The 99,850-nt window shown below is 44.4% G+C and carries 77 protein-coding genes and 5 tRNA genes; 55 read left to right on the top strand and 27 right to left on the bottom strand.

Features of this window, described 5'->3' with window-relative positions; translation table 11 throughout:
• Positions 1–655 precede the first annotated feature (655 nt).
• The 4 genes from ispF (at position 656) to RT034_RS08430 (ending at position 4,967) form a co-directional block, all read left to right on the top strand.
• Positions 656–1,156, top strand: coding sequence for a 2-C-methyl-D-erythritol 2,4-cyclodiphosphate synthase (gene ispF, locus RT034_RS08445; protein WP_060996281.1), 501 nt, complete (start codon positions 656–658; stop codon positions 1,154–1,156).
• 173 nt (positions 1,157–1,329) lie between these two features.
• Positions 1,330–1,668, top strand: a complete 339-nt coding sequence (gene grxD / locus RT034_RS08440; RefSeq protein ID WP_313015957.1) for a Grx4 family monothiol glutaredoxin — start codon at positions 1,330–1,332, stop codon at positions 1,666–1,668.
• Between the two features lie 66 nt (positions 1,669–1,734).
• Positions 1,735–3,840 (top strand): DNA polymerase III subunit gamma/tau, encoded by a 2,106-nt coding sequence (gene dnaX / locus RT034_RS08435; protein ID WP_313015956.1) that lies wholly within the window; start codon positions 1,735–1,737, stop codon positions 3,838–3,840.
• A 227-nt stretch (positions 3,841–4,067) separates the two neighbouring features.
• On the top strand, positions 4,068–4,967 hold the full coding sequence (locus tag RT034_RS08430) for a LysR family transcriptional regulator (RefSeq protein WP_313015955.1): 900 nt from the start codon (positions 4,068–4,070) through the stop codon (positions 4,965–4,967).
• Positions 4,968–5,089: 122 nt separating this feature from the next.
• Here RT034_RS08430 and RT034_RS08425 read toward each other — a convergent pair whose 3' ends face one another.
• The 10 genes from RT034_RS08425 to RT034_RS08380 form a co-directional block, all read right to left on the bottom strand.
• A complete protein-coding gene (locus RT034_RS08425) occupies positions 5,090–7,405 on the bottom strand; it encodes an esterase/lipase family protein (RefSeq protein WP_313015954.1) in 2,316 nt (771 codons plus the stop codon).
• A 199-nt stretch (positions 7,406–7,604) separates the two neighbouring features.
• Complete coding sequence (locus RT034_RS08420; protein ID WP_313015953.1) at positions 7,605–8,645, bottom strand: tetratricopeptide repeat protein; 1,041 nt, start codon at positions 8,643–8,645, stop codon at positions 7,605–7,607.
• 217 nt (positions 8,646–8,862) lie between these two features.
• Positions 8,863–9,525 (bottom strand): 2-polyprenyl-3-methyl-6-methoxy-1,4-benzoquinone monooxygenase, encoded by a 663-nt coding sequence (coq7, locus tag RT034_RS08415; protein ID WP_313015952.1) that lies wholly within the window; start codon positions 9,523–9,525, stop codon positions 8,863–8,865.
• 175 nt (positions 9,526–9,700) lie between these two features.
• Entirely contained in the window at positions 9,701–11,773 is a 2,073-nt protein-coding gene (gene phaC / locus RT034_RS08410) for a class I poly(R)-hydroxyalkanoic acid synthase (protein ID WP_313015951.1), read from the bottom strand.
• Positions 11,774–11,969: 196 nt separating this feature from the next.
• A complete protein-coding gene (locus RT034_RS08405) occupies positions 11,970–12,560 on the bottom strand; it encodes a phasin family protein (RefSeq protein ID WP_062334010.1) in 591 nt (196 codons plus the stop codon).
• 310 nt (positions 12,561–12,870) lie between these two features.
• Positions 12,871–14,100: an acetate/propionate family kinase gene (locus RT034_RS08400; RefSeq protein WP_313015950.1), complete on the bottom strand. Its 1,230-nt coding sequence runs from the start codon at positions 14,098–14,100 to the stop codon at positions 12,871–12,873.
• A gap of 40 nt (positions 14,101–14,140) precedes the next feature.
• Positions 14,141–15,055: a bifunctional enoyl-CoA hydratase/phosphate acetyltransferase gene (locus RT034_RS08395; protein ID WP_313015949.1), complete on the bottom strand. Its 915-nt coding sequence runs from the start codon at positions 15,053–15,055 to the stop codon at positions 14,141–14,143.
• A gap of 220 nt (positions 15,056–15,275) precedes the next feature.
• Entirely contained in the window at positions 15,276–19,061 is a 3,786-nt protein-coding gene (locus RT034_RS08390) for an AAA family ATPase (RefSeq protein ID WP_313015948.1), read from the bottom strand.
• Positions 19,058–20,581: an exonuclease SbcCD subunit D C-terminal domain-containing protein gene (locus RT034_RS08385; protein WP_313015947.1), complete on the bottom strand. Its 1,524-nt coding sequence runs from the start codon at positions 20,579–20,581 to the stop codon at positions 19,058–19,060. Before RT034_RS08385 ends, RT034_RS08390 begins: the two co-directional genes overlap by 4 nt.
• A 6-nt stretch (positions 20,582–20,587) precedes the next feature.
• Complete coding sequence (locus RT034_RS08380; RefSeq protein ID WP_313015946.1) at positions 20,588–21,553, bottom strand: hydrogen peroxide-inducible genes activator; 966 nt, start codon at positions 21,551–21,553, stop codon at positions 20,588–20,590.
• 571 nt (positions 21,554–22,124) lie between these two features.
• Here RT034_RS08380 and ahpC point away from each other — a divergent pair.
• Complete coding sequence (gene ahpC / locus RT034_RS08375) at positions 22,125–22,691, top strand: alkyl hydroperoxide reductase subunit C (protein ID WP_050323971.1); 567 nt, start codon at positions 22,125–22,127, stop codon at positions 22,689–22,691.
• 136 nt (positions 22,692–22,827) lie between these two features.
• Positions 22,828–24,027 (top strand): putative hydroxymethylpyrimidine transporter CytX, encoded by a 1,200-nt coding sequence (gene cytX, locus RT034_RS08370; protein ID WP_313015945.1) that lies wholly within the window; start codon positions 22,828–22,830, stop codon positions 24,025–24,027.
• A gap of 153 nt (positions 24,028–24,180) precedes the next feature.
• Here cytX and RT034_RS08365 read toward each other — a convergent pair whose 3' ends face one another.
• Positions 24,181–24,405, bottom strand: coding sequence for an HP1242/YdcH family protein (locus tag RT034_RS08365; protein ID WP_128680666.1), 225 nt, complete (start codon positions 24,403–24,405; stop codon positions 24,181–24,183).
• 336 nt (positions 24,406–24,741) lie between these two features.
• Between RT034_RS08365 and ahpF the strand changes: the two genes are divergently transcribed.
• The 6 genes from ahpF to RT034_RS08335 all read left to right on the top strand — a co-directional run bounded on the left by ahpF (position 24,742) and on the right by RT034_RS08335 (position 33,353).
• On the top strand, positions 24,742–26,325 hold the full coding sequence (ahpF, locus tag RT034_RS08360; RefSeq protein WP_313015942.1) for an alkyl hydroperoxide reductase subunit F: 1,584 nt from the start codon (positions 24,742–24,744) through the stop codon (positions 26,323–26,325).
• Between the two features lie 197 nt (positions 26,326–26,522).
• Complete coding sequence (locus RT034_RS08355; protein WP_313015940.1) at positions 26,523–27,425, top strand: 3-hydroxyacyl-CoA dehydrogenase; 903 nt, start codon at positions 26,523–26,525, stop codon at positions 27,423–27,425.
• A 165-nt stretch (positions 27,426–27,590) separates the two neighbouring features.
• Positions 27,591–30,548, top strand: coding sequence for a hypothetical protein (locus RT034_RS08350; RefSeq protein ID WP_313015938.1), 2,958 nt, complete (start codon positions 27,591–27,593; stop codon positions 30,546–30,548).
• A 118-nt stretch (positions 30,549–30,666) separates the two neighbouring features.
• A complete protein-coding gene (locus tag RT034_RS08345) occupies positions 30,667–31,770 on the top strand; it encodes a 4-phosphoerythronate dehydrogenase (RefSeq protein WP_313015937.1) in 1,104 nt (367 codons plus the stop codon).
• A gap of 107 nt (positions 31,771–31,877) precedes the next feature.
• Entirely contained in the window at positions 31,878–32,843 is a 966-nt protein-coding gene (gene epmA / locus RT034_RS08340; RefSeq protein ID WP_313015935.1) for an EF-P lysine aminoacylase EpmA, read from the top strand.
• 30 nt (positions 32,844–32,873) lie between these two features.
• A complete protein-coding gene (locus RT034_RS08335; protein ID WP_157797004.1) occupies positions 32,874–33,353 on the top strand; it encodes a DMT family transporter in 480 nt (159 codons plus the stop codon).
• 13 nt (positions 33,354–33,366) lie between these two features.
• Here RT034_RS08335 and RT034_RS08330 read toward each other — a convergent pair whose 3' ends face one another.
• The 5 genes from RT034_RS08330 to RT034_RS08310 all read right to left on the bottom strand — a co-directional run bounded on the left by RT034_RS08330 (position 33,367) and on the right by RT034_RS08310 (position 37,041).
• Positions 33,367–34,041, bottom strand: a complete 675-nt coding sequence (locus RT034_RS08330) for a hypothetical protein (RefSeq protein ID WP_313015932.1) — start codon at positions 34,039–34,041, stop codon at positions 33,367–33,369.
• Between the two features lie 6 nt (positions 34,042–34,047).
• Positions 34,048–34,497 carry a YaiI/YqxD family protein gene (locus tag RT034_RS08325; RefSeq protein ID WP_313015960.1) on the bottom strand — a complete coding sequence of 150 codons (450 nt, stop codon included), beginning with the start codon at positions 34,495–34,497 and terminating at the stop codon, positions 34,048–34,050.
• Between the two features lie 30 nt (positions 34,498–34,527).
• Positions 34,528–34,860: a protein tyrosine phosphatase family protein gene (locus tag RT034_RS08320; protein ID WP_313015930.1), complete on the bottom strand. Its 333-nt coding sequence runs from the start codon at positions 34,858–34,860 to the stop codon at positions 34,528–34,530.
• 63 nt (positions 34,861–34,923) lie between these two features.
• A complete protein-coding gene (locus RT034_RS08315) occupies positions 34,924–36,639 on the bottom strand; it encodes a SulP family inorganic anion transporter (protein WP_313015929.1) in 1,716 nt (571 codons plus the stop codon).
• Positions 36,640–36,732: 93 nt separating this feature from the next.
• Complete coding sequence (locus RT034_RS08310; RefSeq protein WP_257619619.1) at positions 36,733–37,041, bottom strand: ArsR/SmtB family transcription factor; 309 nt, start codon at positions 37,039–37,041, stop codon at positions 36,733–36,735.
• A 284-nt stretch (positions 37,042–37,325) separates the two neighbouring features.
• On the opposite strand from RT034_RS08310, the gene RT034_RS08305 reads away from it, so the two are divergent.
• From RT034_RS08305 to RT034_RS08205, 21 genes are all read left to right on the top strand, one after another.
• Positions 37,326–38,207, top strand: coding sequence for an MBL fold metallo-hydrolase (locus tag RT034_RS08305; protein WP_313015928.1), 882 nt, complete (start codon positions 37,326–37,328; stop codon positions 38,205–38,207).
• Between the two features lie 18 nt (positions 38,208–38,225).
• Entirely contained in the window at positions 38,226–38,669 is a 444-nt protein-coding gene (locus tag RT034_RS08300) for a YgaP family membrane protein (protein ID WP_313015926.1), read from the top strand.
• 129 nt (positions 38,670–38,798) lie between these two features.
• Positions 38,799–39,443 carry a phosphoribosylanthranilate isomerase gene (locus RT034_RS08295; protein WP_313015923.1) on the top strand — a complete coding sequence of 215 codons (645 nt, stop codon included), beginning with the start codon at positions 38,799–38,801 and terminating at the stop codon, positions 39,441–39,443.
• Positions 39,444–39,532: 89 nt separating this feature from the next.
• A complete protein-coding gene (locus RT034_RS08290) occupies positions 39,533–40,285 on the top strand; it encodes an SDR family NAD(P)-dependent oxidoreductase (protein WP_313015921.1) in 753 nt (250 codons plus the stop codon).
• Positions 40,286–40,301: 16 nt separating this feature from the next.
• Positions 40,302–41,528 carry a tryptophan synthase subunit beta gene (trpB, locus tag RT034_RS08285; RefSeq protein WP_313015918.1) on the top strand — a complete coding sequence of 409 codons (1,227 nt, stop codon included), beginning with the start codon at positions 40,302–40,304 and terminating at the stop codon, positions 41,526–41,528.
• Positions 41,529–41,615: 87 nt separating this feature from the next.
• Positions 41,616–42,209 carry a hypothetical protein gene (locus tag RT034_RS08280; protein WP_313015916.1) on the top strand — a complete coding sequence of 198 codons (594 nt, stop codon included), beginning with the start codon at positions 41,616–41,618 and terminating at the stop codon, positions 42,207–42,209.
• Positions 42,210–42,246: 37 nt separating this feature from the next.
• The gene (trpA, locus tag RT034_RS08275; protein WP_313015913.1) at positions 42,247–43,065 is read left to right on the top strand and encodes a tryptophan synthase subunit alpha; all 819 of its coding nucleotides are present in this window, start codon (positions 42,247–42,249) and stop codon (positions 43,063–43,065) included.
• A 148-nt stretch (positions 43,066–43,213) separates the two neighbouring features.
• Positions 43,214–44,119, top strand: a complete 906-nt coding sequence (accD, locus tag RT034_RS08270; RefSeq protein ID WP_313015910.1) for an acetyl-CoA carboxylase, carboxyltransferase subunit beta — start codon at positions 43,214–43,216, stop codon at positions 44,117–44,119.
• Between the two features lie 24 nt (positions 44,120–44,143).
• The gene (gene folC / locus RT034_RS08265; protein ID WP_313015908.1) at positions 44,144–45,493 is read left to right on the top strand and encodes a bifunctional tetrahydrofolate synthase/dihydrofolate synthase; all 1,350 of its coding nucleotides are present in this window, start codon (positions 44,144–44,146) and stop codon (positions 45,491–45,493) included.
• 162 nt (positions 45,494–45,655) lie between these two features.
• Positions 45,656–47,008: an SPOR and LysM peptidoglycan-binding domain-containing protein gene (locus RT034_RS08260; RefSeq protein ID WP_313015906.1), complete on the top strand. Its 1,353-nt coding sequence runs from the start codon at positions 45,656–45,658 to the stop codon at positions 47,006–47,008.
• Between the two features lie 171 nt (positions 47,009–47,179).
• The gene (locus RT034_RS08255) at positions 47,180–47,692 is read left to right on the top strand and encodes a DUF2726 domain-containing protein (protein WP_227716727.1); all 513 of its coding nucleotides are present in this window, start codon (positions 47,180–47,182) and stop codon (positions 47,690–47,692) included.
• A 73-nt stretch (positions 47,693–47,765) separates the two neighbouring features.
• A tRNA-Trp gene (locus RT034_RS08250) sits at positions 47,766–47,841 on the top strand.
• Between the two features lie 73 nt (positions 47,842–47,914).
• Positions 47,915–48,382: a preprotein translocase subunit SecE gene (gene secE, locus RT034_RS08245; protein WP_313015903.1), complete on the top strand. Its 468-nt coding sequence runs from the start codon at positions 47,915–47,917 to the stop codon at positions 48,380–48,382.
• Between the two features lie 139 nt (positions 48,383–48,521).
• Positions 48,522–49,052: a transcription termination/antitermination protein NusG gene (gene nusG, locus RT034_RS08240; RefSeq protein ID WP_007116399.1), complete on the top strand. Its 531-nt coding sequence runs from the start codon at positions 48,522–48,524 to the stop codon at positions 49,050–49,052.
• A gap of 215 nt (positions 49,053–49,267) precedes the next feature.
• A complete protein-coding gene (rplK, locus tag RT034_RS08235; protein WP_007116398.1) occupies positions 49,268–49,699 on the top strand; it encodes a 50S ribosomal protein L11 in 432 nt (143 codons plus the stop codon).
• The gene (gene rplA / locus RT034_RS08230; RefSeq protein WP_138018877.1) at positions 49,700–50,398 is read left to right on the top strand and encodes a 50S ribosomal protein L1; all 699 of its coding nucleotides are present in this window, start codon (positions 49,700–49,702) and stop codon (positions 50,396–50,398) included.
• 278 nt (positions 50,399–50,676) lie between these two features.
• Positions 50,677–51,186 carry a 50S ribosomal protein L10 gene (rplJ, locus tag RT034_RS08225; protein WP_007116396.1) on the top strand — a complete coding sequence of 170 codons (510 nt, stop codon included), beginning with the start codon at positions 50,677–50,679 and terminating at the stop codon, positions 51,184–51,186.
• 69 nt (positions 51,187–51,255) lie between these two features.
• Positions 51,256–51,627: a 50S ribosomal protein L7/L12 gene (rplL, locus tag RT034_RS08220; RefSeq protein ID WP_007116395.1), complete on the top strand. Its 372-nt coding sequence runs from the start codon at positions 51,256–51,258 to the stop codon at positions 51,625–51,627.
• 537 nt (positions 51,628–52,164) lie between these two features.
• On the top strand, positions 52,165–56,283 hold the full coding sequence (gene rpoB / locus RT034_RS08215) for a DNA-directed RNA polymerase subunit beta (protein WP_313015899.1): 4,119 nt from the start codon (positions 52,165–52,167) through the stop codon (positions 56,281–56,283).
• 145 nt (positions 56,284–56,428) lie between these two features.
• A complete protein-coding gene (gene rpoC / locus RT034_RS08210) occupies positions 56,429–60,661 on the top strand; it encodes a DNA-directed RNA polymerase subunit beta' (RefSeq protein WP_313015897.1) in 4,233 nt (1,410 codons plus the stop codon).
• Between the two features lie 86 nt (positions 60,662–60,747).
• Positions 60,748–61,266 carry a DUF6586 family protein gene (locus RT034_RS08205; RefSeq protein WP_313015895.1) on the top strand — a complete coding sequence of 173 codons (519 nt, stop codon included), beginning with the start codon at positions 60,748–60,750 and terminating at the stop codon, positions 61,264–61,266.
• 99 nt (positions 61,267–61,365) lie between these two features.
• Here RT034_RS08205 and RT034_RS08200 read toward each other — a convergent pair whose 3' ends face one another.
• Positions 61,366–64,095: a penicillin-binding protein 1A gene (locus RT034_RS08200; protein ID WP_313015892.1), complete on the bottom strand. Its 2,730-nt coding sequence runs from the start codon at positions 64,093–64,095 to the stop codon at positions 61,366–61,368.
• A 201-nt stretch (positions 64,096–64,296) separates the two neighbouring features.
• Between RT034_RS08200 and RT034_RS08195 the strand changes: the two genes are divergently transcribed.
• From RT034_RS08195 to RT034_RS08115, 17 genes are all read left to right on the top strand, one after another.
• A complete protein-coding gene (locus RT034_RS08195; protein WP_050324000.1) occupies positions 64,297–65,349 on the top strand; it encodes a pilus assembly protein PilM in 1,053 nt (350 codons plus the stop codon).
• Positions 65,349–66,020: a PilN domain-containing protein gene (locus tag RT034_RS08190; RefSeq protein WP_313015888.1), complete on the top strand. Its 672-nt coding sequence runs from the start codon at positions 65,349–65,351 to the stop codon at positions 66,018–66,020. The genes RT034_RS08195 and RT034_RS08190 overlap by 1 nt, the downstream gene beginning before the upstream one ends.
• Positions 66,021–66,022: 2 nt before the next feature.
• Entirely contained in the window at positions 66,023–66,781 is a 759-nt protein-coding gene (locus RT034_RS08185; RefSeq protein ID WP_409566346.1) for a type IV pilus inner membrane component PilO, read from the top strand.
• A complete protein-coding gene (locus RT034_RS08180; RefSeq protein WP_313015885.1) occupies positions 66,771–67,304 on the top strand; it encodes a pilus assembly protein PilP in 534 nt (177 codons plus the stop codon). The genes RT034_RS08185 and RT034_RS08180 overlap by 11 nt, the downstream gene beginning before the upstream one ends.
• A 17-nt stretch (positions 67,305–67,321) precedes the next feature.
• The gene (pilQ, locus tag RT034_RS08175) at positions 67,322–69,652 is read left to right on the top strand and encodes a type IV pilus secretin PilQ (RefSeq protein WP_313015883.1); all 2,331 of its coding nucleotides are present in this window, start codon (positions 67,322–67,324) and stop codon (positions 69,650–69,652) included.
• A gap of 107 nt (positions 69,653–69,759) precedes the next feature.
• The gene (locus tag RT034_RS08170; RefSeq protein WP_313015880.1) at positions 69,760–70,296 is read left to right on the top strand and encodes a shikimate kinase; all 537 of its coding nucleotides are present in this window, start codon (positions 69,760–69,762) and stop codon (positions 70,294–70,296) included.
• Positions 70,297–70,363: 67 nt separating this feature from the next.
• On the top strand, positions 70,364–71,461 hold the full coding sequence (aroB, locus tag RT034_RS08165; RefSeq protein ID WP_313015958.1) for a 3-dehydroquinate synthase: 1,098 nt from the start codon (positions 70,364–70,366) through the stop codon (positions 71,459–71,461).
• A 69-nt stretch (positions 71,462–71,530) separates the two neighbouring features.
• Positions 71,531–72,517 (top strand): hypothetical protein, encoded by a 987-nt coding sequence (locus tag RT034_RS08160; protein ID WP_313015878.1) that lies wholly within the window; start codon positions 71,531–71,533, stop codon positions 72,515–72,517.
• Between the two features lie 222 nt (positions 72,518–72,739).
• Positions 72,740–77,209 carry a glutamate synthase large subunit gene (gene gltB, locus RT034_RS08155; RefSeq protein WP_313015876.1) on the top strand — a complete coding sequence of 1,490 codons (4,470 nt, stop codon included), beginning with the start codon at positions 72,740–72,742 and terminating at the stop codon, positions 77,207–77,209.
• A 150-nt stretch (positions 77,210–77,359) separates the two neighbouring features.
• Positions 77,360–78,781 carry an FAD-dependent oxidoreductase gene (locus tag RT034_RS08150; protein WP_313015873.1) on the top strand — a complete coding sequence of 474 codons (1,422 nt, stop codon included), beginning with the start codon at positions 77,360–77,362 and terminating at the stop codon, positions 78,779–78,781.
• Positions 78,782–78,929: 148 nt separating this feature from the next.
• Positions 78,930–79,478 carry a tyrosine-protein phosphatase gene (locus tag RT034_RS08145; RefSeq protein ID WP_313015870.1) on the top strand — a complete coding sequence of 183 codons (549 nt, stop codon included), beginning with the start codon at positions 78,930–78,932 and terminating at the stop codon, positions 79,476–79,478.
• Positions 79,479–79,511: 33 nt separating this feature from the next.
• Complete coding sequence (locus tag RT034_RS08140; RefSeq protein WP_313015867.1) at positions 79,512–80,954, top strand: lipopolysaccharide biosynthesis protein; 1,443 nt, start codon at positions 79,512–79,514, stop codon at positions 80,952–80,954.
• 187 nt (positions 80,955–81,141) lie between these two features.
• On the top strand, positions 81,142–82,278 hold the full coding sequence (gene nadA, locus RT034_RS08135; RefSeq protein ID WP_135888467.1) for a quinolinate synthase NadA: 1,137 nt from the start codon (positions 81,142–81,144) through the stop codon (positions 82,276–82,278).
• 153 nt (positions 82,279–82,431) lie between these two features.
• A tRNA-Pro gene (locus RT034_RS08130) sits at positions 82,432–82,508 on the top strand.
• A gap of 62 nt (positions 82,509–82,570) precedes the next feature.
• Positions 82,571–82,644: transfer RNA gene (locus tag RT034_RS08125), tRNA-Arg, on the top strand.
• Positions 82,645–82,675: 31 nt separating this feature from the next.
• Positions 82,676–82,751, top strand: a tRNA-His gene (locus RT034_RS08120).
• A 280-nt stretch (positions 82,752–83,031) separates the two neighbouring features.
• Entirely contained in the window at positions 83,032–83,556 is a 525-nt protein-coding gene (locus RT034_RS08115) for a hypothetical protein (protein ID WP_313015864.1), read from the top strand.
• Between the two features lie 130 nt (positions 83,557–83,686).
• Here RT034_RS08115 and nagZ read toward each other — a convergent pair whose 3' ends face one another.
• The 5 genes from nagZ to RT034_RS08090 all read right to left on the bottom strand — a co-directional run bounded on the left by nagZ (position 83,687) and on the right by RT034_RS08090 (position 88,222).
• Positions 83,687–84,727 carry a beta-N-acetylhexosaminidase gene (gene nagZ / locus RT034_RS08110; protein WP_313015862.1) on the bottom strand — a complete coding sequence of 347 codons (1,041 nt, stop codon included), beginning with the start codon at positions 84,725–84,727 and terminating at the stop codon, positions 83,687–83,689.
• Positions 84,728–84,862: 135 nt separating this feature from the next.
• Positions 84,863–85,714: an NADPH-dependent 7-cyano-7-deazaguanine reductase QueF gene (gene queF, locus RT034_RS08105; protein ID WP_313015860.1), complete on the bottom strand. Its 852-nt coding sequence runs from the start codon at positions 85,712–85,714 to the stop codon at positions 84,863–84,865.
• 20 nt (positions 85,715–85,734) lie between these two features.
• Entirely contained in the window at positions 85,735–86,508 is a 774-nt protein-coding gene (locus RT034_RS08100) for an ABC transporter permease (protein ID WP_076774539.1), read from the bottom strand.
• A gap of 1 nt (position 86,509) precedes the next feature.
• Positions 86,510–87,469 carry an ABC transporter ATP-binding protein gene (locus tag RT034_RS08095; protein WP_313015857.1) on the bottom strand — a complete coding sequence of 320 codons (960 nt, stop codon included), beginning with the start codon at positions 87,467–87,469 and terminating at the stop codon, positions 86,510–86,512.
• 159 nt (positions 87,470–87,628) lie between these two features.
• Positions 87,629–88,222, bottom strand: coding sequence for a c-type cytochrome (locus RT034_RS08090; RefSeq protein ID WP_160002362.1), 594 nt, complete (start codon positions 88,220–88,222; stop codon positions 87,629–87,631).
• A 288-nt stretch (positions 88,223–88,510) separates the two neighbouring features.
• Here RT034_RS08090 and RT034_RS08085 point away from each other — a divergent pair.
• Positions 88,511–88,586: transfer RNA gene (locus tag RT034_RS08085), tRNA-Arg, on the top strand.
• Between the two features lie 160 nt (positions 88,587–88,746).
• Here RT034_RS08085 and tauD read toward each other — a convergent pair.
• From tauD to tauA, 4 genes are all read right to left on the bottom strand, one after another.
• Entirely contained in the window at positions 88,747–89,610 is an 864-nt protein-coding gene (gene tauD / locus RT034_RS08080; protein ID WP_313015854.1) for a taurine dioxygenase, read from the bottom strand.
• Positions 89,611–89,640: 30 nt separating this feature from the next.
• Entirely contained in the window at positions 89,641–90,444 is an 804-nt protein-coding gene (locus RT034_RS08075; protein ID WP_159772498.1) for an ABC transporter permease subunit, read from the bottom strand.
• A 155-nt stretch (positions 90,445–90,599) separates the two neighbouring features.
• Positions 90,600–91,379, bottom strand: coding sequence for a taurine ABC transporter ATP-binding protein (locus tag RT034_RS08070; protein ID WP_313015852.1), 780 nt, complete (start codon positions 91,377–91,379; stop codon positions 90,600–90,602).
• 29 nt (positions 91,380–91,408) lie between these two features.
• Positions 91,409–92,488, bottom strand: a complete 1,080-nt coding sequence (tauA, locus tag RT034_RS08065) for a taurine ABC transporter substrate-binding protein (RefSeq protein WP_313015850.1) — start codon at positions 92,486–92,488, stop codon at positions 91,409–91,411.
• 228 nt (positions 92,489–92,716) lie between these two features.
• Here tauA and RT034_RS08060 point away from each other — a divergent pair, with 228 nt between their 5' ends.
• Positions 92,717–94,231 carry an aminoacyl-histidine dipeptidase gene (locus tag RT034_RS08060; protein ID WP_313015847.1) on the top strand — a complete coding sequence of 505 codons (1,515 nt, stop codon included), beginning with the start codon at positions 92,717–92,719 and terminating at the stop codon, positions 94,229–94,231.
• Positions 94,232–94,412: 181 nt separating this feature from the next.
• Here the strand turns inward: RT034_RS08060 and RT034_RS08055 are convergent, their stop codons facing one another.
• Complete coding sequence (locus RT034_RS08055; RefSeq protein ID WP_313015844.1) at positions 94,413–96,464, bottom strand: OPT family oligopeptide transporter; 2,052 nt, start codon at positions 96,462–96,464, stop codon at positions 94,413–94,415.
• A gap of 436 nt (positions 96,465–96,900) precedes the next feature.
• Here RT034_RS08055 and RT034_RS08050 point away from each other — a divergent pair, with 436 nt between their 5' ends.
• From RT034_RS08050 to RT034_RS08040, 3 genes are all read left to right on the top strand, one after another.
• A complete protein-coding gene (locus tag RT034_RS08050; RefSeq protein WP_313015842.1) occupies positions 96,901–97,983 on the top strand; it encodes an ATP-grasp domain-containing protein in 1,083 nt (360 codons plus the stop codon).
• A gap of 28 nt (positions 97,984–98,011) precedes the next feature.
• Positions 98,012–99,199 carry a phosphoribosyltransferase domain-containing protein gene (locus RT034_RS08045; protein WP_313015840.1) on the top strand — a complete coding sequence of 396 codons (1,188 nt, stop codon included), beginning with the start codon at positions 98,012–98,014 and terminating at the stop codon, positions 99,197–99,199.
• 28 nt (positions 99,200–99,227) lie between these two features.
• A partial coding sequence (locus RT034_RS08040; protein ID WP_313015838.1) for an HAD family hydrolase occupies positions 99,228–99,850 on the top strand: 623 nt, incomplete at its 3' end.

Below are 99,850 nucleotides of genomic sequence, written 5' to 3'. Positions count from 1 at the left end.
TCGCTCTAGCCTTTGCTTATCATTGGCTGAAGCTTTGAATGTTCAACAGAACCTAATAGTTTTATTAAAGAAACTAAAGAAACTTAATTTAACAATTCATAACAAAGAGCACATAGAGCACAGAGGCAAATACGCTAAAATAAATTCAGAAGGATATAAAAAACACAAATTTTTTTGACTAGGATAAAAAGAAAAAAGCCATAATGTAGTATTATGGCTCACCTAAGCAGGACAAAGAAGAAGAAAGAAACAATAAAAATAACAACAAATAGTGCATTACCCACTCCCATCAAGCTCCCCACTTGATGGGTTTATTTTTATATTATATAACGTTATATAATAAAATACCATAGCAATTTACTAGGATTTATCAATTTTTTTAGACGTTATACGGGAAATCTCGTTTGATAGCCAATTTTTAATTCAAGCAGCGATAGTAACTGTTTATGCTAATTTTTTATTCAAAGTCGTTATTCGAATGCTATCCATAGCTGTCATTTAAGGCAGCCTAACTACTTGTAAATCATGCTTTAACCGTTAAAATAGAGTCCACTAAAACAGTCACTGTTAGAACTGTTAGAATAGAGGCACCGCTAAACCAAACACAATGGCTCCCCCAAAATCACGATAGCAAGATAAAACAATAGGATTAACCATGATAAGAATCGGTCAGGGTATTGACGTCCATGCCTTTGTCAACGACGGCACAGAAAACCAATTTATAACATTAGGCGGGGTGCAAATTCCCCATACCCACAGTTTGCTTGCGCATTCTGATGGCGATGTGGTATTACATGCGTTGTGTGATGCGTTGCTTGGTGCATTGGCACTGGGCGATATTGGGCAGTTTTTCCCGGATACCGATGAGCGTTTTCGCAATATAGATTCGACCATTTTGCTAAACCAAGTGTACCAATTTATCCAATCAAAAGGCTTTGCGCTGATCAATGCCGACATCACCATCATGGCGGAGCGTCCAAAACTATTGCCTTATCGTACCGAGATTCAATCGCGTATTGCCGGTGTCATGGGATGCGCGATTGACCAAATCAGCGTTAAAGCCACCACGACTGAAAAGCTTGGGTTTACCGGTCGTCAAGAAGGGATTATGGTGAGCTGTGTGGTGTTGCTTGAACAAGTGACTTCATCAGATTAATGGAATTTTTGGGTAGTTTTGCTGCTGACTTTTTTGGGATGGGCATCTTGAATGTTTACTTTCGATAACCATTATAGCGTATAATAGCAACCCTGCACTCATCATTAGTGAGTCAAATTCTAGCTGTGAAGATAGCGCTCTACTTTAACAAGGGCCTGATAAAGGAATTTCATATGACTGATATGAACCAAACTGACATCGAACAAACCATCCGTGACCAAATCGCTCAACACAGCGTATTGCTTTATATGAAAGGCACGCCACAGTTCCCACAATGCGGTTTTTCTGCGCGTGCGGTGGATGTATTAACCCAAATTGGTCGCCCATTTGCGTTTGTCAATATTCTTGAAAACCCAGAAATCCGTGCAACTTTGCCACAGATTGCTAACTGGCCAACTTTCCCACAATTATGGGTGGCAGGTGAACTGATTGGCGGCAGCGATATCATCTATCAAATGTTCCAAGACGGTGAATTACAACCCCTAATTAAAGCCAATAGCCCAGCGGTTTAGTTTTACTACGAGCGGGTTAAGGTTATTTCTTTTTTTTAACGTTTTTGTTGCCATGTATCCATAACCATGTATCAAGTCCTAGCACGCAAATATCGTCCAAAAAACTTCCATGAGCTGCTGGGACAAGAACATGTGTCCAAAGCATTAATCAATGCCATCCATAACCAGCGCTTGCATCATGCGTATCTATTTACGGGTACGCGCGGTGTCGGCAAGACCACCATTGCCCGTATTTTGGCAAAATGCCTTAACTGTGAGACAGGGGTGACAAGCGAGCCTTGTGGCGTCTGTGGTGTATGCCAATCCATCGATAGCGGTCGCTTTATTGATTTGATTGAGATTGATGCGGCATCACGTACCAAAGTTGAAGATACCCGTGAATTACTCGACAACGTACCGTATGCACCGACCCAAGGTCGCTACAAAGTCTATCTAATTGATGAAGTGCATATGCTATCGACGCATAGTTTCAATGCGCTACTAAAAACCCTCGAAGAGCCGCCAGCGCATGTGAAGTTTCTGCTTGCGACTACTGACCCACAAAAACTGCCCATTACCATCATCTCGCGTTGTCTGCAATTTGTGCTCAGACCTTTGCCGCAAGTGGCGTTAGCTGAATATCTTGGCACGATTCTGAACAAAGAGCAAATCAGCTACGAGCCTGATGCCTTATGGCAGCTATCGAGCAGTGCCAAAGGCTCCGTGCGAGATGCGTTGTCACTCACTGATCAAGCCATTGCGTTAGGCAATGGCAATGTCACAGATGAAGTGATTCGCCAGATGCTTGGCTTAATTGACCAAGCCGATGTCATCGCTATCCTTGCCAATATTTACCAGCAAAATACCCAGCAGTTGACCCAGGCCATTCAGCTTCTGCGTGAGCAGGTGGTGGATGCCAAAGCCGTATTTGACAGATTGGCTGAGACGCTGCATCAGTTGGCCATTTTGCAGGCCTTGCCAAATTTTGATTTGCAACTCAATCGTCAGCAAAGCGAGCAATTGCAACAACTGGCTCAGCAGTTACCCGCAGAGCTATTACAACTATATTATGACATTGTGGTAAAAAGCCGTGAAAACTTGGCATTAGCCAATACGCCGATGCAAGCGCTAGAGATGTGTTTGCTCCGCTTGATGGCGTTCAAGCCGCTTCATCGTAACCAAATCCCACTTCGTCCGCCAATCGCTAATAACCCTGATTTTCAAAGTCCTGAGTCTCAAAGTCCTGATTCTCAAAGTCCTGATTCTCAACTTGTTGACACAACGCCTAGCGAATCAATGCAAGGTGCAAAGTCTTCAGTGGTGGCTGAAGATAGCTTACAAGTAACCTCCGAGCAGAGTGATAACAACTTATCGGATAACAATCTGCTCAAATCTGCGCCAAACGTTGATAGCATTGAACAAATCATTGAAGAAAGCATTGAACAAGGCATTGAACAACAGACATTTGATGATACCCATTTAATATCTAACGATACAACCGCGGCAAGTACCACCGCAGGGCAAACTCCAACCAGACTAGACGATGCCAATCGCTTATCTGATTTGCAATCAAGCGATAGTCATCATGAAATTACTGCGCCAGACATCGTTGCAGAGTCTGGCAACACGCCTAGCATTGTCACAGAAGATAGCGCATTGATAAAAAACAATGCGCCAGCGCCAGTTACCAATGTTAATGTTGACCATTCCCACCACACTATGGCGGCAGAGGGGAGTGATATTGCTAATGTATCGCCCCTGGCATTACTCAAACCCACTCATGTAACCCTTGAAGGCGAGTGGACACCTGCCAAATGGGATTATTGGGTGTTTAATGCCCGTGAGCAAGGCTGGCTCGATGAGGATGAATTAGTGCTTGCCAAACGTGGAGTCATGACCGGCGAGATTCATGGGGTCAGCCAATTTGTCACCGAACAAAACTTTTTGACCCATACCGCAACTTTTGATAATTTTTGCCAAAAACTGCAACAGCGTTTTGAGGGGATTGATATTCGTTTGGCGGAGTCGGCAAGTAATTTTCAAGCGCTAGATGGATTAAAACCAGAAGCGCTACAAGAAGCCCGCGAAAAACTAGCGTTACAACAAGCTACCCACCAGCTTGAACAACAAGCAGTTACGCAGGCACTTTTGCAGCAACACGCCTCGATTAGCTCTGTTAAGTTAATTCAATAAGTCAATTTAATTTATATAAATTCTAATTTTTACTTTTTTAACAGACTAGTAATTGAAGAAAACTAATATTTGTTAAGAAAATCAATAAAATACAATATTAAATAATTGAAAAAATATTAATAATTTTACTTAATAAATTCCGATGTCGTTTAATTTATCTTGCTAATGGCGTATAATACATCAGCTTTTAAAAGTGACTTTGATTAAGTGATAAAATTGGGTGAAATATGCTTGATAATTTAAGAGGCATGGCGGTTTTTGCAAGTGTTGTACGTCATGGTTCATTTAGTGGTGCTGCAAAAGAACTGGGCATAACAACAAGTGCGGTCAGTCAACAAATCCGCTCGTTAGAAAACGATATGGGGGTGGTGTTATTGCATCGCTCAACTCGTAAGTTAAGCTTAACAGAAGCAGGCACTAGTTTTTATGAGAGTGCCAAAGATGTGGTTGCGGCAGCCGAACAAGGTCGTATCCGTGTCAATCAATTACGCGATGAGTTAGCAGGGAACTTACGCATTGCGACCACGCCAGAATTGGGTGTCAATCATATTTTACCCGCGTTATCGACTTGGATTTCGGCGCATGATGATTTAACCATCCATTTTGAAGCGGACAATCAGTATGTTGACTTGATTGAAGAGCGTATCGATATCGCCCTTCGGATGTCACCAAACCTTAATGACAGTAGTTTATCCACGTTTCCTTTGACTGAGATACGTCAGTTGCTCGTCGCTTCCCCGCATTTTTTACGTCAAAATGAAAAATTGACCGAGCCAAAAGATTTGGCCAAACTCAATATGATTGGCATTAGTCTTGTCAAAGACCCCAATCAAGTCGATATGGTGAATGTGGAAACAGGTAAAAAATCACGCGTGCGTATGCCAACACGTATTCAAACCAACAACATTATGCTTGCCACGACCCTTGCCAAAGAAGGGCATGGCGTTGCCCGCATCATGTCACTCGATATCCAAAAAGAATTGGCAAATGGCGATTTGGTGGAAGTATTGCCAGGTTACCAATTACCAAGTTATATGCTGTATGCGGTAACGCCCAGACATGAACAACAACCTGCCAAGGTGACGCGTTGTCTTGAGGTATTGACCAAGTATTTTGCTAAAGTTTAAAGGTTGGGCTGTCAGTAGTACCAATAATTAGTACTAATAAACAGTTGAATAAAAAACAGTGTAATAAGAAGCGAATAGTGAAGGCTATTCGCTTTTTTATTGAGGCTGAGGCAGGATAGCCACTAAGGCTGTCTGTCAGGCGGTGCTTGGGTGACGCCATAGCGAGCGAGTTGTTGATGTAGGATACGACGTAGCTCCAAAATCGCCTGCGGGCTAGTATGAACATTGTGACGACCGGTAAGCACTTTTTCAGATTCCACGCCTTCTAAATGCGAGCTGTTGTACGGCACAATACCATCGGAGATACGGTCGGTTGCGCCATATTTCACCGATTCTAAGAGTTGCTTTTTCTCATCCAGACTTTGTTTGGCTTGCGCCAAACTAGTGGTGTTATACAGTTTGGTCTCTGTGGCGGGTCTAACGCTCGACGTCGTATTGTTATTTTCCAAAGATGTTATGGATGCCGATACATCATCAGTAGGGCTATTGGCTGCCTTAGCGGTAAACTGATTAAGCGCATTGGACAAATCCTTATCATCAGTGGCGATGATGTTATTGACGGCAACATTGGGCGCGATTTTGACATCTGCCGTCAATTGGTTAAAGTAAGAGTGGCTGCTCAACTGGCTCGCGCCATTTTCCAAAAATAGCTGTGCCAGAGGATTGCTTGAAACCACCCCTTCAGTAAATAGCGAATTTAAATTGCCATACACGGTGCGGATAAACCCTGCCGGTAGCGAGATGATACGGCGCAAACTGCGAGTAAACCAGCGATCGGCATAATCGGTACCGCGAAATGGTGAAGAGATAAAAATCGCGCGATCGACTTGCGGTAGCGCTTGCAGTTTGAAGCGGTCACTGAGCGTTTTGTTTTGCGCATGACGGACAAATGCGGCGTAGTCCGCTGAAAAATTATTTAGCTGTGAGTAATTGGCAACCAGCGATTCGACTTTGGGCGTCAAGTTATCATTTGATACCAACAAACGCCCAATCACCCCACCCATGCTATGACCAATCAGCACCGCATGTTGACTGGCAACGTCCTGCTGCTCAGGGTCGACGGTTTTAAAAGCGCGTTCAATCAAGTCATAAATTTGGTGGCGGTTTTCCAACATCGGGATATTGGTTGGATAAAAAATCTGCCAAACTTGGAAATTTTCGCGAAGTTTTGGGTCATTAAAAATGTCATTGGTCAGTCCAATCCAAGTTTCAGGACTTGATGCCAACCCATGCATCATGATAATCACGCGTTTATTGGGATTGTATGGCTCAAGCATAAATAAATGCGGCTGGGTCTGCTGATACGGCGAGGAAAACATACTAAAATAGCTGATATTGCCTAGGCGATTGTCCTGTGACCACAATCCGTAGGCTGCCGAAAAATTCGCCGATAGCGCAAAATCTTTGTTGAGTATAGAGACGCTTTTAAACTGATAAGGATCATAAATATTGAGCGAAAAATCGGTGGTTTTTTGTACCTCATCAATAGTATTGCCTTTGGGCACCAAAACCGCAGTCATAGGCAAATGTCCTGTTTGGTGGATACGCTCTTCTAGCGGTGTATCATTAGCATAGTGTTGCAACAAGTCAATAATCACCGCCGTATTGATGCGACTATTGAGTAGCGCCACGTAATTGATGCCAAACCCGTCTCGGCGACTGATGGTATTAAATTTTGATAAATCAATCTGGTAGCTTGAAATCAGCTTCATCGATGCTGACCTTTGGGTAAACGGCTGTCCATTGATATTGATACGCAGGTTGTTGCGAGTGATTTGATAATTTTCTGCCATTTTTTGATGATACAAGCGATCACCTAACGCGTCGATGGCAGCGTAATACAAATCCTGAATTTGGGTATCGCGTTCTTTTGGCAGATAATACAATTGTGACGGTTGTTGATTGACGACGGCTGGATTAAGGATATCGTACATCAAATAAATGTAAGAAAACCGAATCGATTGCAGCATATCGTCTTGAAAGGCGGTGGTACAAGAGATTTCATCGGGTTTGGGCGCTACAACGTCGATCTTGCCAACCAAATCTTTGGCATAGTCTGTGGCCAAGTCTTTTGGCGGATTGCTACAAGTTTTGGCTTGCTGGCGCTGCTGGGCAGAGGCATAAAACAGCTCACTAATTGCGCCATAAATCCCTTTATCGGTATTAAGATCCGCTTGCTTGAGTGTCACTACACAGGCAGGCATATTTGCCAAGCATTTTTCTTCATCTAAGCCTGCCTGTACTAAACGGCTTTTGGTGTCAGAACTCAAGCGGCTGCCCGATAACACGCTGACCCGCTGATCTATGATGGCTCTTGCAGTATCGCGGCTACCGATTTTGGTGGTGGCGCAGCCAGTAAGGGTGATGATAGTAACCAATGTCGTCGCTGTGATGAGAGTCTTTTGACAAAATCTAGTAGATTGGTTTGTTAGCGGCATGGTGATTTACTCGGCTAAAATAGAGCAAAAAAGAATAGAGCAACGATAGATAGCACAAAAAAATGTAGCGTAAAAAATCTGCCTATCACTGAATGACAGCATGAAAAAAATCACCATGCTAAAATTCAACTATGATGATGAATTAGCATGGTGAATTAGCAGTGATATTAAACCACGGCTAGGGTATGAACGCAAAAAATTATTGAACGACTTTTGCAGGGATATCCCAAATGTAGTATTTACCGCTATTGACGATGCGTAATTGTTCATCGATATACGGATTGTCTGGATTTTTGGCCTTAAATTCCATTAGCCGTTGAATGGCACGGTCTTTTTTATCATCCAGCAAATCTGCTTGCGCCAAACTTTGCGTAGCTTCTAAATAGCCCATTTTTTCGGCTTTTTCTAAGTACTTGGTACCTTCTTTAAAGCCGCCACCCTCAGCGAGCATTGCGCCATATAAAAAGTTGGCTTCTGCTGTGTCATTGAGCTTAATAGCACGGGCGATATAATTGCCTGCACGCACGGCATAATCCGAACCTAAATCCAGATTGCGACCCATGGCATTGAGTTTTGCTGCCCGCAGTAGCACCTCATAGGAGGCATTTGGGTTTTGTGCATAGCTTTCAATCCATGCGGTCAAAGATTTGAGTCGCTCAGTGGCATTGTAGCGCTCAGTACGGCTCGAAAAAACAGGTGGGTAATGACGCGCCATTGGGGTAGCATAAGTAATAAAATCGTCTAACACGCTGACATCTAACTGTGTACTGTTATCCGTGGTTCGTGGAACCAAAACGGTTTTTATTGTTGAGATATTACTAAGCGTTAAAGTCGGTAGCGGGATATTGGCAAAGTTTTGTGCTGAAATATCCGTGCCTACCAATTGTACGCTGTTGGTAGATGGATACATCACGTTGGCAACCGTGGGGGCGGTCAAGACAGGCACTATCATTGAACCTGTATTCGAGGTATCTGACGGCGGTGTCGTTTGCGGGGTAGTATCCTTCACGCTATTGACCGTATCAGCTGATTTTTCGGTTGATTTGTTGGTAGTCTTGGCTTTGGTCACCGTGGTTTTTTTAGTTGCTGTTGTCTGGGTAGCGGGTTTTGCCGTGGTGGTTTTGGTGGTGGTCGTCTTGGTCGTTGTTTTTGCGGTTGCAGTTGCCGCCATCGCTACAGTGGCATTGGTTGCCATCAAAATAGCTAAAGTATAGGCTAGGGGTTTTACCATGTGAGTCATTGAAATTTCCTTAAAAAATTGGGTGGGATAGATTGCATAAATCAATCAGCTTATCCCATAGCAACAATGTAAAGCAACAATCTAAAAATACTATCAAAAAATAATAAAGTTATTGTTATATTTTTACGCGAAAACAGCGCGATTAAGCAAGGTTATAGCAATAAACACGCCAGCCAACGATTGAGCCCGTCAGTCACGCTCATTTAAACACGCTTGTTTAAATATGATACGCCACCGTTTTCATGCAATTTGCCAAAAAACGCATCGTGGTTTTGATGGGTAGTGGCAATGGGCTAGCGCCTGACTCAACTGCTTTATCACGGTGGTGCAATTCTTCTTTATCCATTTGGCTTAAAATCTCAGCACTGCGTTTATCGTGAGCAGGCAGCTTACCAATATGACTGTGCAAATGCTCGCTGACTTGAGTTTCCGTCTCTGCGACAAACCCCAAACTAAACTCATCAGAAATCAATCCCGCTACCGCACCCATGCCAAACGATAGCCCATACCAAAGCGGACTAAAAATACTGGGATGACTACCCAATTCATTTAACCGTGTCTCACACCATACCAAATGGTCAATCTCCTCTAGCGCAGATTGGTGCATGGCTTTTTTGACCGTTGCTTGTTTGGCAGTAAATGCTTGACCATGATACAGTCCTTGCGCGCATACTTCGCCGGTGTGATTGATACGCATGAGACCTGCGACATGACGCGCTTCTTCCACGGACAGTTTTGGCACATCGGGGCTAGAGACAGGTAACGGACGGGTGCTAAGATTGCTGTTTGGAATAAACGAGCGAATCGCCCGATCAAAGAAGACAATATTGCGGTCTAGCTTACTAAGTGATAGGTTGTTTTGTGCTGGTTCAATCGACATAGGCGCTCTATTCAAAGTGTTTCCAATCGCTATTATGCGCAGAATATGGCGTTCATTCTACTCAATATCACAACTTTTGACTAGCAAATCTATGTAGCTGATGGGCGATTTGGCTATTTTATAAAAAGCCCGTGAGAGGCTAGGCAATCACGGGATGTTGTGTGATAACGATATATTATACGGGTGGTAATTGCGAACGGTAGGCTTCTGCAAAGTTATGACCGGTTAAGGCTTCAGTCGCTTTGACCGTGACATAGCTTCCAGGGGCATCGCCATAGGTTGGGATTTCTTTACCTTGGCTATTTTGACCGACAACACGGGCCTTGATTTCGTTGCCCTCAAATGGTTTGATCCAGTCATGCCATCTTGTCCACCAGGTATCTTTAACATAGGTGGCGTCTTTGTACCATTGGTCAGCGTCCGCAGTGTAGTTATCATTGGTGTAGTAACCATATTTACTACCTGGGGGGTTCATGATACCCGCAATATGACCTGATTCACCCAACACAAATACTTTTTCACCACCAAATACTTGCGTACCTGGGTAACAGCTTTTCCATTTTGCGATATGGTCTTGCAAGGTTGCCACCATAAACACAGGGGTTTTAACTTTTGATAAGTCAATTTTCATGCCGTCAATTTCAACCCCACCCGGTTTACGCAGCAAGTTGTTGATATAGAACTCACGCAGTAGAAAATGGTGCAGGGCAGCAGTCACGTTGGTACAGTCTGAGTTCCAGTATAACAAGTCAAAAGGTACGGGCCGCTCGCCTTTTAGGTAGTTTTGTACGTAGTAGTTCCAGTATAGGCTATTCTCACGCAGTAGGCTAAATGACACGCCCATCATTCGCCCATCAAATACACCTTTCTCGGCGTTTTGCTTGTCAATCGCAGTAACGATTTTGTCATCGATAAAGACGCCGATATCACCTGGATCTGAGAAATCAATAATGGTGGCCCAAAGTGTCGCACTAGCAATGCGGCTTTCTTGCTTGGTTGCGGCAAGGTAGCCTAGCGTCAATGCTGTCAACATACCGCCAATACAATAACCTGTAATATTGATGGTTTTTTCACCCGTGATGGCTTCAATTTGATCCATCGCTGCAAGCACACCGTCTTTCATGTAAGTGCTCATGCCAACATTTTTGTACTCAGGCGTTGGGTTGGCCCAAGAGATGACATAAACCGTATGACCTTCATTGGCTGCCCAACGCACAAACGAGTTGTTCTCACGTAAGTCCATGATGTAGAATTTGTTGATCCATGGTGGCACCATCAACAACGGACGTTGTTTTACTTTGTCAGTTGAAGGGTCATACTGGATGAGCTGCATCATGTGGTTTTCAAATACCACTTTGCCTTTTGAGGTGGCGATGTTGTCACCCACCCGGAACGCGCTTTGGTCAGTCATACGGATATTGAGTGTATCGGCGCTATTACCCATGTCCTCAGCCAACTGCTTCATACCTTGAACCAGGTTTTGACCCCGACTTTCGATGGTCAAACGTAGTACTTCAGGGTTGGTCAATAAGAAGTTGGTTGGGGCTACTGCATTGATCCATTGGCGGGTAAAAAAAGCCAAACGTTGACGGGTTTTTTCATCAATACCTTCAACGCCATCAATCGCATCCATCATCGCTTGGGTAGTTAATAAATAATACTGTTTTAGGAAGTTAAAAATAGGATTGTCCTCCCATTCTTCATCACTAAACCGTTTGTCGCCTTTTTCCGGGCTCGCCACTGGGTCGATTTTTTTACCGGCAAATTGTTGTAGTGTGTTTTGCCACAAGTGCATTTGGTCTTTAAACAACTGCAATTGGTCTTCAACCATCGTGCCTGGGTGATTGGTCACCATCTGACCCATTTTACGCCAACCATCCATTAAATCCATCATGATGGAAGTATTGGTATACTGCGGCGCTTGGTTGGCACGCATCGATTGCTGTGCAATTTGTTGGCTCAGTTTGGTCATATTGCCAAAAAATTCGCTATAGAATTCACCGACCGCAGCATTGTAAGGCGGAATACTAGAGGCCATGTGAGCAAATGGATTGGTTTTACTCAAAAAATCCAGCGGATTTTGAGGTATGCCAAAAGCATTGTTACCAAAAGCATTATTGCCGAAGGGAAAATTGGCGAATGGGTTATAACCAAAAGGGTTGTTATTGGTGTTGTCTGAACTTTGGCTGTTGTCATTGGCTGAGTTAGCGTTCGTTCCTTGATATTGGGTGTCTTTATTGTCTGCCATGATAAGTCCCGTTATTATGTGTTTGATGAGAATTCGCTGTGAGTATGCACGCTTACTTAAAAATATGGTGGATTAGGCATCTGTCTAATCCACCACTTTTATAGATTCATAAGCCGCTATTCATCTATCAGGTAAAACATAAATAGCTATTTATAAATGATACAGTCTTAAGAACGACTACGATGCACCAAACTAATTATTTTGTCGCAGGGGTTGTTTTTGCTGCGGGTTTTGTTGCTTCGCTATCTTGTGCTACATCATTAGTATTTCGGGTAGCCCCAGCTGTCACGCTAGAAGCAGCTTTATTTATGTTTTGGGTGGTTTGCTTAACCGCTTCTGACATTTGGTTTGCCGCTTTGTGCATGTTTTCGTTTACTTTGCGATTAAAGTCTTCTGCCGTTTTTGATGCGTTGCTAGCGGCGCTTTGCATGGCATCTTGCATGCTTGATGCATTTTGGCTATAGATTTCGTTCATCGCTGACATGACTTCATTACGGATTTCGTTGCCAAGCTCAGTCAAACGTTGTGCATCTGACAACATTTTTTGACCCAATTGATTGAGCAGTTCAGTTTGTTTTTGGTTAAAGCTTGAAGCTGCTTCTGGAGAATCAACAGAAGAAACATTGCGAAGTTGCTCCAAACCCATTTCTGAGTAATGACGCATTGTTTCTAAAGAAAAGTCTGTCATTTTTTCCGCATTTCGTAACATCGCTTGGTTGAAGCGTGACCATGGTGCATACAGTTGACGTGAACTATCTTTCATTTTATCCATAAAATCGTTGTTCATAATTGACCTCATTAGGCTACCAGAAGAAACAAGAAAGGTTTAAACACCACCAAATTACAATCCATCTTTTAATCAAAAATATCACTAAAATGAATGTGATAAGCTTTAAGCATAGTATGTTTGCTTGATATTACAATATCATGAAAAAATGCTAAATTAAACCTTATTACTCGCTTAAAAGTAAAAAACAATCATAATTTATGTTAATATTTGTAATAACATAATCAAACCTACAATGAAAGTAGGGAATAGATAAAAATCGGTTATATCTGATGCGCTATTGTGGACATAAGTAAAGAGTTGGTAGCTTTTACGCATCAGTTTCGATCGTGATTGCATGCTCAAGTGATAAGGCCAATTCAAGTTGCTCATCGGTCAATATGACATAAATTTGTTTGTCATCATCTGAGTTGATTCGTAAAATAGGCACATCAATACGGCCATCGATATTTTTATCCGCATCCAGACTAAAACCTAAAAAATCGAGTTGTTCGACAATCATCTGACGGATAATCGCCGACTGCTCGCCTATCCCTGCGGTAAAGATAAGCGCATCACAGCCTTTCATACTAACCATCAAGCTTGCGATTTCTTTAGCGGCATGGGTGGCAAAATACGCCAGTGCAAATTTGGCACGTGGGTCATCACTAGCGAGCAAATCACGCACGTCATTGCTAATTTCAGATAAACCGAGCAAGCCCGACTCTTTATATAGGCATTGGTTCATTTGCTCGAGCGTCCAACCTTGCTCAACCATATATAAAATCACCCCAGAATCCAAATGACCCGGACGGGTGCCCATTGGTACGCCATCTAATCCACTAAAGCCAAAGGTACTGTCTTTTGATTCGCCATTGTCGACCGCGGTGATACTACAGCCACTACCCAAATGCGCGATGATTAAGCGTTTTTTGGCAATCTTTGGGAGATAGGTTTCAAGTTTGCGCATAATCGCCTGATACGATAAGCCATGAAAACCGTAACAGCGCACGCCTTGATCGCGCAGCGATTTTGGCAGCGCATAGCTAGACCAAATCTCTGGGCGATGGTAGTGAAAGGCGGTATCAAAGGCAGCGATGTGCACCAGGTTTTTATCCATGGCTTGCAGCGCGTTGACCACAGATAGGGCAGGAGGCTGATGTAGCGGACAAATCGGTGATAACTCCACCAAATGTGCCATCACTGTCTCGTTAATCACCACAGGAACATGATAGTGTTTGCCACCATGAACCACTCGGTGGATACAGACAATGTCACGCGCGGGAAAGGCCTGTTTGACACGAGTAAAAAGGCTTACCGCGGTGTCTGTCAGGCTATCTTGGGGTTCCCAGTCAGCCAAAGATTGTGGCATGGCGTGCCAGACTTTGTTTTTGGTTTTTAGGTTGATATTGACATCAAACAAGGGTGACCACGCAAGCGGAGATGAGTCGACTGCCTTAGCCGTGTCGTACGCCGCCATTTTGATAGTCGCTGAACCCACGTTAAAGGTCACCACAATCGGGTGAGTCGAGTCAGTATGCATCATTACAGAATCGTTCATGCTAGTAATCTCAACTAATCTCAATTAACCTGAATTAACATCAAGCTTGTTTACGCTTTTGCGCAACGTAGGCGCCAAGGGCAATAGAATACAGGCGGTCGAGTTCATCATCCGAACGACTGGTCAACACAATCGGCACTTTTGAACCCATGACAATGCCAGCGGCTTTGGCTTCACCCAAATAAATTAACTGTTTACCTAGCATATTGCCCGCTTCTAAGTCAGGTACTAGTAAAATATCGACATCGCCCGTGACAGGTGAGTGGATATGTTTGATATCCGCAGACTGTTGGCTAATCGCATTGTCGAATGCTAGGGGTCCATCAAGCAAGGCGCCGGTGATTTGCCCCCGGTCTGCCATTTTGCATAACGCCGCAGCATCAATGGTCGATTGCATTTGCGGTTTGACTTCTTCAACCGCTGCCAAGATGGCTACTTTAGGCTGCTCAATGTCCAGCGCGTGCGCAAAATCAATCGCATTTTGCAAAATGTCTTTTTTGGTCAGCAAATCTGGCACCACGTTGAGTGCACAATCGGTCAAGGTTAAAAGCTTGTGATACGTGGGACTTTCCATTAACCACACGTGGCTCATACGGCGCTCGGTGCGTAGGTTTTGGGTTTTATCGATCAGAACACCCATTAACTCATCGGTATGCACTGAACCTTTGATGATAAAGTCGGCTTGCTGTTCACGAACCATTTTTGCGGCGATTTCAACCGCGTCATGGCTATGCTCAGCATCCACTAACATAAAGTCTGAAATAGCTAAATTGGCGTCAGTAGCGGCTTTTTCGATTTTGTGTTTTGGACCGACCAAAATCGGGGTGATGATGTGGTGCTGATGTGCTTGGATACAAGATTGCAAGATGATATCGGTAGTAGGGTGCACCACCACGGCAGGGATAGGGGAGACAAAGCGCCCTTGTGCTAAAAGCTGCGAAAGTTTGGTTAACATCGTGTTGCCCTTATGAGTTGACACAAATAACCCTGAGCACTCAGGTTTTGATTAAGCGAGGGGTAAACATTGACATAAACAGTAGTATGAACCAATGACATGACAGCAAGATGAAGCGGTCTATAAATCGATTGCTGCGATGGGTTTGCCGCGCCGCTTAACTTATTAGCTTAGCTTAATTTAGCTTAACCAAACCTAGCCTAGCCTAGACTAGACTGCGTTAACTAAGCTTGGTAATACCGGCACCGATAATTTTACTGATGCCACCTGTTTGTGGCACTACTTGGATTTGACTGCTGATTCTATCTTTGAGCGCCTGTATATGGGAAATCACGCCAATTAGCTTGCCCGATTGCTGTAGGTTGGTTAGGGTGTCGAGCGCTACATCGAGCGCTTCTTCATCGAGCGTACCAAAGCCTTCATCCAAAAACAGCGAATCTACTTGCATACGGTGACTGGCCATATTTGACAGTCCCAATGCAAGCGACAAGCTGATAATAAAACTCTCACCACCTGATAAATTTTTGCTGGTGCGGATTTGCCCGCCTTGGTAATTGTCCATCACATTGAGCATCAAGGGCTGCTCGCTATCAGCTATCAGCAAATAACGGTCGCTCATTTTTTTAAGCTGCTCATTGGCGTGGGCAACCATGATATTAAAGGTCAAGCCTTGGGCAAAGTTACGGAATTTTTTGCCATCGCTTGAACCAATCAACTGATGCAATACCTTCCATTCTTCGGTATGGTTGCGCTGTTGGTTGATGGCATCTAATAGTTGCTGCTGGTTTTGTTTAAGGGCTTCGTTGGCTGCTAGCTGCTGTTCAACGGCGCCCAATTGTTTTTGCTGCTCGCTAAATTGCTGTTGCAATTGCCCAAGCGCATCGAGCAATTGTTCAACTGACAGCGCAGTTTGGGGATGATCGAGTAACTGCTGCTGTGTGCGTTTAGCTTCAGACAGTAGGTTATGATTGCGCTGCTGGCTATCATGGAGTTGATTGGCAAGCTGTTGTAAGCGTTCTCGCTCGGTATCGACTAACACCGCAGCGCGATAATCGGCGTCATCCACAAAACCCAATATCGCAAAACGCTGCTGAATATCGGCTTGTAGGGTTTGCTGGGCAATTTTTAGTTGGGTGGTGCTAGTGGTCAAAGATGCGATTTGTTGTTGCAAAATCTGCAGCTGACTTAGCTGCTCATGAAAGGCGGTTTGGCTGATTTGATAGTCCTGCAAAGCCTGATTTTTTGCTTGGACTAATGCGTGAGAGACGATGTCTACCGCTTGTTCGCCAAACAAGGCGTATCGCTGCGCCTGTAGCTCGCTAATCTCTTGCGCCAATGCTTGCTGTCGTTGACGGACTTGGTGTTGATTTTGGGTTAAATGGTGCTGATCTGCCACCAATCGGGTGAGCGCTTGCTCAATCCCTGTGATGGTGTCATTGATATGGCTAAGCTTAGTTTCTAATCCTTGATAGCGCTGTAAAAGTTGCGAAAGGGCATCAATATGCTGATTTAATTGGGCATTCACATCCTGTGTGGTAGCAAAACTAAAAGTGCGTTCGCGCGTTGCAAACGGCATCAGCAACTTGTCAATGCGCTGCATTACTTGATGTTGTTTCTCGGCGATAACCATTTGCTGGGCATCAATATCGCGGATTCTGTCTTGGCGATGTTGCTGCTGATTTTGTAGCAAGGTGTGTTGCTGCAAAACATCATGGTATTGCTCGCTCAGTTTTGCTAAGCGCTGCTGGGTTTGCTGCTGCTCGGATTGTACGGCTTCGATTTGCGTCAGTGAATCTTGCAGCGCTGCCAAAGCCTGCTGATTGTTGGTTTGTTCAGTCTGGATTATCGTCGCAAATGTTTGAAGGGCTTGGTGGGCTATATCGTCATCGGTGCTAGGGGCTGCAACGGGCGGCAACGCTTCAATTGCCTGTTGTACGGGCTGAGCATGTATAAGGTGTTGGCTGGCAAGCTGTAATTGATTTAATAAGCGTTGGTTGTGTGCCTGTAAGTGCTGCAAATGCTCATTGAGCTGTTGCTGGTTATTTGTGAGTGCATGTTCTTCAAGCAATAATTGCTGTAATTGGCGATTGATGTCATCAAGCCGTTGTTTGGCAATCGCTAATTGTTGCTCTGTATCATCGGGCGTGTAGGGCTGATGGGTGGCGAAAGGATGCGAGGTTGAGCCACACAGCGGGCAAGGTTCGCCGTGGCGTAATCTATCGCGCTCCTCGGTCAAATCTTGAATTTTTGCCAATAAAATCAAGTTGCGATTTAACAATTCGACGGTTTGCTCGGCGGCTTGTTGCTGCTGCTCGCTAGTTAGTCGTTGGCTAGCAATCTGAGCCAGTTGAGTTTGACCATCGGCTAATTGCTGCGCAAATTGCTGATAGTGTTGCAGGTTGGTTTGCCAAGTCTGCACATCGCTTTGGATAGCGGCAAGCTGCTGGTCGGTTTGCCAATAAGTTTCAACCCGCTGTCGCAATGCTGCTGCCGACTGCCCTTGTGTCAGATGATATAATTGACTGGTTTGGCTGTCTAAGTTTTGTCGATGCTCAGAAATTTGTGATTGCAATTGCGTGAGCTGAGATTGCAGAGCGCTGGCTTGCTGCCCATTGTGATGAAAATCACCTTGTAACTGCTGCTGTTCGTTGACTAAAGCCTGCGCTTGTTCACTGAGTGCTTGGCTAGTTTCTTGTAGCTGGGTGAGGTAGGCCAATGTTTGAGGCAAGGTTGTTGCCTGAGGGATTTGCTGCTGCGCTTGGGTAAGCTGTTCACGCTCTATTTGCTGGCTAACAAGCTGCTGCTGCTGACTATCAATGCTTTGGGCATTATGAGCCAATTGCTCACCAAGCTGTGACAACTGCTGCACAATCTCTTGGGCGTACTGATTTTTTTGCCCAAGGGTAGTGTCAAGCTTGCGCACTTGGTTTAATAACGGTTGGGCTTGTTGCCAGTCGTTTTCGGTTTGCTGGGCTTTTGCTTGACGCTCATCTTGGTTTTTTTGAGCAAGTTGGTAATTGCGTTCGGCGGTGGGTAGCTGGTACTGATAACTGGCAAGCTCACTGAGCTGTGCAGTCAATAAATCGCGCTGATAATCAAGTTTTTTAATATCACCCGACACTTCAAGGGCTTTTAGTGCGTGCTGTAGTCGGGTTCTTTGTGGGGCAAATTGGCTTTCTTGCTCGGCAAGGTCGCGTGCTTCATGCTCAAGCTTGTTGATTTGGTGCGTGTAGGCGTCAAGGTTTTGTCGCCATAGCTTATCAGACTCGATTTTAGTCATGGCGGTTTTGGTTTGATTGACGATGTCAATCAGGGCGTTTTTTTGTGAGGTTAGGCTTTGTACTTCTTCATCAGATAACACTGTCATGCCTGATAAGCGATCCGTGAGCGTCTTAAGTTCAGCGTCTGATTGGGTTTTAAACTCGTGTACTTTTCTTGAGATATCGCCATAGATTTCGGTGCCGGTGATTTCTTCGAGCAGATTGGAGCGCTCATCGCTATTGGCTTGCAAAAAAGCGGCAAAACTGCCTTGCGCCAGTAGCATGGCACGGGTAAAACGGTCAAAATCCATGCCGGTGAATTCAGCGACCAGTTTTCTAGTTTTTCTGGTTTGGGTTTCAAGCGGTGGTAAATCTGCAGCGTCATCGGTAAAAGGGGCGATTTCGTGCATCGGCGATTGTAAATTGCCTTCAGGGTTTTTTCTGGCGCGCTTTTGTAGCCAGGTACAGCGATAACTGCCACTTTTGGTGGCAAAAATTACTTCGCTTCGACATTCGCCGGTATGGCGTGACATGAGGTCATTTCTGCTTTGGGTAATCTCGCCCAAGCGTGGCGTCGCACCGTATAAGGCAAGACAAATGGCATCTAAAATGGTGCTTTTGCCCGCACCTGTCGAGCCTGTGATGGCAAAAATACCTTCATCAGCATACGCGGCATGACGAAAGTCAATTTCCCATTCGCCTTGCAATGAATTAAGGTTTTGAAAGCGTAGCTTTAAGATTCTCATTGCTGCCCCCCTTGCAAGCTTTCAAGCACTTCAGTATACCTTGACCATAACATGGGTTTTTGCTCTTCTAGCACTTGATGGGCAATTAGGCAGCGTTCAAATACTTGTGTCGGGTTTAACTCTTCAAGTGACTCATCCATGCGCTGGCTTTGCATCACTTGATCGCGTTTTTGTTGATTTTTGATGCGTAGTACTTCAAGCCTAGAGTCTTTAACCAGTTCTGCAATTTTTTCTGATAAATCACCCACGACTTCTTGCCCGTCATACACCACTTCAAGCCAAACCGATTGTTGGGATCTTTTTAGGCTGTGTAAGCTAGTTTTGATGGTTTGCCAATCGCCTTTGAGCGTTTGTATGGGTTGGAACACAGGAACAGGCAGTGATTGCAGGAGGGTAGTATCGCTAAGCTTGGCTATATTGTAAGGCTGTCCACTCATTTGCCCACTTAGATGATCACCGGGTGTATCATATCCTGCTTTATGGCTCGCTTGTGCATCAACCTCTGCGTTAATCCCAGCCTCAGCATTTATCGCGCCAAGCATCGATGATTCAGGCAACTCTTCATCCGCAAATAAATCCATCGACGCATGGCTCACCCTTTTGCCTTTTTTGACAGGGGTTGGCGCAGAGACAAGCGGTTTTTTTTGAATGGTTAAAGTCTGTAATGGCTGAGACAGTAAGTCAGGCTTGGCATCAAATCGCAGCAAATGCACTTGTTTTTGCTGGCGACTTTCACCAAAACCCATGGCAATGGGTGAGCCAGCGTAACGGATGTGTGGTTGTCCGCCAACCACTTGCGGGATATGTAAATGCCCAAGCGCCACATAGTCAATCTGGGGGTGGAAAATCTCGGCGCCGATACTACCGAGTGACCCGACATACAAATCACGCACCCCATCGCCTTCCATCGTTTGCCCGCCTACAGTAAATAAGTGTCCTGTTGCCACAATCGGAATGCTACGATTATATGTGGCTTTGAGCTGCGCTTGTTGCGCAATGGCAATATCGGCAATCTGTGCATAATGGGCTTTGATGCCTTGGGCAAGTTTGCGTTCTTTATCATCCAATCGTTCGCCATGCCCAACGGTTCGCACATCACGGTCACGCAAGTAGGGCACTGCCATGACAATGAGCTCAGGTTGCCCTAATTTATCTGATAACGTAATCACTTCATCAGTCGGCGTATCTGTCATACTACCGATGATATGGATGTTAAAGGCTTTGAGTAGCTGTTTGGGTGCCTCCAAAAAACTGGCTGAATCATGGTTGCCCGCTACGATAATCACATGGCGACAATCGGTATCGCAAACTTGACTTAAAAAATCATAATATAAATTTTGCGCTTGGTTACTGGGTGCGGTGGTATCAAAAATATCCCCTGCAATCAATAGCACATCGACTTTTTGCTCACGCAGCGTCTGTAACTGCCAGTCTAAAAACTGCTTAAATTCATCGTAGCGTGGCTTACCGTAAAGCCTACGCCCCAAATGCCAATCTGATGTATGTAATAAGGTCAGCATAAAAAATTATGCCTCTGTGGCGGGCTTCGCTGAAGTCATGGACTCAGAATCTGCGATGGCTGGCGCAGACGCCAATTCACTATCGTGTAACCCTTGGGCAAACAAGCGACCCAATAGATTAACATCATCGACCCGCGCATAGTTGAGACGGGTGACAAACGCCAAGCGGCGATGCGGACCGGCTTCATTGAGCGGCACTAACGACACATTGTCAGTTTGCTGGCGCACTTGCCCAGCTGCCATTTGCGGCACTAGCGTGGTGCCCATACCGCTGATAGCCATTTGAATTAACGTATGCAGGCTCGCTTCACTAAAGGCGTGTTTGACGCGGCTTTTATCGAGGTGACACACCGATAGCGCATGATCGGTCAAACAATGTCCTTCGCCTAGCAGCATCAAGTTACTGTTGGCTAACTCGTCGGCATTGATGCTGGGTAAGTTGGCATGTTTACTGTCTTTAGCAAATACCGCCAAAAACGTCTCTGACCAAAACTCAAATGATAACAAGCCGTCAGTATTGTAAGGCAGCGCAATAATGGCGGTGTCAATCGCGCCATAACGGACTTTTTCAAGCAGTCGCTCAGTTTGTTCTTCTACCACATTGAGCTGAAACTGTGGGAATTGTTGGCGCAGTAGCGGCAATACCTTGGGTAGTAAAAACGGCGCAATGGTTGGGATGATACCAATCGTCATCGGATAGGCGAGTGGGGTTTGGTGCGTCTGGGCACGGGTCACCAAATCATTGACTTCGGCAAATATCCGCGTGGCACGCTCAAGAATTTCCTCCCCAATCGGGGTGATTAGCACTTGTTTGTTGTTACGCTCAAAAATTTGGGTATCAAGCTGCTTTTCCAGCTCTGCAATCCCCAAGCTTAAAGCAGATTGTGAGATATTACACTCTTCTGCTGCCCGTTTAAAATGCTTGTATTTGGCAACTGCCAATGCAAATTCTAATTGTCGTAATGTAATCATGGTTTGAATTTTAACCTTTAAAATAGCGTAAAATTTTCGCTAACGCGTTTTAGTTAAAAATAAATAAAAAGATAAAAGGGTAAAAAAACTGACGGCTACCCTAGCAAACAACACGCAAAAGATGCATGCTAAAAACTTCAATGAACCGAATCATTTCAAATTTAGTTTACCATTTTTGTGTGCTTTTACGAGTGGAATCTTTTTTAATCTATCATTAATTTGGTCTTGACAGTAAACTCATTATCGAGCCTTTCAAAATAATTACAAGATAGCCTAAAGATTGAAACTACAAGACATAACTAGCAAGGTTAATTTAAAAAATTAATCAATCAATTAAAAACTTTAAACTAGACTGAATCTTAAATTGTACTAAGATAGACCCATCGATAACAACGTTTGATGAGTAAAAAACAGCAACCGACTATAGCCTAACAAGCTAGAAGCCTAAAAAGCTAGGTTGCCAATGACATCAAATTTGTGTTATCAATATAGCACTCACTGATTTGGCTTTGTCAAATGGTGATGTTGCTAAATTTTTAACCACAACAATAGCTTATATAAGGAAAAATCCATGGCTGCAATTATCAACCAAACCATTCCAGAATTCAAAACCCAAGCATTTGTGAATGGTGAATTCAAAGAAATCTCATCTGATGACGTTAAAGGCAAATGGGCAGTATTTTTCTTCTACCCACATGACTTTACCTTTGTTTGCCCAACTGAACTTGAAGACATGGCAGACCATTACGAAGAAATCAAAGCATTAGGCGCGGAAGTTTATGCGGTATCGACAGACACCCATTTTGTACACAAAGCATGGGCAGATGCGTCACCTGCAATCGCTAAAGTAAAATACCCAATGCTTGGCGATGGTACTGGTAAAATCACTCGCGGCTTTAACGTGATGATTGAAGAAGACAACGCTGCCCTTCGTGGTACTTTCTTGGTAGACCCAGACGGTAAAATCAAAGTGGCAGAAATTCATGACTTAGGTATCGGTCGTTCTGCTAAAGACTTAATCCGTAAAATCCAAGCCGCTCAATACGTGCGTGACAATGACGGTGAAGTATGTCCAGCGGCATGGGAAAAAGGTAAAGAAACCTTAAAACCAAGCCTAGATTTAGTGGGTAAAATCTAATCTTTCTTGTCTATTTTTATTGACTGACAATTAGATAAAATTAAAAACCTCAAATTGAAAGATTTGGGGTTTTTTTATTCAACTACTGTTGTTAACAATGATAAAATCAGCTTCTTTGAAGTTTGAGAAAATAACCATGGATAGCGCACAAACCACCCACCAAACTGGCAGTCAGACCACAAGTAGCCATCACGCCTTGCTGTGGGCAGGGGCAGCGGTGTCAATCGCTGAGATTTTAACGGGCACCTACCTTGCGCCGTTGGGGTGGGAGCGTGGCTTGTTAGCCATCGTCATTGGGCATATGATAGGTGGGGTGCTATTTTTTTTAGTCGGCTATATTGGGGCAACCCAACGCAAAAGTGCCATGGAAACGGTGAAGGGTAGTTTTGGTTTTCAAGGTGGGATGCTTTTTGCTTTGCTAAATGTTGTGCAATTGGTCGGCTGGACAGCCATCATGATTTATGATGGGGCATTGGCGGTCAATGGGATTTGGGCTATCGGACAAGCGGCATGGTGTGGTGTGATTGGCGCACTGATTGTGCTGTGGCTGTGGATGGGCACCCGCTTCTTTGGCAAAATCAATGCGTTGGCGGTGGCTGGGTTATTTATGTTAACGCTTATTTTGTCGTTTAAATTATTTAAGTTAGGCGCTGGGGATGTGGCAGCGACAAAAGACATGGCAGCAGCAATGAGCTTCGGGGCAGCGGTGGAGCTCGCGGTCATTATGCCATTATCATGGTTGCCGCTAGTGAGTGATTATACTCGCAATGCGCAAAAACCTTTGCAAGCGACGCTCGTGAGCACCGTGAGCTATGGGGTGATGAGTGCGTGGATGTATGCGATTGGACTGAGCATGGCATTGTATACCCAAACGTCGGATTTTGCCCAAATGCTATTACAGCTTGGATTGGGCGTGACTGGGTTATTGTTGATTGTGCTCGCGACGGTGACAACCACGTTTTTGGATGCGTACTCTGCAGGCGTGTCGGGTGTCTCGCTGTGGCAAAAACTTCCAGAAAAAGGCTTGGCGATTGGCATTACCCTCATCTGTACTATCGCAGCGATGCTGTTTCCCATGGATGATATCACTGAATTTCTATACTTTTTAGGCTCGGTGTTTGCGCCAATGGCAGCCATTCAAATTGTGGACTTTTTTATTTTAAAAAATAGCGGTATCAAACAGCGTTTTCATGTCAAAAATTTGATTGTCTGGGCGATTGGTTTTTGCTTGTACCGTTATTGGCTTGCCCATCCACTCGATATCGGGAATACCTTGCCGGTGATTATGGTGACGATGCTGTTATGCTTCTTGGTTAATATATCCACAAAAAAATAATGCCGTCAGCCACACTTAAACCAATTTTTTTACAGTCCAATTTTCTTAAAGTAGGGTTAATTGGTTGATTTAAGCCTTACACTCGCTATCAATAGCAAAAGCCCTGTCACAACGAACAGGGCTTTAATCAAAAAATCGAATTTAGCTTAGAACTTATTTATGTTTATTGTCTTCTAAGATTTTGTAGATTTCATCTTTTAATTGCAGTTTTTGTTTTTTTAATGCTTCAATTTCGTCATCACGGCTGCCTGCTGCAACAGGATCTTTTTCTAGGTTAATGATTTGAGCATCTAATTCGTTGTGTTTATCAAATAATTTTTCAAAGTGTTTATCAGAAGTTTTTAGTTTGCTAATAAGTTCGCGATGTTCTGGAAACATAGTCCTTTCCTTTTTTGGTTGTATGTGAAAAATAATGCAAAGGGGTCAACATATAAGACAAATTTGATTGAGTTGGTATATTGTATTTGTCTTATTAGCATTGTAACGAAAAATTGTAGGGTTGACTATACGCTAATCGGTAACAATTGGTGAGGGGGAAAAGCCACGTTATCAATGCACTTAAGTAATTTATGTATTAATATTTTGTTATATAAAATAATAAACGTTTTGTTTTTTAAAACATAGCTATCAACTTTCTTAGATTGTCAAAGCCCACAAAAATCACAATAATAAGGTTAACACAATGACTTACCCAATGACTAGAAGGAAGATACCATGTTAGATCAAGGTTTATTAGATGCAGTAAAAAGTTATAGCGAACGTATGACTCGCCCGATTGAGTTTGTGTTGGGTGAGGGTGAACATGAACAGCGCGCTGAACTGGTGGATTTTTTGACCCAAATTGCAGGCACTACTGATAAGATTAGTTTGAGTCAACAATTCGATGCCAATCTATCACCGATGAGTTTTAAAATCCGTAGCCAAGACAAAGATACGGGTATCATTTTTAGTGGTATTCCAGGTGGTCACGAGTTTACCTCATTGATTTTGGCGATTTTGCAATCAGGTGGCAGTGAGCTCAAACTTGACCCAGGTATTCAAAATATCATTAAGGCGATTAAACAACCGCTAAAATTTGAAACTTTCGTCTCGTTGTCTTGCCACAACTGTCCTGACGTGGTGCAAGCGCTAAACCAATTTGCGTTACTCAATGACAACATCAGCAATGAAATGATTGATGGTGGTGTGTTCCAAGACATGATTAACGAGCGCAAAATCCAAGGCGTACCTGCGGTATATTTAAATGGCAAACCTTTTGCCAATGGTAAAATTGACACTGCCAAACTCATCGAGAAACTGCAACAGCAATATCCAGATTTGATGAGTGCTGCAGCAGCAGCCGAACAGCTTGAAGAGCAAGATGTGACCATCATCGGTGGCGGACCTGCGGGTGTGGCGGCAGCCATTTATGTGGCACGTAAAGGCTTAAAGGTGACCATGGTGGCTGATCGTATCGGTGGGCAAGTGAAAGATACCCAAGATATCGAAAACTTGATTTCAATCCCGTTGACCAATGGTAATGAATTATCTGCCAATTTTGTCAAACATATCACCGCTTATAGTATCACGGTCAAAGAAATGGTAAGCGTGACATCCATCACCGAAAATTCTGCACAAATGAATGAGCAAGGCGAGGATAAGCTAACCTACCAAATTACGCTCAATACCGGTGAAAGTTTCGCCACGCGTGCGATTATCGTAGCGACAGGGGCAAAATGGCGTAAGCTTAATATCAAAGGTGAAGACGAAAATATCGGTAGCGGCGTCGCGTATTGTCCGCACTGTGACGGTCCGTTCTTTAAAGGTAAAGACGTGGCAGTTGTGGGCGGCGGTAACTCAGGGATTGAAGCGGCAATTGACTTGGCAGGCATTGTCAAACACGTGACAGTGTTAGAATTTGCTGACACGCTCAAAGCAGACCAAGTATTGATTAATAAAGCCAAAGAGCGCGATAATATCGATATCATGACAAGTGTAGCGAGCCAAGAAGTTAAAGCAACCGCTGGTAAAGTCAGTTCGCTAATTTACCAAGACCGTACCACCGGTGAAAACAAAGAATTGCCATTATCTGCTATCTTTGTGCAAATCGGATTGGTGCCAAACTCGGAAGTGGTTAAAGATTTGGTACAGGTGACCAAATTTGGTGAAATTGAAATCAATGAGAAATGCCAAACCAACAAACCCGGAATTTTTGCCTGTGGTGATGTGACTACTGTACCGTTTAAGCAAATTAATATTGCGATGGGCGAAGGTAGTAAAGCGGCACTCAGTGCGTTTGAATACCTCATGTTGCAATAATTCTTCACCTGTTTTTTAGTTATTTTTCAAAAAAAGCCAAACGTCATAGTTTGGCTTTTTTTTGGCGGGTAATTTTTTTTTTGGGGTAATATTGTGTTGTCTTGTCAGTCTATATTGCCGAGGTAGGCATACTACCCAAAATCCGCTACAATAACTTGCAAACTATTAATAGTAATAGCGATTTAAAGGAATAAATCATGACAACAGCAAATACTTCATCCATCAAGCAGGTTACGGTAGCGGGCGGCGGCGTACTGGGTTCTCAAATCGCCATGCAAAACGCCTTTTTTGGCTTTAACGTCACGATCTTTGATAAAGAACCTGAAAAGGTCAAAGGGCGCATCGCAAAACTCATGCCCATTTACGCCAAATTCTATGAAAAAAGCCCAGCACAAGCCCAAGTAATTACCCATGCGATTCGCTATGTGACTGACTTAGGCGAAGCGGTGGCAGAGGCTGATTTAGTGATTGAAGCCTTACCAGAAGTCCTTGATATCAAAAATGAATTTTATAAAGCGCTGGCAAGTGTAGCCCCAAGCCACACGATTTTTGCCAGTAACAGCTCAACGTTGATTCCTAGCCAAATGGTCGAGGCTACAGGTCGTCCCGATAAATTTTTGGCGTTACACTTTGCCAACCGTATATGGGTGAACAACACCGCAGAAGTCATGGGCTCAGCGCATACCGACCCGACAGTATTTGACAGCATTGTTGCTTATGCCAAAGCCATTGGCATGGTGGCGTTACCACTCAACAAAGAACAGCCTGGCTATATCTTAAATACCCTATTAGTGCCTTTTTTAAATGCCGGTATGCACTTGTATGCCAATGACATTGCCGATCCCCACACAGTCGATAAAACTTGGATGATTGGCACAGGCGCACCGATGGGACCGTTTGCCATGATGGATATCGTAGGGGTTAATACCATTGTTAATATCAGCCAGCAAAAAGCCAAAACAGGCTCAAAAACTGCCGAGCGATTTATCCAAAAACTGCAAACCGAACTGATTGATAAAGGTCGCACAGGGTTTGAAGTGGGGAAGGGCTTTTATGATTATCCAAACCCGGCTTATAAAGACCCTGATTTTTTAAAATAAGCGTCAAAAAAGTTTAAAAGTCAGTATTTGAAAGTCAGTAGATGACAAAAGCCCATTCACCCAACATGGGCTTTGTTTTTTTATTGCGGCAGCACCGACGGCTAGCACTTGCCAAAGCCAACAATTTACCCCAAAATGATAAAAAATTGTTGCCAAAAATCCCCGATGAAGCCGACCATAGCCCAACAAGTCAACACCTTATTATATTATTTGCAGACCAAACAGACACCGCCGTTTGAGATACTGTTTTGGGAAAACTTGCAAAAGATTGACTTTGATTATTCAGCCAACAGCCTACAACAACTCAGTCGGTTTTTTGCAGCAATGGCAAAACGCCACATTCAATTGCCACAATTATTGGCAAACCAAAGCGGGCAAGCACTTATAGTAGCGCTCGCCGCCTATATTGCAGACTATTTAGCCAAAACCACCGGGCAACCGATTGCTTGGTATGACTATGACAGGATGTCAGCACAACTGGCACGGCAAAATAAGTACCCCATCCAGTCACAGTTACCTGCCGATTTTTACGCGTCACTCACCGCGCACATCGGGCACAAAGTCTATTGCCAACCGCTTAAGCTATTACCAGATTTGCTGCAGGGTAAGGATGTGTTGCCACAGTTTATTGCCCAGATGACGCAAACTGTCTATCAGCAATCGCAAGTCAACTTATTGCAATCGCCTGAGGCAGTGTGTCAGGGCTACTTGGCAAAAGTGAAAACAGGCAAACTACAGGATGCCGCTATCGCATTTTCTACCTATCTGGCAGCGGTGAGTTTTGATCATAGCCGTGATAGTTTGGTGCAAATTGATGAGGCGTTATCGGCTATCCAGCAGGCGTTTGGGTTTACGCAAGCGGATTATCTGGATTTTTTGCAAGACACCTCACGTCAAGCATTTTGCTATTTGCTGGGGTTTTATATTGGCGTGACCAGCAGTCGCTTGGCCAATGCGCCCGTGCGCTGGGTATCTTTTGCGCAGATGTATGACAGCTTGGGCGAGGAGTTTGCTGAATGCCTTGAGCATAGTTTTGTACTGCTGTTTGAGGACTGCTATCGCACGCCGATGCTGGTAGTGACCAATCGGTTATTTGGACTTGCTAGAAATTTTCCGACTACCGCTGCTGAGTTTGCGGATATTTTGCAGCGGCAAAATGCAGGTCACCTAACGGTTTATCCTTATCAAGACGCTGTGAGCGCTACCGCTGACTTGCCAGCGCACTGGACGTCAGCCATGCAAGCGGCGGGTGAATTGGTGGCATCTGTGCTATTAAGGCTATCACAAGGTCAGCCGATTTTACCTTGTGTGTATCAAGCCAATACCAGCGACAATACAGCCGATGAATTAACCGCATTTAATCCATCCAATATTAAGTTGTTATCACCTAGCGATATGGATTTAGATACAAACATAGAAACAGACACAGACACAGATACAGCCACAAATACAGACACGCTGATTGATAGCCTCTACCAAACGCTGCATCAAAACCCACAATTAGCCACAATAATCGTTGGCTGTTTTGATAGCTATACCAATTTGCCGATGGGGCGTACCGAAGGGATTGTGATTGAGATATGGGTGTATGAAAACCCTCGCTTACAGCTGCAGCTTGTGTTGCCATATCAGTCTGCCAATGATTGGCACAGTCTAAAAATTTATCCGTTAGTCAGTCATCAAAAAGGCGCACAAACAGCGATTAACTCAGAACAAATAGCCGCGTTAACCACTCACTTTTACCAAGCACTGCTAAGCACGCCTTCAACACAAAATACCGCGGTCAAAACGCTGTGGCAAGATGCCTATGTCAATCAACTTGATAGCTGGGTATTGCCGCCCAAAGACCAGCGTACCCAGCAACAAAACGCGCAGCTAGTGACGCATTTTGATTTTGCGCTATTGCCGATACTCGATAATCAACCCAATGTGAATATGGCAGCTTTTGACTATACCAGAATTGATTGGCGCGGGTTTGACTTGACAAAACATATTTTGCAAGCCAGCCACCATGAGCAAGGCTATTTGCAGGTATACGTCAGTGATAACTTGATTAAAGATGAACTGTATCGGCAAGTAGAAGCGACTGAGGATTTATATCGCTATGGCAAAGTAGTGTGGGGTGTTGTGATAAAATCTGATGCAGCGTTAACCGAGCCTATATCAGAAGAGGAACGCGACACGCCTTTTGCCAACCATCGGGTAAGTTGTGCCGACATTTTGTTTGATCCAAGCGGGCAAGCAAGGGTAGAAGATTTGCAAGCCAAGGCAAGTCAATTAATGGATGCGGTTGCTACCAATCAGCCGCCAAATGCTATGCCCGATGTAGCATTTTATCAATTACATTGCCAAGACGACACATCTAGGGTGTTTAATTTGGCTTATCCAGCCAGTATCGCAGCAACAAACTATCGGATAACTACCAGTTGGATTTGGCGGCGTCATTTGCCCAATGGCATGTTATCAAACAGCATAGTGCCCATTATCATTCATACTAATGCTTACCAAAATAAAGCCGAGCAGGGCGAAATTATGGTATTGCCTAGCCAATTATGGGATAAAGCCTATTATCACTATTGGCTAAGTTTGGCTTATGAGCAATTTGGGCAAGATTATGATTTACTTCCCTATATCCACTGGCAGCAAAAATACGCACAGGATAGCACCGATGCCGCAACCCAAAAGCGGCTATGGCCAAAATTTAAACCCAACCGAGCACCTAATCGAGCATCTAGCCGAGAACAAAGTTCAGCTATCGGATTGATGTCAGAAAAGCTAGAAAATCCAATGTCAGCTACTGATAAGCAACAAGGCAGTTTGCAACAAGCTGCTATTCAGCAAAAGACTGAGCAAAAACTTGCTGATGTAAAGCCAACTTTACAACCATCAATAGAGCCAACTACCCAGATAGCACAGGCAGCCAAAACATCACAGACACCAAAAGCGCCGCCACCATCCTCACTATCCAATGAGTTGACGCAGCAACTTATGAATGACAAGCTGCGCTTACAAACCCAATTATCCACCAAAGATACAGCCAAAGATAAAAAACTCCTGGTGATTGCTGTCGGTGGGGTGCTTGTTTTGATTATCATGGTGATACTGGTCAAAATGATGCGATAAATTTCCCCAATTTTTATTTGAAAAAAGTCAGCATACGCATCAAAAGGTCATAAAAATTTGTTATGCTAACGGTCTGTAAGTTGGATGATGACAACAAAAAGAAAGATAGGGATACAATATGAAAATTATTGCTGATGGCAATATTGCTCATTTAAGCGATTTTTTTAATGAACACACTTTAGGGCGACCCATCGAATTGATTGCGATGGCAGGGCGTGAGATTGACGCGGCTGTGATAGATGAGCATCAGCCTGATATTTTGCTAGTACGTTCCGTCACGCCTGTCAACAAGCTGTTGTTAGACAACAATAAAAGCGTCAAATTTGTCGGTAGTACCACCATCGGCATCGACCATGTCGATGTGGAGTACCTCGCCAAGCGCGGCATCATTTTTGCCCATGCAGCTGGCTGTAGTAAACATTCGGTTGCCCAATATGTGGTGGCAGCGATTGCCAATTTACGCCCTGATTATTTATTCAAACCCATCAACCTTGGGATTATTGGGGTGGGCAATATCGGTAATACGCTAGCGCAATATGCGATTTCCTATGGCTGGAATGTGCTGGGCTATGACCCACTCAAACCACCGTCGGTAGTCAACAACGCCAAACTTGAAACTGTACTGCAAGAAAGCAATGTGATTAGCTTTCACGTGCCACTGACGCATGCGCACAACAGCTCATATCCCACCCACCACGACTATTTGATGACCCAAGCGCGCTGGCAAACCGTATCCGATACTGCCATCATCATCAATACCTCACGCGGTGAAGTGCTCGGTCGTGATGATATTGTTGCAAGCCCGAATGTGTGTGTACTCGATGTGTTTGAACACGAGCCCAATATCGATGCAGAGCTGCTCAAAGCCTGTAGTATCGTCACCCCACATATTGCCGGTTATACTCTAGAAGGCAAACTTAGGGGCACACAGTTTGTCTATAATGCCTTATGCAAATATTTACAGGTTGCCCCAACGGTTGATTTTCATAGCTTGATGCCAGCTGAAGTGCCGCTGTTTCAAGAAGTGCATAACCCACTCAAAGACCACGAGCGCCACCAACTGCTCAATAAAATTCCTGTGATGTATGATATCAAAGCCGATGACAAGCGTTTACGTAGTGTGGCAAACGCAAATGGTGATATTGAAGGCAAAGACTTCGATAACCTGCGTAAAAATTACCCGCTGCGCCGTGAATGGCAATCATACGTGTTTAAAATTTGATAAAAATGTTTAACGTGAGATAAAGCAAAAATAGCCAGTATGGGAAAATACTAGCTATTTTTTTTGGGTCTGCTAATATTGTCGCAAATCCAACTATCCAAACTGCTATGTCAACCACTTATCAACCTACTTGCACCCTACAAACCGCCCAAGCCCGGGCTGCGATGTATGCCACCATTCGCCAGTTTTTTGCCGAGCGACAGGTGCTAGAAGTGCAAACCCCAGTGATGTCACAGGCGGGCAACACCGATATATTTTTGCAATCCGTCTCTAGCAATGTCACTGTGGGTGACCAACCAACAACCTATTATCTGCACACCTCACCCGAATTTGCCATGAAGCGTCTATTGGCAGCTTGGCAAGTGCCGATGTACCAGATTTGCCCCGTGTTTCGCGACAACGAAATTGGCAGCCGTCACAACATTGAATTTACCATGCTTGAATGGTACCGTCCCAATTTTAGCTTGGATGAACTGGCAAAAGAAACCAATGACTTGGTGTCTGCGGTACTCGGCTATCCGGTGATTTTTGACCATTATCGCTATGTGGATGCCTTTATGGATTTTGTTAAAATTCATCCCTTCAATGCCAGTTGCGATACTCTTAAAGCCATCGCCAAAGATAATGGTCTTAACATTGATTTGGGGGACGATCACCAAGGCTGGTTAGATTTATTATTTAGTCATTTGGTGGAGCCTAATTTGGGAAAAGCGCTACCGACACTCATCTACGATTATCCTGTTGCCACTGCTGCGCTTGCCAAGACAGTCACAGACAAAGACGGCAATCGGGTGGCTAGACGCTTTGAGCTGTATATCAATGGTCTTGAAATCGCCAATGCGTATGATGAGCTGGCTGATGGACAAGCGCTGCGTCTGCGCTTTGATGAAGACAATGTGGCGCGTAAAAAACGCGGGCTACCTGTGATGCCAATTGACGAGAACCTGCTGGCAGCTTGTGATGCCCTGCCAGCTTGTAGTGGCATTGAGCTTGGCATCGATCGACTGCTGATGATTAAAACGGGCAAAACCCATATCCGCGATGTCATCGCTTTACCCACCCCTCACGCCTAACAGCAGTGAACTCAAAAAATAGGAATTGATATGAAAATTTGGCATTTATTTTTGGGGCTGATGGCAGGCTTGGGCATTCCGATTCAAGCAGCGATTAATACCCGATTGGGCGCAATGTTTGGTGGTCAACCATTAATGGCAGCATTTGTATCGTTTACGGTTGGCGCGCTATTATTGTTCTTGGTGTCTTTGCTATTTGTCGATTGGCAAGCGGTACAATCGGGTCTATCAGACATGCAAATCAGTGATTGGTGGAAATGGCTTGGCGGTGCGCTGGGCGCGTTTTTTGTTTTTGCGTCGATTTTTTTAGCGCCAAAAATCGGTGTTGCCAATACGGTGTTTTTATTTATTTTAGGTCAGCTGGTCATGGGTATGGTGGTGGATAGCTTGGGTTTATTTGGTATGCCTGTTAAAACCCTGCATTGGAGTAAATTTTTGGGGATTGTATTGATGCTAGTGGGCGTATCGTTTTTTATGTTTGGACAAAAATGGTTTGCTAAGTCGTCATAATGCTACGGCTGGGTTAATTTGCAAATCTAATCGCTAATTGATGGATGTAGTCATTGAATTTGTGTTCATCTTGCGAACCAATCATCAAGGCATTGGGAATAGACTCATCTATACTCAATAACATCACCACACCAAAATCTTCGGCTTGAAAATAGCGCTCATGCGGCTGCCGCAGTTCGGTAATTTCACTGGCGATATGCTGTAATTTTTCACTCAAATCAGCTGGAATTGACCTTCCATCAAAATCATAAATTTGGGCATGGTGTTTCAATCCACCATTGACGCCATTGACAATCGCTTGCGCCAGTAAGAACTCAGCCAGTGGCAATTCATCAAACCAATGAATTTCGCTTTGTTCAATCGCATCAAAGTTACGGCTCATTTGCACTATGGGATTGAGTTGTTTTAGTTCATCTATATGAATGCCCCAAACGCCGTCATTATCGCAGGTTTTGCCAATGACGAGATGGTCGCCCAAGCGTTCTAACGGCAATAAGCCAAGGTGATTAAAGCCACTATTGAGACTAGCAATATTGCCTAAAGCCAATAAATAATGATACAAACCTGCAGGTAATTGAACGCCCAAGGCCTGCTCATTTTGCTCAATCATCGCCTGACTGACACCCAGCGGTTCGGGGTGATTTTCCAGTTGATACAATAATTTAATAGCACGAATAGGGTTTAGCATAATCAACTAGCGAATCCAAGCGTTCAAAATATTGGCAAAGGCTTGTTTGTCTTTGTCGCTATAGGGGGCTTGTCCGCCTTGCTGATTTGGCTCAAGCACACCCGTACTTCGCATGGTATCCATAAAATCGCGCATATTAAGCTTTTGCTTGATATTGTCTTTGTCATACACAAAACCGCGAGAAGTCACCACCTTAGCGCCTTTTTCAATGCAATCATTGGCGAGGGGGATATCGCTTGTGATGACCACATCACGCGCCACACACTGCGCTGCGATATAGTCATCCGCTTTATCAAAACCGCCTTCGACCACTATCATCTGCAAAACTGGCAACCGCGGCAAAGCAATGGCACGATTGGCGACAAAAATCGTGGTCGTCTGCGTGCGCTGCGCAGTTTTGATGATGATTTGCTTGGCAATATTGGGAATTGCGTCAGCGTCTATCCACAGGGTGATTTTTGCTGTCATGGTTTTCACTAAAAAGGATTAGTCGTCTAGCAAATCAAGCTGTTTGGCAGACTGAAATAACACGTTTGAGCGGTTGCCCGAACGACAGAACATAAACACCGGTTTTTCTGCTTGATTAAAAATCTCGGCAAACTGCTCAACTTGCTCACGGGTTAATTGACCACCAACGACCGGTAGATAATGATAGGCGAGCCCTGCTTGCTGTGCTTTAGTAGCGATATCCGTTTGCAGCGGTTGGTTGGGTTCTTCGCCATCGGGGCGGTTGTTGATGATGGTTTTAAAGCCCTGCGCGCCGATTTTGTCAACTTGCTCAGGTTGAATTTGACCATAAAAAACAGTATTGTTTGGCATGTTGTGTTTCCTTATAAAGTTAGCGTTGATTATTCATGTTTTTACTGACTACGACAAGTATATTTATTGGGTTAATTGTTTAACCGCTTGTTGCGTACTTAAAAATACCTTGCCTGTTATTTTTTGAATCACATCGGTTTTTTCAATCACATCCATCACAGGCCCTTTGACTTCCGAAAAATGTAGGGTGATAGCTTGAGCTGCCAAATTTTGGTTTAGATTGATGAGCATATCTTGTGCCGTCAAATCGATGTGATTGACTGCCGATAACATCAGTACCAGATTTTTAGTCTGTGAATGACTGGCAATCGCTTGCTCAATAAAGTGTAGTACGGACTGGGCATTACCATAAAACAGGCTTTCATCAATACGAATGATCAACAAATCATCAAACTGCGTCACTGCATGGCGTGCAACATTACGAAAATGCCCGGTATCACCAATTTGACCCACAATCGCGATATGCGGATGGCTGGTTTGCCAAATCAGGCCTGCAAAGGAGGCTAACAGCCCCGCCACCAAGCCAACATTTAGCCCAAACAATAACACACCTGTGAGTGCCACGCCAAATGCCAGCGCATCGAGTTTGTCATAGCGCAGCGCTTGCTTGAGCGTTTGCACATCAATCATACTGATAATCACTGACATGATCGTAGCACCCAATATGGCATAGGGAAGTGGCTCTAAAGTTTGGCTAAAAAACAGCAATACCAATGTCATCACCAGTACCGATAACATACTGGCAAGGGGACTTTGCGCGCCCGCATCGACATTTACCGCGGTGCGTGAGAAGCCACCGACAATGGTAAACGACTGAAAAAATGCACCTGCTATATTTGCAAAGCCCAAGCCTTTAAGTTCCAGATTAGCATCGTAAGCTTCATGGCGTTGTCGGGCAAATGAGCTGGCAACCGAGTTGCTAGAGACAAACGCAATCAGCGCCATTAATCCGGCTGCAGGTAATAAATTAATGAGTTCAACGGGCGAAATCTGGTAAAACGGCAGCACAAAATGCGGCAAACCACTGGGTACATCCGCCACCGTGCGAATACCTATAGCGGCAAAGTTGCCAAATTGACTGGCGATAATACCGATTGCCAGCACCGCAAGGGGTAACATACGCGTGATGACCTCAATGACTCTGTCAGCCAATAAAGGTTTGAGCCAAGTTTTAAGATAATAGCGGTTGATAATAAGTACGGTGAATGCCGCAACACCGACCATCAAGGTGGGCACGTGCAACTCACGGCGGTGAAACAAAAAAGTTTCAACATTCTCTAGCAGTGAATTGCCACTGATCGCGATACCCGTCACATATTTGATTTGCCCGACCAAAATCAAAATCGCCGCACCACTAATAAACCCTGCCGTCACGCCACGGCTAATAAACTGGGTAATCCAGCCGAGCCGAAACACGCTTGCTAGCCACAATAGTGCCCCTGTTATCAGCGCCAAAAACGACGCCATAATGGCATAATGCATGGGCGGTAATTCATTATAGGGCTGCAGCGCTTGTGCGGTCATAATCGCCGTAATCGCCACAGGACCGACGGCATTGACCGAGCTTGCGCCAATCCACGCATACACCAGTACCGGCACAATCGCTGAGTATAACCCATATACAGGGGGCAACCCTGACAGCATGGCATAACCCAAACTTTGCGGAATCACCAAAATACCCACGATAACACCCGCCAACAAATCTTGACTGAGATTTGCCTTGTTATAGTGCGTTACCCAGTGGGGTAATCGTCGCAAGTTGGCTAAATGTAATGGCAAGGTGGTTATCCCGATACAGTGGTTATTCCAATAAGTTAGCGTCCGATAAATTAGCTTCCAATAAACTAGCAGACTGGTTGGCTTTAGATTTAATTATTTTGTCTGACAAAAGCGATCATACAGTACATTGAGAATTGCCAAGGCATCGTCACTGGCGACTGAATAATAGATTTGTTTGCCTTCGCGGCGGGTGTTGACCAAACCATCTTTACGCAAAATCCCCAATTGCTGCGACAGACTTGGTTGACCCAGTCCCACTTTCTCTTCAAGCTGGCTCACACAATGCTCACCTTGCGTCAATTGACACAGCAGCATCAAGCGGTCAGGATGAGATAATGACTTTAACAACTGGCTGGCTTTTCCTGCAGCAGCGTGCATTTGATCGAGCATGGTTGCATCCATCGACACAGGCGCATCGGACTGCAGTTCGGCAATTTCAGACATGACTTTTCCCCCAAGGTGTTTTGATGGCTGATACTAATTGCTGCTACCATCAAACTTATCACATAATTTTAAAATCAATAAACGTTTGCGCAATACAATATATTTAAAAACATATTATAAAATAATATAATGAATTGAGCAATGCCTTGCAATGCGGCTATTATACAAAAGTATAAAGTGTTTTTTCAGTTGAAATTGCCATAAAGATATGCCAAAAGCGTTTTTAGATAATAGGAAAACTTATGAACATTCATTCTTTTTTAGACAAAGACACTGACACTTTTACCCACGTTCTAGTCGATACAGCTAGCAAACACTGTGCCATCATCGACCCAGTATTGGATTTTGACCTAGCCGCCGGCAACATTAGCTACGACAATGCCAATAGCGTCATTGGGTTTGTCAAATCACAAGGGTTGACCTTGGACTATATCATCGAAACCCACGCCCATGCCGATCATTTATCGTCCGCGCCTTATATCAAAGCGCAATTAGGCGGTAAAATAGTGATGGGTAAATATATCGAAAACGTGCAAAAAATCTTTAAAACCATTTTTAACTTTGACGACCTAGCCACCGATGCCAGTCAATTTGATATTTTGACTGAGGAAGGCAGCGAGTTAACACTGGGTGATTTGAGCATTACCGCCATGCATGTACCGGGTCATACCCCAGCCGATATGGCATATAAAGTGAGGGATAAAAGCGGAGACAAAGAAAAAATTGCGGTATTCGTCGGTGATACTATTTTTGCCCCTGATGTCGGCTCTGCACGCTGTGACTTTCCCCATGGTAGTGCTGAGGATTTGTATGACTCGATTCAGCGTTTATTAGCCTTGCCCGATGATACCCTGCTGTATCTTTGCCATGATTACCCACCCAAGGGCGGGCGTGAGCATATCGCAACGGTTTGTGTCGGTGAGCAAAAATTACGCAACATTCATGTCAAACAAGGCACGCCTAAAGCAGAATTTGTACGAATGCGTAACCAACGTGACAAAACACTTGCAATGCCACGTTTGATTTTGCCATCGGTACAAGTTAACATCAATGCAGGTGAATTGCCAAAACCAGAAGACAATGGCGTTCGCTACCTTAAAGTTCCCTTAAATCAATTATCATAATATAAGGAAGAATAATAAATGAAAACCAATGTGGGCAACAAAGAACGAGTCGTGCGTGTTGTGGCAGGTCTAGCTTTACTAAAATCAGCGAAAAGCAAAAAGATGAAAATGCTTGGCTTAATACCCTTAGTATCGGGTGCGACGGGTCATTGTCCTTGTTATAGCATGCTCGGCATCAACACCGCCAAATCAGCAGCAGATAGCAAAAAGCACTCTAAAGCGCAATCAAGAGACCATGCAAAAGATAGCGCTGATGACAAAAGCACAGTGATTGACAGTGTCATGCAAACAGCTGAAACCTTAAAAGAAACAGTTCAAGAAAAAAAAGAAACAGTTCAAGAAAAAGCAGCCACGCTTAAAGAGACTGCTCAGGAAAAAATAGAAGAACTTGCAGACGCTAAGAAAGCTGACGATGCAGACAAAGCGGAAAAGTCAGAACAATCAGAAAAAAAAGAGGCTTAATCTAGGCGGCTTTAATTTAAGCGAATGTGACATTCGTTATAGCCTAATAAAAGACTGAGAAAAGGCATCCGTTTGGGTGCCTTTTTTCGTTATACTAGCTTTTATCATTTTCAAGACAAACACAACTCAATGAAAAATACAGCGGTCAAATTTTGTGGCTTTACCCAACTTGAAGATATTACAAATGCGGTCAATCTTGGCATCGATGCGGTGGGTTTTGTATTTTATGAGCCAAGTCCGCGAGCGGTGACCCCTCAGCAAGCCTGTGATCTTGCCAAAGCGGTGCCTGCGTTTACCACGGTGGTGGCATTGGTGGTCAATATGCCCGAGCAAGAACTGGTTTATCTATCGCATCACGTGCCGTTTGATATCGTGCAGTTTCACGGTGATGAATCGCCGCAAGAATGCAAGCTGATGGCAGATAGAATCAATAAACGCTGGATAAAGGCATTACGAATCAGCCATGATGACACCACGGAGACGATTGTCACCCAAATCCAAGAACTTAAAGACTTTGGGGCGTGTAGCGTGCTACTTGATGCCTATCATCCCGATAAATTTGGCGGAACGGGCGATAGTTTTGATTGGGATAAAATCCCTAAAAACTCGCCGTTACCGATTATTTTGGCGGGGGGACTCACTGCAGATAATGTCGGCGAGGCGATTGCCAAAACCAATGTGTACGGCGTGGATGTGAGTGGGGGGATTGAGTCAGCAAAAGGGATTAAAAATTCGGCGAAAATGCAAAAATTTATTGAACAAACTCGCAAATAAATCCTGTAAGGATAAAGATTGCTTTTCAAATAAATTGGTATATACTAACGTACTAGTATAATAGAACATGAAAAATGATAGGGGATACAATGAATATCTTGGTCACAGGCGTAACCGCAGGATTTGGCAAGGCAATTGCCGAATTACTCATTTCAAAAGGTCATACCGTCATCGGCACTGGTAGACGCCAAGAAAAATTGGATGAACTAAAGAGCCAACTGGGTGACAACTTTATCCCGCTAAACTTTGACGTATCGGACTTGCCCGCCACCAAAACCGCGCTACAAACTTTGCCAAGCGATGTACTCAATAACCTAGATGTGCTAGTCAATAACGCAGGATTGGCACTGGGACTTGAACCCGCGGATAAAACAGACTTTGCCGATTGGCAACAAATGGTCAATACCAATATTCTAGGCTTGATTCATTTAACCCATGAAATTTTACCTCTCATGGTCGCCAACAACGACGGCTACATTATTAATTTAAGCTCAACCGCAGGCAATTATCCGTATTTTGGTGGTAATGTGTATGGCGCGACCAAAGCCTTTGTGACTCAGTTTAGCCTAAACTTGCGTGCCGATTTGGTTGGTAAAAATATCCGTGTCAGTAATATCGAGCCAGGACTATGTGGTGGCACAGAGTTTAGCAATATTCGTTTTCATGGCGATGACGCCAAAGCCGCGCAAGTTTATGACAGCGTGCAATATGTCACCCCACAAGATATCGCCAATATGGTGGCATGGCTGATTGAACAGCCCAAACACGTCAATATCAACCGTATTGAAGTCATGCCTACCGCACAAACCTTTGCAGGTTTAAAAGTCGTTAAAGATTTATAAAATTAGAGAGAAAATAATGAACATTCAAAATCCAACTGAAGTAAAAGACTTTAATCAATACCCAGATGCCAGCGGACATTTTGGCATTCATGGGGGACGCTTTGTCTCTGAAACCCTGATGGCGGCACTGGAACAACTTGAGCATATCTATAACACTGCCAAAGCCAACCCCGAATTTTGGAAAGCTTTTCAAGACGACTTGGTCAATTATGTCGGCAGACCAACGCCACTTTATCATGCCAAGCGCCTAAGTGATGATATCGGTGGCGCGCAGATTTATCTTAAACGTGAAGACTTAAACCACACAGGCGCTCACAAAGTCAACAACACCATCGGTCAAGCCTTGCTTGCCAAAATGGTCGGCAAAAAACGCATCATTGCCGAGACAGGCGCAGGGCAACATGGCGTAGCAACTGCCACCATCGCGGCGCGTCTGGGCTTAGAGTGCGTGGTGTATATGGGCGCAGATGATGTCGAACGCCAAGCCATGAACGTGTATCGTATGCGTTTGCTTGGGGCAACAGTGGTACCCGTCACATCGGGCACTCGCACGCTCAAAGACGCCATGAACGAAGCCATGCGTGACTGGGTCACCAATGTCGATAGCACTTATTATGTCATTGGTACCGTCGCAGGCCCGCACCCATATCCCATGCTGGTACGTGACTTTCAAGCCATTATCGGCAAAGAAGCCAAACTACAACACTACCAAAAAACAGGCAAACTGCCCGATGCGTTAGTCGCTTGTGTCGGTGGCGGTAGTAATGCCATCGGACTGTTTTATGACTTTTTAAATGATAAAGACGTCAAAATGTATGGTATCGAAGCCGGCGGCGATGGGGTCGAGACAGGCAACCATGCTGCACCACTTACCGTCGGTCGAGTGGGCGTATTACACGGCAACCGCACGTATTTGATGGCGGATGATGATGGGCAGATTTTGGGCACCCATTCGATTTCAGCAGGGCTTGATTATCCTGGCGTGGGTCCTGAGCATAGTTTCTTAAAAGATATCGACCGTGTGCAGTATGTACCTTGTACCGATGAAGAAGCGATGGTTGGCTTTCGTGAATGTACCCAAAAAGAAGGCATTATTCCTGCATTAGAAAGCTCGCACGCCATTGCGTATGCGTTGAAACTTGCCAAAACCATGAGCAAAGACCAGTCGATTATTGTCAATCTGTCGGGCCGTGGGGATAAAGATTTGCATACCGTCATGAAACGGGATGGGATTGAGATTTGATTGATAATCTGCTCAATTGGAATGGCTTAAATTCACTATGTTTTACATTTAGGGTTGTGAGAGATAAAGTTTAACGAATTAATATGGATGATGATAAATAATACTGAAATGCAACTGCCAACTAATAGCTACAAAATAATTTATTATTTGTACATGGCTTTTGCTTTTTACTTTCTCATCGGTATTTATGCCAATTCTCACGAAGGCATTTGGGAGATTTTATACCAACTTAGTTTTAGTATGGTTTTTCTTTCAATAATAGTAGCTACCTATTTTATATTTCAAAAAATGCGACAAGGGAATGATAGTGTTTTAGCCGATATTAGAAGTGACATTCTAGTCATCATATTTTTGGCAATTATATTATTTCTTGGTTCATTTGAATTTAAACAAAGCTTTTATGCTGTTTTTGAGCCCACCAAAACAGCGATGGCCGATGAATACACAACCCAAATCAAAGACTATCGTGGGACGAAACAGTATTATTTGTTTTTTGATGATAAAGAAAATCCAAACTCTTGCGATAGTCATATACAAAAGTGCAAATATCAATATAAAGTGAGAATCAATAGTGGCACTTATCAACAGATAAACAATAAACAGCAAATCTCAAAAGACAATCCTTTGAAAATATTCTATAAGCCGAAAGCTGAGATTTTAATGAAATGGGAAGCTATTTAAACTTCCCAATAAATTTACGCTAATATTAGGAAAACCTATGACCCGAATTGAAACCACCTTTAACACATTGCGAGAGCAAAACAAAAAAGCTTTAATTCCTTATGTGATGGCAGGCGACCCAAACTCAAGTGTTACCGTCAGCTTACTGCATGAACTCGTTGACCACGGCGCAGACATCATCGAAGTTGGCTTGCCATTTTCTGACCCCATGGCAGACGGTGAAACTATCGCGCTAGCAGGCGAGCGCGCATTGGCAGGTGGCACCAGTACACGCCAAGCGATTGAGATGGTAAAAGCGTTTCGTAAAACCAACACCACCACGCCAGTGCTAGTCATGGGCTATCTGAATCCGATTGAAATCATCGGTTATGACAAGTTTATTAGCCTTTGTCAAGATGCAGGGATTGATGGTGTTTTGATGGTTGATTTACCGCCGCAAGAAGCGGGCGATTTTACCCAAAAACTCGCCAATTCCGCGATGAACGAGATCTTTTTACTTGCGCCAACCACCTTGCCAGAACGCCGTGAGCAAGTGCTAAAACATGGCGGTGGTTTTATCTATTATGTATCGGTCAAAGGCGTGACAGGCTCAAAAGCATTGGATGCACAAGATGTGGGCGAACACGTCCAAGCGATTAAAGCACAAACTGCTTTGCCTGTGTGTGTTGGCTTTGGTATTCGTGATGGTGAATCAGCCAAAGCAGTCGGACAATATGCCGATGGTGTGATTGTCGGTAGTGAGCTAGTGAAAAACTTTGCGGATGTGGGCAATGATGAACAAAAAATCGCCCATGCCAAAAAAGCTATCTTAGATAAAATGGATGAGCTAAGAGAAGCGATTGATAGTCTTGAGTGATAGAATGGTTTGAGGTATTTGAGGTTAATCATTTCATTTATTGCTAAAATCAGTTAGCATACGCATTATAAAATGAGTTTGTACTTGTACACTCAAACAACTACTATTCAATGGCACTCTTAAATTGCACTGTTAATAGGGACTTATTATGAGCACTGATATGAAGCCTCAACCGATGGGACAGACACTGGAAGAAACTTGGTTAAAACGCCCATTACCCACCATCAAGCCGCGTGCCAAGCAAATACTGACGGCGGTTGAGACCGAACCATCGACTCAATGTCCCAACTGTAATTCAATCATCACCAATACGGCGCTGATTTTTAATAATTACGTGTGCCCATCGTGTGATGAACATCTTAGCATGACCGCCCGCAAGCGTCTGAACTGGTTTTTTGACCAAGTCGATGATGAGCTAGGGCAGCAGTACCAAGCAGGCAATCCCTTAGACTTTGTCGATAGCAAACCTTATCCAACACGGATGACCGAAGCGCAAGCCAAGACGGGCGAAACCGAAGCGCTTATCGTCATGAAAGGCAAACTCCAGCGGCTACCCGTGGTGGCTTGTGCGTTTGATTTTGCTTTTATGGGTGGCTCAATGGGTTCTGTGGTAGGCGATCGATTTGTGCTCGCTGCCGAGACGGCGCTCAAAGAACAAATCCCGCTAGTGTGTTTTGCCGCATCGGGTGGCGCTCGTATGCAAGAAGGCTTGTTATCACTCATGCAGATGGCGCGTACTGCCGCAGCGATTGAGAAACTCAAACACGCCAATATTCCTTATATTGTGGTGCTGACCAATCCTGTGTATGGCGGCGTGACGGCATCACTTGCGATGTTAGGCGATATCCATTTGGCGGAGCCCAAAGCCATGATTGGTTTTGCCGGCAAACGGGTGATTGAACAAACCGTCCGCGAGGTGCTGGGAGAGCCCTTTCAGCGCGCTGAGTTTTTGGTAGAGCATGGTGTGGTCGATCAAGTGGTCCATCGTCTACAAATGAAAGAAACAATTCATCGCTTACTCAAAAAAATGACCTATTTTCGTCAGGCTCACTAATTCATTATTATCACGGTTTTATCCATGCAACAGTCAAGCTTACCCGCCGCACCCTCACCATCTCCATTGCCGCCTAGCGTTTCAAGCTCGTTAACCGAGTGGCTAAACTATATGCAAGGCATCCATGTGTCCGCGATTGATATGGGGCTTGAGCGGGTGATGCCCGTATTTCAAGCATTGGGTATAAAGCAAACCGATGCCTTTGTATTTACTGTGGCAGGCACCAATGGCAAAGGCTCAACCACCGCCACTATTGCCGAGATCTGTCAACAAGCAGGCTATAAAACCGCTTTATATCAATCGCCGCATTTACTGGTGTTTAACGAGCGTGTCAGAATCAATGGAGAAATGGTCGATGACCAAACTTTGATTGATGCGTTTGCCAAAATCGAGCAGGCGAGATTGGATTGTGGGTTGACGCTGTCATTTTTTGAAATGACGACGCTTGCCGCGTTTTTAATTTTTGCCCAAAACCACTGTGATGTCTGGGTATTGGAAGTGGGCTTAGGCGGTCGCCTCGATGTCGTCAATGTCATCGAGCCAAACCTTGCGGTGATTACCAATGTGGGTATCGACCATGTCGAATGGCTCGGCGACACCCGTGAAAAAATCGCGGTAGAAAAAGCCGGTATTTTGCGTGATAACCTGACATTGGTGTATGGCGAAACCGATATGCCATCGACCATCCCCCCCTTGATTGCACAGCACCATGCCCATTTGCTACAGTATGGCAAAGATTATGGCTACCGTCATACTGAGGCGGCAGTGACATGGCAATATAGCAATAGCGCGGTGACCTTATCCTTGCCTATGCCCAATTTGTCTTTGCACAATACCGCAACGGCTATCACCGCGCTCTTAGCTAGCCCATTAACCATAACCCAAGACCACATCCAAGCTGCGTTACCGAAGGTAAAATTGGCTGGGCGTTTTGACAGCAGACGCATGTCAGCTCGCCAGTGGGTGTTTGACGTTGCCCACAATGAGCATGGGATGCAGTTTTTGCTCAAACAGTTGACGCCGTATGTGCATGCTTACCAACGCCAGCATCCAACCGCCAAATTGCATTTGGTCATATCCATGCTCGCTGATAAAGACATCGAGCCGGTGCTCGCGCAGCTACAGCAATTCTCCCAGACGGTGATGCCGATTGACAGTGTTCACAGCGGCGTTATATCTCACCCTAGAGCCAGTAGTCAAGAACGCTTAACTGAGCTGTTACCACGCTATTTTAATGCTGTGTCTATTTTTGAGGATTTGAATTTGGCAACCCAATCGGTGATTGAACACAGCCAAGAGAATGACCTGATTTTGGTGTGTGGTTCTTTTTATACCATCAGCGGTGTACTGACCAGCCAATCACTCAGTGAATAACGAATTTGTGCGTCAAATGATTTTACTTTTCAAAATTTTCAGTTAATATCTCAATAATGGTGAAAACTGCTAACGCGAATTTTGCTATGATTAGTCAAAATTCGTTGATTTTTATAGGTTGAAAAAATCATTTATCAAGACACATAAACTAGGGTAATTGGCATGAAATTTTCTAAGCAAGCATTATTGGGTACAACGGTATTGTTAGGCGGTAGCGTGTTGTTATATGCCACTATGCACCAAGTCTTGACCGCGCCTGCCAAACCTGCAGCCAATAGCCAACAAGTTATCGCTAAACCCACGACAGATAAACAATCAGCAATCAGCAATGAACCACTCACCGCCGATATCGCAACCGAAAAAAATTTACTGGCGCAAAAACAAAAAGAACGCGAGCAACGGGTCGCTGCGCAAGAACAACAAGCCCAGCAATATATGACCGAGCAACAGCGGATTGAAGCCGAAGCTTTAGCGCGTAGCCGTGCTGAAAATCAACTGTATGCCAACAAAAATGCCGCCAATACCAATTCGGTGGTTGCCAGCTCAGTGACCGTGATTACCCAACCTGTAGTAAAGCCCCGACCCGTTGACACGGTCGCCGCACCACCACAAACGCAAGCTGCAGTACCCAATAGCGTGCAAAATACCGCACAGTCCCAAAGTGCTGCGCAAACTCGAAGCGCTACGCAAACTAAGGAACAAGCAGCTACGCCAAAGCCCACAGTGGCAGCACCCGTCGCCGCACAGCCGCAGCCCGTGGCAAAAACCATCCCTAGTAATCCTGGCACCTATCAAGTTAAGGCAGGCGATGGGTTGATAGGGTTATCACGTCGCTACAATGTGCCAGTCGACGTATTGGCAAGCGTCAATAATCTCAACACAACCAGCAATTTACGTGTCGGGCAAACTATCACCATCCCGACTGCGGCACAAGTCAACCGTATCACCCAGCAAGCCCAAGCGCGAGAGCAACAACGTCAAAATGACATTGCCCGCAAAAAGCAAGAAGCTGAACAAAAAAAGCAACAGGCGCTACTGCAGCAGCAGCAAGAAGTCGCCCGTAAAAAACAAGAAGCCGCGCAAAAAGAGCAGCAAAAACAGCAAGAAATCGCTCGCAAAAAGCAAGAAGCGCAGTTAAAAGAGCAGTTAAAAGAGCAAAAACGTCAACAAGAAATCGCGCAGAAAAAACTAGAAGCTCAGCAACAAGCACAGAAAAAACAAGCATTCCAAGCGGCACAAGACAATTTAAGGCAGGCGCGTCAGACAGTGAAACAAACGGATGCCAAAGGTACGTTTGGGGTACAAGTCGCATTGGCAACCGACGAGAAAAAAGCCAATGAAATCACCCAAAAATTACAAGCGGCAGGCTACAAAGTCAAAACCACCCAAACGAGTAAAGGGGTACGTATTGTCGTAGGTCCAGAAAAAGGCAAAGTCGCTGCCTTGGCGCTCAAAGACAAGCTCAATAACGATAGCCGCGTGGATGTCAATAGTGGCTGGGTGCTTTACTGGTAAGCCTATTTAACCTTTTAAAGTTAAAGCCAAATTATCCAAACAATGCGAAACCATCTAAATAATGCGACATTTTGTGTCGCGTTATTTATTTATGCGCTTGTGAAAATCACCCAATAGGGGAATAATGCTGCCTTGTGGTAGTTATCCTGTTGATAAAAGTGTGTGATTAGTGTGACAATTTTTTTAGTGTTAGCGTTTGTGGTGTTTATCCTGTTAGTATTTGCATTTCGTAGTAGTGGTAGTAGCCGTGAAGAGGTTATTAAGCCAGTTCGGGGAGATGAATTAGCGGTATGGCCGTTTGAGCCGATGCCGATTATGACACCGACCGAAGTGATATTTTTTAATCGCTTGCAGCAAGCGGTGCCTGAGCTGATTATTTTTGGGCAAGTACAGCTATCACGTATTATCATGCCAAATGACGATGACGATACTGACCAAGGCTTTTGGTTTAATCGTATTTGCCGTATGAGTGTTGACTATGTGCTGGTCGATCAAGACAAGCAAACCGTACTATTGGCAATTGAATTAGACGACTGGACGCACAACACTCGCCGCCGTCAGCAGCAAGATGAAAAAAAAGACAAAGCGCTGTTGAGCGCAGGCATTTCGATATTACGAATCGATGGCGAAGCCATGCCGGACGCTGCGCTTTTACGCCGTAAAATCTTAGCAGTGATAGGGTAAGATTAAAATCGCAAAAAACTATAGAAAGTGTTGCATTCAAAAAAAAACTCGCTATAATACTCAAACTCAACATAGGCGATTAGTTCAATTGGTAGAGCGTCGGTCTCCAAAACCGAATGTTGGGGGTTCGAGTCCCTCATCGCCTGCCACATTTTAGTTAGTTTAGCGTATACGCTTTATTCTAATAATAAAATACGTTTTAATGATAGACAGGGCAGCCTTATGAAACAAATGCTAGAGAAAAAACTAGCAGAGCTCAATGGCAAAAGGATGTCTGGTGAAAAAGTGGTTGTCCACCAACCTGCCGCTATTGAGATTGCCAAACGACACTCCCCTAAAGATTTTGCCCTGTGGATTTTTGCTTTTGTTGCATTAATCAGTGCAACTTTAGTCAATCAATATTTACCCGCATATTGGCAACCCGCTAGCAATTTATGGACGCGAGTGGCTGTTATTGCTGGACTAATCATTGCTGCATTATTGGCACTGGCATTGACCAACCAAGGCAGTGCTTTTAAAACACTGTTGCAAGATTCTCGCGTTGAATTGCGCCGTGTGACTTGGCCGAGCAAACAAGAAACCCTTGAATACACTTGGCAAGTTGCAGTAGTGGCTGGGATATTAGCCTTTATTGTGTGGTTATTAGATACCGTATTTAGCCAGTTGATTCAATACGTCATTGGTCAATAGCAAAAATTTAGCCAAACCCTTTTATTTGACCCACATCTGTGGGTTTTTATCTATCTAGCAATATCAATATTTTACCTGCATTGCTCATATTTGGTATAGTAGGCGATGTGTTTAGCAATGAATTAGAGGAAGATTATCCATGCGTTGGTATATCGTACAAGCATTTTCAGGCTTTGAAAAACAAGTGCAGCGTTCATTGATTGAACGTATCAATCGCAGCGAATACAAAGAATCGTTTGGTCAAGTACTCGTCCCAACCGAAGAAGTTATCGAAATGCGGGATGGCAAAAAACGCAAATCTGAGCGTAAATTCTTCCCAGGTTACGTATTGATTGAAATGGATATGAACGACAATACATGGCACTTAGTTAAAGACTGTCCACGTGTGATGGGCTTTATTGGCGGTACGCCAGAAAATCCTGCGCCGATTACCCCAAAAGAAGCCGATACCATTTTAAATCGTTTAAATACCAACGAAAACAAACCACGTCCAAAAACCTTGTTTGAGCCAGGTGAAGAGGTGTTGGTCATCGATGGTCCGTTTACCGAGTTTAGAGGCTTGGTAGAAAAAGTGGATTACGAAAAATCGCGCTTACAGTTGACCGTCAATGTCTTTAACCGTCCAACCCCGGTTGAGCTGGAGTTTAAACAAGTAGAAAAAATTAACTAATTTTTGATAGCTTTTCTTATTTATGGGTTTTTGGCCCTAAAATTGTAACTAAGTGCCAAATTTAGCAATTTTTGCTTTACCTCGGTAAAAATTCGCTTATAATATGGCACTTTATTTTTTTCTGTTGTCTGCAAGATTGACAATATCACCCGGGGAGCCAGATAGCCATTCGATGAGTGGGTATCTAGCGCTATTACCCATAACAGGAGTCTATCATGGCTAAAAAGATTGATGGTTACATCAAACTACAAGTGCCAGCTGGTAAAGCTAATCCATCACCACCTATCGGTCCAGCATTGGGTCAAAAAGGTGTGAACATCATGGCATTCTGTAAAGAGTTCAACGCAGCTACTTCTAGCATGGAACCAGGTCTACCTGTTCCTGTTGAAATCACGGTTTACAACGACAAATCGTTCACCTTCATCATGAAGTCACCACCAGCTGCGTTCTTAATTCGCAAAGCTGCAGGTGCTGCTAAAGGTTCAGGCGTACCGAACAAAACTAAAGTAGGTAAAGTCAACCGCGCACAGTTAGAAGAAATTGCTAACACTAAAAATGCTGACTTAACTGCTGCTGACTTAGAATCTGCGGTTCGCACATTGGCGGGTACTGCTCGCTCAATGGGTATTGACGTGGAGGGCGTGTAAATGGCTAAATTAACTAAACGTCAAAAAGCAATCGCTGAAAGCTATGATGCGAACAAACAATACACATTGGCTGAAGCGGTGGAAATTCTAAACAAATTGCCACCAGCAAAATTCAAAGAGTCAATCGATATTGCTATCAATCTAGGCGTTGACCCACGTAAATCTGACCAAGTGGTTCGTGGTGCTACTAACCTGCCTGCAGGTACCGGTAAAACCAAACGCGTTGCCGTGTTTGCACAAGGTGCAGCAGCGGATGCAGCAAAAGAAGCGGGTGCTGATATCGTAGGTTTTGAAGACCTAGCAGAAAGCATCAAAGCGGGTAACATGGACTTTGATGTTGTGATTGCGTCTCCCGATGCAATGCGCGTTGTTGGTCAATTAGGTACAATTTTAGGTCCACGTGGTTTAATGCCAAACCCTAAAGTAGGTACAGTTACCCCTAACGTTGCTGAAGCGGTTAAAAACACCAAAGCGGGTCAGGCAACTTACCGTGTTGATAAAGCGGGTATTATCCATACCACGATTGGTCAAGTAGGTTTTAGTGCTGAACAAATCGAGCAAAATGCGTCTGCATTAATCGCTGATTTGAAAAAAGCAAAACCTGCGACCTCAAAAGGTATCTATATTAAAAAAATCACCTTATCAAGCACGATGGGCCCTGGTATCAACTTAGATCCAGTACCTTATCGTAATGCTTAAGCTATCACGCTTGATGGTAGATTTTAATATATTTTAAATTTAGTTCAGCACAAACGGGTTGTGCTGTCTAAGACCGTAGGTTCTATTGGTTTAATCGTAAATAGTTTAATTGTGAAAGTTTTTCACAGCCTACGCAGACGGGATGGCAGTTTAATTTTATCATTGACTGCCACCGTATCGGAGTGATAATAAGTTGTACTTTAACTTATTATATTAACTAGGTTTATTGGTGCCCTAAGTTAATCATAACTAGGAAACTGATAATATGGAGACAACCCATGGCATTAAATCTTCAAGACAAACAAGCGATTGTTGCTGAAGTAAGTGAATCTGCCAAAGGTGCCCTTTCTGCTGTTGTTGCCGATGCTCGTGGCGTGACAGTAGGTAAAATGACCCAACTGCGTAAAGAAGCTCGTGCAGCGGGTGTTGATATGCGTATCGTGCGTAATACTTTATTACGTCGTGCGTTAGAAGACACTAACTACACTGTGTTAAATGACGTATTTGTAGGTCCAACACTTATCGCATTCTCAACTGAACATCCAGGTGCTGCGGCACGTTTGTTCAAAGAATTTGCTAAAACAAACGATAAGTTTGAAATTAAAGGTGCAGCTTTTGAAGGCGAGTTTATCGCTGCTAAAGATATCGATCGTTTAGCAAGCTTACCAACTTACGACGAAGCGATTGCGCGCTTAATGGGTACGATGAAAGAAGCCGCTGCAGGCAAATTTGTTCGTACTTTGGCAGCATTACGCGACAAAATGCAAGGCGAAGGCGAAGCCGCTTAATTTATTTAAGCAAACTTACCTACGCTTAGCATTTTTTAAACCAAATTCACTTATTTAGGAACACACATCATGGCATTAACTAACCAAGAAATTCTTGATGCAATCGCTGAAAAATCAGTAATGGAAATTGTAGATCTTATCTCTGCAATGGAAGAAAAATTTGGCGTATCAGCCGCTGCACTAGCAGCAGCACCTGCAGCTGCCGGTGACGCGCCTGCAGCAGAAGAAAAAGACGACTTCACCGTTGTATTAACTGGCGCTGGCGACAAGAAAGTAGCTGTTATTAAAGCAGTTCGCGAAATCACTGGCTTGGGCTTAAAAGAAGCTAAAGACCTAGTTGAAGGCGCACCACAAACAGTTAAAGAAGGCGTAGCGAAAGCTGAAGCTGAAGAATTGAAGAAAAAATTAGAAGAAGCAGGCGCATCAGTAGAATTGAAATAATTCTCGCACTTAAGTTCTCTAACCTTCAAAAAGCCATTATTGCACTTGCAATAATGGCTTTTTTTTATTATAATCATTCTCTTGACCTTTCGTGTCTGATTGAACATAAGATGGCACACGCACCAAGGACAGAATTGTTCCATGCAAGTTAGAAAGTCTGGTAATGCGTAAAAAACTTTAGCTAAATACCCCAAAGGTGTTTGGCTTTTTGTCGTCTCTACAGTTTTTGTTTGTATCGATTTTATATTATATTGCCGATTAGGTTATCCATGCTGTGATGATTAACTTATTCGCTGATTTAGCAAGGTTTTAAGATTTCCGTTAGGAAGTTGGATTTAAATTGGTGACTTAAGACGTTAGGGATTGGGTCATCAAATCTTTTAAAAATAGATTCCATCGTCAATAAATGCGCAAAAAGTTTAATTTCCCAACAGGAAATTTGGTGATTTGTGACTTTATCAGTGCACGGCAGTATGAGTGCACTGAAGTATTGATAGATGGGTAGGCATTAACGCTTTGAATGTTTAAGGACTTTTAATGGCATACTCGTATACTGAAAAAAAACGCATTCGTAAAAGTTTTGCAAAGTTGCCCACCGTCATGGACGTGCCATACTTATTGGCTATCCAAGTTGACTCGTATGAGCAATTTTTGCAAGAAAATAAAAAGCCAAAAGGTCGGGAAAACATTGGTTTACAAGCCGCTTTTAATTCTATTTTCCCTATTGAAAGCCATACTGGCAATGCCGAGCTACAATTTGTTGAATACTATCTAGGTACACCAGAGTTTGATGTGCGCGAATGTATTTTACGTGGTTCAACCTATGCAGCGCCATTACGTGTCAAAATCCGTTTGGTCATCAAAGACAAAGATGTTAAAGACAAAGATGCTAAAGCGGCAATTAAAGATATCCGTGAACAAAGCGTCTATATGGGTGAAATCCCATTGATGACCGAAAACGGTACTTTTGTGATTAATGGTACTGAGCGTGTCATCGTATCGCAATTACACCGTTCACCAGGGGTATTCTTTGACCATGACAAAGGCAAATCACATTCAAGTGGTAAAGTGCTGTATAACGCCCGTATTATTCCTTACCGTGGTTCATGGTTAGACTTTGAATTTGATGCCAAAGACTTGGTATTTGCTCGTATTGACCGCCGCCGTAAATTATTGGCAACAGTGATTTTGCATGCCATTGGGATGAATACACAGCAAATTTTAGATGCATTTTATGAAAAAACCCACGTGTATAAGGGTGATGAGCAATTTGAAATCGATCTTGTCACTGATCGTTTACGCGGTGAAATGGCGCAGTTTGAAATCGTTTCACCTGATGGCGAAGTGATTGTCGAACAGGGCAAACGTATCAACGCGCGCGCGATCCGTAAAATTGAACAAGCCGGTATGACTAAATTGCCTGTGCCTGATGAATACTTGTATGAACGTATTTTGGCACAAGATATCGTCGTGGATGATGAAGTTATTGCACGCGCTAACCAATTGCTCGATCACGAGACTTTGGTCAAAATCAGCAATAACGATATTAAAGAATTTGATATTTTATTCACTAACGATATCGACCATGGTTCATACATTGCCGATACACTGCGCGCGGATACCGCGATGAGCCGTGAAGAAGCGCTGATTGAAATCTACAAAGTGATGCGCCCAGGTGAGCCACCAACACTCGATACGGCTGAAAAACTGTTTGAATCGATGTTCTTTAACGCAGACCGCTATGACTTATCAAACGTCGGTCGCATGAAGTTTAACCGTCGTTTGGGCCGTGCCTATGAGCCAACCAATGACCCTGATGTGCAACGTGAACGCAGTGTGTTGACTAACGAAGATATTATTGATGTATTAAAAATGTTGATTGAAATTCGTGATGGTCGTGGGGTAGTGGACGATATTGACCATTTAGGTAACCGCCGTGTCCGTTCAGTCGGTGAGATGACAGAAAATCAATTTCGCGTGGGTCTAGTCCGTGTTGAGCGTGCGGTTAAAGAGCGTTTAAGCTCAGCTGAAACAGATAACTTATCGCCACAAGATTTGATCAACTCAAAACCTGTGGCAGCCGCCATTAAAGAGTTCTTCGGTTCATCACAATTGTCACAGTTCATGGACCAAAACAACCCATTGTCAGAAATCACCCATAAGCGTCGTGTTTCTGCATTAGGTCCAGGTGGTTTAACCCGTGAACGTGCAGGCTTTGAAGTCCGTGACGTACACCAAACCCATTATGGTCGTGTATGTCCGATTGAAACCCCTGAGGGTCCAAACATCGGTCTCATTAACTCATTAGCCGTCTATGCTAAAACCAATGAATTTGGTTTCTTAGAAACTCCTTATCGTAAAGTAGTTGACGGTAAAGTGACGGATGAAATCGAATATCTATCAGCGATTGAAGAAGTAGGTACTGTGATTGCACAAGCGGATTCGCCGATTGATGAAAACGGTCAGTTGACAGAAGATTATGTCTCTGTGCGTAACTATGGTGAATTTGTGCGTATGGCACCAGAGAAAGTGACCCATATGGACGTATCACCACGTCAGGTTGTGTCTGTGGCAGCAAGTTTGATTCCATTCTTGGAACATGACGATGCCAACCGTGCTTTGATGGGTTCAAACATGCAGCGCCAAGCGGTACCCACTTTACGTTCTGACAAACCACTGGTTGGTACGGGTATGGAACGTCACGTTGCCCGTGACTCAGGCGTGTGTGTGACTGCCAAACGTGGCGGCGTCATTATGGACGTGGATGCGAGCCGTGTCGTTGTAAAAGTGAATGAAGATGAAATGCAAGCGGGCGAAGCGGGCATTGATATCTACAACTTAATCAAATACACCCGTTCAAACCAAAACACCTGTATCAACCAACGCATTATCGTCAACCAAGGTGATGTCATTGCGCGTGGGGATATATTGGCAGATGGTCCATCAACCGATTTGGGTGAGTTGGCATTGGGTCAAAACATGCGTGTGGCGTTCATGCCTTGGAACGGTTACAACTTCGAAGACTCGATTTTGTTATCTGAGCGTGTGGTTAAAGAAGATCGTTTTACCACCATTCATATCCAAGAATTGACCTGTGTGGCGCGTGATACCAAATTGGGTACAGAAGAAATCACTGCCGATATTCCAAACGTGGGTGAAGCAGCCCTAGCTAATCTAGATGAAGCAGGTATTGTCTATATTGGTGCGGAAGTGCAAGGTGGCGATATCTTAGTGGGTAAAGTGACACCAAAAGGTGAAACCCAGCTCACCCCTGAAGAAAAACTGCTTCGTGCAATTTTTGGTGAAAAAGCCGCGGACGTTAAAGATACGTCGTTACGGGTGCCTTCTTCTACCAAAGGTACGGTGATTGACGTCCAAGTCTTTACCCGTGATGGCGTAGAAAAAGACAGCCGTGCGCAAGCTATCGAGAAAGCCCAGCTTGATAGCTATCGTAAAGACTTAAAAGAAGAATTGCGTATCTTTGAAAACGCCGCACGCGGTCGCATTATCTCATTGCTTGACGGTCAAACTGTCAGTGGTGGCGCGGGCTTAAAATCAGGTACGGTGTTGAGTGAAGACTCAATGCAAGACATGTCACTTGAAACATTGCTGGATATTCAGCCAACCCAAGAAGATACCGCAGAGCGTTTATCACAAATTGGTGACTTTTTAACCGATAAACAAAAAGAAATCGATGAAAAATTCACTGAGAAAAAACGCAAATTAACGGCAGGTGATGACTTAACGCATGGCGTTCAAAAAATCGTCAAAGTGTACTTGGCAGTAAAACGTCGTATTCAACCCGGTGACAAAATGGCAGGTCGTCATGGTAACAAAGGGGTGGTATCACGTATCATGCCGATTGAAGACATGCCATACGATGAAAACGGCAACCCAGTGGATGTGGTACTAAACCCACTAGGCGTACCATCGCGTATGAACGTCGGTCAGATTCTAGAAACCCACTTAGGCGGCGCAGCACGTGGTTTGGGTATCAAAATTGACGAGATGATCAAACAACAAGCGGCAGTTGCTGAGTTACGTGATTTCTTAGACAAAATCTATAACCAAATTGGCGGCGAACAAGTGGACTTGGGCAGCATCAGTGATGATGAAATCATTGTGATGTCAAAAAATCTACGGGCTGGCGTACCAATGGGTACCGCAGTATTTGATGGCGCTAAAGAACAGCAAATCAAAGGCTTGCTAGAATTAGCGGGTATGCCAACCTCGGGTCAGCAAGTATTGTTTGATGGCCGTACCGGTCAACAGTTTGATCGTCCGGTGACCGTAGGTTACATGTACATGCTCAAACTCAACCACTTGGTTGACGACAAAATGCACGCACGTTCAACAGGTTCTTACTCACTGGTTACCCAGCAGCCATTGGGTGGTAAAGCCCAGTTTGGTGGTCAGCGCTTCGGTGAGATGGAAGTTTGGGCGCTTGAAGCTTACGGTGCTGCTTATACATTGCAAGAGATGTTGACGGTGAAATCCGATGACGTGGAAGGCCGTACCCGCATGTACAAAAACATCGTCGATGGTGAACAGAACATGTCAGCTGGTATGCCCGAATCGTTCAACGTATTGACCAAAGAGATTAAGTCATTGGGTATCAATATTGAGTTAAAAGATCATAGCAAAAGTAAAAACTAAGTCATGATTGTGAGTATGGCGGCTTTAATAACGTCGCCAGACTCAAACTCAATAGTTTACCTTTTTTATGACAAACGAATAAAAATTAACCTTAAATTGAAAGTCAATCTTTAGCGACCTTCAATTTAATCGATGGAGAAGCAGTTTGAAAGACTTATTAGACATCATGAAAAGCCCTGCCAACTCTGGTAACCAAGAGTTCGACAGCATTCAAATTTCTCTTGCCTCACCTGACACCATCAAATCTTGGTCGCATGGGGAAGTTAAAAAGCCTGAAACCATCAACTATCGTACTTTCAAACCAGAACGTGATGGTCTTTTTTGTGCCAAAATTTTTGGACCTGTTAAAGACTACGAATGCTTGTGTGGTAAATACAAACGCCGTAAATTCCAAGGCGTGATCTGTGAAAAATGTGGCGTTGAAGTGACCGCTGCCAAAGTACGCCGCGAGCGTATGGGTCATATTGAGCTGGCAAGCCCAGTTGCGCATATTTGGTTCTTAAAATCATTACCAAGCCGTATTGGTCTACTACTTGATATGACTTTGCGTGATATCGAGCGCGTATTGTATTTTGAAAGCTATGTCGTGACTGACCCAGGTTTAACTACCCTTGAAAAATATCAGTTACTCGATGATGAAGATTACTTCAAAGCACTTGAAGAGTTTGGTGATGAATTCACCGCGAAAATGGGTGCTGAAGCGGTGCAAGACTTGCTGCGTGATATTGACGTGGATTTGGAAATCGACCAGTTACGTGAAGAAATTCCTAACACCGGTTCAGAAACTAAACTTAAAAAAATGTCAAAGCGCCTAAAATTGCTTGAGTCATTCCGTGATTCGAACAATAAACCTGAGTGGATGGTAATGACGGTGTTACCTGTATTGCCACCTGATTTGCGTCCATTGGTACCGCTCGAAGGGGGTCGTTTTGCCACTTCAGACTTAAATGACTTATATCGCCGCGTCATTAACCGTAACAACCGTTTAAAACGCTTGTTGGAGCTCAATGCGCCTGACATCATCGTGCGTAACGAAAAACGTATGTTACAAGAGTCAGTGGATGCACTGCTTGACAACGGTCGCCGCGGTCGTGCGATTACAGGTAGCAACAAACGTCCATTAAAATCTTTAGCTGACATGATTAAAGGTAAACAAGGTCGTTTCCGTCAAAACCTTCTTGGTAAACGTGTTGACTATTCAGGTCGTTCGGTCATTACCGTGGGTCCATACCTGCGTCTACACCAATGTGGCTTGCCTAAAAAAATGGCACTTGAACTGTTCAAACCATTTACTTATGCCAAACTTTTACAAAATGGTATTGCGACCACTATCAAAGCCGCTAAGAAAATGGTTGAGCGTGAAGAACCAGCGGTGTGGGATATGCTTGCCAGCGTGATTCGTGAACATCCAGTGCTACTAAACCGTGCACCGACTCTCCATCGTTTGGGCTTACAAGCATTTGAGCCTGTACTGATTGAAGGTAAAGCGATTCAGCTACATCCCCTAGTTTGTAGCGCGTTCAACGCCGACTTTGATGGTGACCAAATGGCGGTACACGTACCGTTAACTTTGGAGGCCCAGCTTGAAGCCCGTGCCTTGATGATGTCAACCAACAACATCTTGTCACCTGCCAATGGTGAGCCAATCATCACACCATCACAAGACGTTGTATTGGGGCTATATTACATCAGCCGTTCGCATATCAATGCCAAAGGCGAAAACATGACTTTCTCCAACGTGAAAGAAGTGTATCGCGCGCTAGGTACCGGTGATTTAAGCGTCAATGCCAAAATTAAAGTACGTATTGAAGAAACCACGTATGACGAAGAAGGCAATGCCAATAGCGTTACTAAAATGGTTGACACCGTTGCCGGCCGCTGTTTGATTTGGAATATCACCCCAAAAGGTATGAGCTTTGACGAAGTCAACAAAGAGATGACCAAGAAAAACATCGCTCGCCTTATCAATTCTTGCTACCGCAAAATGGGCGTGAAAGACAGCGTCATGTTTGCTGACCAATTGATGTATTTGGGTTTTGCCCAAGCAACGTTGTCAGGCGTATCCATTGGTATGGAAGATATGCTCATTCCACCTACCAAAAACAAAATCATCGAAGCGGCGGATGCGGAAGTTCGTGAGATTGAAAGCCAGTTTGAACAAGGTTTCGTGACTGCGGGTGAACGTTATAACAAAGTCATTGATATTTGGTCACGTACCAATGACCAAATCGCCAAAGCGATGATGGATAACCTATCACAAGATACCGTTATCAATAGCCAAGGTGAAGCGGAAAAAGAAAAATCGTTTAACTCGATTTATATCATGTCGGATTCAGGTGCGCGTGGTAGTGCGGCGCAGATTCGTCAGTTGGCAGGTATGCGTGGTCTGATGGCAAAACCAGACGGCTCGATTATTGAAACCCCAATTAAAGCTAACTTCCGTGAAGGCTTAAGCGTTTTACAGTACTTTATCTCGACGCACGGTGCCCGTAAAGGTCTAGCTGATACGGCACTCAAAACAGCAAACTCAGGTTACTTAACCCGTCGCTTGGTTGACGTTGCGCAAGATTTGGTTATCACCCAGCCTGATTGTGGTACCGATAAAGGTATCTTGATGAAGCCACACATTGAGGGTGGTGAAATCATTGAACAATTGGCTGACCGCGTGCTGGGCCGAGTTACCGCCAAAGATGTGATGTCAAATAAAACAGGCGAACTAGCCATCCCATCAGGTACCTTGCTGGATGAGCATTGGGTAAAAGTACTTGATGAACATGGTATTGACGAAGTTTGGGTACGTTCTGTGATTACTTGTGAAGTGCCACATGGTGTCTGTTCACAATGTTATGGTCGTGACTTAGCACGTGGTCACCGCGTCAATATTGGTGAGTCTGTGGGTGTTATGGCGGCGCAATCAATCGGTGAGCCGGGTACTCAGCTAACCATGCGTACCTTCCACGTGGGGGGTGCCGCGAGCGCCGCAGCCGTGGAAAACAGTATTCAGGTTAATAAAGGCGGTACTGTTCGCTTCCAAAACTTGAAATCTGTAAGCCATGCCGATGGTCATTTGGTAGTGGTATCTCGCTCTGCAGAAATTAGTATTACCGATGAATTGGGCCGTGAGCGTGAGCGCTATAAAGCACCGTATGGTTCGTCAATTTTAGTGGCTGATGGCACCGAAGTTACCCCAGGTCAAACCATTGGTAAATGGGATCCGCATACCCATCCAATCATTACCGAGGTATCAGGTACCGCACGCTTTAGCGAAATCACCGATGGCTTAACCGCCACCATGAAAATCGATGAAGCAACAGGTATGAGCTCATACGAAATCTTGGCGACCAAAGACCGCCCAAGCTCAGGTAAAGATTTACGTCCTGCGATTATCCTTGATACCAAAGAGGGTAAAGAAGTGGTGTATTTCTTACCACAGCAAACCATTATTCGTGTGCGTGAAGGCGATGAGGTAACAACAGGTTCGATTTTAGGTCGTGTACCACAAGAATCATCAGGTACCAAAGATATTACCGGTGGTCTACCGCGTGTTGCTGACTTATTTGAAGCGCGTCGTCCAAAAGATCATGCGATTATGGCGGAAATGAGTGGTACAGTAAGCTTTGGTAAAGACACCAAAGGTAAAAACCGCTTTATCATTACCAATGATGATGGCGAAGTGCATGAAGAGTTGATTCCAAAATGGCGTCAAATCAACGTGTTTGAGGGTGAACGTGTTGAGCGTGGCGAGGTGATTGCCGATGGTCCACAAAACCCACATGATATTTTACGCTTAAAAGGTGAAACTGAGCTTGCCAATTACATCGTCAATGAAGTACAAGACGTTTACCGCTTACAAGGGGTAAAAATCAACGACAAGCATATTGAAGTGATTATTCGTCAGATGCTACGTAAAGTTGAAGTTACCGATGGCGGTGATTCAAGCTACTTCAAAGGTGACCAAGCTGAATACGCTGATATCGTCGCCATGAACAAAAAACTCGACGAAGAAAACAAATTCCCAGTCAAGTTTGACCGTTTATTGCTCGGTATCACCAAAGCCTCATTGGCAACTGAAAGCTTTATTTCTGCGGCGTCATTCCAAGAGACAACGCGCGTATTGACGGCGGCAGCAGTTACTGGCAAGATTGATGACTTACGTGGTCTAAAAGAAAACGTGGTGGTAGGTCGTTTGGTACCATCAGGTACTGGTTTAGCTTACCATGCCCAGCGTCTAGAGAGCGGTAAAACCACCGCTACAGAAGCTACTGAAAATCAGCAGCTAGAAGCACTAGACACCTTGTTTGCCGAAAACATGGAGCCTGCGTCAATGTCATTTGAAGACAAATTTGCTGAAGAGTTTAATAGCCAAGATGCAAAATAATCGTTAATCAGTCATAAAAAGGCCGGTGCTTGCAACTGGCCTTTTTTTTCATCAAAATATCCGTATCAAATGTCTAAGGAAACAATATGGCAGGTCGTGTTGCACGTTATCAAGCAGATAGAACTAATCAAAAAATGTATTTTTGCCGAATTTATTGTCAGCAAGCTGAACAGACGCCAAAAGGGCAATTACAGGAAGCACATATTGAAAGCGCACTCATGCATTTGTACGGCGGGTATTTGGCATTTTTACAAGAAGTAGCGCGCTATTATAATTTAACTATGCCAAACCCGAGTCTGCAATCAATTAGTGATGCCTTGGAGGCTAAAACCCAAGTATCACCTGAAGTCATGCGGTTAAAGCAACTATTAGCTAATGATTATTTGGGCGACATCGAAAAAGCATGGCAGCAAATTATCTATAAACCTGTGCCACAGAATCTTGGAAATGAGAGTGATGAAAGCAACAAAAATGCTAAACTGCCAGTGATTGATGTTATGGCAAGTCCATCAAGTACCAATATTTCAGTCGATATGATTCGCCAATGGCGTGGCGATTTGGTTAATACTATCGATAGTTTGCGAGAAGGGATGATTGAATTTTAATTGTTTAATCAACCTTGGTGCTTAGCAAGGACCATAAAAAAGCTCGATTCATGATCGAGCTTTTTTATTAAGGTTTATTAACTAAGGTTTATTAACGACTCATTCATTCAGTGGTTTATTGCTATTTAACTGAGCGTAGTTGATATTGTTACCCATCGTGGGCATCGGCACGGAAGCTTGTTCCTCAGGACGTTTTCGGGTAACCGCTTGCGGGGGTTTACTGTCATCACGGGTGATTTCATTGCCCTTGCTATCGACGCGTCTAGTACCCTTATCAGTGAGCTCAATGGTTTCCTGCTCCTGTTTTTTGGATTTGGCGCGATTATTCACTGATACCCATTCCACAGGTTGACCTTTGAGCATTTTAGAGGTGAAATCCATCCAAATAGGTAGCGCCGCCACGCCACCAAATTCTTTTTTACCCATACCGATGGGTTGGTCAAAACCGACCCAAACTGTCGTCACCATTCTGGGGTTGATACCGGCAAACCACGCATCTTTGGCATCATTGGTAGTACCTGTCTTGCCACCCAAATCTGAGCGACCTAACGCCCGCGCCTTAACCGCGGTACCGCGCTGGATGACATCACGTAAGATATTGGCCATTTGGAATGCCACGTTAGAAGAAAGAATACGGGGCGCTTGCTGCGCTGGAATATACTGAATAGGCATGGGTTTTAGCTTATCAGTGTCGGGGCCGGCATCATATAGTTGCGCTTCAAGGGACGCTTGGCGTGCTAGCATTTGCTGAGTGCTGGCTTCTAATGCCGCTTCTTCTTTGCTAAGTTTTTTCTTATCTTGTTTGTTTAAACTGTCTTTTTCGTTGGTTTTAGCCAGTGGGTTTGCGTTGAATAAATCAGATTTTTCAGTCGCTTTATCGCCTGCTTGCGTGTCTTTACTTTGGCCACTTAACAAAGCAGTTTGTTGTTCTTGGAAGGCGGTTAAGTTATCTTCATTGGTTTGCTGTAAATCATTGTTAAAACATACTGCACAGGCTTGTTTTGGATTGGCTTGGTATTGCAGCTTACCGTTGTAGTCAAAAATTTGCTGAATAAAATAAGGTTGAATACGGTGACCGCCGTTGGCAAAGGTCGCATAGCCCGTAGCCATCTGTAATGGGGTCGCTTCACCAGAACCGAGTGCCAATGATAAGGTGTTTGGCATGCGTTCTTTTTCCAACCCAAATTCATTGAGTAGCTCACGCGTATCAGAGATACCCGCTGAACGTAGTACCCGAATTGATACTAGGTTACGTGATAGGTATAAACCTTTACGCAGTGGAATCATCCCCAAATTGCGCCCATCTGAGTTCTTGGGTTTCCAAGAACCGACGGTCAATGGATCATCAGATATCATGGTGTCCGGGCTAAAGCCTTTTTCTAAGGCAGTGGCGTAAACTAATGGTTTGATGGTTGAGCCAGGCTGACGATAGCCTTGAATGGCGCGGTTAAATTTACTTTTATTAAAATCAAAGCCACCAACGACAGCAAGTAACGCGCCAGTTTCTGGATTGACAGATACTAGGCTACCTTCAACGGCTGGAATTTGTACCAAGCTCCAGCTGCTGTTGTCAGCATTTGATGTCACATACACAATATCATGCAGATTGACGATGTTGTTGGAGATAAATGCTGAGTTTGGATTACGGTAGTGCAGCGTCGCCCAGCGCATGTTTGACCAAGGTACTTTAATCTGAGTACCGTCTTTCATGACCGCATCAAAGCCATTGCCAGGATAGACTTTGGTGACTTCAACCGGATAAAAAGAATGGATAACCGGGAAGTTGGCAAGCTTACCAAGTTTTTCTTTATCTTTTGTATTAGCCGGGGCGCCGCGCCAACCGTGGCGGCGATCATACGCAAATAAACCGCGTTTAATGGCGTTTTCTGCAATTTCTTGTGCTTCGCTATTAATGGTAAGCTTCACGCGCCAGCCCGAATTGATGACAGCTTCGCCATATTGTTCCACCAATGAGGCACGAGTCATTTCCGCCAAATACGGTAAGTTTTTATCAAGTTTAGCTTGGTATAGGCGCAGTCCAATGGGTGCGGCAACCGCTTCGTCGTGTTGCGCTTGGCTAATTGCGCCATTTTTAAGCATCTGACCCAAAATCCAGTTACGCCGCTCTAACGCGCGCTCAGGGTTGGCAACAGGATTGTATTTGGATGGCGCTTTTGGCAGACCGGCAATCATTGCCATTTCTGCAATGGTTAGGTTATTCAATGATTTACTATAATATTGCTTAGCGGCAGCTTTAATCCCATACGCACCTTGACCCAAATAGATTTTATTAACATATAAGGTCATGATGTCTTGTTTGGACAGTTTTTCTTCAATTTTACGGGCTAGAAATAACTCCGTTAATTTACGATTAAGGGTACGTTCGGAGGATAAAAAATAATTTTTGGCAACCTGTTGGGTAATCGTCGACCCACCTGTTTGGCTATCGTCGTCGCTAACCGCTTCGGTCAGTGCGCGCCCAATGCCCTTAATACTGATACCACTGTGCTGAAAAAATGACGAATCTTCGGCCGCTAAAAAAGCATTAACCATATTTTTGGGAATTTGCTCATAACTCACTGGCAAAGACATATCATTACCGTATTGACCAATTAATTGGTTGTCCTCGGTATAGATTTGTAGGGGCATTGACAGCTTGGCTTTTTTAAGGTCATCTAAGCTTGGTAGGCTAGGTGATATATACATCGCCATACCATAAAAACCGATGGGGAAAGCTAATACCAAAATAAAAAGAAACGCTAAAATTGCAACCAAAAGATTGAGTAAAAATTTCATCCAAGTAAAGGTAGCAGCAGTCGACTGGGTCATAAAGTCATTAGCTCAAAGCAAAATAAAGCTTTATTATACCTAAAAAAATTTGAGTTCTGTGAAAAATCTATTTTGCTTTTCGCTTGTTTTTAAACCACCCAATAAATTAGTGACAACTAATGGTTGAATCAAATAAATTTCTAAAGTATTGTAGCGTAGTAAAAATCACGTTACTGAACTTAGTATACAAGGAACAAACTTGTGAGGTTATTTACAAAAAACAACAAGCTAGTCGTTGGGGTAGATATCACCACCACTGCGATCAAAATGGTTGAAATAACACGGCAGCAAGGTCTATTTCATTTAAGAAATTACGGCATTGAACCGTTACCCCGCGGTGCTGTTGTTGATAAAAATATTGTAGATATTGAAGCGGTCAGTGACGCCCTCGCAAGATTATCTCGTAGCAGAGGTTTTTCCAGCAAAAATATTGCGACAGCCGTAGCAGGCTCTTCGGTTATTAGCAAAATCATTGAGATGGAAGCGGATCTCACAGAGCTTGAACGAGAATCCCTTATACGTCTAGATGCTGACCAATATATTCCCTATCCTTTATCAGAAGTTAATTTAGATTTTGAAGTGATTGGCCCTTCAGCTACGCCTGATATGTGTAAGGTATTGTTAGTTGCCTCTCGCACTGAAAACGTTGACCAACGTGTCGACGCGGGTGCTTTGGCGGGGCTGGATACTAAAATTGTGGATGTGGAGTCTTACGCAGTTGAACGCGCCTTTCAATTGATGGTCGATAGCTTGCCAGGTCAACCTCAGCATATAGCCCTTATTGATATCGGGCACAGCCAAACCACGCTTTATATTGCAAAGGACGGGGAGTTTGTATACAGCCGTGAACAGCTTTTTGGCGGCGCCCAGTTAACTGAAAGTATTCAAAGTCGTTATGGTTTGACGTTCGAGGAGGCGATGATTAACAAGCGCACCCTGTCATTGCCAGATGATTACTATACGGATGTGTTACTGCCATTTTTAGATGCTATTGTGCAGCAAATCACCCGCTCGCTGCAGTTTTATTTTTCATCCAGCCAAAATAGCCAAGTAGACTATATTTTGTTGGGCGGTGGTAGTGCCAGCATTGCGGGTCTAGCGAGCATGGTTGAACAAAAACTTGGTACTCGCACAGGTATTGCCAATGCATTTTCAAATATGACGATTAATAACCATATCAACACTGAATTACTGATTATGGACGCGCCAAGCTTAATAGCAGCTTGTGGCTTGGCGTTACGGAGTTTTGATTAATGGCAAAGATTAATTTACTTCCTTGGCGTCAAGAACTTCGTGAACAAAGAAACCGTGAGTTTATGACTTTAGTGGTTGCGGTATTATTATTATCACTACTTGGTGCCTTTGCGGCATGGAGTTACTATAAAAATACCCTAGAAAACCAGCAGCTTGCTAATGAACGCATCAAACAAGAAAACGCTAATTTAGACAAGGCGTTAAAAGAAATCGCAACCCTCGAGCAGCAGCGTGATGATATCATTGCGCGTATGAAAGTGATTCAAGACTTGCAAGGCCGTCGCCCTGTCCCTGTCCGTATTTGGGAAGATATTGCCAGAATTATCCCCGCACAAATGTATTTAACCAGTATGAAGCGTGAAGCTGATACCATCACCTTTACCGGTCAAGCCGACAACCCGAATGTGATTTCAACATTTATGCGCAGTCTTGATGGGACGCAGTGGTTAGAAAAATCGGCGGTGGTCAGTATACAGCAGCCCAATGCGGTGGCTTATCAAGCACCCAAACCCGCACCTGCTGCTGGTAACATCAGTGCTAGCAGTACCAGCGCAACATTACCAGAAGCCAATTACGTGACTTTTGTGGTAACAACCATGGTTAAGCAAACCGACATCGCCAGTGCCACCGCTGCAAGTGGCGTTGCGGCAAGTGCGAGTAAGGAGAAATAACGGTGAAATTAACCAATCCGCTAAAAAGACCGAAACTCGTCAAAAAACCCGTTCACATTCCCGCAAAAAAATCGTTTGATGTTAAAGCCTTTACCGAAAGCTTTAAATCCCTAGACCAAAATAATTATGGTAGCTGGCCTGTGCCTGTTAAGGTTACCGTATTGCTATTTATGGTTGCTGTTATCGCCTTTTTAACTTGGTTTTTGCCGATTAGTACCAAACGTGATGAGATTGCCGCTGCCGAAGCCGAGCAGCAAACCTTGTTAGATGAATATCGCCAAAAAGAATCCAAAGCACGTCATCTAAAAGAATATCAGGCGCAAGTATCAAAAATGCAGTCTGATTTTAAAGAACTGCTCAATCAATTACCCAAAGACACCCGTATTTCTGACCTAGTGGATGGGATTAATATGGTTGGTGTGGGCAGTAACATTAAATTTCAGGATATCAAAGTTGAACCCGAAGTCTCCCAAGAGTTCTTTATTGAGCAGCCAATTCGTATTGCCGCTTTAGGAGACTATCACCAATTTGGCTCATTCATTAGTGGGCTTGCTAAATTACCTCGCATTATTACCCTGCATGACTTTGAGGTCACCAACCCTAGTCCTAGCCTAGACAAGCTACCAGAAACCAATCTTGTTTTGAACGTTAAAACTTATCGTTCAAAAGAGTTAACTGAAGAAGAATTAAAGAAGGCACAAAAAGATAATCAAAAAAATTCAGCGGGACCTGACAATAAGGAAGCGAATAATGGCAATTAATAAAAAACCGCTCTCTATTTGCTTAGCCCTATTAGCCCTGTTATCTGGCTGTACCGACCGTGTCGGTTTGGCAGAGCAAAAAATGCAGGACATCCGTAACCAGCCCGCGCAATCGGTAAAGCCACCGCCGACACCCGAAGTGGTACAAGAGTTTAATTACAGCGCTTCACCGCTGCGTAGTCCATTTATGCCGCCTAGTTTAATGCTGCAAGCCAATCAAGTACAGCAAATGAAAGGGGTGAGACCGGATGTGTCCCGACTCAAAGAGCCACTTGAACAATTTGAGTTGAATGAGCTTACCTATAAAGGTACGATGGTGTCATCATCTGGCGAGGTGTATGGTCTTGTGCAACGCCCAGATGGGGGGATCGCCAGTGTCAAAGTGGGTAATTATATGGGTAAAAATGAGGGGCGTATTGCAGAGATTACCCCAACCCAAATTAACTTAATTGAAATCATACCAGACAGTCGTGTCGGCTATGTCGAAAAAGCAAACTCAATTGTTGCCGCAGTTAGTCAATAAAACAAAGGGATAATTCAATGAATTTTAATGCCTATCCATTTCGAACTTCAACGTCTAAGCTTGCGGTAGCGATGAGTGCGATGTTAGTATCTAGCAGTGTGTTTGCAGCTGATACCATTAGAAATATCTCGGTTACCACGCCGAGCGCTGTGCTAACAGAACTCAATATCGACTTCGCTAACAGTGCTGTGACGCCGACGGCTTATGAACTTGCCTCACCCACACGATTGGTGTTGGATTTCCCCAATGTGAATAATCAAATTGCATCACGGATGCAAACTTATAACCAAGGCTATGTCAAAAATATCACCACGCTGACCAATGACAGTATGACACGTATGATTATTGAGTTGTCAAATCAAGCGACCTTTAGTACACGTGTGATTAATAATCGCCTGGTAGTATCAATGCAGCCGAAAACCACAGCAGCTACCAATCCAGCTATCGTTACACCTGTGGTGACTACAGCGGCCGTTGTGAGTCAGCCCGCGGTGGTAACGCCTGCTGCCGTAGTGACTGAAGCTGCGCCTGTGATTGCTACACCGCCACCTGTGGTCGTGCAAACGCCGCCACCTGTTGCCGTCGTGACCCAAACACCAAAAGTCGCTCCACCCGCCAATACCATGGTAGTCAAAGTCAATCCTTTATTAAATCCTGCTGCCGCCGTTGTTCAACAATACAACTATGACGGTCTAGCGGCGATTAATTTTAATGGCACCTCGAACGGCGGCGGTAATGTTAGCATTAATTTGGTGAATGACAGCATCCCTGTGGATGTCCAGCGCACGGGTGATGAGTTAGTCATTCGTCTGACAGGCGCTACCATTCCCAGTCGTCTGCAAAAACAAATGACCGTCGGTAACGGCTTGGTGCGTGATGTTATCGCAACCAACCAAGGACGCAATGGCGTGATTCGTATTACCATGACAGGCGATTATGACTATAGAGCCTTTCAAACAGGTAATCAGCTAAATATCAATATCGATCCCCCCAAGCGTCTGCGCGAGCCGACCCTTGAGGAGCGTACCTATAGCGGGGCGCCTTTATCACTAGAGTTTCAAGATGTCAGCGTGCGTACGATTTTAGAAGTGTTGGCACAACATACCAATACCAATATTGTTGCCAGTGACAGCGTCAGTGGTAATATTACCTTGCGTCTGATTAACGTGCCTTGGGATCAAGCCCTAGATATTATCCTAAAAAGTAAAAATTTGGATAAACGGGTTAATGGTAATGTAATTTGGGTGGCACCCGCGGCAGAACTTGCCAAACAAGAAGCCGATGAGTTAAAAGCGCAACAAGAGAAAAAAGTATTAGACCCCCTGCGTACCGAATATATCCGACTCAACTATGCTAAAGCAGAAAATGTACGAACATTGATTGAAGCAGGCAGAGCAACATCCGATCGTTCGAGCAGCAATACCTCACTGTTAACAGACAGAGGTACAGTTACAATCGATGCCAGAACCAATACCTTGATTGTTAAAGATACGGCTGAAACCATCAGCAACATCCGTGATTTGATTAGTAAAATCGATATTGCCGTCAAACAAGTGATGATTGAAGCTCGCATTGTGAGTGCGACAGACACCTTTAGTAAAGAACTTGGGGTGAAATGGGGCATTTTATCGCAAGGTGCGGCAAGTAATCGTAACCTGCTGGTGGGTGGTAATTTAAGTACCATTGATAGCCTTAAGACTTATACCACAGCTACAAATTCCGATGGTACTACCTATCCAGTCTATAGCGGTCTCACTGCCGCTAATAACCTCAGTGTCAATTTGGGGGCAACCAACGCCGCAGGCTCGATTGCTTTTGGCTTGTTGAGCATTTCAGATTTACTATTAGATTTAGAGTTGTCAGCCATGCAGGCGGATAACAAGGGTGAAGTCATCTCCAGTCCAAAAGTGCTAACCGCCGACAAACAAACCGCCAGAATCATGTCAGGCACACAAATCCCTTATCAAGAAGCCTCTGCCAGTGGGGCGACCTCAACGAGCTTTGTCGAAGCGGCATTGAGTCTTGAAGTGACCCCTAATATCACCCCTGAAGGTCGTATTGGCATGGATTTGAGTATTGAAAATGGTTCACCAACTATCGTCAATGGTGCGACAGCGGTTTCTAAAGATTCGATTAAAACCAATGTGGTCGTCGATGATGGTCAAACGGTTGTGCTCGGTGGCGTGTTTAAAAATACCTTAGGTAACGATGTGACTAAAATCCCTTTCTTAGGGGATTTACCTTATGTTGATCGCTTCTTTAAACGTACCTCAAAAAGCAATAACAAGCAAGAATTATTGATTTTTGTGACCCCAAAATTGGTGAATGACATGGGCCGTGTTAATTAATTTACTCCCTAATAGAGCTGTTGTATAACAAAATAGTGTTATAGCGCATTGCCACAAATCACAGTATAATGTTTTCAATATATTATAGAGTGATTTGTGGTTTTTTTATGGAGTGTAATCAACCTAAGCCGTTAATTATTTTGATTGGTCCAATGGGGGCGGGTAAGACGACAATTGGTAAACTGTTGGCGCAGCAACTTGGGTTTACGTTTTATGACAGTGATCAGGAAATAGAACGCGTCTCAGGCGCGAGTATTAGCTGGATTTTTGAAAAAGAGGGTGAAGTAGGGTTTCGTCAACGCGAAACACGTGTGCTTGATAAACTAACCCAGCTCGATAATATCGTACTAGCCACAGGCGGTGGGGCAGTTACTATTGCTGAAAATCACCATTTTTTAAAACGTGGTATTATCATCTATTTGCGGGCAGAAGTTGACATTCAATATGAACGCACTTGTCGTGACCGCAATCGTCCGTTATTACAAATAGACAATCCTAAGCAGAAGCTAACCGAACTGTTTTGTAAACGTGACCCAATTTATCAGCAGCTTGCCGATATCACCATTGTTACGGGTCACAGTTCCCCAAAAAAAATGGTGCATGACATTTTGCTGCAATTGCAAGACGCCAATATAACCGTCTAAATGTAGCACTCTAGATATGACAAGCTAATTGATGACAACCTGCTAGATGCCAAAAAATAACATTGATATGAGTACTGCCATGCGCCGTGAGTTAATTGTCCATACACGTTCACACGACTATCCCATTTTTATTGGGGAAAATCTCATCGAAACCTTTGATTTTGCTGACTATATTGATGGCAAACAAATATTGGTTGTCACCAATGAGACAGTTGCACCCCTATATCTTGATAAACTCGTCGCACGTTTGCCTGCCGATAAACTCATTAAGACTTGTATTTTACCTGATGGTGAGCAGTATAAAACCCAGCAAAGCATTGATAGTATTTATGATCAGTTGATGGAAAATCACTTTAACCGTGACTGTACGCTGATTGCCCTTGGTGGTGGCGTCATTGGTGATATGGTGGGTTTTGCGGCAGCAAGTTTTATGCGCGGTGTGAATTTTATCCAAATTCCCACAACGTTGTTATCGCAAGTGGATTCTAGCGTCGGCGGCAAAACAGGCATCAATCATCGCTTGGGCAAGAATATGATTGGCGCGTTTTGGCAGCCGCGTCTTGTTTTGGCAGATATGACCACCTTAAAAACCTTGCCACCGCGTGAATTATCAGCAGGGTTAGCAGAAATTATCAAATACGCGTTAATCGGCGATGTGGCGTTTTTGGCTTGGCTTGAAACCCATATGACATCGTTACACGCGCTCGATTTGAATTTGTTAGCCCAAGCGGTACTGATTTCTTGCCAGCATAAAGCGGATATTGTGGCGCAAGATGAGTTTGAAGCTAATACGCGTGCGCTGCTTAATTTTGGTCATACCTTTGGTCATGTGATTGAAACGCATGAAGGTTATGGCAATTGGCTGCACGGTGAAGCAGTCGCGGTAGGCATGATTCAAGCGATGCAGTTATCACAAAAACAAGGGTGGCTTAGCGCGGATGATGTTGACAGAGCCAGTTCTTTAATCGCCCGTGCTGATTTACCCACCCATCCGCCAGCCATCGAGGTGAATACGGCACTGGATTTGATGGGGCATGATAAAAAAGTCAAATCCGGCAAAATTCGTCTAGTATTACTAGAAAAATTGGGACAAGCGGTATTGACGTCAGCGTATGATCCAGCGTTACTGACAGACGTGCTGGCTTTGACTGACAAAGCTAATTGATATAAATTTTATAGATGGGTTAAAGCGTCCTATCGGGCGTTAACCTTACCTCGGACAGAAGGTTGTTTTATGGTGCATTCTTTATCTACGCTGTATCGTTCATGGGCATTTAAAGTGACCACTTGGCTGATTTTAGCGGCGATTGCAGGCGGCTTGACGGTCATGGTGTGGATTGCTTCTGCGGTAAAGCCTGCCAAAAGTGCGGTGAAAGCGGCGAGTAATGCCAATCTCAATCAAGATCCCACCGCGCTACTATTGGCAAAAACACCTGAAGAGCTTAATACCAAAGTTAGACCCATCAAATTTGATGCGGTGATTCGTGATATGCGCAACTATCCCAAAGAATTTAAGGACAGTCGCTTTATCAAGGCCAATAATGGTAAATGGACAGTTCAAGTCATGAACGTGGTGGAGCACGAAGTGGTCACCGATTACCTAAATAGTCGTGACGATCGTGACAAATTTAATTATTTTCGTATCGTTGATGCGCATAACCAAAAACGCTTTGTTGTCACCTATGGCGTATTTGGCTCAGTACAAGAAGCGGTTGGCGCGGCTAAGGTGGTGAATTTTAATTTACCAAAAGAGGTCAAGGCATTTCCTGAAGAATTTAAAATGTATGCCCCGCAAATGGATGAGTATGAAGTGGCGCCGCCCCTTCGTGATGTCGGTAAGACAGCCGCGCGAGAAGTCAAACTAACCTCCACACCAAAATTATTGCCCGCACCAAAAGCCAAAGTTGAACGACAACCACAACCGGCTACCACCCCACCAGCAGAACCAAAACGCATGGCGCCAAAAACCAGCATTGAAAAGTCAACTAATCCTCAAGAGACCCTTTCTATCCAAGAAGGTAAAGTGATTGCTGAAAGCGACAATCATAACGCTTCAAACGCGCCTCGTTCAGAACCAAAAGTTATCAATAGCAAGAACGATAATGCTGAAGTTAAACCCAAACAAACCCACAGCAAGCCGTCTGAAGAAAAGCCAAAACCGAAAGATGCCTCAAAGGATAGCATGGGCGAGTTAATCAAGCAGAAGTCCCAAGCTAACTAGTGACTTTAGACGACTTGGTTAGTTTTGGGATTCAAATAACAGTGGATTTTTATAGCCTTTTTCGTTAATATAACGAAGGGTATCATTTTGATTTCTTATGGTACATATAGATAACAAACATGACGATTATCTATTCCAATCTTTTATGATTCAATAGCAAACATTGCACATATTTATAGTATGCCCATTTCTTTGCTACCAGCTTGTTAAGGGAACACGCTTATGTCTTTAAATCAGTATTCAGATCAGCATAATCTTTATCAACCCGATGTGTTCAAAGACAACTGTGGGTTTGGTTTGATTGCGCATACCCATGGTGAAGCTAGTCATGACTTAGTGCAAACAGCGATTCATAGTTTAAGCTGTATGACCCACCGCGGTGGCGTGGCAGCTGATGGTAAGACAGGCGATGGTTGTGGTTTATTGATTGCGACACCCAAGGTATTCTTTAAAAAAATCGCATCAGACAATGGCTTTACCCTAAACGAAATTTTTGCCGTCGGCACGGTATTTGTTAACCTTGATAAAGCATTAGCACAGCATAGCCAAGATACCCTAAGCCAAGCGATTGAAGCACAAGGTTTACTAGTCGCTGGCTGGCGTGATGTGCCGGTTGATTTAAGTATTGTGGGTGACATTGCCCGTGAATCACTCCCAGGCTTTAAGCAAATTTTAGTCAATTGCCCTATCAATATGGACGAGGCAACGTTTAACCGTAAATTATTCGTTGCACGCCGCAAAGCAGAAATCGCGCTAAAAGATGACCCTTTATTTTATGTGACGTCATTGACTTCACAAGTGGTTATCTATAAAGGCTTAGTCATGCCTGCCGATTTACCCGCGTTCTTCTTGGATTTACAAGACGAACGTTTGGCATCACACATTGTGGTATTCCACCAACGTTTCTCAACCAATACCCTGCCAAGATGGCCACTAGCCCAGCCTTTTCGCTATCTTGCCCACAATGGTGAATTAAACACCATTGATGGTAACCGTGACTGGGCAGTCGCGCGTACGCCAAAATTTGTCACCGATTTGATTCCAGAGCTGCAAGAATTACAGCCACTCGTCAACCGTGTGGGCTCTGACTCATCAAGCTTAGACAATATGCTTGAAGTACTGGTGTCAGGGGGCATGGATTTATTCCGTGCGCTTTCTATCCTCGTGCCGCCAGCATGGCAAAATGTTGACACCATGGACATGGATTTACGCGCGTTTTATGAGTTTTACTCACAGCACATGGAAGCGTGGGATGGCCCAGCTGGTCTAGTGATCCAAGATGGTCGCTATGCAGTTTGTATGCTTGACCGCAATGGTTTACGTCCATCACGTTGGGTGACTACCAAAAATGGCTATATCACCGTGGCTTCAGAAATCGGTACTTGGGATTATCAGCCTGAAGACGTGATTGCTAAGGGCCGCGTCGGACCGGGTCAAATGCTAGTGATTGATACCGAAACTGGTAACATCATGGATACCAAAGCCGTGGGTCGTCAGCTGAAAAAAGCCCACCCATATCGGCTATGGTTACGTGAAAATGCGGTACGTCTACGGGATGATGAACAGCTAGAAGAAAAAGCTTACGAGCAACGTGAAACAGGCGAGCATCTGCTAGCACTGCAAAAAATGTTCCATATCACCAATGAAGAACGCACAGAAATAATCCGTCCTTCAGCCGAAAACGGTCAAGAAGCCGTTGGTTCAATGGGCGATGATACCCCGATGGCAGTACTGTCAAAACAAGTTCGTCACGTGGCTGATTTCTTCCGTCAGCAATTTGCTCAGGTTACCAACCCACCAATCGATCCGCTGCGCGAAGCGATTGTGATGTCATTGGAAACTTGTTTAGGTAGCGAAAAGAATATTTTTGAACCCACGCCAGACCACGCTAACCGTATTGTATTGTCATCGCCTGTGTTGTCATCGAGCAAAATGATGCAACTACGCAGCGTCACAAAACCAGGTTTTGAAATTGAGACCATTGATTTAAATTATGATGAATCAATGGCATTAGAAGATGCCATCAAACATATCTGTGAGCAAGCTGCCGAAGCGGTACGTGCAGGTAAAGTACTGATTGTATTATCTGACCGCAATATCGAAAAAGGTAAAGTACCTGCCAATGCCATTATGGTGACGGGTGCGGTGCATCATCACTTGATTAATGTGGGTTTACGCGCAGATGCCAACTTAATCATCGAAACAGGTTTGGTACGTGATTCGCACCAATTAGCGGTCTTATTAGGGTTTGGTGCTACCGCAGTTTATCCCTACTTGGCTTACAATGTGATTGCAGACTTGGTCGATAAAGGCGACTTGCTTGGTGACCCGTTGTACGCCAAAAATAACTTCCGCAAAAGCTTGGATAAAGGCTTATTAAAAATCCTATCAAAAATGGGTATTTCTACCGTCTCTTCTTATCGCGGTGCGCAATTGTTTGAAGCGGTGGGTTTATCAGAAGAAGTGGTTGAGCTTTGTTTTACTGGAGTTGAAAGCCGTATCTCAGGTGCTACGTTTGAAGATTTGGCGATTGACCAACAAATTTTGGCAAACAATGCCTTTACCAAACGTGTACCGCTTGACCAAGGCGGCTTGTTAAAATTCGTCTTTAACAAAGAATACCACGCCTTCAACCCAGATGTGATTCAAGCGCTACATAAAGCGGTACGCACGGGCGACTACGACAACTACAAAGAATATGCGTCGATTGTCAACAGCCGCCCCGTAGCGACGTTACGTGATTTGCTGCAGTTAGATACTAGCAAATCCATCAGTGTTGATGACGTTGAGCCTATTGAACAAATCCTAAAACGCTTTGACTCAGCAGGTATGTCATTAGGCGCCTTGTCGCCAGAAGCACACGAGGCGATTGCAACCGCGATGAACACGATTGGCGGACGTTCAAACTCGGGTGAGGGCGGTGAAGATCCCACACGTTATGGCACGATTCGTAACTCAAAAATCAAACAAGTCGCCTCAGGTCGTTTTGGGGTCACACCGGCTTACCTGCGTTCTGCAGAAGTGATGCAGATTAAAATCGCGCAGGGGGCAAAACCCGGTGAAGGCGGTCAGTTACCCGGTGGTAAAGTAAATAGCTTAATTGCGCGTTTACGTTACTCAGTGCCAGGCGTGACCTTGATTTCACCGCCACCGCATCATGATATTTATTCGATTGAAGACTTGGCGCAGCTAATTTTTGACTTAAAACAAGTCAATCCAAACGCGCTTGTGTCAGTCAAATTGGTTTCGCGCCCAGGTGTAGGCACTATTGCAACGGGTGTGGCAAAAGCGTATGCCGACTTGATTACCATTTCAGGGTATGATGGTGGTACCGCAGCGTCACCCTTGTCATCAATTCACTATGCAGGCTCGCCTTGGGAGCTAGGTTTATCTGAAGCGCACCAATCGCTTCGTGTCAACGGGTTACGTCATAAAGTACGCGTGCAAACGGATGGTGGTCTAAAGACTGGTTTGGACGTAGTAAAAGCGGCAATATTGGGGGCGGAAAGCTTCGGTTTTGGTACCACGCCAATGATTGCGGTGGGCTGTAAATACCTGCGTATCTGTCACTTAAACAACTGCCCAACGGGCGTGGCAACGCAAAAATCAGAACTGCGCGATGAGCATTTCATCGGTGAAGCCGAAATGCTGATTAATTTCTTTAGATTTGTGGCACAAGAAACCCGTGAATGGTTGGCGGCATTGGGCGTGCGCTCAATGGAAGAGCTTGTGGGGCGCACCGACTTGCTATCAGTCATGTCAGGCACCACCAACAAGCAACAACACCTAAACTTAGCGCCTTTATTATTTACCCATAGCAAAGGCGATGGCAAACCACAAACTTGTCAAGTTGAGCGCAATGAGCCATTTGACAAAGGCTTGCTTGCTGAACAAATGGTTATCGATATGATGGATACCATCAAATCAGCCAAAGGCGGTGACTTTAGCTATCGTATTGGCAACTGTGACCGTTCTATCGGTGCGCGTATCTCAGGGGAGATTGCTGCGCTGCATGGTAACAATGGTATGGCAAGCGCGCCAATTAACTTGCACCTAACCGGCACTGCGGGTCAAAGTTTAGGTGTGTGGAATGCAGGCGGTTTAAACATTAAGCTTGAAGGGGATGCCAACGACTACGTCGGTAAAGGCATGGCAGGGGGTGAAATCGTGATTTACCCACCAAAAGGCTCGACTTTTGCTAGCCAGCAAACTGCTATCATCGGTAACACCTGCTTGTATGGTGCCACAAGCGGTCATCTGTATGCGGCAGGTACTGCAGGTGAACGTTTTGCGGTTCGTAATTCAGGTTGTTTTGCGGTGGTTGAAGGTACCGGCGACCACTGCTGTGAATACATGACAGGGGGTGTGGTGACGGTTTTGGGTAAAACAGGGCTAAACTTCGGTGCTGGTATGACAGGCGGTTTTGCTTACGTGCTTGATTTAGATGGCGATTTCTTTGACCGTTGTAACCATGAGCTTATCGATATGCATCGTATCTCAAGTGAGCAAACAGAAAATCACCGTATCAACTTGATGTCGATTATCAAAACTCACGTGGCAAAAACAGGTAGCCAATGGGGCCAAACTATCCTTGACGACTTTGAGCATTATGTGCGTAAGTTCTATTTGGTCAAACCAAAAGCCGCGAACATTACTTCGCTACTAAAAACGACCATGGCAGACCCACAATAAGCGATTGTGTAGCATAATTTGATGATATTGGATTGCTAAAGGTAGCGCGTGACCAGCGCTCTACCTTTAACTTAAATTTTAAAAGTTCGCTGTCAAGCAGGTCGGTATGCAGTGAATCGCTGGATACCACTCACTTAGGAGCATTGTGGCATGGCAAAACGATTACACAACGATTTTCAGTTTTTAGACGTCGCACGTGTCGACCCTTCAAAAAAAGACATTAATACCCGTACTCACGAGTTTGTTGAGATTTACTATCCTTTCGAGCAAGACAAGGTAACTGACCAAGCGCACCGCTGTCTTGAATGTGGTAACCCTTACTGTGAATGGAAATGTCCCGTTCACAACTACATTCCAAACTGGCTAAAACTGGCTACCGAAGGTCATATTTTCCAAGCGGCAGATTTATGCCACCAAACCAACACGTTGCCAGAAGTCTGTGGGCGAGTATGTCCTCAAGACCGTCTGTGTGAAGGGGCTTGTACCCTCAATGACGGCTTTGGGGCGGTCACCATTGGTAATGTGGAAAAATACATCACCGATACTGCGTTTGCGCTAGGCTGGCGTCCAGATATGAGCGGTGTGACTTGGACGGATAAAAAAGTTGCGGTGATTGGCGCAGGTCCTGCCGGTCTTGGCTGTGCTGACATATTGGTCCGTAATGGCGTCAAACCTGTGGTATTTGACAAACGCCCTGAAATTGGCGGACTACTGACCTTTGGTATTCCAGAATTTAAAATGGAAAAAAATGTCATGCGTCGTCGCCGCGAAGTGTTCGAAAGCATGGGCATTGAATTTCGTTTAAATACCGAGATTGGTAAAGATATCACCATTGATGAGTTACTCTCTGAGTATGACGCGGTGTTTATGGGTATGGGTACTTATACCTATATGCGTGGCGGTTATGCCGGTGAAGAGTTATCTGGCGTGTATGATGCGCTCGACTTCTTAATCGCAAACGTCAATCGCTGCCAAGGTTGGGAAACGAACCCACAAGAGTACATCGACTTACAAGGCAAAAAAGTGGTCGTCCTTGGCGGTGGTGATACCGCGATGGACTGTAACCGTACCAGTATCCGCCAAGGTGCAACTTCTGTGACTTGTGCCTACCGCCGTGATGAAGAGAATATGCCAGGCTCACGCCGTGAAGTTCGTAACGCGCGTGAAGAAGGCGTACAGTTTTTATTTAACCGTCAGCCGATTGAAATTATCGGTTTAAACGGTAAAGTAACCGGCGTTAAAGTAGTGACCACTAAACTTGGCGAACCCGACAACCGCGGTCGTCGTAGCCCAGAGCCTATTCCCAATTCAGAAGAAATCTTGCCAGCCGATGCGGTGATTATGGCATTTGGTTTCCGTACTAGCCCTGCTGAGTGGTTTACCACCCAAGGCATCGAGATGGATAATAGCGGACGGGTGATCGCGCCTGAGTTACAAACCTATAAATATCAAACTAAGAATCCAAAAATCTTCGCAGGTGGCGATATGGTACGGGGTTCAGACTTGGTGGTAACGGCGATTTGGGAAGGTCGTGAGGCCGCTAAAGGTATTCTAGATTACCTGGATGTTTAAGCGCGAACCTTCTTCTGCTAAGAATTGCTGTTAATTACGTCAAAAAACCCAATATTGATTGGGTTTTTTTATAGGTAAATTTCGGTGCGTTTTTGTCCACTTTAGGCTATTATGTCGCATAAATTCATCATACTACTAGGTCAATGACATGCCATTTGCGCAGCATTTTCGTCCCGCTACTTGGGCAAAATTACGGTGTCAACATGCCAATCTTTATCAAATCGATGAGCAACTGTTTCGTAGTGAGCAGCTGACGCCCGATGATATCGGTATTATCCGGCAGTACGGCATCAATACGCTTATCAATTTACGATTTTTTGATCGCGATGATAACGAAGAAAATTTAGCCAATTTACCGCTGACCTTTATCAATCACCCATTGATGACTTGGGCAATCAAGCCGCAGCAACTTGCTGAAATTTTGTATGATATTTTGTGGCACCAAGCGCGTGGCGACAAGGTGCTCGTGCATTGTTATCATGGCTCAGATCGCACGGGTATTACCGTTGCTATGTATCGCATTTTGGTACAAAACTGGACTATTGAACATGCCAAAATTGAAATGCAGGACGGCGGGTATGGCTTTCACTGGATTTGGATTAATATCAGCAATTTATTGACCGAGAAAAAAGTGCAAGAAGTGCAACACGCTTTGTTAGAACTACAACGCCAAAAGCCTATTATTAGCCAACCTTAAAACCCATCAAGCGACATTAACTCTGGATAGCCTGTGAATATCAAACGACTGTTAGGTGAAACCATTATCTATGGTATCGGTGCGATTTTACCCCGTGTCATTACCTTTTTACTCAATCCGTTGTACATCAATTACATCGATAAAGAAGCCTTTGCTATCTTTACCAGCCTATATGCCTGGATTGCTTTTATCAATATTGTGCTCACTTTTGGTTTTGAAACATCTTATTTTCGCTTTTCAGGAGAAGATAAAACAGGCGCCGCCGAAAAAAATGTGTTTAGCACGGCGTTTTGGTTTATTGCCATGTTGGCAGGCGGTTTTTTGGTCATGATGTTGCTATTTAGCAATCCGCTATCAATTCTGATGGATTATGGCAGTCATCCTGAATTTTTGCGCTGGTTTGCTTGGATTGCGTTTTTTGATGCGATTTGTACCATTCCGTTTGCTTGGCTACGTTATCACAACCAGCCTGTGAAGTATTCAGTGGTGCGTGTGGTGTCGATTTTGATACAAACTGTGGTGGTCATTGCGCTATTTCGCTTTGTGCCCATTGAGGCTGCCAAAAGTTTCGGTTTGACCGAGCAAGTGGCGTATCCGTTCTTTGCCAATTTAGTTGCCAGTCTCGCCACTTTTATGATGCTGTTTCCAATTATCAAAAAAGTACGCTTACATTTTGATAAAGCTTTGTTCAAACGTATGATTCGCTATTCTTATCCGGTCATGCTGGCAGGGTTGGCGTTTATGGTGAATGAGAACTTCGATAAAATCATTCAATATTATATGATTGATAAAGGCGATGCAGGGGCATACGGTGGCTGCTACAAATTGGCGGTGTTAATGACTTTGTTTGTGACCGCGTATCGGATGGGGATTGAGCCGTTTTTATTCAAACAAATGCACCACGCCAATGCCAAACATACTTATGCGATGATGACAGAGTACTTTGCTTTATTTGCATCGGTGGTGGCGCTTGGGATTATTGCCAATATTTCATGGCTCAAACGGTTATTTATCACCGATCCCAGTTATTGGACAGCGATTAATATCGTGCCGATTATCGTCATTGCGAACCTATGTTTTGGGATTTATTACAACCTATCAACTTGGTATAAGGTAACTGATCGTACTGGGATTGGCTCAGCCATCTCATGGCTTGGGGCGGGACTGACTATTTTGCTCCATATGCTGTTTTTAAAACAATACGGCTTTATGGTGTCGGCGTGGGTAACGCTTTTTGTTTATTTCCTCATGATGATAGTATCGTACGCGCTGGGACAGCATTTTTATCCTATACCTTACCAAACCAAAAAAATCGTTTTCTTTTTGGGCACGCTGATGCTGTTTAGCGTGATAATCGTCAGTGCTTTTCAAATGAATTTTTGGTTATCCAATACCTTATTACTGGTCTATATTGGCTTAATCGGCTATAGCGAGCGCGCACTGTTAAAACGTTTGGTAAAGGTAAAAGCATCATGATTAAGCATTAATAAGATTTTAATTGGTCTAAGTATTTAATTTAGCCAAAGTATCCTTATATCAATTACTAGTCGCAATTGATTCACCTTGCGCAAAAAAGTTTGCTATAGTAATAGCAGGAGAATCAATGAATTGCTACTTACCTGTGATAGACATGGGTAAGTCATCTCATGAGAAGGAGTTTTTCATGCAACAATCAAGTACGCCACAAGCAACTACCCAGCTAGCCAATCCTCTATTAGCAAATAATGAGCAACTGGTAGCAGTGTCTGCCAAAGACATTGTCAAACAACATCTCGATAAGCTTGGTATACCCCAAGATATTCAGATTGACGATGCCGAATTTGCAGAAAAAAAACAGCGCATTGCTGATTTGTTAAAACAGCATAATGCCACGTTAATTGCTCACTATTATACCGACCCAAAAATCCAAGCAATTGCAGAAGCCACAGGCGGTATCGTGTCGGATAGTTTAGAGATGGCGCGTTTTGGGCGTGATAGTGATGCCGATGTGCTGATTGTTGCAGGTGTCAAATTCATGGGTGAGACCGCTAAAATCCTAAGTCCTGCAAAAACGGTATTAATGCCAACGCTGGAAGCCACTTGTTCATTAGATTTGGGTTGTCCGATTGAAGACTTTAGCGCGTTTTGTGACCAACATCCTGACCGTACTGTGGTGGTGTATGCCAACACCTCAGCAGCTGTTAAAGCGCGGGCAGATTGGGTGGTGACATCGAGTATCGCGGTTGAGCTTATTGACCATCTAGACAGCCAAGGTGAAAAAATCATTTGGGCACCTGACCAGCATTTGGGGCGTTATATCCAGCAAAAAGTGGGCGCAGATATGCTACTGTGGGATGGTGCTTGTATCGTGCATGAAGAGTTCCGCAGCCGCAGCCTAAAAACCATGAAAGAGATGTACCCCGATGCCGCCGTGTTGGTACACCCAGAATCACCGATTGAGATGACCCAAATGGCAGATGCCGTCGGTAGCACCAGTCAGCTGATTAAAGCGGCACAAACCCTACCGCACAAGATGTTCATCGTCGCGACCGATCGCGGTATTTTTTATAAAATGCAGCAAGCGGCGCCAGATAAGGTGTTTATCGAAGCGCCGACGCGTGGCGAAGGTGCAACCTGTCGTTCATGTGCGCACTGCCCGTGGATGGCGATGAATGATTTAGACCAAATCATCCATGCACTGGAGAAAGTAGGCACGCCCGACGCCGTACCACACGAGATTTTTGTTGATGCGCAGCTAATCGAACAAGCTAAAAAACCCCTAGATCGAATGTTGGCGTTTGGCGCCACGCTCAAAAAATAGGCATCAACAACCATCGTCTGTTTTTAAAATATTGAAAAAAGTCGTTGACAGCCTAGCTAACTTGCTTTAATATACGCACCACTTAGCGATGATAGCCTTTAAGCTCACTATTGCTAAGGTATTGAAGTAACAATTAAAGCCTAGTTAGGCAATCGGAGTGTAGCACAGCTTGGTAGTGCACCTGGTTTGGGACCAGGGGGTCGAAGGTTCGAATCCTTTCACTCCGACCATTCATTCTTTAAACTTACCCAAGTTGAAAAGATGAATCAAGAGCCGAGCAGGCTTTTTTTATGCGCCTGTAGCTCAGTTGGATAGAGCACCCGCCTTCTAAGTGGGTGGTCACAGGTTCGAATCCTGTCAGGCGCGCATTTTGCTAGTCTGTAAAACCTACCTTATGGCGGATGTAGCTCAGTTGGTAGAGCCCCGGGTTGTGATCTCGGTTGTCGTGGGTTCGAGTCCCATCATTCGCCCCATATTTTAAAAAAGCCCCTAATTCAATGAATTAGGGGCTTTTTTTATGCCTTATCTATATTATCACGTTTGCAAATTTGTTATAAAAAACAATGTTTGTGCTACACTTTTTTAGGATGAATTATTATCTATTTTATATACTAGGGTCATATAGTGTACTAGAAGATAAGCTCGTAAAGGTAAATTGCCAATAGCGTAACTTTACCTGATGGAAACCCTAAAATAAAATGGCGTGAGACCCGTAATATGATACGAAGTACAACGATGTTTTATCAACTTGCTATGACTAGCTTTGCTATAAGTGCTTGCTTACTTGCTAATACTGCCCAAGCGGCTACTAGGCTGCCAAAATCACCTTGGCAATCGCATGCATCGCTCAAAAGTAGCCAAGTTAGCCCAATTTACCAACAGCAATGGCGACAATCTGATTATAAATATTGCCCAATTTTAGCCATTGCTAATCATTCATCAGTGAATGTCAAAACTGCGCAATCACGCGCTGCCAATTTTTCAGGTGGCTTTGCGGTGGCGTATGATTTGAAAAACTATAAAGGCAGGCCTTTACGCAGTGCTTATGGCGTAGCCAATGCAGGTACCACGTCTAAGCGTGACTTGTACCAGGGCTGGGCCTATCGTAAAAACTATGCCGATGGCAGTTATGTGACGCTTGGGCGAGAGGGCAATAACCCACAGGGTAAAATGCTGGCTTATATAGTGCTGAACAATGGCTGTTTTTATAACATCTGGAGTCAGTTAAGTAGTGAGCATTTGCAAAAAATGATTGGCCAATTACGCTATGTCAATTGATAAATCAAAATATAGCTAAAAAAATAGCCATGAAAAAGTAGCCACAAAAAAAGCAATGTTGCCGCGTTGCTTTTTTGAATTTGTTTTTTTTGAAAGTTGCTCGTTTTAAATTTTCTTGTTTCAAGCAAAGTCATGCAAAGAAATTTTCTAGCACCTTACGCTGACTGCTTTGCCAATGTGACCACTCTTGGGCTGAGTCGGCCAGTGAGCCCCGCCAACCTTTGATATTGCCTTTCATGCTAGATAACCGATGTTGGCTGGTGGTATTGAGCAGTATCGGCTCTTTTTGCAAACGCTCAAGCGCAACCAAGGCAGCAGGGCGGTCATTACACAATAGTCCCATATCGCAACCTGCCGTTAAGGCAGCCGCAATACGGTCACCTGCATCACCTGCAACATGTGCCGCTTTCATTGACAGGTCATCGGAGAACAATACCCCATTAAACCCTAGCTTGCCACGGATAATCTGTTGTAGCCAAATCGATGAAAACCCTGCAGGTTTGTTATCAACTGTGCTAAATACCACATGAGCGGGCATGAGCGCATCTAGTAGCGGCTTATTGCGAATAAATGGCTGCATATCGTATTGGCGAATCTCATCAAAACTGCGCTCATCGGTGGCATCATCTACATGAGAATCCGGTGCAACTGAGCCGTGACCGGGAAAATGCTTGCCCGTGGTTGCCATGCCGGCAAGCTTCATCCCACGCATGAATTCAGCAGATAAGGCAGTGATTGCAATCGGATGGGCGTGAAACGCGCGATCACCAATCACGCGGCTCTCCCCATTGATATCAAGTACAGGCGCAAAACTAAAATCAATCCCAACCGCTAAGACTTCGCTTGCCATCAAATAGCCTGCGCAATAAGCAAGATCAAGCGCAGTGATAGGGTCATGCTCAAACCTTTCACCGAGTTTACCCATCGCAGGTAGCGGTGAAAAACCCGCGCGTAAGCGAGCGACACGACCACCTTCTTGGTCAACCGCAATTAAAATATTGGGCTTGATGGCACGCATACTATCGGTCAGTTCGCGTACTTGCTCAGGGCTTTCTACATTGCGCCCAAACAAAATCACGCCGCCAACTTCCGGTTGGCGTAGCAGTGCTTCATCTGCTAGGCTAAGCGCTGTGCCTTCAATATCGAGCATGAGTTGACCGACTGCTTGCATGCGGTAATCCTTCTGGGTATTGCTTGCCGTCAACGGTTAGATATAGTTGGCGGCAGAAAAAATTTGAAAAAACATAGCATACGCTTTTTTTGATAAAAATGCGACTAGCTTACTGGCGATTATTATTAGCGAATATTACTGACGGTTAAGCCGTGACGGTGACGGCAACAAACTGATATCACTCACCCGACAAGGATTGATATCAATCCCGCCACGGCGTGTGTACCATGCGCGTACCATGAGCGTTTTTGGCGCAAAGGCTTGGGTTAAATCACTAAAAATTTGCTCCACGCATTGTTCATGAAAGCCATTATGCTGACGAAAGCTCAAAATATACTCAAGCAGTCCTGCTCGATCAATCGGTTGGCTATCTATCTGAATCTCCAGTGTTCCCCAATCTGGCTGATTGGTGACAGGGCAGTTTGAACGCAGCAGATGCGAATGCAAAATTTGTAACTGGCTATCAGAGGCGCCTTGATGGGCAACGGTCAAGCTTGAAGGATCGACATCACTGACAATAGCGATTTTTTTATCGCTATTATCTAATGCGTTATCAATGCAGTCACCCTGTGGCGCGCTGATGGGTAAGCTATTTGCAATATTTACCTCAAAAATCTCAAGCGTCACATCGGTTTTTAGACAAGCGGATAAGTCTTTTTCCACCGCTGCTTTAACAGCTTGTTGATTGTCAAATTCAGTGAAATTTAGGCTATTAAAATAAAGTTTGAGCGATTTTGATTCGACAATATAGTCTGATGTGGCAGGGATGGCAAGGCGCGCCATTGCCACCTGTGAAATGCCTTGCGAATTCAGCCAAGACATTTCAAAAACCTGCCACCAGTCCATGCCGATGCTTAAGGCGTCAGCAGGCAGCGCTAGGTTTGCTCGTCCTAATGCGCGAGGGATAGGGTAGAGCATATCGGGGGCGTAGGTTTTTGGGTAGCTGGTGGATTGACCCAAAATACCGTGAGTTTCAAGTGGTTTCATATTTTTTAAATTTAACTAAGTTATAAACGAACGCGTGAGCCATCTGCTAAAAGATAATACGCAATACCATAAAATATCGCGGTAAAAATCCCAATCGCCACCAAAGATGACCATACATTGACATCTGAATGACCCAAAATACCATAGCGAAAAGCATTGACCATATAAACAATGGGGTTTAGTAGCGATATGTTTTGCCAAAATCCTGATAAATCTTTAAGTGAATAAAACACACCGCCCAAATACGTCAAAGGTGTCAACACAAAACTGGGTACGATGGAAATATCATCAAACGAGCGGGCAAATACCGCATTAATCATACCGCCCAGCGAAAATAATGCTGAGGTCATCACCACAGTAAAAATCGTGACAAATGCATGCACCAGTGATAACTGAGTAAAAAACAACGCGAGCACCGTCACAATCGCGCCAATGGTCAACCCCCGAAACAAACCGCCCGCGATAAAACCCAGTAAAATGGTATGTTTAGAAATCGGACTGACCAGCATCTCTTCAATATTACCATGAAACTTGGTGGCAAAAAAACTCGATACCACATTGGAGTAGCTATTGGTAATCACCGACATCATAATCAAGCCAGGCACGATAAACTGCATGTAAGAGACACCGCCCATATCGCCAACGCGCGCGCCAATCATTTTACCAAAGATGATAAAATACAAACTCATGGTGATGGCAGGGGGCAACAGCGTCTGCGGCCAAATGCGAAGAATTCGGCGGATTTCTTTGACTAACAAGGTGTTAAATGCGACCAACTGGTGCTGAAAATCCATGTTAATTCTCCAATTTTTCAGTCAAATTATTTTCAACAATCCCCAAAAACAACTCTTCAAGGCGATTGGCTTTGTTACGCATACTCGCTACCTGAATATTTTGAGCATTTAACTGGGCAAAGACATCATTTAAACTGTCGCCTTTTTTGAGTGTGACTTCAAGGGTCAACGGGTCTGGCTGCTTGGTTTTTACCACATTGGTTAAAGCAATTGATGACAGATAAGGTTGTGCCAAATCAAACACAAAGCTTTCCACATCAAGGCTGGTAAGCAAACTTTTCATATCGGTATTGATACGAATTTCACCCTGGTCAAGAATAGCAATGTTTTTACACAGCTGCTCAGCTTCTTCTAAGTAATGGGTGGTTAAAATAATGGTCGTGCCTTCTTCCGTGTTAATTTGCTGCATAAAATCCCACATCGAGCGGCGCAGTTCAATATCGACCCCCGCAGTCGGCTCATCCAAAATCAGCAGTTTGGGACGGTGCATTAAAGCTCGCGCAATCATCAAACGGCGTTTCATACCGCCAGAGAGCATACGCGCTTTGTCGTCGCGTTTTTCCCAAAGCCCCAATGCTTTAAGGAGTTTTTCGGCACGCGGGCGAGATTCCTTGGTAGGTATGCCAAAATAGCCCGCTTGGGCAATCAAAATATCTTCGATTTTCTCAAACTGCATAAAGTTAAATTCTTGCGGCACCACGCCTAAGAACTGCTTGGCTTTGGCAGGCTGTTTAAGCAAATCTACCCCAAAAATTTCTACCGAGCCTGAGGTGGGTTTAAATAGCGAGCTGATAATACCAATGGTGGTGGATTTACCCGCACCATTGGGACCAAGTAGGGCAAAAAATCCACCTTGGGGTACGGTCAAATCAATGCCTTTGAGTGCGGCAAAACCATTTGGGTAGGTTTTGGTAAGCTGGGTAATTTTTAGAGCAGGGATGGTGTTGTCAAAGTTTGCCATAGCAATGCAGGTTCTGGTTAAAGGTGACACCTTAATGGGGATGGGTTGGACAGTTTAAAGATTTAGGTGAACTAAGTTTATAGTGGTTAAGCTAAATTATATCAATGATATAATTAAAAAAGCCTATCAGTTGATAGGCTTCATCTGGGCTAAAAATGATTATTTGGCTTGAGACACCATATAATCAACCGCGTTGGTCACTTCCACATCTAGCAAATCAGCGTTACCACCTTTGGCTGGCATGGCGTTAAAGCCTTGTAGCGCGTGTTGGTGAAGGGTAGCGGTACCTTTAGCGATACGGGGACCCCAGGCGCCTTTGTCACCAAATTTTGGTGCACCTAACAGACCTGCTGCGTGACAAGTATGGCAAACACCTTCATAAATTACTTTGCCTTCACGTGGTTTGTTCGGGTCAGCGGCGCCTAATGCAGCGGCAATAGTGATATCACACTCTTTACCTTCAAAACAAACTTTACCTTGGGGGGCAATACGTGCGATTAGATTTGGGTATAATGCAACCAATTTTGCAACTTGAGGTGGGTCTTCAGGTGCTTTTTCTGCTTCCTTTTTAGCGGGAGCGGCAGAGGATGCAGGTGCTGAAGCAGTGGCAGTACTTGAGGCTGTCGCGGTACTTGAAGCGCTAGCGGTAGCTGATGCCGCTGCGGGGGCACTGGCTTTATCCTCAGCTTGGCTGACAGCGATACCTGCAAGACTTAGCATAGTAATCGCTGATAACATCACTACTTTTTTCATTCGTCACGTTCTCTCAAACAGGTGAATTAAATTATCGTAATACTTTTAAAACGGACAATATGAGCAATTAGGTTGCTCGATTGTATCCGTTGATGCAATATTGATGCGATAAATGTTACATAGATTTATTTTCCATACTATTATAAGGGAAAATTATCTGAAAAAGCTATGCTTATTTGATATGTGCTATCAACTTTGCCGAGCAGTTTTTGGCAGGAATTTTGATGATTTGCTTATTACACGAAAAGTTTGCTAAAATAGCCCACTGCTTTTTTTCAATGCCAATAAGCGTTCGTAGCTCAACTGGATAGAGTACAGGTCTCCGAAGCCTGTGGCGTGGGTTCGAGTCCCGCCGAGCGCACCATTCTCTTGATTTCATCCTTAATCTAAAACATTAATTTTATTGATAAAATTAGTATCATCTGCCTTTTAGTTTACCTGATTGTAACTACATATTTTATCGTTTATTTGGAGGTAGGTGCTGGTAGAGACTACGCCATTATCGGTCTAATATTGAGCAACCATTAGATTGAATGATAAAACGGTTTATCCCCATTGATAGTCGCACGGTGCATGACACGATGTACTGTATCGCCATAATCATGGGTCGCATAGTGCTGAGTGGCTCGATTATCCCAAAACGCAATGTCATCATTTTGCCAATGCCATCTCACCGTAAACTCAGGTTTGCTAATATGTTGGAATAAAAAGTTGAGTACCGCTTTACTTTCTGAGTCGGATAATTCATTTATCTTTGTGGTAAAGCCTTCATTCACAAAAATCAATTTTTTACCAGTGACAGGGTGAGTGCGAATGACAGGATGCACCACAGGCGGATTGTCAACTTGCGCTTGTTGCCACTGGGCAAAGCCCTCGGGGGTATTGCCAAATCGCTCTTGCGGGAAGGATTGAATAATATTGTGCGTTGCCGTCAACCCTGCCAAAAAAGCGCGAAACGCAGGCGATAAATTATCATACGCCGCATAGCTGCTTGACCACAGCGTATCACCACCAAAGCTTGGGACTTGTTTGGCTGCCAAAATACTGCCAAGCGGTGGCGTTTCGCTAAAAGTCACATCGGTATGCCAAATGGCATTGTCTCGCAAATCGGTTTTATGATTATCAAGCAGTACAATCTCTGGCTGGTTATCGGCTTGAGGGAAAATCGGGTGAATATGCAGTGAGCCAAATTGACGCGCAAAATCCGCTTGTTGTTTTGGGGTAATTGCCTGTTGACGAAAGAATAAGACTTGATGCGTCAATAATGCTTGTTCAATTTCGTGTTGTTGAGCGTCTATCAAAGGTTTGCTAAAGTCGACACCTGTCACCACCGCGCCAATATTTGGGGTAATTTTTTCGATTGTTAATGTGGTCATGATGATCTCCAAATTGTTCAGTTATCAGTTGTTACAGCTGTTTTAATATTTGCCGTACCAAGGGGCAAGGTTGGCTTGTAATTTTCTTAATAAAATTTCTAAAATAAACGCAATCACCGCAATAATTATAATCCCTAGAATGACAATATCCGTCGATAGAAACTGCGCGGCCGACTGAATCATAAAGCCTAATCCTTTAGTTGCTGCTACCAATTCAGCTGCCACCAAAGTCGACCAACCCACACCCAACCCAATACGAATACCTGTTAGGATATGCGGTAAAGCCGATGGTAATGTCACATGCCAAAGTAATTGCGATGGGGTCGCACCGAGCGATAGGGCAGCAAATTGGCGGCTTTTATTAACCGTTAAAATACCCTGCAACGTTGAGATAATAATCGGTGCTAAAATCGATAAAAAGATAAGCGTGATTTTGGTCAGCTCACCAATCCCTAACCAAATCACCAATAATGGCAAATAAGCGAGCGGGGGAATCGGGCGATAAAACTCGAGTAACGGGTCAAAAATAGCCTGAACTGTGCGATTGGTTCCCATCCAAATTGCGATAGGCACACCTACAACCACTGCCAAAACCAAGGCAATAAATACCCGTCCTAGGCTGGCAAAGGTATGCTGTATCAAGGTTGCCGACATATAGCCTTCCGTGGAGACTTTGACAAACTGTTGCCACACACTGGTAGGGTTTGGTAAAAATAAACTTGGCACCAGTCCTGTCGCAGTCACCGCCCACCAAATTGCCAAGGCAGTAACCACACTGATAAAACCCCAGACCACCCCATGATGTTGGGACACAAAAGATGAGGCACGGGTGGGGGGTGTTGTCATGGTAGTCTCAATAACGGCTGCAGTTGGCGCTGACTGATGGTCGATTGGTTTATCAGCGGCGCGAGTTGTGGTGTCAATCTTAGAAATTGTTTGGCTCGTCATGACCTAATTCCTGTTAAATTATTATGATGAATTGGCGCAGTTTTAGCTGGCTGTCAAATACGACCCGCCACAATTTGCTGAAATAACTGTTCTCGCCATTCAATAAACTCACGGTCTGATTTTATGGCGCGAGTGCTTTGTCCTTGGGCAAAGCGTTGGCTAAATGTCGGCTGGTAATGGTGCAGAATTTTTCCTTGACCCATCACCACCAAGTCGGTTGCCAAAAATAACGCTTCTTCAATATCGTGCGAAATCAACAATATTTGTCGTTTGCTTTGTTGCCAAATATTGAGCAGTAGCTCTTGCATGGATTCACGCATAAAAGCATCGAGGGCAGCAAACGGCTCATCTAGTAACAACATTTTGGCTTTTGATGCCAATACGCGGGCGATGCCCACACGTTGTTGCATCCCGCCTGATAATTCCCAAATCGATTTTTCGGCAGCATGTTCTAGTCCTACCCATTGCAAAATTTGCTCGGTTTGTTTGGCTTGGGTTTTGGCATCGACCCCTGCTAATTTGCCAGCAAAACTGACGTTGTCAGCGACATTGAGCCAAGGGAATAACGCATGGTTTTGAAATACCACCGCTCTATCCACACTGGGTTTGGTAATGGCTTGACCATCTAGGCTTAACGCGCCTTGAGTCACAGGAATAAAGCCTGCAATGCTGTTGAGCAAAGTGCTTTTACCGCAGCCTGATGCCCCAAGGACCACACAAAAACTTTGCGCTGCCAATGATAAATTCACCTTATCAAGTGCCAACGTGCGGTGGCTATTGGACTGGGTAGTTGGATACTGTACGCTTAAATTTTCAATCACTAATCCGCTCATGCTATCTCATTCCTTATGAAGCCTTGTTACTACTTGCTATCCAAATATTGATTGGTCACAAAATCTGAATAATCAGCTAATACAGTATCCACCTTGCCTTGTGACTTAAGAAATTCAGCCGTTTTGCGAATGTTGTCGGCAAATGGTTTTTGTAGCAAAGTTTGCTGTTCACTGACGGGTAGATAACGATTACCTGCCAGTAGGTTGCTGATATCGCTGGGTGTTGAACCGGTAATTTGCGCAATTTTTTGCACGTTACTAGCATTACCAATAAAGGCTTTAGGGTCTTGGCTATATTTACCGGTGGCATCAGTGCTGATTTTGACGAACTGTTTTAAGAAGTCAGGATTTTTTTGGGCAAAATCTTTACGCGCCACCCATAAGTCATAGGTCGGACTACCCCAGCTAGCCACTTCTTTTGAAGTCGTCAATACATGCCCAGTCGCTTTGACTTTACTTAAAACAGGCTCCCAAACATACGTGGCATCAATATCTCCTCGCTCCCAAGCCGCATTGATTTCGGGTGGACGAAGGTTAATAATGGTGACTTTATTTGGGTCAATGTTCCAATGCTTCAGTGCGGCAAGCAAACTGTAATGGGTGGTAGAAACATAGGGTACGGCAATTTTTTTACCGATTAAATCTTGCGGTGTTTTGATATTACTAGCATTTCTGACGACCAAGCTTTCCGCTTCGCCGATTTCACTGGTCACCAAAAAAACTTGAAGCGGTACGCCTTTGGTGGCAGCCGCGGCCAATGGACTTGAGCCAATATTGCCAATATCAATACTACCGGCACTGATGGCAGCAACGACGTCTGCACCTGTATCAAATTTTCGCCAATTGATATCACGCTGTGTGGTTTGTTCATAGGTTTTGTCGGCTTGAGCAAGTTTGGCTGGGTCAACCCCGGTTTGATAAGCAATGGTAACGGCTTGCTTGCTATCTGCAGTTGATGTGTTGCCCACTGCGGATGCGCTGTTGGAGGTTGCTTGATTTTGCGATTGTGTTGGTGACTGCGAATTTGATTGAGAATAAACATAGCCCGCGCCAATCGCCACAATGCCTGCGGTCAATCCTGCCGCGAATAATTTATTTTGCTTAGTCATTTTTACCCCTTAATTCTTCATAGATATTCTGTATGTGAATTATTATGTAAAAACCTTTATATTCTGTAAAATAATATTAACAATATTGTATTTTCTAAAATGGAATAATAGTGTGCGTTTGCCAATCGCCCTATAACTAAGCTAACCAGAAATAAGCTGACCATTCGTATGCAAAATTCGCTACAATATTGCCTTTGATAGTTAATACACTAAAAACTGGGCAATACCATGACAACCAATCTCTCTCAACTGTCACCCACTGCTGTTTGGCAATGGTTTGATCAAATTTGTGCTATTCCACATCCTACTTTTCATGAACACGCCTTGGGTGACTTTATTGTTCAAGCAGTCCAAACCCGCGGACAGCAATACGGGTTAACGGTCAAAAAAGATGAAAAAGGCAATATTTTTATCTATAAGCCAGCAAGCGTACAGCTTGATAGCAATATGGCAAACCATCCTGCGGTGGCTATCCAAGCGCATTTTGATATGGTGGCACAAAAAGGTGAAACCACTAACCATGATTTTATCACTGACCCTATCAACCCTGTCATTAAAGACGATTGGGTCTGGGCAAGCGATACGACGCTTGGGGCAGATAATGGTATTGGGCTGGCTATGGCATTGGCGGTGGCGTTTAGTGATGATATTGTCCATCCACCACTTGAGTTGATTTTGACTTGTGAAGAAGAAATCGGTATGGGCGGCGTCCAAGCTATTAATCCTGAGTGGCTGACCGCACCTGCGATGATTAACCTTGACTCGGAAGATGAAGGTGAACTGTTTATCGGCTGTGCTGGCGGGCGTGATGCCACATTTCAGTTAACTTCCTCGCTTATTACCGTAACCGAGGATGTCACGCCGATGGTGATTAAAGTGAGCGGGCTACAAGGTGGGCACTCTGGCATTGATATTCATAAAGGCTTAGCCAATGCTAACTTGTTACTGGCGCGCGTGCTGGCAAGCCTGTTTGGCTCAGCGCCTTTTTATCTACAACACTGGACAGGTGGGGTACTGCGAAATGTGATTACGCGCGAAGCCACTGCGGCAGTGTTGGGTGATTTTGACCGTATCAGCCAGTTGCTTCCTACTATCTTGCAAACGCTACAAGCTGAATATAAAATCACGGAACCCAACCTGACCGTCACTGTTGAAAAACTAGTCGCTACGGACGCAGTGTCACCGGCATCTACCAACCTGTCCGCCCTTAGTATAGCCGACAGTCAGCGTGTGCTTAACTTGCTGCGTAGCCTACCCAATGGCGTGATACGCATGAGCGATAGTTTTGCCGGCGTGGTAGATACATCAATTAGCACGGGTGTGGTTAAGCTTGGCCAAACTCATGACAATAATCAAACCGCCACCCTTGAGATACGTTGTCTGATGCGATCTTTGGGTGAAACCCCAAAAGATGACATCGCCCAGCGGCTACAAGCTTTAGCAGATTTGGCAGGGGCAGCGCTAAAGTTAAGCGATGATTATCCAGGCTGGCAACCTGACCCAGATTCTAAGCTATTGGCAGTGGCAAAATCTGTGATGACGAATCATTTTGCAGGCGAGCCAAAGCTGCAGGTGATTCATGCCGGTCTTGAATGCGGCATATTTAAAGGTAAAGCGCCAAACATGGACATGATTTCTTTTGGTCCAAATATCCGTGCGGCACACTCACCCAAAGAGCGCGTAGAAATCGCCAGCGTGGCAAAAACTTGGCAGGTGTTATTAGACTTATTAAAAGTCTTGTAATTGCTAATGATTGCTTATGCTGCTATCCCAGTTGTGAAAAAATGTCGTCGCTCAGGTTTTGAATTTAAGGTTTTAAACCTATGTGTTGAGCCTATTTTCTTACACCGCGATACATAAAAAACCCTTGAAAATATTGATTTTCAAGGGTTTAGTTTATAAGGATGTTGGATTTTAATGCCTATTATGCCGATGTTTTGGCACTGCTCAACACGCGTCTGGCTAGTATCACGATAGCCAATACAAATGCCAATAACCCTAACCATTGGGCAATGTTATCCCAATTGGCAAGTTTAAGCGCCAGCGGTGCATCTGAGCCGCCCGTCGTGACTGACGCGGCAATAATAAACGCCATAATAACGCCAATCAAGCTTTCGCCCACAATTAACCCTGCAGCAAATAACGTACCCTTGCGCTCTGCAAACTTTAAGTTGCGCTCACGTTGCGCCGCCGTACTGTTTTTGGTGATACGGTTTTTAATCCACCATGCCAACACCGAGCCTATAAAAATCGGCATATTAATGGTAGGTGGCAAATAAATACCCATACCCACTGCCAATACTGGTAAGCTGTATTTACCCGCTGAAGTTTTGCGTAATAAAGTATCAGCGACAATCAGTACCGCACCAATCAGCACACCGATAAGGATAAAGTCCCAGTTCAAATTATGCGCAAAAATCCCTTTGGCAATCGTGGTCATCAAGGTTGCTTGCGGTGCGCCCAAGGCTTGCGAGGCATCCATATCAGGGCGAGGTAATGCCCCAGTAAAACCGTAAGCTTTGTACAGTAGTTCTAAGATAGGGGAGATTACCAATGCACCTACCACGACACCAATCATTAAGGCAATTTGCTGACGCCAAGGTGTGGCTTTTACCAAGTAACCCGTTTTTAAGTCTTGCAAATTATCATTTGAAATCGTCGCCACACATAATACCGCCGAACCACAGAACAACGCCAACGCGGTGACAAATTTGCCATCGCCCGTGGTTAACAATTGCGGATAGGCATTGCCAACCAGCAATAAAATGAGCGAAATCACCACAATCGAGATAATACCAATACCTGAAATTGGGCTAGACGACGATCCAACCAAACCCGCCATATATCCACACGCTGCCGCTACCAAAAAACCAATGATAAAGGTGACCGCAGTACAAACCAATACTAGCAACCATGCCAAACCCGCTGGCAAGCTTGCATCTGCCACAAACTGATAGAAACTAACCGCCAATAACAACGTCATTACCACCGTCCAGCCGATCATGACTTTGGGCGATAAATCCTGCTCCATACGACTGAGGTTTGATGAATTGCCACCTTTGAGCGCCTGCATGGAAATTTTTAATCCCTCAATCATTGGCTTCATGAGCGTCAGTAGCGTCCAAATTGCGGCAACACCAATGGTACCTGCACCGATAAAACGGACATTTTCCTTCCAGATTTTCATCGCAAATGCCGACATTTCCATGTCACTGGGCTGAGGCGTCATGCTCGTCAATATCGGCACCGCTGCACCCCAAGCAATAATGATACCCAGCAAAATAGCAATACCGCCTGCTACGCCAACTAGGTAACCTGCCCCAAGTAGCGCCAAGGAAAACCCCATGGGTAATTGGGTAATCGCCGATCCTGCTTTAAACCAGTAGCCTGCCGAGTCTGCCAATACCCTAAGTCCACCGGTCAAAAACGCTACAATGCCTGATAACGCGCCACCAATCACAATATCCTTGGCGCCTGTTGAGGCATCTGACTGAGCGGGGGTATCATCTGCTGTGTCCTGTTCGCCTGCCCGCAAAATTTCAGCAGCGGCAACGCCTTCGGGGTAGGGCAAATCACTGTTAACGACCATCGCATAGCGAAGCGGAATAGTAAAAATCACCCCTAAGATACCGCCAGCGATACATAAAATAGTGGTTTGCCAAAATGGAAACCCTGTCCAGTAACCGAGCATTAATAACGCTGGCAACACAAAGATAATGGACGATAAAGTACCTGCCGCCGAAGCTTGGGTTTGTACAATATTATTTTCAAGAATATTGCTATCTTTGGCAAATTTTAAAACTGCCATTGATATCACCGCCGCCGGAATGGACGAGGCAAACGTTAAACCGACTTTAAGTCCAAGATATACATTGGACGCGGTAAAGATGACAGTGATTAATGCCCCAAGAATAATGCCCCTTAGCGTCAATTCTTTGTGATTGGCATACATATCACCGATAGGCTGAACTTGCATGGGCAAATCTCCATGTAAAAGCAAAAGTTAATGGTGAGTAAAAAAAACTTATGGATTATACTGCGTTTTATGGCTAAAACAATAACTTTTATCTAGCACCCTCACCCTCGAAACATCGAAACACTACTGGTCTCAATATAGCTATCATTGTGTAGCAAACGTTGTTTGGCAAATATTGTTTGGCAAAGCACGCCAATAATAGTTGCGCTGCATGCATATAGATATAAGATACTTATGTGATTAGTAAAATAATAAGTCTTACCTACTAAGCAAAGAAAAGTAGTCAAGCATATCCTGCAGTGGCAGCCACGATTTATTTAGCAAGATAGATTAAAATTTTGCACCACCTGCTATATAATTCTTGCTACACACTCAGCATGTTATATCTCAATGACAATCGATTACAGTTGTATGAAGATTTGCTAATGGAAATTGAATGATTTTAAACCCCAGTAATACCCCATTTTCAATTTGGTTGGCAGAAGGGCAGTCAAGCCAGCGTGAGATGCTACTTGCCATGCAAGCCATGAAATGCCAATATAACTTACCCATGACCATCGTGGCATCCCATCGACAACCACGACCAGAAATCTTAAACTGTGCCGATATAGCGTACCCAGAGCCATCCGAGCCAAGTGAGCGGGTTGAGTTTGTACTTGCACGCGCCAAAAAGCATAATAGTAAAGTGGTACTCACAGGGCGCAATAGCCAAGATTACGAAGCCAGACGTCAAGACTTCAAAGCAGCCGGTATTCGGTTGTTGACAGGCGCAACTGACACAGCCACGCTTGAATTAATGGATGATAAAGCCGCTTTTACAGCTTTTTGCCAGCAACATGACATCCCTGTGGCAAGTGGCTGGCAGTTTGCTAATACAGATGAGTTAATGGCACTGCTCGCGTTGCATGGTGGGCAACCGTTATGTGTAAAACCCGTCAAAGGCATATTTGCGCAAGGGTTTTGGCGACTCGATACCGCAGCGGTCGATGCGTGGGATAGTTTTGAGCATTTATACTTTACTGAGGATAAAAAAATCCATCTTGCAGAATTTTTGCACGCCTATAACCATAGCCAACTGGTAAAAGAACAACCCATTGCTATGCTGCTGATGCCCTATCTAGCAGGCAAAGAATATTCGATTGATGTGGTATGTGAGACAGGGGAAGTGTTAGCCGCAGTGACGCGCTATAAAGAAGGCAGTGAGCAGCATGTGGGCTATGACGACGCCGTGATGGCACTTGTCAAGCGTCTGGTGGCAGCCCTAAAAGCCGATGGTATTGTGAGCATCCAAACCAAAGCGGATGAAAATGGGACGCACAAGGTACTGGAAATCAATAGCCGCGCGTCAGGTGGGATTGGTTACACCGATCATGCCTTTGGCAACGGCACGATGAATTTAACCCAATTAGCTTTTGCCTATTGGTCAGGCTGTATTGCCAAACCACATCTGGCAGCGGTACGTGATACCATCACCCCTTGCATCGTGCGCCCGCTGATGACCAGTGTGAAAATCGGCTAACGGATAAAATAACAGGACAACAGACGCCATGACCGAGCAAAAAACCATTTCGCTATCGCGTGGCGAGCTTACTTTACGTTATCAAACCACCGCGGATTATCAGCTTGATGATTTGTTGGGTTTTGCTGAGCGTATCAATCCCAAGCGCGCGTTTTTGTTTGTATCTAAAGTATTGGGGCGACATATTCCGGTATCCCCCGATAAGATGCGACAAGCCTTCACCCAGTTGGCGACTCTCATACCCGATGATTTGCCCGAGCCGATTGTGGTGATTGGTATGGCGGAGACCGCTGTTGGACTGTCGGCAGGGGTGCATCAAGTGCTGCAGGCACGTTATCCGCAAGCTATTTTGCTCAACTCGACGCGGCATGCACAGGTAGCAGAGCTGCTTGCCACGTTTAGCGAAGATCATAGTCATGCCAGTGTGCATTTGATTTACCAAAGTGATGACAGCACGCTACAAGCGAACGTTGAAAACGCCAAAACCTTGATTATGGTCGATGACGAAGCCTCCACAGGTAATACCTGTCAGAATGTGGTCAACGCCCTGCGTCAAGCAGGAATGAGTAAGCTTGAGCAAGTGCATTTGGCGACGTTGGTTGATTGGTCACTGGGCAAAACAGATAATAATATTTTTAATGACATCGCCTTTTTTCGCCATCATCTGCTAGCAGGAGATTGGACGTGGACAGATAGGATAAATGCGCCCGCGGTTACCATGCCAAATGTGTCAACCACAGAGGCAGGTAGTCAGCCACTGCTGCCTACCGGCAATTGGGGTAGGCAACCGACACGCGATAGTACATCGGGATTGGATTTTTTGCTGCAAGGTTTGCAGCATACGCTGAGCCAAAGACAATTGACCCTAGCGTCATTCGCCCATCAAAAAATCTTGGTGCTGGGCAGTAATGAGTTTGTTTGGTTGCCATTGTTGCTTGCTGAACGTTTGGCGCAGTATCAAGCGGATGTCAAATTTTCCGCCTTGACGCGGTCACCCATCGCCATCCATGCTGATAGCGCCGTGACTAGCGTCATCAAGTTCTTTGATCATTATGGCTTGGGCATGACCAATTTTGTTTACAATGTGATGCCTGAGGCGTGGGATTGGGTGCTATTGTGCGTGGAAACTCCCCAAGATAGCGTGGATGACATTTGGCAGCGTTTTGATAATGTCATGGTAATTTCACCAAAACCCAATCAGCCAAAAAATCGATAAAAGTTAAGTTTGATAAAAGTGAGTGTCAATGACCGATTTTTTTAAACCCGAAGCCCGTTTTTTTGAATCAAAAGTCGCGCTAGTCAAGCCTTATGCTTTGATGGATTTGGATGATACCTTGTTTCAAACCCAGCGAAAAATTGCAGCTTGGCAATTGCCAATGGATGGGTTAGTGGCGGCGACCGTCGATAAGCAGAATGCGCCATTGAGCTTTTTGACCCCAAAGCAGCGCCATTTTTTTAATTGGTTATCCCAATCAACTGAGCTCATCCCCGTCACTGCAAGAGATACCACTGAGATTATGCGCGTGAAACTGCCGTTTGATAGTTGGCAAGTCTTGACCCATGGTGCGGTGATTGTAGCACCGTCAGGGCAGCTTTGTGCGCGTTGGCAGCGGCTAATGGCAGGGCAATTGGTGGCGCTACAAGCCAAACTGACCCAGCTTATGGCGCGATTGGCAGGGTTTGAAGCACTACGCATAACCCCACATTATGAACACTTTATAGTAGACGATAACGCGGCGGATTTGATGGTATATGTCGCCATCAAACATCAGCATAAAGACCACGATGCTTTGCTGCAGTTTGCGGCACAGCTGCCGAGCCTGCTAAATGAGGCGGCTGATTTGGGCGATGAGTTTTATATCCATGT

The organism is Moraxella sp. CTOTU48841, from assembly GCF_032061225.1.
Taxonomy (GTDB): Bacteria; Pseudomonadota; Gammaproteobacteria; order Pseudomonadales; family Moraxellaceae; genus Faucicola; species Faucicola cinerea.
Note: the sequence above shows the minus strand (reverse complement) of the source record. Positions and strands in the feature narration are given on the sequence as shown.

What these genes read in the sequence shown, in the direction of transcription:
- RT034_RS08420 (WP_313015953.1), bottom strand. Translation starts at nt 8,645, where the DNA reads ATGACTCACATGGTAAAACCCCTAGCCTATACTTTAGCTATTTTGATG.
- RT034_RS08180 (WP_313015885.1), top strand. Translation starts at nt 66,771, where the DNA reads ATGGCAATTAATAAAAAACCGCTCTCTATTTGCTTAGCCCTATTAGCC.
- RT034_RS08385 (WP_313015947.1), bottom strand. Translation starts at nt 20,581, where the DNA reads ATGCTGACCTTATTACATACATCAGATTGGCATTTGGGGCGTAGGCTT.
- pilQ (WP_313015883.1), top strand. Translation starts at nt 67,322, where the DNA reads ATGAATTTTAATGCCTATCCATTTCGAACTTCAACGTCTAAGCTTGCG.
- folC (WP_313015908.1), top strand. Translation starts at nt 44,144, where the DNA reads ATGCAACAGTCAAGCTTACCCGCCGCACCCTCACCATCTCCATTGCCG.
- RT034_RS08395 (WP_313015949.1), bottom strand. Translation starts at nt 15,055, where the DNA reads ATGTTAACCAAACTTTCGCAGCTTTTAGCACAAGGGCGCTTTGTCTCC.
- RT034_RS08390 (WP_313015948.1), bottom strand. Translation starts at nt 19,061, where the DNA reads ATGAGAATCTTAAAGCTACGCTTTCAAAACCTTAATTCATTGCAAGGC.
- RT034_RS08075 (WP_159772498.1), bottom strand. Translation starts at nt 90,444, where the DNA reads ATGACAACACCCCCCACCCGTGCCTCATCTTTTGTGTCCCAACATCAT.
- RT034_RS08115 (WP_313015864.1), top strand. Translation starts at nt 83,032, where the DNA reads ATGACTAGCTTTGCTATAAGTGCTTGCTTACTTGCTAATACTGCCCAA.
- RT034_RS08050 (WP_313015842.1), top strand. Translation starts at nt 96,901, where the DNA reads ATGATTTTAAACCCCAGTAATACCCCATTTTCAATTTGGTTGGCAGAA.
- rpoB (WP_313015899.1), top strand. Translation starts at nt 52,165, where the DNA reads ATGGCATACTCGTATACTGAAAAAAAACGCATTCGTAAAAGTTTTGCA.
- RT034_RS08380 (WP_313015946.1), bottom strand. Translation starts at nt 21,553, where the DNA reads ATGATTACATTACGACAATTAGAATTTGCATTGGCAGTTGCCAAATAC.
- ahpF (WP_313015942.1), top strand. Translation starts at nt 24,742, where the DNA reads ATGTTAGATCAAGGTTTATTAGATGCAGTAAAAAGTTATAGCGAACGT.
- RT034_RS08095 (WP_313015857.1), bottom strand. Translation starts at nt 87,469, where the DNA reads ATGGCAAACTTTGACAACACCATCCCTGCTCTAAAAATTACCCAGCTT.
- RT034_RS08320 (WP_313015930.1), bottom strand. Translation starts at nt 34,860, where the DNA reads ATGCCAAACAATACTGTTTTTTATGGTCAAATTCAACCTGAGCAAGTT.
- RT034_RS08305 (WP_313015928.1), top strand. Translation starts at nt 37,326, where the DNA reads ATGAACATTCATTCTTTTTTAGACAAAGACACTGACACTTTTACCCAC.
- ispF (WP_060996281.1), top strand. Translation starts at nt 656, where the DNA reads ATGATAAGAATCGGTCAGGGTATTGACGTCCATGCCTTTGTCAACGAC.
- RT034_RS08330 (WP_313015932.1), bottom strand. Translation starts at nt 34,041, where the DNA reads ATGCTAAACCCTATTCGTGCTATTAAATTATTGTATCAACTGGAAAAT.
- RT034_RS08060 (WP_313015847.1), top strand. Translation starts at nt 92,717, where the DNA reads ATGACAACCAATCTCTCTCAACTGTCACCCACTGCTGTTTGGCAATGG.
- nagZ (WP_313015862.1), bottom strand. Translation starts at nt 84,727, where the DNA reads ATGCAAGCAGTCGGTCAACTCATGCTCGATATTGAAGGCACAGCGCTT.
- aroB (WP_313015958.1), top strand. Translation starts at nt 70,364, where the DNA reads ATGAGTACTGCCATGCGCCGTGAGTTAATTGTCCATACACGTTCACAC.
- RT034_RS08090 (WP_160002362.1), bottom strand. Translation starts at nt 88,222, where the DNA reads ATGAAAAAAGTAGTGATGTTATCAGCGATTACTATGCTAAGTCTTGCA.
- RT034_RS08160 (WP_313015878.1), top strand. Translation starts at nt 71,531, where the DNA reads ATGGTGCATTCTTTATCTACGCTGTATCGTTCATGGGCATTTAAAGTG.
- phaC (WP_313015951.1), bottom strand. Translation starts at nt 11,773, where the DNA reads ATGGCAGACAATAAAGACACCCAATATCAAGGAACGAACGCTAACTCA.
- RT034_RS08150 (WP_313015873.1), top strand. Translation starts at nt 77,360, where the DNA reads ATGGCAAAACGATTACACAACGATTTTCAGTTTTTAGACGTCGCACGT.
- ahpC (WP_050323971.1), top strand. Translation starts at nt 22,125, where the DNA reads ATGGCTGCAATTATCAACCAAACCATTCCAGAATTCAAAACCCAAGCA.
- RT034_RS08355 (WP_313015940.1), top strand. Translation starts at nt 26,523, where the DNA reads ATGACAACAGCAAATACTTCATCCATCAAGCAGGTTACGGTAGCGGGC.
- RT034_RS08345 (WP_313015937.1), top strand. Translation starts at nt 30,667, where the DNA reads ATGAAAATTATTGCTGATGGCAATATTGCTCATTTAAGCGATTTTTTT.
- trpB (WP_313015918.1), top strand. Translation starts at nt 40,302, where the DNA reads ATGAACATTCAAAATCCAACTGAAGTAAAAGACTTTAATCAATACCCA.
- nusG (WP_007116399.1), top strand. Translation starts at nt 48,522, where the DNA reads ATGCGTTGGTATATCGTACAAGCATTTTCAGGCTTTGAAAAACAAGTG.
- rplJ (WP_007116396.1), top strand. Translation starts at nt 50,677, where the DNA reads ATGGCATTAAATCTTCAAGACAAACAAGCGATTGTTGCTGAAGTAAGT.
- RT034_RS08425 (WP_313015954.1), bottom strand. Translation starts at nt 7,405, where the DNA reads ATGCCGCTAACAAACCAATCTACTAGATTTTGTCAAAAGACTCTCATC.
- RT034_RS08170 (WP_313015880.1), top strand. Translation starts at nt 69,760, where the DNA reads ATGGAGTGTAATCAACCTAAGCCGTTAATTATTTTGATTGGTCCAATG.
- secE (WP_313015903.1), top strand. Translation starts at nt 47,915, where the DNA reads ATGAAACAAATGCTAGAGAAAAAACTAGCAGAGCTCAATGGCAAAAGG.
- RT034_RS08070 (WP_313015852.1), bottom strand. Translation starts at nt 91,379, where the DNA reads ATGAGCGGATTAGTGATTGAAAATTTAAGCGTACAGTATCCAACTACC.
- RT034_RS08280 (WP_313015916.1), top strand. Translation starts at nt 41,616, where the DNA reads ATGATGATAAATAATACTGAAATGCAACTGCCAACTAATAGCTACAAA.
- RT034_RS08205 (WP_313015895.1), top strand. Translation starts at nt 60,748, where the DNA reads ATGGCAGGTCGTGTTGCACGTTATCAAGCAGATAGAACTAATCAAAAA.
- RT034_RS08145 (WP_313015870.1), top strand. Translation starts at nt 78,930, where the DNA reads ATGCCATTTGCGCAGCATTTTCGTCCCGCTACTTGGGCAAAATTACGG.
- gltB (WP_313015876.1), top strand. Translation starts at nt 72,740, where the DNA reads ATGTCTTTAAATCAGTATTCAGATCAGCATAATCTTTATCAACCCGAT.
- RT034_RS08295 (WP_313015923.1), top strand. Translation starts at nt 38,799, where the DNA reads ATGAAAAATACAGCGGTCAAATTTTGTGGCTTTACCCAACTTGAAGAT.
- RT034_RS08100 (WP_076774539.1), bottom strand. Translation starts at nt 86,508, where the DNA reads ATGGATTTTCAGCACCAGTTGGTCGCATTTAACACCTTGTTAGTCAAA.
- grxD (WP_313015957.1), top strand. Translation starts at nt 1,330, where the DNA reads ATGACTGATATGAACCAAACTGACATCGAACAAACCATCCGTGACCAA.
- coq7 (WP_313015952.1), bottom strand. Translation starts at nt 9,525, where the DNA reads ATGTCGATTGAACCAGCACAAAACAACCTATCACTTAGTAAGCTAGAC.
- RT034_RS08350 (WP_313015938.1), top strand. Translation starts at nt 27,591, where the DNA reads ATGAAGCCGACCATAGCCCAACAAGTCAACACCTTATTATATTATTTG.
- RT034_RS08055 (WP_313015844.1), bottom strand. Translation starts at nt 96,464, where the DNA reads ATGCAAGTTCAGCCTATCGGTGATATGTATGCCAATCACAAAGAATTG.
- cytX (WP_313015945.1), top strand. Translation starts at nt 22,828, where the DNA reads ATGGATAGCGCACAAACCACCCACCAAACTGGCAGTCAGACCACAAGT.
- RT034_RS08365 (WP_128680666.1), bottom strand. Translation starts at nt 24,405, where the DNA reads ATGTTTCCAGAACATCGCGAACTTATTAGCAAACTAAAAACTTCTGAT.
- RT034_RS08300 (WP_313015926.1), top strand. Translation starts at nt 38,226, where the DNA reads ATGAAAACCAATGTGGGCAACAAAGAACGAGTCGTGCGTGTTGTGGCA.
- RT034_RS08405 (WP_062334010.1), bottom strand. Translation starts at nt 12,560, where the DNA reads ATGAACAACGATTTTATGGATAAAATGAAAGATAGTTCACGTCAACTG.
- trpA (WP_313015913.1), top strand. Translation starts at nt 42,247, where the DNA reads ATGACCCGAATTGAAACCACCTTTAACACATTGCGAGAGCAAAACAAA.
- dnaX (WP_313015956.1), top strand. Translation starts at nt 1,735, where the DNA reads ATGTATCAAGTCCTAGCACGCAAATATCGTCCAAAAAACTTCCATGAG.
- queF (WP_313015860.1), bottom strand. Translation starts at nt 85,714, where the DNA reads ATGAAACCACTTGAAACTCACGGTATTTTGGGTCAATCCACCAGCTAC.
- epmA (WP_313015935.1), top strand. Translation starts at nt 31,878, where the DNA reads ATGTCAACCACTTATCAACCTACTTGCACCCTACAAACCGCCCAAGCC.
- tauA (WP_313015850.1), bottom strand. Translation starts at nt 92,488, where the DNA reads ATGACTAAGCAAAATAAATTATTCGCGGCAGGATTGACCGCAGGCATT.
- RT034_RS08260 (WP_313015906.1), top strand. Translation starts at nt 45,656, where the DNA reads ATGAAATTTTCTAAGCAAGCATTATTGGGTACAACGGTATTGTTAGGC.
- nadA (WP_135888467.1), top strand. Translation starts at nt 81,142, where the DNA reads ATGCAACAATCAAGTACGCCACAAGCAACTACCCAGCTAGCCAATCCT.
- RT034_RS08200 (WP_313015892.1), bottom strand. Translation starts at nt 64,095, where the DNA reads ATGACCCAGTCGACTGCTGCTACCTTTACTTGGATGAAATTTTTACTC.
- RT034_RS08335 (WP_157797004.1), top strand. Translation starts at nt 32,874, where the DNA reads ATGAAAATTTGGCATTTATTTTTGGGGCTGATGGCAGGCTTGGGCATT.
- RT034_RS08310 (WP_257619619.1), bottom strand. Translation starts at nt 37,041, where the DNA reads ATGGATGCAACCATGCTCGATCAAATGCACGCTGCTGCAGGAAAAGCC.
- rplL (WP_007116395.1), top strand. Translation starts at nt 51,256, where the DNA reads ATGGCATTAACTAACCAAGAAATTCTTGATGCAATCGCTGAAAAATCA.
- accD (WP_313015910.1), top strand. Translation starts at nt 43,214, where the DNA reads ATGAGCACTGATATGAAGCCTCAACCGATGGGACAGACACTGGAAGAA.
- RT034_RS08190 (WP_313015888.1), top strand. Translation starts at nt 65,349, where the DNA reads ATGGCAAAGATTAATTTACTTCCTTGGCGTCAAGAACTTCGTGAACAA.
- RT034_RS08290 (WP_313015921.1), top strand. Translation starts at nt 39,533, where the DNA reads ATGAATATCTTGGTCACAGGCGTAACCGCAGGATTTGGCAAGGCAATT.
- rplK (WP_007116398.1), top strand. Translation starts at nt 49,268, where the DNA reads ATGGCTAAAAAGATTGATGGTTACATCAAACTACAAGTGCCAGCTGGT.
- RT034_RS08430 (WP_313015955.1), top strand. Translation starts at nt 4,068, where the DNA reads ATGCTTGATAATTTAAGAGGCATGGCGGTTTTTGCAAGTGTTGTACGT.
- rplA (WP_138018877.1), top strand. Translation starts at nt 49,700, where the DNA reads ATGGCTAAATTAACTAAACGTCAAAAAGCAATCGCTGAAAGCTATGAT.
- RT034_RS08400 (WP_313015950.1), bottom strand. Translation starts at nt 14,100, where the DNA reads ATGAACGATTCTGTAATGATGCATACTGACTCGACTCACCCGATTGTG.
- RT034_RS08045 (WP_313015840.1), top strand. Translation starts at nt 98,012, where the DNA reads ATGACCGAGCAAAAAACCATTTCGCTATCGCGTGGCGAGCTTACTTTA.